The following is a 107,250-nucleotide window of genomic DNA, read 5'->3' on the forward strand; positions in this document are numbered from 1 at the left end:
TCCTGGTGCCGGGGTGGAAGTTCGATCCGAAGAGGCCGTGTTTGGTGCGGTGACGTGATTTCTCTCCCTCCCCCCGTGGGGGAGGGTTGGGGTGGGGGCGCTCGCGAGTAGCGCCCAGCTCGCGCCGAGCGCCCCCATCCCAGCCTTCCCCCAATGGGGGAAGGAGAAAGACCGAAAGGCAAACATGTTCAAGAACCTCATCGCCGGCGAGTGGGTCGACGGACCCCGCGCCAGCCGCAACATCAATCCCTCCGACACGCGCGACGTGGTCGGCGAGTACGCGCAGGCGGATGCCGAACAGGCGCGCGCTGCCATCGGCGCCGCCGCGAAGGCGCAGCACGCGTGGGGCGTGTCGACGCCGCAGCAGCGCTTCGACATCCTCGACGCGGCCGGCGCCGAGATCCTGGCGCGCCGCAACGAGCTGGGCGACCTGCTCGCGCGCGAGGAAGGCAAGACCCTTCCGGAAGCGATCGGCGAGGTCGCGCGCGCCGGCAACATCTTCAAGTTCTTTGCCGGCGAGGCGCTGCGCGTCGGCGGCGAGGTGGTGCCCTCGGTGCGTCCCGGTGTCGGCGTCGAAGTCACGCGCGAGCCGATCGGCGTGGTGGGCCTGATCACGCCCTGGAACTTCCCGATCGCGATTCCCGCGTGGAAGATCGCGCCCGCGCTGGCCTTCGGCAACACGGTGGTGCTCAAGCCCGCGGACCTGGTGCCGGGCAGCGCCTGGGCCATCGCAGACATCCTGCACCGCGCGGGCCTGCCGGCCGGCGTGTTCAACCTGGTGATGGGCCGAGGCTCCGAAGTGGGCCAGGTGCTGCTCGACGACAAGCGCGTCAACGCCATCAGCTTCACCGGCTCCGTGGCCACCGGCCAGCGCATCGCCGCCGCCTGCGTCGCGCGCATGGCCAAGTTCCAGCTCGAGATGGGCGGCAAGAACCCGATGGTGGTGCTGGACGACGCCGACCTCGACGTGGCCGTCACTGCCGCCATCAACAGCGGCTTCTTCTCCACCGGCCAGCGCTGCACCGCGTCCTCGCGCCTGATCGTCACCGAAGGCATCCACGACCGCTTCGTCGACACGATGGCGAAGCGCATCGCCACGCTCAAGGTCGACGACGCACGCAAGGCCGGCACCGAAGTCGGCCCCGTGGTGGACGAAAAGCAGCTGGCGCAGGATCTGGAGTACATCGCCATCGGCAAGCAGGAAGGCGCCAGGCTGGTGGCCGGCGGCGAAGCCATCGCGAAGAACGGCGACGGCGCCCCCGGCCACTACCTGCGCCCGGCCCTGTTCACCGAGACGACCAAGGACATGCGCATCAACCGCGAGGAGATCTTCGGCCCGGTGGTGAGCGTGCTCCGCGCGAAGAACTACGACGAAGCGCTGGCCCTGGCCAACGACACCGAATTTGGCCTGGCCGCCGGCATCGCCACCACGTCGCTCAAGCACGCCACGCACTTCAAGCGCCATGCGCAGGCCGGCATGGTGATGGTCAACCTGCCGACGGCGGGCGTGGACTACCACGTGCCCTTCGGCGGCCGCAAGGGTTCCAGCTACGGGCCGCGCGAGCAGGGACGCTACGCCGCGGAGTTCTACACCACCGTGAAGACGGCCTATACCCAAGCATGAACCCGGCCGCGAGGCCCCCGTGCGGCCGGCTGCCGTTCGCTCTATGCTTTCCACGTCGCGAGCCACGGGGCCGTCCGAGCCCCATCCCCATCCAGGAGACCCCATGCGCATGAACCGTCGCCAAGTCCTGCTGTCCACCGCTGCCACGCTCGCCGCCCCCGGCGTGCTGGCGCAGGCCGACAAGTGGCCATCCAAGCCGATCCGCCTGGTCGTTCCCTACCCGCCCGGCGGCTCCTCGGACATCATCGCCCGCTCCATCGGCAACCTGCTGGCGGACTCGCTCAAGCAGTCGGTGCTGGTGGACAACAAGCCCGGCGCCAACGGCAACCTCGGCGCCGACCTGGTCGCCAAGTCCGCGCCCGACGGCTACACGCTGCTGCTGTGCGACGTCGGCGCACTGGCGATCTCGCCCTCGGTGTACGCGAAGCTGCCCCTCGATCCGTCGAAGGAATTGCGCGGCGTCACCATGCTGGCCTATTCGCCGCACCTGCTGGTGGTGCACCCCTCGGTGCCCGCCAACAACATGAAGGAGCTGATCGCGCTGTCCAAGCAGAAGGACCTGAACTTCGCCGTCAGCGGCACCGGCGGCGCGCCGCACCTCGCGGGCGTGGCGCTGGCGCAGGCCGTGGGCGCGCGCTGGCAGTACGTTCCCTACAAGGGTGGCAGCCAGGCCATCACGGACACCGTGGGCGGTCAGACGCAGGTGATGATGAACGGCATGCTCGCCACCTACCCGCACGTGCAGAGCGGCAAGCTCAAGCTGCTGGCCGTGTCCAAGCGCACGCGCATGCCCCTGATCGCCGACGTGCCCACCATCGCCGAGCAGGGCGTGCCCGGCTTCGAGTCGGGCAGCTGGCAGGGCGTGCTGGCGCCCAAGGGCACGCCGGAAGCCATCGTGCAGCGGCTCAATGCGGAACTGGTCCGCGCCATCCGCAGCCCCGACGTGCGCGCGCGCCTGGCCGGCCAGGGCGCGGAAGTGGTGACCATGACGCCGCAGGAGCAGGACCAGTTCTTCGCGTCCGAACGCAAGCGCTGGGCGCAGGTCGTCACCAGCGCCAACATCAAGGCGGAGTGAAATGACGTCGGCGCCCCTCCTGATCCGCATGCACGAGGCCGACAACGTGGCCATCGTGGCGAACGACGGCGGCCTGCCGGAAGGGACGCTGCTGCCTTCCGGCCTGCGGCTGCGCGAGAAGGTGCCGCAGGGACACAAGGTGGCGACCGCCGACATCCCGGCGCAGGGCGTGGTGCGGCGCTACGACGTGCCGATCGGCTATGCGCTCAAGGACATCCCGGCCGGCAGCTGGGTGCACGAGCGGCTGCTGAAGATGCCCGACGCGCGCGGCCTCGACGACCTGCCGATCGCCACGGTCCAACGAGAGCCGCAGCCGCCGCTGGAGGGCTACACGTTCGAGGGCTACCGCAACCCGGACGGCTCGGTCGGCACGCGCAACATCCTGGCCATCACGCAGACCGTGCAGTGCGTGGCCGGCGTCACCGACTTCGCGGTGCAGCGCATCAAGTCCGAGCTGCTGCCCAGGTTCCCCCACGTCGACGACGTGGTGGCGCTGGAGCACGGCTACGGCTGCGGCGTGGCGATCGACGCGCCCGATGCGGTGATCCCGATCCGAACGCTGCGCAACATCAGCCTGAACCCCAACTTCGGCGGCGAGGTGATGGTGGTCAGCCTGGGCTGCGAGAAGCTGCAGCCCGAGCGCCTGCTGCCGCCCGGCAGCATCCCGCTGGTGGACGAGCGCAACGTGGCCGACGTCGGCACCACCGCCGAGACCAGACTGGACGTGGTCTGCCTGCAAGACGAGGCCCACGTGGGCTTCATGTCGATGGTCGACTCGATCATGCGGCAGGCCGAGGAGCACCTGGAGCGCCTGGACGCGCGCCGGCGCGAGACCGTGCCGGCCAGCGAGCTGGTGGTCGGCGTGCAGTGCGGCGGCAGCGATGCCTTCTCCGGCGTCACGGCGAACCCGGCGGTGGGCTTCTGCACCGACCTGCTGGTGCGCGCCGGCGCCAGCGTGATGTTCTCCGAGACCACCGAGGTGCGCGACGGCATCGCCCAGCTCACCGCGCGCGCGACCACGCCGGAGGTGGCGCAGGCCATGATCCGCGAGATGGCCTGGTACGACGACTACCTGCAGCGCGGCAGCGTCGACCGCAGCGCCAACACGACGCCCGGCAACAAGAAGGGCGGCCTGTCCAACATCGTCGAGAAGGCGATGGGCTCCATCGTCAAGTCCGGCTCGGCGCCGATCTCGGGCGTGCTCGCGCCCGGCGAGAAGCTCAGGCAGAAAGGCCTGACCTACGCCGCGACGCCGGCCAGCGACTTCATCTGCGGCACGCTGCAGCTGGCCGCCGGCATGAACCTGCACGTGTTCACCACCGGCCGCGGCACGCCCTACGGCCTGGCGCAGGTGCCGGTGATCAAGGTGGCGACGCGCAGCGACCTCGCGCGGCGCTGGCACGACCTGATGGACGTCAACGCCGGCACCATCGCCGAGGGCAAGGCCAGCATCGAGGACGTGGGCTGGGAGCTGTTCCGCCTGATGCTGGACGTCGCGAGCGGGCGCAAGAAGACCTGGGCCGAGCAGTGGAAGCTGCACAACCAGCTGGTGCTGTTCAATCCGGCGCCGGTGACCTGAGGCTCATTCCTCCGGGGTGAATCCCAGGAAGGCATCGAGCAGGTGGAAGTGGTCGTCGTGGAACTGGTCCTCCAGCGAGGGCAGTTCAGCGATGTCCACCCAGCGCGCCTCGGCGGCATCGTCGCCGCCCGCGACCTCCGGCACCATGCGGTCGCCCAGGTCGAAGTAGAAGGCATGCGTGATCACGCGGCCGCGCTGGCTGCGGTCGGGGTGGTCGAAGACGCGCATGCCCCGGCACGCGTGCTCCATCTCCGAAGGCAGCAAATGCAAGCCGGTCTCCTCGCGCAATTCGCGCACCGCCGACTGGTAGGCGGTCTCACGCGGCTCGATGAAACCGCCGGGCACCGCCAGCAGCCCCTTGCCCGGTGCATGGCCGCGCCGGATCAGCAGCACCTGGTCGGCGATGCGCACCACGGCATCGACCGTCACCAGCACCGGGGGGTACGGCGCCGTCGCCCATTTCGCTTGTTCTTCCGCGAGCTGCGCCCACTCCTCGCGCAAGTGCGCCAGGAAGGGCAACTGCGCCCAGGCGCGCAGGAAGGCGATGGTGCTGGCCGGCACCTGGCTGGCGATGGCCGCCAGCGCGGCGTCCAGCGGTTCGGTGCCGAAGAGCGCGGCCCGCAGCGCCTTGCCGTGCACCTCGCCCAGCCGGCCGACGTCGTGCAGCGTCCAGTCGGGGAAGTCGTCGAGGTAATGGGTCGTGGGGTCCTTGCGGTGGCCCACCAGCACGATGCGCGTGCGCTCGGAGCCCGTGAGCCGCGCCAGCGCGGATCGCACCTGCCGCACCCAGCGCTTCTCGTCGTACACGTCGCGCACGGCGAGGAAGTCCACCCGCTCGCGCTCCTCCTCGGTGAGGGCGAGCTGGATCACCGCCACCCGCTCCTCGAACGTGAAGGGATTGCGCGGCGAGCGCGCCTGGTGCGCGGACCCGACCAGCACCGCGCAGCGCGGCGCCAGCCGCAATGCCTCGCGCAGCTGCGTCAGCTGCGCGTTGTGGAACAGCTGGAAGCGGCCGATGCACACGGCCCAGTCAAACTTCTGCGCCGTCGTCATGCGGGGCCGGGTGACGCTTGCGCGACCGTCAAGGGCGCGGGGCGGGCGTGCGCACCCCGACGCCCGGGGGCTGGATGATCAAGGTCGGCGGCGGCCCGACGGCTGCAGGCGCCGGCACCACCGCGGCGCCAGGCGGCTGCGCACCTGCGGCAGGGGCCGACATGGCGGCGGCAGGCGGTCGCACCGCGGCCGCGGAGGCCTGCATCAGCTCTACCGCCGTGCGCTGCCCGACGCGCCGGCCCGGCGGCATGCCGCGCAGCGCACGCTCCTTCTCGATCGCGTCGCGCGTGCGGCGGCCCATCACGCCGTCGGCCGTCACCTCCGAGTGGCCGCGCTCTACCAGCCACTGCTGCACGGCGCGCACCTGCGCGCGCGTGAGCCCCGGGTCGTCGGTCGGCCAGGGCGTCGCAAAATCACTGCCGCCCGCCAGCTTGTGCGCCAGCAGCGCCACCTCCATCACGTAGCGCACCGACCGGTTGTAGCGCAGCACCGTGTCGAAGTTGCGCGTGACCAGGAAGGCCGGGCCGGGCAGGCCCACGGGGAAGAAGGGAACCAGCTCCGGGTCACCGGCCAGATGCAGCGGCCCGAGTTGCCCGGCGGGTCCCACGGCACGCCAGCCCTGCGCGTTCCACTGCGACTGGCGCTGCGCCCGGTCGGCCAGGCGCCTGGATTCGCCGCCGGTGTTGAACTCCGCCTGCTGCGCCGGCGGCACCGCCACCTCGACGTACACCGGGACGCTCAGATCCCAGCCGCCGCGCGACTTCAGGTGGTTCGCGGTCGTGGCCCAGGCGTCGGCCTCGGAGCCGATGATGTCCGCGAAGCCGTCGCCGTCGAAATCCACCGCGAGCTGCTCGAAGCTGTCCGGCACGAACTGCGTGCGCCCGAAGGCCGCGGCCCAGGAGCCTTGCCAGTTCTCGGCGCGAACCCGGCGATCGCGCAGCACGCGCACGGCCGCGAAGGCGCGCTCGCGCGACGTGCAGCTGGCTGCGCCGGCCGCGCTCTCGGCGCAGGGACGCAGGCAGGCGAGGCTCAGCGCCGCATCGAGCACGGGGATCTTGCCCTGCGACGGTCCGTAGTTGGTCTCGATGCCGTAGATAGCCACCACGATCTCCCGCGGCACGCCGAACTGCGCTTCGATCCGCTGCAGCAGCGGCGCGTTGGCGGCGAGGATCGCCTGCCCGGCCCGCACGCGGTCCGCGTCCGTGGTGGCGGCCAGCTCGTCCCACCAGAAGGTCGGCTCGCCGGCCGTCACCAGCATGGACTGGCGCACGCGGTCGTCGTATTGCGCCGTGGCCGTGATGCGCTCGAAATCCGCACGGTTGAGCGGCCGGCCGGCGAGGCCGGTCTGCCCGGCGAGGGCCTGCACGCAGGACTGGAACTGCTGCGAGCTCAGCGGTTGCGCGAGCAGTTGCTGCGCCGGTGTCGGCGCGGGAAGCAGCAGCGGTTGCGGCTGGGACGACGGCGGCTGCGGCGCCACGGGCGCAGGCGCGACCGGCTGCTGCGCGATCGACAGCACGGGCAGCAGCGCCGCCACGACGGTGGCGAGCAACAGGCGGGTGCGGACGGGAGTGAACTGGACCATGGCAGCGCGGGAAAGCTGCGGGCCAGTATAGGGAGCGCCCTCGTGCGGTGGGGTCCACTGCAACCGTGTGGCACACGGTCGCGCTGTCGACCTACAAGCGGCCGTGCTCAGCCGGCGCCGTCTTCGGCCGGCGCCACGGATGCACCCTCGATGCCATGACGGGCCAGCGCCTGCGCGACGAAGCCCGAGGCCTTCATCTCTTCCACGAAGCCGGCCAGCGCGGCCGCGGCTTCCTCGCCCCGGCTCTTGGGGCATCCCATCGCCTGGCGGATCACCATGAAGCGGCCGGGCAGCAGCCGCATGCCGCCCAGGCGCGCGGCATCCTGTTCCAGCTGCTGCTTGACGCCGGCCGCCACTTCGGCGCCGCTGTCCACGAAGTGCCGCACCACCGCCGGCGAGGACGGCGCATGCACGATCTCCGCCTGCCGGATCTCGCGCGACAGGAACAGGTCGTAGGCGCTGCCGCGGCCCACCACCACGCGCGTGCCCGCGCGATCGACTTCCTCGTTGGACTGCAGCGGCGAATCGGCGCGCACCAGGTAGCAGCCCTCGATCAGCACGTAGGGCGCCGTGAAGCGGATGTGCTCGCCGCGCTTCGGATCGATGGCGAAGAAGCCGATGTCGGCCTGTTCCGCCGCCACGGCGTCCACCGACTTGCCGGCGGTGTCGAACACCACCAGCTCCAGCTCCACGCCCAGCCGCTGCGCGAACGTGCGCGCCAGGTCGATGGAGACGCCCTGGGGCGCGCCGCTCGCCGGGTCCTTGCCCGCGAGGATGGGATTGCCGAGGTTGATGGATGCGCGCAGCCGCCCGGTGGGCGTGAAGGCCTGGACGATGGAGGCGGGAAGTTTCATGCGCACACCTTAGCGCAAACACCTTGCGCTAGCATCGACACAGCCCTCGTCCCATGGAAGATCCCCGCCCCTCCCGCGCGACTGCGCTGCTGCGCGCCGGCGCCGCCGCGTGCGCGCTGGCGCTGGCCGGCCTGGTCGGCGCCGCGCTCGCGCAGCAGCAACAGCAGCCCGACCTGTTCGGTACCCTGCCCGAGCCGCCGACCGAGGTGAAGCCCAACCCGCCCCCGGTCGATGCGGCAAGCCCCGCGGCCGGCGCGCTGCAGCAGCCCGCCGAAGCCTTCAGCTCGCTGCCCCGCGACGGGCGCGGCAAGCCCGACTGGGTGCGCGCGCTGCGCGAGGGCGCGATCCAGCCGCGCGGCGCGGTCGCCGGCGCGGGTGCGCCGATGCAGGCGCTCGACCTCGACATCGTCATGAAGAACACGGCACAGATGCCCTGGGTGCGCTTCCCGCATGCCGCGCACACGCAGTGGCTGGCCTGCGCCAACTGCCACGACGCCCTGTTCGCACCCAAGGCAGGCGCCAATCCCACCACCATGACGCGCATCCTGCAGGGCGAATCCTGCGGCACCTGCCACGGCACGGTGGCCTTCACCGCCCTGTACACGTGCGAGCGCTGCCACAGCGTCGCACAACCGGGCCAGAAGCCCTGGTGGTGAGGCCGGGCACCGTGCCGGCGTAAGCTTTGAGGCAGGGGCCGGGGGCAGACTGCCGTACAGGCGTGTGCGCGGCCGGCCTGTGCCGCGCGCCCCGCCTCACAAATCCCCCATGTTCATCGGTCACTTCGGACTCGCCTTCGCCGCCCGCCGCGCCACGCCGCGGCTGTCGCTGGGCACGGCCTTCCTGGCCGCGCAGTTCCTGGACCTGCTGTGGCCCACGCTGCTGCTGGTGGGCGCCGAGTCCGTGCGCATCCAGCCCGGCGCCACCGCGGTGACCCCCCTGGCGTTCGAGCACTATCCCTGGTCGCACAGCCTGCTGATGGTGATCGCGTGGAGCATCGCTCTGGGCGGCGGGTACGGCGCGCTGCGCAGGAACGTGCGCGGCGCCGTCGTGGTCGGCCTGCTGGTGCTCAGCCACTGGTTGCTGGACGCGCTGGTGCACGAGCCGGACCTGCCGCTGGCGCCCGGCATCGGCACGCTGGTGGGCCTGGGCCTGTGGAATTCGCGCGCGGGCACGCTGCTGGCCGAGGTGCCGATCTTCCTGATCGGCGTGTGGCTCTACGCGCGCAGCACCCGGGCGCTGGACCGCGTGGGCGTCTTCGGCCTGGCGGGCCTGGTGCTGTTCCTGGCGCTGGTGTACGCCGGCAACCTGACCGGCCCGCCGCCGCCCGGCGTGACCGCGATCGCCTGGGTGGGCGAGGCCCAGTGGCTGCTGGTCGCCTGGGCCTACTGGGTCGACGCGCATCGCGCGCCGCTGCGGGCCTAGCAACCTGCGCGAAGACGTCCTGCCGCGCAGGCCCCCGGAGCCAGCGGCTCGGCAAGCCACCCGCTTGACGCCCGTCAAAGGTTGCGCGCGTTGCCGCGCCCACCATGGGAGCATGGACGTTTCCTCCCCTCCCGGCGCGACCCTGCAGCAGGTGCTGGCGCTCTATCCGCAGTTGCGCGGACTGGAAGCGTCGCTTGCTGACGTGGCCGCGAGGGCGCTGACGGCGCCGGCAGGCGCCGTGCTGTTTTCCGCGAACGATCCCTGCCAGGGCTTCCCGCTGCTGCTGGATGGCGAGGTCCGCGTCTCGCGCCCGTCGCAGGATGGCCGCGCGCTGGAGCTGTACCGGCTGGCGCCGGGCGAGATGTGCCTGGTCTCCAGCGCCTCGCTGTTCCGCACGCAGCCTCTGACGGCGCAGGCCGTCGCGACCCGGCCGACGCGCCTGCTGATGGTGCCGCCGCAGGTGTTCCGCTCCTGGCTGGCGCAGCCCGCCTTCCGCGACTACGTGCTGGGCCTGTTCGCCGAACGCATGGCCGACCTCACCGCGCTGATCGATGCCGTCGCGTTCCAGCGGTTGGACCGGCGACTCGCTGCCGCACTGCTGGGGCACGGACCCGAACTGGCGGTCACCCACCAGGACCTGGCCGACGTGCTCGGCACGGTGCGCGAGATGGTCACGCGGCTGCTGCGCCGCTTCGAGCGCGAGGGCTGGATCGAACTGGCGCGCGAGCGCATCCGCATCCGCGACAGCGCGGCGCTGCGCCGCGTGGCCGAGGCTGGGTAACCAAAGTCACAGACGTGCGGGCCGGCGGTTGCTGCAATCGTCCCATCATCAAGGAGAAAGTCATGAAAGCGAACGTCGGTGGTATCGATCGCGTGCTGCGCATCCTCGTCGGCCTGGCCCTGATGGCTCTGGCCGCCACCGGAACCGTGGGCTGGTGGGGCTGGCTGGGCATCGTCCCGCTGCTGACCGGGGTGGTGGGCTGGTGCCCGCCCTACGCCATGCTGGGCTTCAGCACCTGCAAGGTGAAGGCCTGAGATGGCCGGCCTGCCGCATCCCCTGCCGCACCGCTACGCGGCCCGCGCCTCCGGCACGACCTCCGGCAGCGTGGGCGTCGTGGCCGACGGCCTGCCCGCGATCGAGACGCAGCCGCCGCCGGAATTCGGCGGCCCCGAAGGCTACTGGTCGCCCGAGACGCTGCTGCTGGCCTCGGTGGCGGACTGCTTCATCCTGTCGTTCCGCGCCGTGGCGCGTGCCTCCCGGCTGGAGTGGCTGGACCTGGACGTCGACGTCCAGGCCGTGCTGGACCGCGTGGACGGCGTCACGCGATTCACCGCGTTCACGATCGCGCCGCGCCTGGGCATTCCGCCCACGACGCAGGAATCGATCGCTCTCGCCGTGCTGGACAAGGCCAAGCGGGCCTGCCTCGTCACCAACTCGCTGACGGCGAAGTGCGAGCTCACGCCACTCGTGTACAGCGTGACGGAGGCCAGCGAAGCCGATTGAGGCCGGGCAGGACGGCGCGCGGCCGCCCGCTGCGCCGCCTCAGCGCCTGGCCTGCAGCATCGCGGCCATGCGCTGGTGGATCAGGTTGATCGCCTTGAGCGGGCGGATCATCACCTTGAAGTCCACGATCCGGCCCTCGTCGTTCCACCGGATCATGTCGACGCCGTTGACGCCGACGCCGTCGATGTCGACCTGGAACTCCAGCACCGCATCGCGCGCGCCGACCACCTCGCGCGTGTAGCGGAACGACTCGTTGAAGAACACCTCGAACGCGGCCGCCAGGTACTGGCGCGTGACGGCCTTGCCGACCTGGGGCGTGTGCACCACGGGCGAGTGGAACACCGCGTCGTCGGCCAGCAGCGCATCGAGGCCGCCCGGATCGTGGGACCGGACGAGTTCGTGCCAGGCGGCGAGAGGGGATGGGTTCATGGGACCTTTCGTGCGGATGTCATTGCGAGGATGCGCGCTCACCGGCCCATGACGATGCCGTACGCACGAACAGGATCATCCCCGGGTACACGCCCAGCGCCATCGCAGCCACGCCGCTGGCCGCACCGGCGGCGACGATCTTCTGTTCCTTCTTCGGCGCTCGCGGGCCGCGGCCGGCGCGGCCGCAGCCGCTTCAGGGGAAGGCCGGGATGTCCGGCTCGGAGCCCTCGAGGTGCGCCTCCGGGTGCAGGGCGCGCAGGCGGGCCTCGACCTTCTCGACCCGCCAAAGCGGCACGTCGACCATCAGCAGGATCCGGCCCTTCTCGATGTCCGCGTTGAAGCGCTCCAGCCGCTTGCTTGGCGTGGAGACACCGATCATGGACGAGGTCCAGGTGCCGAACACCCCGCCCACGACGGCCAGCACGGCGGCCACGCCCCATTGCGGCTGGTCGCCGACCAGCGGGTAGTGCACCGCCACCAGCGCGCCGAACAGGGCGCCGACGCCGGCGCCGATGATCAGGCCCCGCTCCGCCGCCCGCACGACGTCGGAGGTCTGGAGCAGGTTGGCCGTGTTCAGGCCCGTCATGTCGCTGCCCTCGCGCGCGACGAAATGGATGTGGCGCGCCTCGATGCCCGTCAACAGGAGGTCGTCCATGGTGGTCTGGGCGCTTTCCAGGTCGGGCAACAGCCAATAGATACGTCTGCTCATGCTTGACTCCCTGGGGCTTTGCCCCGCAACAAGATGGTGTTCACTGCGGCGGCGCCGGCTGCTGGCTGGCCGGTGCGAAAAAGGTGCCTCGCGTCCCGAAGGTGTATTCGCCCTCCAGCGCCCCGATCGCCAGCAGCGTGATCAGCAGCAGGGGCGGCACCAGGATGGCGTACACCAGCGCGAGCCGCTCCCACATCATGTGCATGAAGACGGAGACGATCAGGCCCGCCTTCAGCAGCATGAACACGATGATCAGCGTCCAGCGCAGCAGGCCCTGGACGTGGAAGTAGTCGACCGCATAGGACGCCGCGCTCAGCACGAACAGCAGGCCCCAGATCTTGAAATAGATCCCGAGCGGATGCTGCTGGCCATGGGGCTGCGCGGCGGGCGGCTCCCCGCCGGGTGCGTGATGGTGTTCTGCGTGTTCCATGGACGGCCCTACCAGAGATAGAAGAACGCGAAGATGAAGACCCACACGAGGTCCACGAAGTGCCAGTACAGGCCCAGGATCTCGACGATCTCGTAGTTGCCCCGGCGGCCGGTCAGGAAGCCGGGCCGCTGGCGCTCGAGGTCGCCGCGCCGCACCTTGGTGGCCACGATCAGCAGGAAGATCACGCCGATCGTCACGTGCGTGCCGTGGAAGCCGGTGATCATGAAGAACGACGAGCCGAACTGGGCCGCGCCCCAGGGATTGGCCCAGGGCCGCACGCCCTCATGGATCAGCTTGGACCATTCGAAGGCCTGCATGCCGACGAAGGTGGCGCCCAGGGCCGCCGTCGCCACCAGCAGCCAGAAGGTGGTCCGGCGGTCGCGCCGGTAGCCGTAGTTCACCGCCAGCGCCATCGTTCCGCTGCTGCTGATCAGGATGAAGGTCATGATCGCGATCAGCAGCAGGGGCACGTTCCGGCCGAACAGCATCAGCGAGAACACCTCGCTCGGGTTGGGCCAGGGCACCGTGGTGGATACGCGCACCGTCATGTACGAGATCAGGAAGCTGCCGAAGATGAAGGTGTCGCTCAGCAGGAAGATCCACATCATCGGCTTGCCCCAGGGGACGTCCTTGAACGCCCGCTGGTCCGAGGACACGTCCGCGACGGCGCTGCGCCACCCCGCGGGCGTTTGCAGCGTCGCCGTCGCCGTCGCCGTCGTCGTACTTGCGTCACGCATGTTCATGGCCTGGGCTCCGATCACAAGGGCGTGGCCGAGCAGATCGCCAGCCCGATGCCGTTCGACACGATCAGCGCATACAGCGCCACCCACACGGCAAGCAGGTAGTGCCAGTAGGTCGCGCACAGGTCCACGCCCAGTCGCGCGCGCGCCGGGTCCCCCCCGCGCCACGCGCGGTCGGTCGCCCGGACCCAGGCCACGAGGCCGCCCAGCACGTGCAGGCCGTGGACCGCGGTGAACAGGTAGAAGAAGGCGGTGGCGGCGTTGGTGGAGACGAGATAGCCCGCGTCGTTCAGTTGCTTCCAGACGAACAGCTGCCCCGCGAGGAAGCCCAGCGTCAGCACGCCGCTGGCCGCCAGGCCGCGCCGCACCTGGCCCGTGTCGCCGCGGCGGGCTGCATGCACCGTCCACTCCATCGCCAGGCTCGCGCACACCAGCAGCGCGGTGTTGAACATCAGCAGCCGCGGCCGCGGCAGCGGGCTCCAGTCGGCCAGCCCCAGGCGCATGGCATAGGCGCTGACGAACAGCACGAACAGCGAGGTGACGACGGCCAGGAAGACCCACAGCGCGGTCTTGGCGGCCGGCCGAGGCGCCCCCGGCCCGCGCACCGCGTGCGCCACCGCGTGCGCGTGCCAGGGCTGCACGTTCAGGGTCTGCCGGAACAGCCACCACAGGATGGCGGCCATCAGCAGGGAGAGGAACACCAGGCCGATGGTCATGGCGTCACGCTCCCCGGCCCACCGGCAGCACGTCCCGGGTCCAGGCCTCGGCGGCCACTTCCGCGGGCGGGACGTTCTGCGGGATGTAGTCGGTCTTCACGCCGGGCACGCCGTAGTCGTAGGCCCAGCGGTACACCACCGGCAGCTCCTTGCCGAAGTTGCCGTGCTTCGGCGGCGTGTCCGGGGTCTGCCACTCCAGCGTGGTGGCCTCCCAGGGGTTCGGGCCGGAAGGCCGGCCGCGGAAGTAGCTGGCCGCCAGGTTGTACAGGAACACCATCTGCGCGGCGCCGACGATGAAGGCCGCGATGGAGATCGCCGCGTTGAGCGAGTGCGCCGAGTCCGGGATGAAGTTGGTCCCCGCAATCGCGAAGTAGCGGCGCGGCACGCCCATGAACCCCAGGTAGTGCATCGGGTAGAAGATGGCGTAGGTGCCGAGGAAGGTGACCCAGAAATGGAGCTTGCCCAGCGTGTCGTCCAGCATGCGCCCGGTGATCTTGGGGTACCAGTGGTAGATGGCACCGAACACCACCAGCACCGGCGCGATGCCCATCACCATGTGGAAGTGGGCGACGACGAACATGGTGTCCGACAGCGGCAGGTCCACCACCACGTTGCCCAGGAACAGCCCGGTGAGGCCGCCGTTGACGAAGGTGAAGATGAACGCGATGGCGAACAGCATCGGCACGTTCAGGCGGATGTTGCCGCGCCACAGGGTCAGCACCCAGTTGTAGACCTTGAGGGCAGTGGGCACCGCGATGATCAGCGTGGTGGTGGCGAAGAAGAAGCCGAAGTACGGATTCATTCCGCTGACGTACATGTGGTGCGCCCACACGATGAAGCTCAGGCCGCCGATGATCAGGATCGCCCAGACCATCATCCGGTAGCCGAAGATGTTCTTGCGCGCGTGCGTGCTGATCAGGTCGGAGACGATGCCGAAGGCGGGCAGCGCCACGATGTACACCTCGGGGTGGCCGAAGAACCAGAACAGGTGCTGGAACAGCAGCGGGTTGCCGCCCGAGTACGCCATCTGCCGGCCCTTGGAGATCAGCGCCGGCATGAAGAAGCTGGTGCCCAGCGTCTGGTCCAGCAGCATCATGATGGCGCTGACGAACAGGGCGGGGAAACCGAGCAGCGCCAGGATGGTGGCCATGAAGATGCCCCACACCGTCAGCGGCAGCCGCATCATGGTCATGCCGCGCGTGCGCGCCTGCAGCACCGTCACCACGTAGTTGAGGCCGCCCATGGTGAAGCCGATGACGAAGACCCCCAGCGACACCAGCATGAGGATGATCCCCCACTGCGCGCCCGGCGTGCCGTCCAGGATCGCCTGCGGCGGATAGAGCGTCCAGCCCGCGCCCGTGGGCCCGCCGGGCACGAAGAAGCTCACCACCAGCAGGATCACCGCCAGCAGGTAGAGCCAGTAGCTGAGCATGTTGACGTAGGGGAACACCATGTCGCGGGCGCCCACCATCAATGGGATCAGGTAGTTGCCGAAGCCGCCCAGGAACAGCGCCGTCAGCAGGTAGATCACCATGATCATCCCGTGCATGCTCACCAGCTGCAGGTAGCGGCTGGGGTCGATGAAGGCGAAGCTGTTGGGAAACCCGAGCTGCAGCCGCATCAGCCACGACAGCACCAGCGCCACCAGGCCGATGCCGATCGCCGTCACCGCGTACTGGATTGCGATCACCTTCGCGTCCTGGCTCCAGACGTACTTGCCGATGAAGGTCTTGGGGTGGTAGAGCTCGGGCTCCGCCACCTCGGCGGGCGGTGCGAAGTCGGATTCGTCGTGGGCAACGTAGGCAGACATGGCGGGTCCCCGGGTCAACGCGTGTTGATGTAGGCGATGACGTCGCGGACCGCCGCGTCGTCGGCCAGCATTCCGGCGATCAGCGCCATCTGGCCCCCGTAGATGTCCTGCGGATGCGCACCGCGGACACCGTCACGGAAATTTCCCAGTTGCCTGGCCATGTACCAGTCGCTCATGCCCTTGAGCCGGGGCGCGTTCGTCGCCGCGATGCCGCGTCCGTCCTCGCCGTGGCAGGCGGCGCAGGTCGCGAAGCGCCGGGCGCCCGTGTCGGCGTTGCCCTGGACGGTGGCCGCCGCCGGCGTGTCCGGCAGGCTCGCGATGTAGGAGACGACGTTGGCAATGGCGGTGTCGTCGGCCAAGGTGGCCGCCATCGGCGCCATCATCTTGCCGAACACGTCCCTGGCGTGCGTGCCGCGCGCGCCCTGCTTGAACTGCCGCAGCTGCCGCTCGAGGTACCAGGCGCCCTGCCCGCTCAGCTTGGGCGCGTTGGTGGCGACGTTGCCTTCGCCGTTGGCGCCATGGCAGGCCGCGCAGGTGGCATACGCCGCCTTGCCGGCCACCGCGTCGCCGGGCACCCGCGCGGCCGCCTGCGCCACCGTGGACTGCCGGTCCAGCCAGGCCTGGAAGGCAGCGGGCTCCTCGACCACGATCCGGCCGCGCATGGCGAAATGGCCGATGCCGCACAGTTCCTCGCACAGCAGGTCAAAGGAGCCGGTGCGCGTGGGCGTGAACCACGAATGCGTCACCATGCCCGGCACCAGGTCCATCTTGACCCGCAACTGCGCCACCGAGAAGTTGTGCAGCACGTCCTTGGAGCGCAGCAGCAACTCCACCGGCCGGCCCAGCGGGACATGCAGCTCGGGGCTGGCCAGCAGCACGTCGTCGTTGCCGTTGGGATCGGCCGGGTTCATGCCGAAGGGGTTGGCTTCGCTCGTGAAGCGGGGATGCACCGTCCCCAGCTTGCCGTCCTTGCCCGGCAGGCGGTAGCTCCAGTTCCACTGCTGCGCCACGACCTCCACCACCTGCGCATCCTTCGGCACGTGGATGACGTCCGCCCACACCAGCAGGCCCGGCGCCAGCATCGCGGCCACGCCGCCAGCCGTGATGAGCAGCAGCCACACCTCCAGCTTCTTGTTCTCGGGCTGGTAGGCGGCGCGCCCGCCTTCGCGGTGGCGAAAGCGGATCACGGCCCAGGCCATGAACAGGCTCAGGGCGACGAACACGATGCCCGTCACCCAGAAGGTGATGGAGATCGTGGTGTCGATGGCGTGCCAGTTGGATGCGATCGGCGTGAAGTACCAGGGGCTCAGGAAATGGAACAGCACGGAGCCGAGGGCCAGCCCGATCAGCGCGATCGCGATCGCCACGTTCAGGGCTCCGCGGTGGTTCTCTTGAGCCTCCAGTACAGCAGGCCCGCCACGACCCCGAAGACCACGTGCGCCGCCAGCGTGTCGACGCCGCGCAGGTCGGCCATCCAGGGGAAGAAGCCCACCAGGGCCTCGAAGTTCAGGAGGTACATGGCGATGCCCATCATCGCCCCGGCCACCAGCGCATAGGCGGGGGACTCGTCCAGGCGCAGCTGCGCCATGATGACGCCCAGCACGAGGCCGAACAGGATCCCCAGCAGGTAGTGGACCGCCAGCGCGATGGACACGACGGTGGCGCTGAAGGCATAGCCGGTCGTTCGCAGCTTCTCGGTGCCGATGAAGATCGGCGCGATCATGTGCGAGGTCCGCCAGGGGCCGTCGGGATTGAAGAGGGTGGACCACACCAGGTCCAGCACCATCAGCACCGCACCGGCGCCCAATCCCGCGACCGCCGCGGCGGCCCAGTCGGGCGCCCGCCAATGCCAGCTCCGCGTACCCACGAGAGTGTCCATGATGACCTCCCTATCGCGCGCGCAGCACGGAGCGGCGAATCCTCTCTGCGGTCACGCTGGCCATCCATCGGTGTGGATCAGCCCGGGACTGCCGAGGCGTCTGCGCATGCTGCCCCGGTCGTCCCGAGGCAGGTCCGCTTGCTATGTACACCCGATGTCCCGGCGACGCAAGAGCATGCGATCGGGCAGGCCCACAAGTGCCATGAGGCCGCTGCGTGTCTTCGCGCCATGGTCGAGCTGGCCGCGGATCCGCACGGCGACGATGCCTCAGTCCGCCTCGCGCTCCAGCCGCCATGCCTGGTACTTCACGCCGGCCACCGCGCCCGCGATCATGGCCGCCGCGGCCGCCGCGCTGGTCAGGCTCAAGGTGGACAGGCCGGTGACGCCCTGGCCGATGCTGCAGCCCATCGCCGTCACGCCGCCCACGCCCATCAGCACGCCGCCCGCGAGATGGTGGCCCAGGTCGGGCGTGCCGGCGAAGCCCTCCCAGCGGAAGCTGCGCCGCGCGAGCGCCATCGCCGCTGAGCCCAGGATGACGCCGGCCACCGACACGATGCCGACGGTCAGGCGCTTGCCCGCATCGCTGAAGAACATCAGCCAGTCCAGCGCGTACGCCACCGGCGACACGAAGCTCAGGCCCTCGGCGCGCGTCGAGTTGGTGGCCAGCCAGCTTTCCTCCAGCGTCTGCGGATGTTCCGCGAGATGGCCGAGATGGCCGGTGACCCACCACATCGCCAGCACCAGCGCACCGATGCCGGCGCCGGCCAGCAGGTTGCGCGGCCGGCGCGCCTCGCGCGACGCGAGAGCGAACAGCAGCAGCGCGCCACCGAGCAGGCCGCCGGCGACCAGCGAGGCCTGCGCCGCCGACAGGGTGGTCGCGCGCGCCAGCAGCGTCGCCGCATCCGCGTTCACGCCGAAGTCCAGCGCCACGCGGTCCACGGTGTTGACGCGCCAGACCGCCGTGAGTCCCTTCAGCGTCGCGAAGCCGGTGAGGCCCGCGACCAGCATCACCACCAGCGACTTGAGGCTGCCGCCGCCCACGCGCACCAGCGTCTTGCTGACACAGCCCGAGGACAACACCATGCCGAAACCGAACAGGCCGCCGCCCACCAGCGCGGACAACCACAGCCAGCGGGTCGATGCGTAGAGGGTCTGCGGCGCCGCCAGCACGCCGCTCGCGGCGAAGGCCGCGAAGCCGAAGGTGGCTACCGCGGCGGCCAGCGCCCACTGGCGCAGGCGCGTGAAGTCGCCGATCACGACCGCGTCGCTCACCGCGCCCATGGTGCAGAAACCGGTGCGCTGCACCAGCGCGCCGAAGCCCACCGCGATGCCCCAGGCCGACCACAGCACCTGCGTGTTCAGGGCGGACAGCTCGGCAGGGGTCATGCGGGGATTCTAGGATCCCCCTGGCTCACGCCTGCGCGTAGCCCGCATTCGGCAGGCCGCCGGAAATCTTCGGCACGTTGACCTGGCGCGGCGCGACCTTGCCGCCGCGCGCCTTCAGCCATTGCTCCACCAGCTCCCACACCGGCTTGTTGCCGGCCTTGGCGGCTTCCTCCGCCACCGGCGCCCAGCCCGCGACCTTGTAGTTGCGCGCCGCCTCGATCGGCTTGCCGGCCAGGCGCATGTCCTCGATGCGCCGGCCCATCGCCGCCGTGGGATTGATCGTGTACTGCAGCCCGCCCACGCGCACCATGTCGCCGCCCTGCTGGTAGTAGGGATCGGGATTGAACAGGTTGTCCGCCACGTCCTCCAGCACGGTCTTGAGCATTTCGCCGCTCATGGTGCTGACGGTGGCGTAGGAATACGTGGTGGCGGTCATGTCCATCAGCCATTCGCGCGTGATGTCCTGGCCCGCCAGCAGCGACGTGCCCCAGCGGAAGCCGGGCGAGAAGGCGATCTCGGCGCCCTGCACGTCCATCAGCGCGTCGATCAGCAGCTGGTCGCCCGAGCCGTTGAAGTTGCCGCGGCGGTACAGCGTGCCTTCGGTCACCGCCAGCTTCTCGGCCAGCTTCGCCTCGTAGGGCGCGCGGATGCGCGTGATCAGCGCGTCCATCTGCGCATCGGCGGGGAGCATGTTGGCGAACACCGGCAGCAGGCGGTAGCGGAAGTCGGCCGGCTTGCCGTTCTTCACGTCGAAGTCCAGCACGCCCAGGAACTTGCCGTTGGAGCCGGCGTTGGTGACGATGGTCTTGCCGCCCTTGTTGGCCACCAACGACGCGACCGGCATGCCATCGTGCGTGTGGCCGCCCAGGATGGCGTCGATGCCGCTGACGCGGCTGGCCATCTTGAAGTCCACGTCCATGCCGTTGTGGCTCAACACGACGACGACCTGCGCGCCCTTGGCCCGCACCTCGTCGACCATCTTCTGCATGTTCTGGTCCTGGATGCCGAACTCCCAGTCGGCCACCAGGTAGCGCGGATTGGCGATGGGCGTGTAGGGGAAGGCCTGGCCGATCAGGGCCACCGGCACGCCATTGATCACGCGGATCACGTAGGGCTTGAACACCGGGTCGCCGAAGTCGGTGGTCTTGATGTTCTGCGCGACGAAGTCGACCTTGCCCGCGAAGTCCTTTTCCACGATCTCCTTCACGCGCTCCATGCCCAGCGTGAATTCCCAGTGGCCGGTCATCACGTCCACCCCCAGCAGCTTGGCCGCGTCGACCATGTCCTGGCCCTTGGTCCACAGCGAGGTCGCCGAGCCCTGCCAGGTGTCGCCGCCATCGAGCAGCAGCGCGCCCGGGCGGCTCGCCTTCATGCGCTTCACCAATGTGGAGAGATGCGCGAAGCCGCCGACCTTGCCGTAGCGGCGCGCGGCCTGCTCGAAATCGAGATAGGTGAGCGCGTGCGCCTCGGCGCTGCCCGCGGGCACCTTGGCGGCCTTTAGCAACTGCTCGCCCACCAGGTGCGGCAGCCGGCCCTGCATGTCACCCACGCCCAGGTTGACGCTGGGCTCGCGGAAGTGGATCGGCTTGAGCTGCGCGTGGCAGTCCGTCATGTGCAGCAGCGAGACGTTGCCGAAGCGCGGCAGGTCGTACAGCGCGTTGGCGGCGGTCTGCGCATCGGCGTCCGCCCAGCGGCCCAGGCCCATGCCGGCAACAGAAGCGGCGCCCATCACCTGCAGGAACTCGCGCTTGGAGAGGTTCATGTTTGAAGGAGTGACTGATCTATCCCGGGGGAAAAAAAGCCCGGGACGAACCCGGGCCACCGGAGACCGCGCTGGCTTGCGCGGCGTGCTTACTTGTTGACCGGCGAGGCCGGGTCCAGCAGCAGCGCCATGATGTGCCGGATCTGCTGCTCCGTGAGGTTGCCCATGTGGCCGGAGCGCGGCATGTTGGAGCAGGCGTTGTACGCCTTGGCGTTCCAGATCTTGCCCCAGGTGTATTCCACGACCGGCCTGGCGGCGGCGCCGTTCGGGTCGGCGACGCCGCGCAGCTTGCCGTAGTGGTAGAGGCTGGGACCGATCGTGCCGAAGGAGATCTCCTCCTTGCTGATCTGGTGGCAGTTGTAGCAGTTGCCGCCATTGGGCTGGCCGGCGGCATCGGTCCAGGTCTGGCCTCGGCCGCTCTGCGCGATCTGCTCGCCCTGCTTCCAGTCGCCGAGGAACTTGCCGTCGGACGGCCACTTGACGGTCTTGAGGTTGTCGGCCTCGATGCGCTTGGCCACCGCGGGTTCCAGCGGCTTGCCCGCCGCATCGGCGGCGCTGCAAAGCTTCAACGTCTCGTCGGTGGCGGTGACGCGCTCGACCTTGGCGATGCCCTCGCTGCGGAAGGCGCCGCGCACCATGTCCTGCGTCAGCTTGTCGACGTCCGCGCCGGCGCCCAGGGTGCCGCAACCGACCACGGCCGCGGCGATGGCCAGGCCCAGGAGGGTGATGGAAATCTTCTTCATGGTGCTTCCCGTCAGCGCTTGATGGTCGGGGCCGCCGACTTCGCGCCCTTCGAATTGACGCCCAGGTAGGTCGAGATCGCCGTCAACGCGTCGCTGCCGAATTCCGGATAGGGGAAGCGCTGCTGGCGCAGGCAATCGTTCAGGCGCAGCTGCATGCCCCACATCTGGCCGTTGGACACGCGGTAGGCCGGCCACGCGGCGAAGCCGACGCCGTCGCCGGGATTCTTCGTGAGGTTGGGCAGGTCCTGCAGGCGGATGCGCTTGCCGTCCTCGCCGTGGCAGGACGCGCAGGCGAAGTCGTGGGTGCCGCCGCGCATGAAAAACAGGCGCTTGCCGGATTCGTAGAAGGCGCGCTCCATCGGATGCGCCTGCGGCAGGTTGAAGGCGAGGCCCTTCGATTCGGCGGCGACGTAGGTGGCCAGCGCCGTCACGTTGGCCATCTCGCCCTTGCCGAACTCCGTCTTCGCGATGGCCTTGCCGTCGAAGCCCTGCAGCGTCTCCATGCAGCTGACCAGCCGGCTTTCCAGGTCCTGCACCTTGCCGGTGTCGGCGAACCAGCGCGGCAACTCGACGAACGCGCCCTTCACCACGCCGGGGCCCTTGCCCAGGTCGCAGCGTTCCAGCGATGCGTTCTTCGGGCCGCGCTTCTGCTTCCACAGGCCCTCGCCCTTGGCCTCGAACAGGTCGGCCGGATTGCCGTCGGCCAGCATGGCGCGGTACTCGTCGATCGCCTGCGCGGGAGTCTTCTGCGCCGCGGCACTGCCGGCCGCACAGGCCAGCGCCACGGCGACGGGCCACAGGGTGCTCCGCATCGGTGTCTCCTTCGTTTTCTTGTGCACTGCCTGCGGGGTGTTCAGCTGACCGTCGCTTCGTCGGTGCGCGTGTCGCCCCGGTTGTCCTTCCAGGTGACCGCGACCTTGTCGCCGGCCTTCGCGCCCTTGAGCGTGAACTGCAGGAACGGGTTCTTGGCGACCGCGGGTCCCCACTCGGCGCTCAGCACGGGCTTGCCGTTGTGCGTGGCGCTCACTTCGTTGATGTGCCAGGCGGGAATGACCTTGCCCGCGCTGTCCTTGCGCTGGCCGGTTTCCATCTCGTGGCTCATGAGGACGCGGACGACCGCCTTGTCGCCCTGCATCTGTGCGCGGATGCGCATCGGGTCTGCCATGGTGTGCTCCTGATTCTGTGGGGGGTCGGATCGCGCGCGGTTCAGCCGCCGCAGCCGCCCAGCGTGACCTTGACTTCCTTCTTGGTGAAGAAGGCCTTGTTGTCCTTGGTGATCGCCACCGCGTAGACGTCGGACGTCTGTCCCATCTTGGCGCGGGTGGAGAAGCTGGGCTCCACCGCATCCGAAATGTCGAACTTGGCGACCAGGCTGCTCGGGTTCTTTTCCACCAGCACCAGCAGGTGCTTGAGGTTGGGCAGCGTGGAAGCCACCGCCATCGGCACGACGGCGCCGTTCTCGGCGATGTCGGGCGCGGTGAGGGAGACGTCCTTGCTTTCCACCGGGGCGCCGGCGCCGTACGCCTTCACCGCATCGTTCACGTTCTTGGCGTCGAAGGCCACGTTGTTGAAGGCGAAGGCCTCGCGCGGGAAGAGTCCCGTGGCGCCCAGCAGGCCGGCCACGGCCAGCGACTGCTTGAGGGTTTCGCGTCGATTCTGCATTTGCTGCTCTCCTGGAATACTTAAGTCGATCCTAATGTCTTCGGGGTGCGCCCCGCCTTGGGGCAATCCCTGCGTCAGCGGGCGCCGCCCGCCAGCCAGTCGGCGATCTGGCTCGCCTCGTGGGCGCTGATCGCCTGCGGCGGCATCGGGATGCTGCCCCAGGTGCCGGAGCCGCCGGATCGGATCTTGCCCGCCAGGTACTCGCCCTTGCCCGCGTGTTTCTTCGCAACGTCCGCCCAGCTCGGACCCACCAGCTTGCGGTCCGGCGCATGGCAGGCGGTGCAGCTGTTCTTCTGCAGCAGCTCGGTGGGCATGGCGGTGGCCGGGGATGCGACCGCGCCCTGCGCCACGGCCACCTTCTCCGGCGGCCGCGTGTCGATGCCGCGCTGCGCGCCCACCAGCCGGTTCTGCTCGGCGAGATTGCCATGCGCATTGCGGGCGAAGTCCGGCAGCGTCGAGGCGATCCTGCCTTCGACCGGGCAATTCGCCATGCACGCCGTCCCCTGCACGTCCGGCCTGGCCGCGCCGGCGATCTCCTTGCCGGGCCACATCGCATGCCCCGTGGTCACGCCGTTGCGATTGGGCAGTCGCTGCTGGACGTCGGCGATGTTGCGGTCGCTCAGGACGAAATCGTCCGGGACGATGCGCCCCAGGTTCAGCAGGTAGGCAGTCACCGCGTACACCTCCTCCACCGACAGCGACTTGGGCTGGTTCCAAGGCATCGCGCGGTTGATGTAGTCCCAGAGCGTGGACACGGTGGAGACCTTCATCAGCGTGGTGCGGCCCGGAAAGTCGGTGCGGCGCAGGCTGGCCACGCGGCCGGTCCGGATGTCTTCGTCGCTGGTGCCGCCCACCAGCGGGTTGAACACCTCGTTGGATTCGCCGAACACGCCGTGGCAGCTGGCGCATTTGGATTCCCACACGTCCTGGCCCTTGGCCACCGAGCCGGAGCCGGCAGGCAGGCCCTTGAAATCGGGGCGCACGTCGATGTCCCAGGCCTGCACTTCGGCGGGCGTGGCCGCGCGGCCGATGCCGGGAAAGCGCTCCTGCGCCGGCGCCGCGCACGCCGCGCCCGCGAGCGCCACGGCCAGCAGGAGCTCAGGCCACCTGGACATTCTTCACCTCGCCGCTTTCCTGCACCAGCCAGGACTGGATGGCGTTGTTGTGGTAGATCGAGCGCGTGCCGCGCACCGCCTTCAGCTGTCCCTTGGTGGGCTGCACGTAGCCTGTCTCGTCGGTGGCGCGGCTCTGAAGGATCGCCGGCTTTCCGTCCCACACCCAGTCCATGTTGAAGCGCGTGAGGCACTTGCTCATCACCGGTTCCTGCAGCTTCGCCGTGCGCCAGTTGCGCCCGCCATCGACGGACACATCGACGCGCTTGACCTTGCCGCGGCCCGACCACGCAAGGCCCGTGATGCTGTAGAAACCCTTGTCGAGAAGCACCTGTCCGCCCGAGGGCGTGGTCACCACGCTCTTGCATTCCTGGATGCTGGTGTACTGGCGGTGCTGGCCGTCGGGCATCAGGTCCACGTAGTGCACCGTCTCGTCCTTGGTCGCCCAGGGCTGGTCGCCGACCTCGACCCGGCGCAGGTACTTGACCCAGCTCACGCCCTGCACGCCCGGCACCACCAGCCGCAGCGGGTAGCCGTTCTCGGGGCGCAGCATCTCGCCGTTCTGTCCGTAGGCGACCAGCACCTCGCCCGACTCGATCAGGCCCATGGGAATGGTGCGCGTCATCGAGGAACCGTCGGCGCCCTCGGCCAGCAGGAAGCGCCCCTTCTTCAGGTCCGCGCCCGCCATCTGCAGCAAGGTGATCAGCGGCACGCCGGTGAACTCGCTGCAGGACAGCATGCCGTGCGTGTACTGCGCGGTCGGCACCGCCACGTTGCCCCACTCCATGCCGGTGTTGGCGCCGCACTCGATGAAGTGGAAGCGCGACACCGAAGGCAGGCGCATCAGTTCGTCCATGGTGAAGACCCTGGGCGCCTTCACCAGGCCGTTGACCATGAAGCGGTGCTTCGTCGGATCGATGTCCCACCAGCCCTGGTGGTGGCGCTCGAAGTGCAGGCCGCTGGGCGTGACGATGCCGAACAGCGACTGCAACGGCGCGAACGACACCGAGGCCTGCGGCGTCTGCGTGAGGCCGGGGCTTTGGCGGCGCTGCACGTTGCGCTCGTACTTCGAGGGCTTGCCGTAGCCATCGGTCACTACCGGCTGGCCCAGGCCGCGCGAGTGCTCGGGCAGCTCCAGGATGGCCGGGTCGCCGCCGGCCTGCGCCACGGCGGCGCCCGCCGTCATCCCGGCCGCGGCGGCCGCAAAGGCGCTGCGCAGGAAGTCGCGCCGGCCCTCCCTGGCCTCGGCGAAGACCTGCCGCACCCCGGCGGGGGCGATGAAGTTCTCCGGGGCCTTGAGCAGCCGACCGGACGGAGGAAGGGAAGTCACGCGCGCGTCCTCATGTATTGCAACTGTCGAATATAAGCATTCGCAGAATTACGGAGAACTTTAAGTCTTCGCCGGCCGGCTGCTCCTCGGGACAAACCCGGGGATGCCGCGCCCGGCTTCAGCGCAGCTGGCGCTCCATCAGCAGGTAGGTGTTGTAGGCGTTCATGCGGTTGGCCGCACGGAACAGCGGGAGGTGCTCGAAGCGCGACCAGTCGGTGCGCGCGTAGGCCTCCTCGAAGGGCTCCATCTCGCGCGCCGCCACGCCCATGGACTCGCGCAGGAACGCGAGGTAATCGCGGGTGAGCTGCAGGTCGTCGCGCGCCGAGGTCGAGAGCGCGCCGTGACCGGGCACCACCACCTCCGGGTTCATCTTCAGCAGCAGGTCCAGCGCGGCGATCCACTGGCGGCTGTCCGCCTGCCCCACGAAGGGAACGCGGCCGCGGAACACCATGTCGCCGGCGAACAGCACCCGCTCGCCCGGCAGGAACACCACCAGGTCCTCCGGCGTGTGCGCCGGGCCCACGGGCTGGACCTGGATGCGCACGCCGCCCAGCACCAGCTCGGTCGGTCCGTCCAGCCACTGGTCGGGCGTCACCAGTTGCGTGTCCGCGTCGATCCAGGGCGCGAGCTCCGCGCGCGACGCCTGCAGGCGGCCGGCCGCGGTGTCCGAATTCAGGTACTCCAGGGCGGCCCGGTGGGCGAGGACGCGTACCCCGCGCTTGCGGAATTCCTGCAGGCCGTAGATGTGGTCCGCGTGGTAGTGGGTGACGATCACGTGCGTCACCGGCTGCGGGGTCACGCGTGCGATCTCGGCCAGCAGTTCCCTGGCGAGTTGCGGCGAACCCAGCGCGTCGATCACCACCACGCCGGCGGGCGTGACGATGAAGCCCGCGTTGGAGATGAAGTTGCGGTTGGCGCGGCTGCCCAGCGCCGCATCGCCCTGCACGAACCAGGCGGACGGCGACACCTGCTGCGCCGCCACCTGGCGCGGGGCGGGCTGCTGCGCCCACGTCGCCGCGGCAAGGAGCAGCGCCGCGAGCGCGACGGACAAGCGGGAAGACAAGCGCATGGCCGGGACGCTCCGCGGAGGCCTCAGCCCTTCGCGTCGGACTCGATCGCGATCTGCGTGCAGACGGCCCGGCACAGCGTGACCACGCGGTCGTTGATGATGCGGTAGAAGATCTGCACGCCATCGCGCCGCCGGCCGATCACCCCCGCCTGGTACAGCGTGTTCAGGTGCTGCGACATGTTGGGCTGGGTGGTGACGATCTCCTCGAGCAGCTGGCTGACGTTCTTCTCGCCGTTGCACAGGCAGCTGATGATCTTCAGGCGCATGGGGGCCGACATGACGCGGAACACCTCCGCCGCCATCTCGAAGACCTCGTCCGTTTCCACGCCGGCGGACTGTTCCGCCGCTGCCGTCGATCGTCTTGCCATCGAAGTCCTGCCCTTCCTTGTCCGTCCTGCCGTGCGCGTCAGGGCTTGATGTAGGCGTAGCCCTCGCGCGACTGCAGCTGGCCGATGCGCACCACGCCGGAGGGGGTGAAATCCGCGTCCATGGTGAACTGGTCCTTGCGCACGTTGCGGCTCTTCAGGGTGATCTCGCAGACCTCGAAGCGCACGCCCCGGGCCTTGAGCGCGCTCACCAGCGACGCGTAGTCGATGTTGGGGTTCTTCCTGTCCTTCGCCCCTTCCATCAGGAAGTCGATCCCCAGCGCGTGCGTGACCACCACGATCTTCGTGTCCGGCGCGACGTCGAGGTGGTTGCGGATGTTGCGCAGCCCCTTGGTGGCCTGGGCTTCGGCGTCGTCGATGTGGTAGACCACCTTGTCCTGCGCCAGCGCCGCGAAGGCGAGCATCCAGCAGGCGGCGAAGACGGCGAACAGCCGGGCGAAACGTGTCATGGCGAGGCTCCGAATGGGGCGCGAACCGGCGCTCCAACGGGGTGACGATAACCGGGCCGCGGCCATCCGGGCTTCAGGGTATATCACTAGTTGCTTCTTTTTGGATGGATCAAGGATCGCGCTTGATGCCCGTCAATGCCGGGGTGCCGTGCAACCGTGAGCATCGAACCGCACGGACCAAGCAAATGGACCTTCCAACCCTCCTCGAACGCGCAGGCGACCCGGCGGTGCTGGCCACCGGCGGCGCGGCCATCGGCCTGCTGTTCGGCTTCTTCGCGCAGCGCTCCGGCTTTTGCCTGCGCGCGGCGGTGATCGAGTTCGCGCGCGGGCAGCCGGGCGAGAAGCTGGCGGTGTGGCTGCTCGCCTTTGCGGCGGCGGTGGTGGGCGTGCAGGCGCTGTGGCTCGCGGGCTGGATCGACGTCGGCAACACCCGCCAGCTGGCCGCGCGCGGCAGCCTGTCGGGCGCCATCGTCGGCGGCCTGCTGTTCGGCGCCGGGATGATCATGACGCGCGGCTGCGCCAGCCGGCTGCTGGTGCTCTCCGCCACCGGCAACCTGCGCGCGCTGCTGTCGGGGCTGGTGTTCGCGGTGACCGCGCAGGCCGCGCTGGCCGGCGTGCTGGCCCCAATGCGCAACGAGATCGGCAGCTGGTGGACGGTGGAAGGCGGCAGTCCACGCGACCTGCTTTCGGTGGCGCATCTCGATCGCCGTGCCGGCCTGGTGTTCGGCGCGCTGTGGCTGCTGGCGGCGCTGTGGTTTGCCCTGCGCAGCCGGCGCGACCCGTGGAAATGGATCGGCGGCATCGGCGCCGGCCTGGCGGTTGCGCTGGCGTGGGCGTTCACCGCCCGGGTGGCGGCCGCGTCGTTCCAGGTCGTTCCCATCCAGGGCCTCACCTTCAGCGGGCCGTCCGCGGAATGGCTGATGCGCGTGGTGGCGAGCCCCGGCCTGGCGATCGGCTTCGACTTCGGCTTCCTGCCCGCCGTGTTCGCGGGCTCCTTCCTCGGCGCGCTGCTGGGTCGCAACCTGCAGCTGGAAGGTTTCAAGGACGGCTACAGCATGCGGCGCTACATCGCCGGCGCGATCGCGATGGGGTTCGGCGCGATGCTGGCCGGCGGCTGCGCGGTGGGCGCAGGCCTCAGCGGCGGCTCGATCTTCTCGCTGACCGCCTGGGTGGCGCTGGTGTCCATGTGGATCGGTGCCGCCTTCACCGACCGCGTGCTCGATCGCGGGCCGCGGCGCCACGGCCCCTGAGGGAAGCCCGGGGGCGGCGAAGCGCTGCCGGACGGTAAACTGCGCCGCTTCGCCACGCCCGTGCGCGCCGTCCCGCCGTCCCCCCCCAACCATGCGCCCTGCCCTCGATCCGAACACCCTTGCCCAGCTCGTCGTCGCCGGCGGCCTGGTCCTCGGCCTGCTGCTCGGCGCGGTGGGGCAGGCCACGCGCTTTTGCGTGCGCGGTGCGATCGCGGACTGGGTGACGCTGCGCAGCCCCGGCCGTCTCGTGTCGTGGCTGCTCGCCATCGCCGTCGGTGCGATCGCGGTGCAGGCGCTGCTCGCGGCCGGCCTGTTCGACGGCAGCCGCACGATCGCCTGGGGCGAGCGCTTTCCCTGGGTCTCGTACCTCGTGGGCGGACTGCTGTTCGGCTACGGAATGATCCTCGCCGGCGGCTGCCCGCAGCGCTGCCTGGTGAAGGCGGGCCAGGGCAACCTGAAGGCCTTGCTCACGCTGGTGCTGATCGCCATCGTGTCGACGATGACGCTGCGCGGCGCCTTCGCGCCGTTGCGGGCCAGCGGCCTGGACGCAGTCGCGGTGGGCCTGGGCGGCACGCAGGACCTGGGCGGCATCGCCGGCCGCGCCTGGTCCGTCGCGCCGGGCGTCCTGCGCGGACTGGTCACGCTCGCGATCACGGCGGCCGTGCTCGCCTTCGCCTGGCGCATGCGCGCGCAGCTGAGGCCGGCGCACTGGTTCGGCGGCGTCGCGGTCGGCCTGCTGGTGGCGGCCGCCTTCTTCCTCACCGGCCACCTCGGTTTCCTGCCGGAACATCCGGAGACGCTGGAGCCCGCCTGGCTGGGCACGCAGTCGAAACGGCCCGAAGGGCTGTCCTTCTCCGCGCCGCTGGCGCATGCGCTGGACCTGCTGACGCTGTGGTCGGACAAGGCGACGGTCGCCACCTTCGGCGTGACGCTCGCGCTGGGCGTGCTCCTGGGCAGCTTTGCCACGGCGAAGTGGCGCGGCGACTTCCACCTGGAATCGTTCCGGACGCCGGGCGAACTGGGCGAGCACAGCGCCGGCGCGCTGCTCATGGGCTTCGGCGGCATCACCGCGCTGGGCTGCTCGCTGGGCAACGGCGTGACCGGCCTGGCGATGCTGTCTGGCGGCGCCTTGCTGGCCACCGCGGGAATCAGCGCGGGCGCCTGGCTGGCGCTCAAGCGCCGGCAGGCGAAGTCGGCGCACGGCGCACCGCTGGGCGCGTCGCACGCGGCCGGCTGACGCTTTCGAGCTGCCGATGCTCCTTCTCTCGCTCGCCGAAACCGTCCAGGCCACGGCTGCGCCCATCGTGACGGCGCCGTCGGGATGAAGCGCGTCTTCGCTGCGGTGGGCTGGCTCCTGCTCGCGCTCGTCATGCTGGGAGCGGGTGCCTGGGGTGCGCTAGCGTTGCTCTACTCCGGCCCGCACAGTGACGGCGTGCGCACCGCGCTGGCATCGCTGTTCGCGCTCATCGCCGTTGCCGCAGTCCTGGCGCTTCCGGTCAAGCGCTGGCGATGGCGCATGGCCGGTGTCGAGCTGGTCGCGTTCGCAGCGGCGCTCGGGTGGTTCTTCAGTCTCGAACCGAGCAACGACCGCGATTGGCAGACCGACGTGGCGGTGCTGCCGTATGCAACGGTCGAGGGCGACATCGTCACCATGCACAACATCCGCAACTTCGACTATCGCAGCGAACTGGATTACAGGCCCGCCTACTATGACAAGCGCTTCGACGTCTCGAAACTGGAAGGCGTCGATGCCGTCGCCGTCTACTGGATGGGCCCGGCGATCGCGCATGTCTTCGTGAGTTTTGTCTTCGCCGGCGGTGACCACCTGGCGGTTTCCATCGAGACGCGCAAGGAAAAGGGCGAAGCGTATTCGACGGTCAAGGGGTTCTTCCGCCAGTACGAGCTGTATTACGTGGTGGCCGACGAGCGCGACGTGATCCGGCTGCGCACCAACTACCGCAAGGACCCGCCCGAGGACGTCTACGTGTACCGCACGCGAGCGCCGGTCGAGAACGTCCGGCGGGTGTTCCTCGATTACGTCAGGGAGATCAACTCGCTGCAGAAGCACGCCGAGTTCTACAACACGCTGACCACCAATTGCACGACCAACATCTGGGCGCATACGCTGGTCAATCCCGGACACGCACCCTTCAACTGGAAGATCCTGGCGAGCGGCTACGTCCCCGAGTACCTGTACGAATCAGGAAGGCTCGACACGAGTGTGCCCTTCGCCGAATTGCAGAAGCGCGCGCTGGTCAACCAGCGTGCGCAGGCCGCCGACCAGGCTGCGGACTTCTCGCTGCGGATCCGGCAGTGAGTGATGCCGTGGGGGTCGATGCGGTCGGCGGGTTCGCTGCCGACACTCGCCGGCATCTGCGTCGGCGCCCGGCCGGCGCTCAGGCGCGGCGCGCCGAAGCGCGGCGGGGCGGACGCGTCGCCGGCGGCTGCGCGAGCTGCCGGATGAAGAAGTCGCGCAGCGGCGCCAGGGCCGGATTGCGTGCGTCGCCCCGCCAGGCCAGGTAGATCTCGGCGAACACGTCGCTGCGCCACAGCGGCCGCAACACCACTTCGAAGCGCAGCTGGCCCGCCGATGCCGGCACGATCGCCAGGCCGATGCCCGCGCGAACCAGGGCCATGATGGTGTGCGTCTGGCCGATGTGGTGGACGTAGTGCGGTGCACCGGCGCCGGCGCGGAACAGCGCCACGATCTTCTCGTGGAAGTAGCGGCCCTCCTTTTCCGAATACATGATGAGCGGCTGCCCCGCCAGGTCCTGCAGTCGCACGCGCGTCCTGGCGGCCAGCGGATGGCGCGCCGGCAAGGCCAGCAGCATGGGCTCGCGCGCGACCCGGTGGTACTGCAGCGCCCCGGTGGCCTGCAGCGGCCGCACGAAGCCGATGTCGATGCGGTCCTCTTCCAGCGCGCGCAGCTGCTCGGAGGACACCATCTCCTCCAGCACGATCTCGATGCCGGGCAGGGCCTGGCCGGCCGCCGCCAGCAGCTGCGGGATCAGCGAATACCCCGACACGGCGGTGTAGCCCACCACCACCCGGCCTGCCTCGCCGCGGCCGGTGCGCGCGGCGGCGTCGGCCGCCTGGCTGGCCAGCCGCAGCAGCGCCTGGGCGTCGCGGTACAGGACCGCGCCGGCGGCGGTGAGCCGCACGCTGCGGCTGGTGCGCTCCAGCAGCTGCACACCTACCGCGTGCTCCAGCAGCTGGATCTGCCGCGACAGGGGCGGCTGGGTCATGTGCAGGCGCTGCGCGGCGCGGCCGAAGTGAAGTTCCTCGGCGACGGCGGCGAAGCAGCGCAGCTGGAAGAGGTCGAGCATCGATCCACATTTTGCATCGAGCCATCCACATTCTGGCTTGGACTCGAATCGATCGGCTGCCTACACTGTGCCGTACAAGGAGACCTCCCCCATGAAGAGACTGCTGAGCGCGACCCTGCTCTCGCTGGCCGCCGCATCCGCCTTCGCGCAGGGCGCCTGGCCCACGCGTCCCGTCACGCTGGTCGTGCCCTTCCCGCCCGGCGGCGGCACCGACACCGGCGCCCGCATCATCGCGGAGCAGCTCTCCAGGAAGTGGGGCCAGCCGGTGCTGGTCGACAACAAGGGCGGCGCGGCCGGCCAGATCGGCGCCGACGTCGTGGCCAAGGCGCGACCCGACGGCTACACGATCCTGATGGGCAACATCGGCACGCAGGCGATCAATCCCTCGCTGTACCCGAAGATGCCCTACGACCCGGACAAGGCCTTCGCGCCGATCGCGCTGGTGGCGGAGCTGCCGCTGGCGATGATGGTCAACCCGAACGTGCCGGCGAAGACGGTCATGGAATTCGTGGCGCTGGCGAAGTCGCAGCCCGGCAAGCTGAGCTACAGCAGCTCCGGCGCCGGCGGCGGCCCGCACCTCGCCGCGGAGATGTTCAAGGACGCGACCGGCAGCTACATCCTGCACGTGCCCTACCGCGGCGGCGGCCCGGCCATCGGCGACCTGCTGGCCGGCCATGTGCAGCTGTCCTTCATGACCGTGCTGGAAGCCAGCGGGCACATCAAGGCCGGCAAGCTGCGCGCCCTGGCCGTCACCAGCGACAAGCGCGTGAGCGCCTTTCCGGACGTGCCCACCCTCGCGGAGGCGGCGGTGCCGGGCTTCAACAGCATTTCCTGGATCGGCTTGCTGGCGCCGGCCGGAACGCCCCGGGAGGTCGTCGAGAAGATCTCCGCCGACGTGCGCGAGATCGTTGCGCGCGACGACGTGAAGGACAAGCTGGTGCAGCTCGGCGCGGTGCCGGCGGCGAACACGCCGGCGCAGTTCTCCGCCCTGATCGACAATGACCGCAAGCGCTACGCGCAGATCATCAAGGACCGCAAGATCACCGTGAACTGACCATGAGCCAACGCCCCGTCCTCCTGCAAGCCCTGTCCCTGCTGCCTTCCCTGGAGAAGCAGCTGGCCGAAACCTATACCGTGCACCGCCTGCCGCCGGCCGGCCCCGAGCGCGACGCCTTCCTCGCAACGCGCGGCGCCGAATTCGATGGCCTGGTGACCTCCGCCGCCGGCGGCGCCACCGCGGCCCTGATCGACGCGCTGCCGAAGATCCGGGTCATCTCCAGCTTCGGCGTGGGCCTCGACCAGATCGACGTGCCGGCGGCATCGCGGCGCGGCATCCCGGTGGGCTACACGCCCGACGTGCTGAACGACTGCGTGGCCGACCTCGCTTTCGGCCTGGTGCTGGCGACCGGGCGGCGCATCCCCGAGGGCGACCGCTTCGTCCGCGCCGGCCGCTGGGAACAGAAGCCCGCGACGCCCTTCCCGCTGGGCCGCAAGGTCAGCGGCGCGAAGCTGGGAATCGTCGGCCTCGGCCGCATCGGCCGCACCATCGCCAAGCGCGCCAGCGGCTTCGAGATGGACGTGCGCTACCACGGCCGCAAGCCCGTGGAAGGCGTGACCTGGACCTACGAGCCGCAGCTGCTGGAGCTGGCGCGCTGGGCCGACTTCCTGGTGGTGATCACCGCCGGCGGAGCGGAGACGCGCCACCTGATCGACGCCAAGGTGCTCGACGCCCTGGGTCCCAAGGGCTTCCTGGTCAACGTGTCGCGCGGCACCGTCGTCGACGAGCAGGCGCTGGTGAAGGCTCTGCAGGAGAAACGCATCGGCGGCGCCGGCCTCGACGTGTTCGAGCGCGAGCCGCAGGTGCCGCACGAACTGTTCGCGCTCGACAACGTGGTGATGGTCCCGCACATCGCGAGCGCCACCGTGCAGACGCGCGAGGCGATGGCGCAGCGCGTGATGGACAACCTGGCCGCGTTCTTCGCCGGCCGGCCGCTGCCCAGCGCGGCAGCCTGAGCTCAGTGTTCGACGACGTCGTCGTCGAACTGGATCTCCAGCACGCAGGGCTGCAGCGCGAACAGGTGCATGGCATCCTCGCGCGCGGCCCGGTACTGCTCCCCGGCGCCGACGATCACGTCCTTTGGATCCCCGTCGTGGGTGATCCACAGGTTGCCGCTGGCGCAGACCACCAGCACGCTGTCGTCCACCCGCTCGAAAGTGCGGTGCTCGCCCTTGGCGATCTCCACGGCAAAGCGCCGGCGCACGCGGGGGGCGTCGGGCCGCCGCGCGTCCCGCCCCCAGGGAAAGGGGTTGTGGCGCAGCCTTTCCTGCACGAACTGCAGTGCGTCCTCTGAGTTCATCGTCGTTCCTTGCCTGCAGGATGGCGCAAGGAAAGGGAGCGAGTGGCCGGTACGGTCCGGCAGGAGGCGTCGGACAGGTGCGGAGCCTCCAGTAGGGCGTGCCGCCTGAGCGGGAGCTTCGTAGGCTGGCGGTGCGAGCGAAGCGGCACCCCAGCGCTGGGGTTCGGCTTCGCGCTCACCCCAGCCTACGGAGCCCCGCCTTCGGAAAGCTCAGCCTGAGGAAAGCCCCCGCCTGCGAAACCGCCTCTGCGACAGCCTCTACGACTTGGGCACGCTCTCCCACCAGCGCGGGCCGAAGCGGCCCTGCAGGAAGGCGATGAAGGCCTGCACCTTCTGCGGCACCAGCTTGGGCGAGGGGTACACGGCGTGGATCTCCTGCTCGGGCAGGCTGTGGCCCTTCAGCACCTCGACGATGGCGCCGGCCTGCAGCGAGTCCTGCGCCACGTACCACGGCAGTGCCGCGATGCCCATGTGCGAGCGCGCCGCCGCCAGCACGGCCGACAGGTTGTTGGACCGCAGGCGCGCGGTGACCGGCACCGTCACGGCCTCGCCGCGGGGACCCAGCACGCGCCACACGTCGTTGCCCTGGACGCTGCTGTAGATCAGGGTGTCGTGCGCGCTGAGGTCGGCGGGGCGGCGGGGCGCGCCCGCCTTCTTCAGGTAGCGGGGCGAGGCGACCATCAGCCAGGGATTGGTGCCCAGGAAGCGCGCGCCCAGCGCCGAATCGGCCAGCTTGCCCATGCGGATGGCGATGTCGACGCCCTGCGCCACCAGGTCGGTGTAGCGGTCCTCGAAACTCAGGTCCACCTGCAGCTGCGGATGCTCGCGCATGAAGTCCAGCGCCAGCGGCACGATCACGCGCCGGCCGAAGGCGACCGAGCTGCCCACGCGCAGCAGGCCCTGCGCCTGGGTCTGCTTCACGCGCACGACGTTGTCGGCCTCCTCCGCCTGGCGCACGATGTCCTTGCACTTTTCGTAGTACAGCGCACCTGCCTCGGTCAGGCTGACGCCGCGCGTGTTGCGGTTGAGCAGCCGCACCTTCAGCCGGTCCTCGGTGGCCGCGACCTGCTTGGTCACCGTGGGCTGGGTGGTCGCGAACTCGACGGCCGCCTTCGAAAAGCTGCCCGTTTCCACCACCCGCACGAACATTTCCATTGCCTGCAACCGGTCCATCGCGCCCACCTATTCCTGAATGGAATAAATCTTATGGACTCCAGCCCTCTTCTTCAATGGCCCCGCGGTTCCTAGAGTCGTGACCAGTTCACAAGGAGTTCAAGCATGGCGAAGATGACTGCAGCCCAGGCCGCGGCCTGGGTGCTGGAGAAAGAAGGAATCACCCAGGCCTTCGGCGTCCCCGGGGCCGCGATCAACCCGTTCTACGCGGCGCTGCGCAAGCAGGGCACGATCGGGCACATCCTGGCACGGCACGTCGAGGGCGCGTCGCACATGGCCGAGGGCTACACGCGGGCGGCGCCCGGCAACATCGGCGTGTGCATCGGCACGTCCGGGCCGGCGGGCACGGACATGATCACCGGCCTCTATTCCGCCCAGGCCGATTCCATCCCGATCCTGTGCATCACCGGCCAGGCGCCGCGGGCACGGCTGTACAAGGAGGACTTCCAGGCGGTGGACATCGAGTCCATCGCCAAGCCGGTCACCAAGTGGGCGGTGACGGTGCGCGAGCCGGCCCAGGTGCCGGGCACCTTCCAGCAGGCCTTCCACCTGATGCGCTCGGGCCGCCCGGGCCCGGTGCTGATCGACCTGCCGGTCGACGTGCAGATGGCCGAGATCGAGTTCGACCCCGAGACCTATGCGCCGCTGCCGGCGTACAAGCCCGCGGCCACCCGTGCCCAGGCCGAGAAGGCGATCGCCATGCTGCAGCACGCGGAACGGCCACTGATCGTCGCCGGCGGCGGCGTGCTCAACGCCGATGCGGCCGACCTGCTGGTGGAGTTCGCCGAGCTCACCGGCGTGCCGGTGATCCCGACGCTGATGGCATGGGGCGCGATCCCCGACGACCACCCGCTGATGGCCGGCATGTGCGGCCTGCAGACCAGCCACCGCTACGGCAATGCCAACATGCTGGCCAGCGACTTCGTGCTGGGCGTCGGCAACCGCTGGGCCAACCGCCACACCGGCTCGGTCGAGGTGTACACCAAGGGCCGCAAGTTCGTGCACGTGGACATCGAGCCCACGCAGATCGGCCGCGTGTTCGCGCCCGACTTCGGCATCGTCTCCGATGCGAAGGCCGCATTGCAGCTGTTCGTGGACGTGGCGCGCGAACTGAAGGCTGCGGGCCGGCTGAAGGACCGCACCGCCTGGGCCGCCGACTGCCTGGAGCGCAAGCAGACGATGCAGCGCCGCACCGACTACGACAACGTGCCGATGAAGCCGCAGCGCGTGTACCAGGGCATGAACCACGCCTTCGGCCGCGACACCACCTACGTCACCACCATCGGCCTGTCGCAGATCGCCGGCGCGCAGCACCTGCACGTGTACAAGGACCGCAACTGGATCAACTGCGGCCAGGCCGGCCCGCTCGGCTGGACGGTGCCGGCGGCGCTGGGCGTGCGCGCCGCGGACCCGTCGCGCCGCATCGTCGCGCTCTCGGGCGACTACGACTTCCAGTTCATGATCGAGGAGCTGGCGGTGGGCGCGCAGTTCAAGCTGCCTTACATCCACATGGTGGTGAACAACTCCTACCTGGGGCTGATCCGCCAGGCGCAGCGCAACTTCGACATGGACTACTGCGTCCAGCTCGCCTTCGACAACATCAACATCGCCGACGAGGCCGCCCCCGAGCGCGGCTACGGCGTGGACCACGTCAAGGTGGTCGAGGGGCTGGGCTGCAAGGCGATCCGCGTGCACAAGCCGGACGAACTCGCGCCCGCCATCGCGCAGGCCGAGGCCTGGATGAAGGAGTTCCAGGTGCCCGTGGTGGTGGAAGTGATCCTGGAGCGCGTGACCAACATCCCGATGGGCGCCGAGATCGACAAGATCGCCGAATTCGAAGAGGAGACCGTCTGATGCCGCGCTTCGCCGCCAACCTGAGCATGCTCTTCACCGAGCTGCCCTTCCTGGACCGCTTCGCGGCCGCGAAAGCCGCCGGCTTCGGCGCCGTGGAGTACCTGTTTCCCTATGAGTTCCCGAAGGAGGAACTGGCCGCGCGCCTGCGCGCCAACGGCCTCAAGCAGGTGCTGCACAACCTGCCCGCGGGCGACTGGGCCGCCGGCGAGCGCGGCATCGCCTGCCACCCGGGCCGCGTCGACGAGTTCCGCGCCGGCGTCGACCGCGCCATCCTGTTCGCCAACGCGCTCGACTGCGGCCAGCTCAATTGCCTGGCCGGCAAGCTGCCCGGCGGCGTGACGCGCGAGCAGGCGCAGGCCACCTTCGTCGCCAACCTGCGCTATGCGGCCGACACGCTGCGCGGCGCGGGCATCCGCCTGCTGATCGAGCCGATCAACACCTGGGACATCCCCGGCTTCTTCCTGAACCGCACCGACCAGGCGATCGCGATCCTCGAGGAGGTCGCCTCCGACAACCTGTTCGTGCAGTACGACATCTACCACGCGCAGCGCATGGAGGGCGAACTCGCCGCCACGCTGCAGCGCTACCTGCCGCAGATCGGCCACATCCAGCTGGCCGACAACCCCGGACGCAACGAGCCCGGCACCGGCGAGATCAACTACGCCTTCCTGTTTCGGCACCTCGACGCGCTGGGCTGGAAGGGCTACATCGGCTGTGAATACAAACCCCGCACCACCACCACCGAGGGACTGGGCTGGATCAAGGAATTGGCGCAATGACGAAATCGGGACTGAAGATCGGCTTCATCGGGCTGGGCGTGATGGGCGCACCCATGGCCGGCCACCTGCTCGCCGCGGGACACCAGCTGTTCTTGCACACGCGCGGCAAGCTGCCGTCAGCGCTGGCCGACAGCGGCGCCACCGTCTGCACCAACGCCCGCGGCGTGGCCGAACGGGCGGACATCGTGTTCCTCATGGTGCCGGACACGCCGGACGTGGAGCAGGTGCTGTTCGCCGAATACGGCGTGGCCTCGGGCCTGGCCAAGGGCAAGACCGTGGTGGACTGCAGCTCGATCGATCCCATCGCGACGCGCGAATTCGCCAAGCGCATCGCCGATCTCGGCTGCGACTACCTCGATGCGCCCGTGTCCGGCGGCGAGGTCGGCGCCAAGGCGGCCAGCCTGAGCATCATGGTGGGCGGCAGCGAGGCGGGCTTTGCGCGCGTGCAGCCGCTGCTGGCGCTGATGGGCAAGAACATCACGCACGTCGGCGCCGTGGGCGACGGCCAGGTCTGCAAGGTGGCCAACCAGATCATCGTGGCGCTGAACATCGGCGCCGTGGCCGAGGCGCTGGTGTTCGCCGCCAAGGCCGGCGCCGATCCCGCCCGCGTGCGGCAGGCGCTGATGGGCGGCTTCGCCTCCTCGCGCGTGCTGGAGGTGCACGGCGAACGCATGATCAAGCGCACCTTCGCACCTGGCTTCCGCATCGCGCTGCACCAGAAGGACCTGAACCTCGCACTGCAGGGCGCGCGCAGCCTGGGCCTGGCCTTGCCGCAGACGGCCATGGCCGCGCAGCTGATGCAGACATGCGCCGCCCTGGGGCTGGCGCAGTCCGACCACTCGGCGCTGGTGCAGGCGCTGGAGACGCTGGCGCAGCACGCGGTGGCCACCAACGGTTGAGCTGACGCGAAGCGAGGTTGTGGGGGGGCACCTGCGGCAGTAGCATGGCTGCCCCATCCACGAGCACGGAGGCTCGCCATGAAGCTGTACTACCACCCCGCTTCCACCAGCTGCCGTCCCGCGATGCTCTACGCCGCCGAAGCGGGCATCCCTCTGGACTACGAACTGGTGGACATCTTCACCGGTGAGCAGTACGGCAAGCCGTTCGAATCGGTCAACCCGAACCACCTGATTCCGGTCCTGGAAGACGGCAGCTTCCGGCTGACCGAGGTCTCCGCCATCCTCAAGTACCTGGCCGACAAGACCGGCTCGCCCGGCTATCCCAAGGACCTGCAGCAGCGCGCCCGCGTCAACGAGCGCATGGACTGGTTCAACACCCAGTTCAACCGGGAGTTCAACTACGGCTTCGTCTACCCGCAGATCTTCGGCTTCATGAAGCGGCCCACGGCCGATTTCCAGCAGGGCCAGATCGCATGGGGCAAGGAGCGCGCGGCCAACTGGCTGAAGGTGCTGGACGAGTCGATCCTGGGCTCGGGCAACAAGTACCTGTGCGGCGACCAGATCACGATCGCCGACTACATGGGCGCCGCGATGGTGGGGGCCGGCGAGGTGGCGCGCTGCTCGTTCACAGACTACCCCAATGTGTGCGCCTGGCTGGCCCGGATGAAAGCGCTGCCGAGCTGGAACAAGGTACACGAGGCGATCAGCGGCTATGCCACGACGCTGAAGGACCAGCCGATGGTGACGCTGTGATCCGCAAGCTGCACCACGCCGCCTACCGCTGCCGCGACTCGGAACAGACGCGCCACTTCTACGAGGACTTCCTGGGCCTGCCGCTGGCCGGCGTGCTGGAGATCCGCGAGACCAAGAGCGGCCGCGCCACCGAGACCCTGCACAGCTTCTACCGGCTGGACGACGGCTCGTTCATCGCCTTCTTCGAGGCCGCCGACATGCCGTTCGAATTCAAGCCGCAGCACGACTTCGACCTGCACATCGCCCTGGAGGTCGAGCCGGAGGAGCTGCGCCGCATGCACGAGCGCGGCCGCGCCGAAGGCATCGAGACCCGCGGCGTGTCCGACCATGGGTTCATCGACTCGATCTACTTCCGCGACCCCAACGGCTACGTGGTGGAGCTGTGCGCCAAGCGGTCCCACCACGACGACATGATGGACCCGGCGCACAACCGGGCCCGCGAGAAGCTGCAGGCCTGGACCGCAACCCGTCGAGCGGCCGTGGACTGAGCTGGATCAAGCCCCGGCCCAAAAATGAAGTTGCACGCACACCCCGGGCCCGAAAACCCGGTAGCGTCTGCTTGGTAGCCGCTTTCGGAGACATTTCATGAACATCGAAAAATCCCAGGCCGAAGAGGCCTTGCGCGACGCCGCCCGCGAATACCACCGCTTGCCCACCAAGGGCAAGATCTCCATCACGCCGACCAAGCCGCTGTCCAACCAGCGTGACCTGTCGCTGGCCTATTCGCCTGGCGTCGCCTATCCCTGCCTGGACATCCAGGCCGATCCCTCGCTGTCCTACGAGTACACCTCGCGCGGCAACCTGGTGGGCGTGATCACCAACGGCACCGCCGTGCTGGGCCTGGGCGACATCGGGCCGCTGGCCGGCAAGCCGGTGATGGAGGGCAAGGGCTGCCTGTTCAAGAAGTTCGCCGGCATCGACGTGTTCGACATCGAGCTGGCCGAACGCGACCCGGACAAACTCGTGGACATCGTCGCCGCGCTGGAGCCGACGCTGGGCGGCATCAACCTGGAAGACATCAAGGCGCCTGAATGCTTCTACATCGAGAAGAAGCTGCGCGAGCGCCTGAACATCCCGGTGTTCCACGACGACCAGCACGGCACCGCGATCATCTCCGGCGCCGCCGTTCTCAACGGGCTGGAACTCGTGGGCAAGAAGCTCGGCGAGGTCAAGCTGGTGTCCTCCGGCGCCGGCGCCGCCGCCATCGCCTGCCTGGACCTGCTGGTCGGCCTCGGGGTCTCGCCGCGCAACATCCTGGTGGTCGACTCCAAGGGCGTGATCTACCAGGGACGCCCCGGCGGCTATGACGAGTCCAAGGCCAAGTATGCGCAGGACACCTCGCGGCGCACGCTGGCCGATGCGGTGAAGGACGCCGACGTGTTCCTGGGCTGCTCCACCGGCGGGGTGCTCACCGGCGAGATGGTGAAGACCATGGGCAGCAAGCCGATCATCCTGGCGCTCGCCAATCCCGAGCCGGAGATCCGGCCCGAGATCGCGCTGCACGCACGGCCCGACTGCATCATCGCCACTGGGCGTTCGGACTACCCGAACCAGGTGAACAACGTGCTGTGCTTCCCCTACATCTTCCGTGGCGCGCTGGACTGCGGCGCCACCAAGATCACGGAAGCGATGAAGCTCGCCTGCGTGCGCGAGATCGCGCAGCTGGCCAAGGCCGACATCAGCGAGGAAGTGGCGAACGCCTACGCCGGCAAGGAACTGTCCTTCGGCGCCGACTACATCATTCCCACGCCCTTCGACTCGCGCCTGATCCTGCGCATCGCGCCGGCGGTGGCGCGCGCGGCGGCGGAATCGGGCGTGGCCACGCGGCCGATCCAGGACTTCGACGCCTACACGCAGAGCCTCACGCGCTTCGTCTACCAGACCGGAATGATCATGCGGCCGGTGTTTTCGGCGGCCAAGAAGTCGACGGCGCAGCGCGTCGCCTACGCCGAGGGCGAGGACGAGCGCGTGCTGCGCGCCGCGCAGCTGGCCGTCGACGACAAGCTGGCGCAGCCGATCCTGATCGGCCGCCCCGCCGTGATCGAAGCGCGCATCGCCAAGGCCGGCCTGCGCCTGAAGCTGGGCCAGGACGTGCAGGTGGTCAACCCCGAAAGCGACGCGCGCTTCCGCCAGTACTGGGAGACCTACCACCGCATCATGGGACGCGACGGCATCACGCCGGAAGCGGCCAAGGCGGCGGTGCGGCGTTCCAACACCCTGATCGGCGCGCTGGCCGTGCACCTGGGTGACGCCGACGGCATGCTGTGCGGCATGGTGGGCCGCTTCGAGCACCACCTGCAGCACGTGCGCGACGTGATCGGCCACCGGCCCAGCGAGGGCTTCGCCACGCTCAACGCGCTGATGCTGCCCGAGCGCACGCTGTTCATCGCCGACACCTACGTCAACGAGGACCCCGACGCGGAGATGCTGGCCGCGATCGCCCAGATGGCGGCGGCGGAGGTGCGCCGCTTCGGCCTGCCGCCCAAGGTGGCCTTCCTGTCGCACAGCAACTTCGGCTCTTCCCAGCGCGGCTCGGCGGCCAAGATGCGCGAGGCGCGCGACCTGTTCGTGCAGCTGGCGCCGGACGTCGAGTGTGACGGCGAGCTGCAGGGCGATGCGGCGCTGTCCGAGAAGGTGCGGCAGGACAGCCTGATGGAGAGTTCGCTCACGGGCGAGGCCAACCTGCTGATCTGCCCCACGCTGGACTCCGCCAACATCCTGTTCAACGTGCTGAAGATGACCGGCGGCCACGGCGTCACGGTGGGCCCGATGCTGCTGGGCGCCAAGGCGCCGGTGCACGTGCTCACGCCCTCGGCCACCGTGCGCCGCATCGTCAACATGACGGCGCTGGTGTCGGCGAGCGCGGTGCGTTCCTAGCGGTTTTCTCCTTCCCCCTCTGGGGGAAGGCCGGGATGGGGGCGCTCGGAACCTGGCAGCGCCCCCACCCCAGCCCTCCCCCAGAGGGGGAGGGAGCTTCTAAGACCTCGCGACCAGCGCCGCGATGCGATCGCGCACCTGCGCGAGCCTCTCGTCCCAGGCGCCGGGCGCGGCTTGCCGCAGCAGCTCCAGCGTCGGGTACCAGGGCGTGCGCGCCGGCGTGGTGAGCCAGCGGAGGTCCGAACTGAATCCCAGCAGCACGACGGCCGGACAACCGAGCGCGCCTGCCAGGTTGGCGATCGAGGTGTCGGTGGTGACGATGAGGTCCATGCCGAGCATCTGCGCGGCGGTGTCGCTGAACGGCCGGTCCTCGAAGCGGCGGATGCGGTCGGTCTGCTGCAGCAGCGCGGACTCGCGCTCCGGCAGGTCCTTGGGCAGGCACCAGTAGTCCGCGCCCTCCGGCAGGAAGGGCAGCAGCTGCGCGAGCGACAGGGAACGCCGGTAGTCGGTGGCGAAGCGCGGGTTGCCGGTCCAGGCGAGGCCGATGTTCGGGCGCGTCGAGCGCAGCGCCTCGCGCCAGCGCTGCACGCGCTGCGGCGCGGGCCGCAGGTACGGCACGTCCTGCGGCACGGTCGCCAGCGTCGTGCCGCAGGCGAAGGGCAGGCTCATGAGCGGGCAGTGCAGGTCGAACGGCGGCACTGCGTCGTCCGGGCCCAGCACGGCGGCCGCGCCTTGCAGTCCCTCGCGCAGCAGCTCCACCAGCGGCTGCTGCACCTTCAGGATCACCCGCGCGCCGCGCGCGGCCAGCAGCGGCACGTAGCGGCACATCCAGAGCGTGTCGCCCAGACCCTGCTCGTCCCACAGCAGCAGCGTCCTGCCGGCGAGGTCGGCCTGGCCCAGCCATTTGGGCACGCCGAAATCGGGCTCGACCTGGCGCAGGTGCCGCGCTTGCCAGCGCGACTCGTACAGCGCCCAGCCGCGCCCGTAGTCGCCGTCCGCGAGCAGCGAGAGCGAATAGTTGAAGCGGATGTCCGGGTTGTCCGGTGCGAGCGCGAGCGCCTGCTCGTACCGGGGCCACGCCAGCGCATGCTGGTTGGCCTGCCGCCAGGCGTTGGCGATATTCATGGCCACCTCCGCGTCGTCGGGCCGCGCGCTGCGGGCCCGCTCGTACACGGCCAGGGCTTGATCGTGCCGGCCCAGTTCGAGCAGTGCGTTGCCGCGATCGACCAGCAGGTCGGGCTCGTCCGGAGCCAGCCCCTGCGCGCGGTCCAGGGCGGCGAGCGCCTCCTCGTTGCGGCCCTGCCCGGACAGCGCCACGCCCAGGTTCATCAGCGTCTGCCAGGAAGCGGGCTGCAGCGCGAGCGATCGCTCCAGCGCCTCCACCGCCTCCCCGTGGCGCGCCAGCTTGTGCAGCGTGGCGCCCAGGTTGCTGAGCACCTGCGCGTCGTCCGGCCGCAGCCGCAAGGCGTGCTGGTAGCAGGCCAGCGCTTCCTCGTAGCGACCGGCCAGGTGCAGCGTCCAGCCGAGGTTGTTGTGGATTTCGGCCTGTTCCGGCTGGGCCGCGACGGCGGCGCGAAACGCTTCCACCGCCGCATCCATGCGCCCCAGCTGGCGCAGCGCCACGCCGCGGTTGTTGTGCGCCTCGGCGAAGCGCGGCATGCGCGCCAGCGCCTGCTCGTACGCCGCCAGCGCATCCGGCAGGCGGCCCAGGTCGCGCAGGGCGAGGCCGCGGGCGTTGAGGATGGCGGGATGGCCCGGCGCGATCGCCAGCGCGCGGTCGAACGCGGACAGTGCCGCCGCCGGCTCGCCGGACTGGCGCAGCCCGAGCCCGAGGCGGAAGGCGATTTCCGGATGGGCCGGGTCCGCGGCATGCGCACGTCGCAGCAGGTCGAGCGCGGCCGCCGCGTCGCCGGCCGCCACGGCTTTCATGGCCAGCGCAAGCAGGGCCTGCGCCTGCCGCGGATCACCGCGCTGCTGCGCCATTGCGGTTGCTCACTTGCTGCTCCATCGCCGTTCGCCTTCCAGACAGGACGCCGATGGTAGCGCCCGTGCGGAGGCGCAAAAAAAAGCGCCGGGGCGCTCGCCAAAAAAGAAAAGGAGCGCCTGGGCGCTCCTTGCACGCGGACGGCAAGCCCGCAGGATTCGTTTGTTCTGGAACTGTCGCTTAGCGGACGCGGCCGCGGCGGAACAGGTTCACGATCGCCAGCAGGATGACGGCGCCGATCAGGGACACAACGACAGAGCCGATGCTGATGCCCTGGTTGATGGTGCCAACGCCCACCAGCGGGGAGATCAGCCAGCCGCCGAGGAAAGCACCCACGATACCCACCACGACGTTCAGCAGGATGCCCTGCTGGCCGTCAGTGCGCATCACGAGGCTGGCCAGCCAGCCGACGATACCGCCAATGATCAACCAAATCAAAAAACCCATAGTCGCACTCCTTTTGCCGCGAACGGCGTCTTGTTGATGGTCGGCCCACGGTCCTGGGGGACCGCGTCCACCTGCCCAGGGGAGGGCCGGTGCAGCTCACTATGGTTGTGCCCCGGACTCCCGGGCGTAGTCACCCGTAAAGCGAAGGGGTGCGGGTCGGGCGCGTGGCAGCGTCGGACAAAGTCGCACCGTCAGCCCGTTCTTTTTCACGGGTTAGCCCCGTCGGGCTGCCATCCCGGCAGGCGCGACAATGGCGGGCGCGGGATCCGAGCTCGACGGCACCGATCTTGCTAACTCCCCCTGGGTCATCTTTTCCCGCATTCCCGGAGCTACTCATGCACAAGAGGGTTTTTCTGCAGACCATGGGCGCGGTCGCGCTCGCCGCCAGCGCGAACGTCCACGCCCAGGCCAACACCCCGATCAAGTTCCAGCTCGACTGGCGGTTCGAAGGTCCGGCCGCGCTGTTCCTGGTGCCCGCCGCCAAGGGCTACTTCAAGGACGCCAGGCTGGACGTCACCGTGGATGCGGGCACCGGCTCCGGCGCCGCAGTGCAGCGGGTGGCCAGCGGCACCTACGACATGGGCTTCGCCGACCTGGCGGCCCTGATGGAGTTCCACGCCAACAACCCCGACGCGCCCAACAAGCCGGTGGCCGTCATGATGGTCTACAACAACACGCCGGCTGCGGTGATGGCGCTGAAGAAGTCCGGCATCAAGAGCCCCAAGGACCTCACCGGCAAGAAGCTGGGCGCGCCCGTGTTCGACGCCGGCCGCCGCGGTTTCCCGATCTTCCAGAAGGCCAACCAGATCTCCGGCGTGACCTGGGTCTCGATGGACCCGCCGCTGCGAGAGACCATGCTGGCCCGCGGCGACGTCGACGCGATCACCGGCTTCACCTTCACCTCGCTGCTGAACCTGGAGGCGCGCGGCGTCAAGCTGGAGGACGTGGTGACGCTGCCCTACCCGCAATACGGCGTGAAGCTCTATGGCAACGTGATCATCGCCAGCCCAAAATTGATCAAGGAGAACCCGGCGGCGATCAAGGCCTTCCTGTCCGCCTTCGCCAAGGGCGCGAAGGAGGCGATGGCCAACCCGGACGCCGCCGCCGAAACCATCAAGGCACGCGACGGCATCGCCAACATCGAGCTGGAAAAGCGCCGCTTCAAGATGGCCATCAACGACGTGATCGCCAGCCCGGATGCGCGCGCCGAAGGCTTCGGCCAGGTCGACCCGGCGCGTCTCTCGCTGATGGCCTCGCAGGTGTCGGATGCCTTCGCCACCAAGACGCGCGTGAAGCCCGAGGAAGTGTGGAACGGCAGCTTCCTGCCCACCAAGGCCGAACTCAACGTGCTGCCGCCCGCGAGGAAATGAGCCTCAGTGCAGGTCGTAGCTGAGCTGGACCATGAGCGCGGCGGTGCCCAGGAAGTGCACGGTCACCGCCCGGTTCCGGTCGAACTGCCAGCCCAGGCTGGCCATGGCGCCGGGCGAGAAGCCGTGGTGGTTGTACGGGACCTCGTTCTTGTACTCGCCGCGGTAACCATAAAGGATGCCACCCGAGAGCTGCCCGAAAGCCTGCTCCTTGCCGAACAGCCCCGGGTAGCGCTTGCCGACATAGGCGAAGCCGCTCGGCTGGCCGAAGGAGTTGCGGAAGTAGGCCAGGCCCGCCAGCCAGTCGTCGTCGCCCTGGCGCTCCACGCCCAGGCCCCAGACGTAACGGTGGGTGGGCTCGTAGTGGTAGTGGACCGCCAGCGGCGAAAAGGTCAGGCGCCAAAAGGCGGCTGTCTCCTTCGCGTCCCCAGCCGCTTCGGCGGCCAGCGCGGACGGCCCCATCAGAGCCCACAACAAAACGGCCCCGAAGGGCCGGCCGGAAAGCGACATCATTGTCCGCATTGTCGCCGAAGCTTGCCCGCCCCACTGCGTACCGCCTCCCATGACAGCCTTCATTAACTTTCGCGACGTCTGGCTCGCCTACAACGACGACCTGCTGCGCGAGGGCCAGTTCGCGGTCGAAGCCATCGACCTGCAGGTGCGGCAGGGCGAGTTCATCGCCATCGTCGGCCCCTCGGGCTGCGGCAAGTCCACCTTCATGAAGCTCGCGACCGGGCTGCGCCCGCCCTCGCGCGGAAAGATCCTGATCGACGGGCAGCCGGTGACCGGGCCGCTGAAGATCTCCGGCATGGCGTTCCAGGCGCCGTCGCTGCTGCCCTGGCGCACGACGGTGGACAACGTGCTGCTGCCGCTGGAGATCGTCGAGCCCTACCGCGGCCAGTTCAAGCAGAAGCGTCGCGAGTACGAGGAGCGCGCCCGCGCGCTGCTGCGCAAGGTGGGCCTCGCGGGCTACGAGGACAAGTTCCCCTGGCAGCTTTCCGGCGGCATGCAGCAGCGCGCCAGCATCTGCCGCGCGCTGATCCACGAGCCCAAGATGCTCCTGCTCGACGAGCCCTTCGGCGCGCTGGACGCGTTCACCCGCGAGGAGCTGTGGTGCATCCTGCGCGACCTGTGGATGGAGCAGCGCTTCAACGTGGTCCTGGTGACGCACGACCTGCGCGAGTCGGTGTTCCTCGCCGACACGGTGTACGTGATGAGCCGCAGCCCCGGCCGCTTCATCGTGCAGCGGCAGATCGAGTTGCCCCGGCCGCGCGACCTGGAGATCACCTACACGCGCGAGTTCACGGACATCGTGCACGAACTGCGCGGGCACATCGGCGCGATGCGCAAGACGGGCGCGGAGGTGGCGCAATGAACCAGCGCCATGCCGAACGCTGGGCGCCGGTGCTGCTGGCCGTCGCCGTCGTCATTCTGTGGCAGGTGATCGTGCAGGCGCTGGCCGTACCCGAGTACCTGTTCCCCAGCCCCTGGGAAATCCTCCGGCAGATGGCGGAGTTCAAGGGCCCGCTGCTGGCCGCCGCCTGGAGCACCTTCTGGGTGACGCTGGTGGGCTTCGGCCTGGCGATCTTGGTGGGCGTGCTGCTCGGCTTCCTGATCGGCTCCTCGCGGATGGCCTATGCGGCGCTGTACCCGCTGATGGTCGGCTTCAACGCCGTGCCGAAAGCGGCGATCGTCCCGATCCTCGTGGTGTGGTTCGGCATCGGCATCGGGCCGGGCATCCTCACCGCCTTCCTGATCTCGTTCTTCCCGATCATGGTGAACATCGCCACCGGCCTCGCGACGCTGGAGCCCGAGCTGGAGGACGTGCTGCGGGTGCTGGGCGCGCGCCGCTGGGACGTGCTGGTGAAGGTAGGCCTGCCGCGCTCCCTGCCCTACTTCTACGGCTCGCTGAAGATCGCGATCACGCTGGCCTTCGTCGGCACGGTGCTGGCCGAGATGACCGCGGGCGACAGCGGCATCGGCAACCTGATCCAGTCCGCCGGTAGCCAGCAGCGCATGCCGCTGGCGTTCGCCGGCCTCGTGACCATCAGCGCGATGGCCATGGCGATGTACGAGCTGTTCAGCGCGATCGAAAAGCACACCACCGCCTGGGCGCACCGCGGCTCGCAGGCCGGTTGAGGATCGCAGCATGGCCTGGCACGCGCAGCTGCGCCTGGACTACGCGCGCGAAGGCGGACGCAGTGTCGCCCGCTTCGCCCACGACGGTCCGTTGCGTATCCTGCAAAGCATGTGGCCCGAAGGCGATGGCGTCTGCCACAACGTGCTGGTGCATCCGCCCGGCGGCCTGGTCGGCGGCGACACCCTGCAGGTCGAGGTGGAGGTGGGCGAGGGCAGCCACGGCCTGGTCACCACGCCGGGCGCCTCGCGCTTCTACCGCAGCGACGGCGAACTGGCCCTGCAGGACGTGCGCATCCGCATGCAGCCCGGCGCGCGCCTGGAGTGGCTGCCGCTGGAGGCGCTCTACTACAGCGGCTGCCGCGCCGCCAACCGGCTGCACCTGCAGCTCGCCCCAGGCGCGGCGCTGCTGGCCTGGGACATCGCCGCGCTGGGCCTGCCGCAGGCGCAGCAGCCCTTCGTGCGCGGCAGCGTGGTGCAGCACCTGGAGCTGGAGGGCGCCTGGCTGGAGCGCGGACGCATCGCCGCCGACGACGCCCGGCTCCTGGACGGGCCGCTGGGCCTGGCGGGCCACCGCTGCCTGGCCAGCCTCTTCCTGGCCTTCGGCGAAGACCTCCAGCGGCCAAAGCGCGAACAGCTGCTGGATGCGGCGCGGGCCGTGATCGAGCCGCATGCGCTCGCGGCCAGCGCCGGGGCAACGGCGCCTGGGCCGCGGGTGGTGGTCGTGCGCGTGCTGGCACCGCTGGTCGAGCCGGCCCTGCAGCTGCTGAAGGCCGTGCGCCGGGCCTGGCGACCGCTGCTGTGGCAGCTGCCGCCCACCGAGCCCCGGGGCTGGACCTTCTGACCTGCGCGGCGGGAAGGCTCCGTCCTACCCGACCATGGGCCCGGCGGCGTCGCCGGTGGGCGGGGCTGTCCGGCAGCCGCCGAACCGCCCGCCGACCACACTGCATGCATTGATCGAACATTGATCGAATGCAAGGAGATCCCCCATGAAAAAGACGGACCGATCCATCAAGAGCATGCTGTCCTTCGGTGCTGCCGCCCTGCTTGCGGTCGGTGCCGCCACCGCCCAGGTCGCCACGACTTCGGCCGACGCCACCTTCCCCGGCACCGCCGCGATCGACAACTCCGGCAGCTACCGCTCCGAGGTGAATGCCTGCCTGAGCGGCCAGACCCAACAGGACCGCGAGACCTGCCTGAAGGAAGCGCGCAACGCCGCGGCCGAGAAGAATCGCGGCCGCCTGGAGAACTACCAGGACATGGCCCTGGCGCGCTGCGACGTCCACGCCGCCGGTGAAGACCGCGCCGCCTGCCGCGCCCGCATGATGGGCCGGGGCGAGGTCGACGGTACCGTGGCCGGCGGTGGCCTGATCCGTGAAGTCGAGACCGTGGTGATGCCGCAAGGCCAGGCCTCGGTGACCATCGAACCCCGGACCTCCGACCCCGTGCTGCTGGTTCCCAACACCCGCACGCTGGGCAACAACTAAGCGATCGGGCAAGCCGGGCAGCGCGTGCGCTGCCCTCCTGCAACGCGACCCGCCGCAAGCATGAGCTTCGGCGGGTCGGTCATTCTGGAGACGCGAACCATGAACCAAGACGACCCGAAGGGGATGCGCAAGGACGAGAGCGCGCCGCGCGCGCAACACGGCTACCGCAACGAGGTGAGCTGGGACGGCGGGAAGGGCCGCCAGCCGTACACGAACCAGGAGGAAGAACTGCCGCCGGCGGCCGCGCAGGATTTCGAGGGCGGCGACGCCGGCGACGTGGCAGGCCGCAACAGCGAGCAGATGGAGGAGGTGAAGGGCACGCCCGGAGAGCAAAAAGAAAGGCCGCCGCGCGGTTGACGCGCTGCGGCCTCGTCGGGGTTTTCGGGGCTCAGATGATGTGCAGGAACATCAGCAGCAGCACCACGAGGACCGGGACGCCGAGCAGCCAGAGAATGACGGGCATGTGAATCTCCTTGGGTTGGACTGGTTCCCAGCTTAAGGAGAGACCCGGCTGCGATATGCCGGGGAGCAGCGCCAGCCGCGGTAGGACCGCTCCGGCTGGCGCGCCAGCTTCAGATGGCGACCAGCTGGCGCACGCCCTGGGCTTCCATGTCCTTGCCGCGCCCGCGCGCGATCACCTCGCCGCGTTCCATCACCAGGTAGTGGTCCGCCAGTTCCTGCGCGAAGTCGTAGTACTGCTCCACGAGCAGGATGGCCATGTCGCCGCGATCGGCCAGCATGCGGATCACCCGGCCGATGTCCTTGATGATGCTGGGCTGGATGCCCTCGGTGGGCTCGTCCAGCACCAGCAGCTTGGGCCGCGCCGCCAGCGCCCGCGCGATCGCGAGCTGCTGCTGCTGGCCGCCGGAGAGGTCGCCGCCGCGCCGGTGCAGCATCTGCCGCAGCACCGGGAAGAGTTCGAACAGCTCCTGCGGGACCGGCGTGCCGCCGGGCTTGGTCGCCAGGCCCATGCGCAGGTTCTCCTCCACCGACAGGCGCGCGAAGATCTCGCGGCCCTGCGGCACGAAGCCGATGCCGGCGCGCGCGCGCTGGTAGGGCGTGGCGCCCTGGATCGCGCGGCCGTCGAACTCGATGCTGCCGGTCTTGATCGGCACCAGGCCCATCAGCGACTTGAGCAGCGTCGTCTTGCCCACGCCGTTGCGGCCCAGGATGACGGTGACCTCGCCGGTCCGCGCTTCCAGGCTCACGTCGCGCAGGATGTGCGAGCCGCCGTAGTACTGGTTGACGTTCTTGATGGAAAGCATGTCAGCGGCCCAGGTACACCTCGATCACGCGCTCGTCCCCCTGCACCTGTTCCAGCGTGCCCTCGGCGAGCACCGCGCCCTCGTGCAGCACGGTGACCTTCTCCGAGATCGTCTTGATGAAGTTCATGTCGTGCTCCACCACCATCAGCGAGTGCTGGCCCTTGAGCGACAGGAACAGTTCGGCGGTGCGCGCGGTTTCCTCGTCGGTCATGCCGGCCACCGGCTCGTCCAGCAGCAGCAGCCGCGGGTCCTGCATCAGCAGCATGCCGATCTCCAGCCACTGCTTCTGGCCGTGGCTCAGGGTGCCGGCGAGCCGGTTCACGCTGCCGTCGAGGTGGATGGTGTGCAGCACGTCGGCCAGCCGGTCGCTGTCCGCGGAGTCCGGCTGGAAGAACACGGAGGCCCGCACGCCCTTGTCGGTCTTGAGCGCCAGCTCCAGGTTCTCGTAGACCGTGAGCTGCTCGAACACCGTGGGCTTCTGGAACTTGCGGCCGATGCCCATCTGGGCGATCTCGGCCTCCTTGTAGCGCAGCAGGTCGATGGTGCTGCCGAAGAAGACCGTGCCCGCGTCGGGCCGCGTCTTGCCGGTGATGATGTCCATCATCGTCGTCTTGCCCGCGCCGTTCGGGCCGATGATGCAGCGCAGCTCGCCCGGAGCGATGTCCAGCGACAGCTTGTTGATCGCGCGAAAGCCGTCGAAGCTCACGCTGACGTCTTCCAGGTACAGGATGCGGCCGTGCGTGGTGTCGACCTCGCCCGGCACGATCGGCCGCGCGAAGCCGGCGGCGCGCCCGCCCGATGCCGTGCGGTGGCGCGCGGCCGCCTGCGCATAGGCCGTGACCCGGCGCGCGCCCTCCTCCATCAGGTCGGGCGTCATGCGGCCTTCCTCCACTTCTTCACCAGGCCCACCACCCCTTCGGGCAGGAACAGCGTGACGGCGATGAACAGCGCGCCCAGGAAATACAGCCAGAACTCCGGCGCGGCGACGGTCAGCCAACTCTTGGCGCCGTTGACCAGGAAGGCGCCCACGATGGGCCCCACCAGCGAGGCGCGCCCGCCCACCGCGGCCCAGATCGCGATCTCGATGGAGTTGGCGGGACTCATCTCGCCGGGATTGATGATGCCCACCTGCGGCACATAGAGCGCGCCGGCGATGCCGCACATGACGGCGCTGAGCGTCCAGATGGCCAGCTTGTAGCCGATGGGGTTGTAGCCGCAGAACATGACGCGCGACTCGGCATCGCGGATCGCCTGCAGCACGCGGCCGAACTTGCTGGCCACCAGGAAGCGCGCGAACAGGAAGAAGGCGAGCAGCGTCACGCCGGTCAGCACGAACAGCCTCATGCGAAGCTGCGGCGTCGCGATCGCGATCCCGGCGATGCGCTTGAAGTCGGTGAAGCCGTTGTTGCCGCCGAAGCCCGTCTCGTTGCGGAAGAACAGCAGCATCGCCGCGAAGGTCAACGCCTGCGTGATGATGGAGAAGTACACGCCCTTGATGCGCGAGCGGAAGGCGAAGTAGCCGAACACGAAGGCGACGATGCCGGGGACCGCGACGATCAGCACCAGCGTGGCGAGGAAGCTGTCCGAAAAGGTCCAGTGCCAGGGCAGCGTCTTCCAGTCCAGGAACACCATGAAGTCCGGCAGGTCGCTGTGGTAGTGGCCGTCGCGGCCGATCTGCCGCATCAGGTACATGCCCATCGCATAGCCGCCCAAGGCGAAGAACAGCCCGTGTCCCAGCGACAGGATGCCGGTGTAGCCCCAGATCAGGTCCATCGCCAGCGCCGCGATCGCGTAGCACATGATCTTGCCGATGAGTGCGACGGCGTAGTCGCTCAGGTGGAAGACGCTGCTCTCGGGCACGACCAGGTTGAGAAGCGGCGCGACCGTGCAGACGAGGATCAGCGCGAACAGGAAGGCGGACCAGCCGGTTTTCGTCAACAGCGGCTTGCGCTGCGGCAGGAATTCCTCCCTCCCCCGCTGGGGGAGGGTTGGGGTGGGGGCGCTCCCCGCATGATGCGGCTGCGGGGCGAGCGCAGCGCCCCCMCCCTGCCCTCCCCCGGGGGGGGAGGGTTCCAGAACGGCATTGGGAGGCAGCACCGCGCTCATGCTTCCGCGCTCCTTCCCTTCACCGCGAACAGACCCTGCGGCCGCTTCTGGATGAACACCACGATCAGTACCAGCACCGCGATCTTGGCCAGCACCGCGCCGGCCCAGCCCTCGATGAACTTGTTGAGGATGCCCAGGCCCAGCGCGGCGTACACGGTGCCCGCGAGCTGGCCGACGCCGCCCAGCACCACGACCATGAAGGCGTCGACGATGTAGGCTTGGCCAAGGTCGGGCCCGACGTTGCCGACCTGGCTCAGGGCGCAGCCGGCCAGGCCCGCGATGCCGGAGCCGAGCGCGAAGGCATAGGTGTCCACGCGCGCCGTGTTGACGCCCATGCAGGAAGCGATCGGCCGGTTCTGCGTGACGCCGCGCACGAACAGGCCCAGCCGGGTCCGCGCGATCAGGAAGGCCATGCCCAGCAGCACCGCGAAGGCGAAGGCGATGATCACGAGCCGGTTGTAGGGCAGCTGCAGGTTGGGCAGCAGCACGACGCCGCCGCTCATCCAGCTGGGGTTCTCCACGCCGACGTTCTGCGCGCCGAAGACCGAGCGCACCAGCTGCATCAGCATCAGGCTGATGCCCCAGGTGGCCAGCAGCGTCTCCAGCGGCCGGCCGTACAGGAAGCGGATGACGCCGCGCTCCAGGATCGCCCCCATCGCCGCCGAGGCGGCGAAGGACACGGGGACGGCGGCGAGCAGGTACCAGTCGAAGGCGCCGGGCAGGTACTTCTGGAACAGGCCCTGCACCACGTAAGTCGCATAGGCGCCGATCATCATCAGCTCGCCGTGCGCCATGTTGATCACGCCCATCAGGCCGTAGGTGATCGCCAGGCCCAGCGCCACCAGCAGCAGGATGGAGCCGAGGCTGATGCCGGAGAAGACCGCGGCGGCGCGCTCGCCCCACACCAGCGAGCTTTCCATGCTGCGCACCGAGGCCTGCAGCGCCGCCTTGACGTCGGGGTCCGCTTCGTCCTTGAGCTTCTGCAGCAGCAGGCTGCGCGTGGACGGACTGCGGCTGCCGGCGAGCAATTGCGCCGCCTCCAGCCGCCTGGCCTTGTCGCTGCTGGAGAGCAGCGCCGCCGCGCGCACCAGGCCCAGCTGCTCCTTGATCGCGCCATCGGCTTCGGCCGCATAGGCCTTCTCGATCAGGGCCAGCTTGGATTCGTCCGGTTCCTTCTGCAGTTCCTTGACCGCGGCGCGGCGCACGGCTGGGTCCTTGGAAAACAGCTTGAGCGCCGCCAGCGCGCTGTCCAGTTCGCCGCGCATGCGGTTGTTGTTGATCACGTCCTCGGCATCGGCCGGCAGGGGCAGCGCCGCGCCGGTGACCGGATCGCTCGCCTTGTCGTCGCGCACGATGAAGACCCGGCCGCCCGCGGTCTTTACGGCGTCGTCGGCCATCGCCTGCAGGAAGGCTGCGGTGCGTTCGTCCGCCGTGGCGGCGGCCTTGTTGAGCGCTTCGATGCGGCTGTCGGATTCACCGAGTGCGAGGGCTTTCGCCTCGTCGGCGGTCAGGGCGTGCGCGGCGCCGGCGGCAAGCATGGCCACCAGGAGAAGGAGTCGTTGGATCATGAGGAGCCTGGAGGGTGGGCAGCGCGCTGCCCACACTTGAGTGTCCTGACTTTCCCCCWCCCGCCTGGGGAGAGGGCTGGGGGTGAGGGCACGCCGGGGCGCCCCCACCCCTGCCCTCCCCCAGAGGGGGAGGGAGGAACTGCCGGTCAGACCTTGCTCTTGCCGTCCGGCTCGTCCTTCTTCTTGTCGTTGCCTTCGATGAAGGGCGACCAGGGCTTGGCCTTCACCGGGCCGGGCGTCTTCCACACCACGTTGAACTGGCCATCGGCCTTCACTTCGCCGATGAACACCGGCTTGTGCAGGTGGTGGTTCTTCGCGTCCATGGTCGCCGTGAAACCTGACGGCGCCTTGAAGGTCTGGCCGGCCATCGCGGCGATCACCTTGTCGGTGTCGGTGGACTTGGCCTTCTCCACCGCCTGCGCCCACATGTGGACGCCGATGTAGGTGGCTTCCATCGGGTCGTTGGTCAGCGGCTTGTCCTTGTGGCCGGGAATGTTCTTGGCCTTGGCGTAGGCGGCCCACTTCTTGGTGAACTCGGTGTTCGTCGGGTTCTTGACGGACATGAAGTAGTTCCAGGCGGCCAGGTGGCCCACCAGCGGCTTGGTGTCGACGCCGCGCAGTTCCTCCTCGCCCACCGAGAAGGCAACCACCGGGACATCCTTAGCCTTCAGGCCGGCGTTGCCCAGTTCCTTGTAGAAGGGCACGTTGGAGTCGCCGTTGATGGTGGAGATCACCGCGGTCTTCTTGCCTTCGCCGGAGAACTTCTTGATCTTGCCGATGATGGTCTGGTAGTCGCTGTGGCCGAAGGGGGTGTACTCCTCCATGATGTCGGCGTCGGCGATCCCCTTGGACTTCAGGAACGCGCGCAGGATCTTGTTGGTCGTGCGCGGATAGACGTAGTCGGTGCCCAGCAGGACGAAGCGCCTGGCGCTGCCGCCTTCCTTGCTCATCAGGTATTCGACTGCCGGGATGGCCTGCTGGTTGGGCGCGGCGCCGGTGTAGAACACGTTCTTGGACAGCTCTTCGCCTTCGTACTGCACCGGGTAGAACAGCAGGCCGTTGAGCTCTTCGACGACCGGCAGCACGGACTTGCGGCTCACCGAGGTCCAGCAGCCGAAGACCACGGCGACCTTGTCCTGGGTCAGCAGCTGCTTGGTCTTCTCGGCGAACAGGGGCCAGTTGGACGCGGGGTCGACCACCACGGGCTCCAGCTTCTTGCCCAGCACGCCACCCTTGGCATTGATCTCGTCGATCGCCATCAGCGCGGTGTCCTTCAGGACCGTCTCGGAGATGGCCATGGTGCCGGACAGGCTGTGCAGGATGCCGACCTTGATGGTGTCGGCGGCGAAGGCGGGAAGGCCGGCCCCGGCCAGCGCGACCGCGGCGGTCAGGGCCTTGAGGGTGAATCGACGTTGCATGTGTGACTCCAGGTGCGTTGGGAAAAGACGAGCTGATGCTAGGCAGCACCCCCTGGCCCGGCCATACGACACATGGCGTACGGGCGCGCCGACAGGGCAACGGCCGCGCGGGGGGGCGAACACACCGTCACCATCCGACACGCGGATCCGGGCGATCCGCGCTCCAATGCGCGCAATAGCCGCCAAGCGAGGACCTGCCCCATGCCTTCCCTGATGTCCCAGCTGTCTCCGAGCATCACCAACATGATCCGGCTGGACCACACGCACGTCCTCACGGCCTTCCACCAGTACGAGATCGGCTCCTCGCCCCGCCTGAAGAAGGGCCTGGTGGACAACGTCTGCCTGGCCATCGAGATCCACGCCCAGCTGGAGGAGGAGATCTTCTATCCGGCGCTGCGCGTGGTGGCGGACAGCGAAGTGCTGCGCAAGAGCACGCCGGAGCACGACGAGATGCGCGGCCTGATCTCGCGCCTGCGCAACATGCCGGTGGCCGATCCCGCCTTCGACGAGACCTTCTTCACCCTGATGCGCCACGTGATGCACCACGTGGCCGACGAGGAAACCCAGCTGCTGCCCACGGCCGAACGCCTGCTGGGCCCCCAGCTGTCCGAGCTGGGCGCGCAGATGACCCGCAGGCGCCTGGAGCTCACCGGCCCGCGCACGCCGGAGCTGGCGAGCAGCCTGGCGCGCTCCTTCAGCGGCGGGACCCTGGCGGGCATCGGCAGCACCGTGCTGGCCGGCGCCTACCTCCTGACCCGCCACCAGCACGGGGACCGGCTCACCGCCGCGCGCAAGCGGTTCACCCGGCCGGTCTGATCCGGATCAAGCTTTGGCCGGGCATACGTAGTACCCGCGTTTGCGCGGGCCGCGAGCGAGGCGGAAAATCTAGGGTTTCCCCCAAGGTGCTCCCGCCATGCTCGCTCCCCCGACTCCCGGCACGCTGACGAAGGCCCGCCGGCCCTTCTATCGCTCGCTGTACGTCCAGGTGCTCACCGCGGTGGTGGCGGGCGTGCTGCTGGGTCATTTCTATCCGGCGCTGGGCGCGGAAATGAAACCGCTGGGCGACGGCTTCATCAAGCTGATCAAGATGATGATCGCTCCGATCATCTTCTGCACGGTGGTGGTGGGCATCGCCGGCATGGAGGACATGAAGAAGGTCGGCAAGACCGGCGGCCTGGCGCTCCTGTACTTCGAGGTCGTGAGCACCGTGGCGCTGATCATCGGCCTGGTGCTGGTCAACGTGATGCAGCCCGGCGCCGGCCTCAACGCCAACCCGGCGACGCTGGACACCAAGGGCATCGCCGCGTACACGGGCCCCGGGAAGATGGCCTCGACGACCGAGTTCTTCATGAACATCATCCCGTCGACCATCTTCGACGCGTTCGCCAAGGGCGAGATCCTGCAGGTGCTGCTGATCGCCGTGCTGTTCGGCTTCGCGCTACACCGCTTCGGCGGGCGCGGCACCATGGTGTTCGACTGGATCGAGAAGAGCTCGCACGTGCTGTTCACGATGGTCGGCTACATCATGAAGGTGGCCCCGATCGGCGCCTTCGGCGCCATGGCCTTCACCATCGGCAAGTACGGCCTGGGGACGCTGCTGTCGCTGGGCAAGCTGATGGGGGCTTTCTACGCCACCTGCCTGATCTTCATCTTCGTGGTGCTGGGACTGATCGCGCGCTTCCACGGCTTCTCGATCTGGAAGTTCATCAAGTACATCAAGGAGGAACTGCTGGTGGTGCTGGGCACCTCGTCCTCCGAGTCCGTGCTGCCGCGGATGATGGAGAAGATGGAGAACCTGGGCGCGAAGAAGAGCACCGTGGGCCTGGTGATCCCCACCGGCTACTCGTTCAACCTCGATGGCACCTCGATCTACCTGACGATGGCCGCCGTGTTCATCGCCCAGGCGACCAACACCCCGCTGTCGCTGACGCAGGAACTGACGCTGCTGGGCGTGCTGCTGCTGACGTCCAAGGGCGCCGCCGGCATCACCGGCAGCGGCTTCATCGTGCTGGCCGCCACGCTGTCCGCCGTGGGCACGGTGCCGGTCGCGGGGCTCGCGCTGATCCTGGGCATCGACCGCTTCATGTCGGAGGCGCGTGCACTCACCAACCTGATCGGCAACGGCGTCGCCACGCTGGTGGTCGCCAAGTGGACCGGCGACCTGGACGTGGAGCGCATGAAGGCGCACCTGGACAACCCGAGCCTCGAAGAAACCGACGAGCCCGAGGTGCTGCACGAAGCGGTCGACGCGCACATGCACGTCACCGGCTCGCGCGCTCCCTGAGGCGCGGGGCCGGTGTGGGTCAGCCCGCCTGGGCGAATGTCCCCCCGGCGCGGGCTGAAGCCCGCGCCTCCTCCTTTATTTCGCCCAGACGGGCTGCCCCACACCGGTTCGGACAAGTAGAGCGCGCGGCGTGCGTGCGCAACTCGCCTAGCCGATCGCGCGCAGCACCTGCGCGAAGCTGGCCGCCGCCGGCGACAGCTCGCGGTGCCGGCGCGTGATCAGGTGCAGCGAGGGCACCTGCAGCGGCAGCTCCAGCGGAACCACCTGCAGCACCCCCAGCCGCGCGTAGTGCGCGGCCAGCGACGCCGGCATGATCGCCGCCATGTCGCTCGCCTCGAGCAGCACGGTGGTCGCCACCGTCGAGGCGGTCTCGGTGATGTCCAGGCGGGTGTGCAACCCGGCTTCCCGCAGCGCCGACTCGAAGCGGCTGCGCTGCGGCGATCCCGGCGGCTGCAGGATCCAGGGCCAGCGCACCAGGTCCTCCAGCCCCAGGGTCTTATTGTCGAGCAGCGGATGGCCCGCGCGGACCACCGCCACCTGCGGTTCCGACAGCAACGGCACGATCGCCAGTTCGTCGTCGAAGTGGCCTTCGGTGGGTCGGCCCAGCACCAGGTCCACGTCGCCGCGCTCCAGCAGGCCCAGCATCACGTCGCTGGTCTCCACCAGCACGGACACCGCCACGCGCGGATGCTTGCGCTTGTAGTCGGCCAGCGCGGGCGCCAGCAGCTGCGGCAGCGCGCCCGGGACGGTGCCCACGCGCAGGCGGCCGCGCAGGCCGGAGCGCAGCGCCGCCATCTGCTCGCGCGCGAAGCCGAAGTCCACCAGCGATTGCCGCGCATAGCGGATCAGCACCTCGCCGGTGGAGGTCGGCTCCATGCCGCGCGCCTGCCGGGTGAACAGGCGCACGCCCAGCGCCTCCTCCGCCTGCTGCAGCAGCTTGGTGGCCGCCGGCTGGCTCACGCCCAGGGCGGCGGCCGCCCGTCCGAGGTTCAGCTCGCGCCCGAGCGCCTCCAGCAGCAGCAGCTGGCGGGTGCGCAGCCGCATCAGCAGCGCGGCGTCGGTGAGTCCCTTGGCCATGGGAGCAATATACAAAAAGGCATGGCTCCTTCCGGGAAATTCATTGGCCGGCAATGGCTGCAGCCCGTACCCTGCACCGGCGCGGGCGACCGACCCGCCGATCCAGGAGACAAGCCATGCGATTTCCCACCCGCCGCGGCGCGGCACTCTGGCTGGCCGCGGTGACGCTGGCCGCCGGCCTTCCGGCGTTGGCCCAGAGCTGGCCCGACAAGCCGCTGCGCATCATGGTCGGCGCCTCCCCGGGCGGCGGCACCGACATCCTCGCGCGCATGCTGGCGGAGAAGTTCGCCGCCGATTTCCGGCAGTCGGTGGTGGTGGAGAACCGTCCCGGCGCCTCCAACACGATCGCGGCCGACATCACGGCGCATGCGGCACCGGACGGCGCGACCCTGCTGCTGGCCACCAACACGGGCCAGGCGATCGCGCCGCACCTGCTCAAGCTGAAGTTCGATCCGCTCAAGGACCTGCAACCGGTCGGGCTGGTGGCCGTCATGCCCAACGTGCTGATCGTGTCCGCCGCCTCGCCCTACAAGTCGGTGAAGGAGCTGACCTCGGCGATGCTGGAGAAACCCGGCCAGCTGAAGTACGCATCCTCGGGCATCGGCAGCACCCAGCACATCGCCGGCGAGGCGTTCTCGCTCGCCACCGGCACCAAGGCGATCCACGTGCCCTACAAGGGCAGCTCGCAGGCGCACATCGACATCATCGGCGGCGAGGTCACCATGATGTTCGACTCGACCTCCTCGGCGATGGGGCAGATCCGCGCCGGCAAGTTCCGCCCGCTCGCGGTGATGTCGGAGCGGCGCGCCGCCGAACTGCCCGACGTGCCGACCCTGGCGGAAGCGGGCGTCAAGGGCGCCGACGTGCAGACCTGGTACGGCCTGTACGTCACCGCCGGCACGCCGAAACCTGCGGTCGACGCGCTGGTGGCGGAACTGGCGAAGGTCCTCAAGCTGCCCGACGTGCAGGCGCGCATCAAGGGCCTGGGCGGCGAGGTCGGCGCGCTGGGCGTGGACCAGTTCGCGGACATGAACCGACAGGAGTACGAGCGCTTCCGGAAGCTCGTGCGCGACGCCAACATCAAGGGAGAAGGCCTGTGAGCGAATCGGCCAGGCCGCGCATCGCGGTGCTGCTGGGCGACCCGGCCGGAGTCGGGCCCGAGATGGGCGTGAAGCTGCTTGCGCGCGCCGCCAACGCGCAGGCCGCCGACGTGCTGCTCGTGGCGCCCGCGTCGGTGCTGGCGGGCGGCGAGGCGATCGCAAAGGCGCGGCTGGACCCGCTGCGCCTGGGGCCCGACGAGCCGCTGCGCTTCGAGCCGGGCCGCATCACGCACCGGGTGATGGCCGAGCCGTCAGCCGGCGTGGCGCCACTGGCCGCATGCAGCGAGGCGGCCGGGCAGGCCGCGCTGCAGTCGCTGGCCGCCGCGACACAGCTGGCGCACGAGGGGGCGGTGCAGGGCATCGTCTTCGCCCCGCTGAACAAGCATTCGCTGCGGCTCGCCGGCATGCAGGAGGAAGACGAGCTGCGCTTCATGCAAGGCATGTTCGGCGTGCGCAGCTTCACCTGCGAGTTCAACATCACCGACGCCCTGTGGACCTCGCGCGTGACCTCGCACGTGCCGCTGCGCGAGGTGGCCGCGTTGATCACGCCGGAAGCGGTGCGCGACGCCGTGCACATCATCGACGTCGCGCTCAAGCGCTCGGGCATCGCGCGGCCGCGCATCGCCGTGTCGGGCCTGAACCCGCACGCGGGCGACGGCGGCTCCATCGGCCGCGAGGAGATCGACATCATCGCGCCCGCGGTCGAACGCCTGCGCCGCGACGGTCTGGAGGCCAGCGGCCCGTGGTCACCCGACACCGTGTTCATCGCGGCGCGGCGCGGCGACTTCGATGCCGTGGTCTCGATGTACCACGACCAGGGCCAGATCGCGATGAAGCTGATGGGATTCGAGCGCGGCGTCACGCTGCATGGCGGCCTGCCGGTGCCCGTGGCCACCTCCGCGAGCGGCAGCGCCTTCGACATCGCCGGCCGGGGCCTCGCGCGCATCGACGGCCTGCAGCACGCCTTCGACCTGTGCGTGCGCATGGCGGCGCAGGCCAAGGTGTAACGGCGGCCGCGCGCCGCCGCGGCCTTCGTGTGTCTTCTGTCACCCGCGCGCGACATCCGCGCGCTGTTACCTGCCATCCGTGCCGAAGTTCGCAAGCAACAGGTAACCGCGTCCTTACACTTTGCGCATGAACGCAGAGCTCCTGGAGCACCCTGACGAACTGCAGCGCCTCTTCGCGGTGGCCACCCCCGCAGCGCGCTTGCGAACGATCAAGCAACGCCTGGCCGGCGCGCACGCGGAGCTGGGATCGACCCGGCTGGTGACCCTGGTCTCGGCGGTGGAGGGCATGGCCCGTTCCCTCGTCGTCCATTCCGCGGGCCGGCCATCCAGCACCGCGGAGATGCGCCACCGCCAGTTCCGCAACACGGGACCGGTGGAACTGGTGCAGGAAGTGCTGCGCCTGCGCGGCGCCCGCCCCGGCGCGGAGCACTTCGATCGCGACGACTGGGAACTGTTCGAAGTCGCCACGCTGTACCGCGACCTGATCGTGCACGAGTGCACGACCATCGGCCCCGAGCGCCATCGCCACCTGATCGCGGCCACCGAGGCGGTGCTGCGCGGGATGATCGAACTGGCGGGACTGGAGTCGGGCCCGCGCGTCGTCAGCTGAGCCCGCGGGCGGCGGGTCGACCGCCGTCGTTCACGCCGAGCGCGACCGCGCTCGCGCTCAGCCCTCGAAATGCGGATGCAGTTGCCGGATGCGGTTCATCGCCATCCCGGCCGCGGACGTGCGGGTTTCCACCCCGAGCTTGGCGAAGACGCGCTCCAGGTGCTTCTTCACCGTCGCCGGGCTGGCGCCCAGGATGTCGGCGATGTCGCGGTTGATCTTTCCCTTGACCACCCAGTACAGCACCTCCGCCTCGCGCGCGGTGAGCTTGAAGGCCAAACTCATGGACTCGATGATCGCGGCGTCCGACACCTCGCGCATCACGATCAGCCAGTCGTCGTCGCCGGTCTGCTGGTGCAGGCGGATCGACAGGCGCCGCGCGCCCAGCTCGGCGCTCAGGCGCGGCGGCTCGATTTGGCGCACCGCTTCGTCCAGGTGGCGGCGCAGCCATTGCAGGATCACGGGCGGCGTCTCCGGGGCGCTGGTTCCGAAGTAGGCGAAGAGCAGTTCGCGCGCCAGCGGGGTCTGCCACATCAGGCGGCCGTCGCTGGCCCGCACCGCGATGCTGGCGTAGCCGAAGGCATCGAGCGCATTGCGCGTCTGCCGCGCCAGCCGCGCGCCCTGCAGGTGCACGCCCATGCGCGCCAGCACTTCCTTCGGCTTGATCGGCTTGGTCACGTAGTCGACGCCGCCGGCTTCCAGCGCCGCCACCAGGTGCTCGGTCTCGGTGAGCCCCGTCATGAAGATGATCGGGATGTGGGCGGTGAGCGCCGCCGCCTTCAGCCGCTTGGCGACCTCGAAGCCGTCCATGCCCGGCATCATCGCGTCGAGCAGCACGATGTCGGGCACGGCCTGCGCGGCGCGCTGCAGCGCCGCCTCGCCGCTGGTGGCGACCAGCACGGTGTAGCCCGATTCGTCCAGCGCGTCGTGCAGCACCGAGAGGTTGTCGGGCACGTCGTCCACCACCAGCACCACGTCGCTGTCCCGGCGGTCCAGCATGGTCATCGCATCGCTCCTTCCGGCTGCGCGCCCGCCGAGAGGGCGCGCGCCATGGCCTCGAACTGGAAGTGCCGCGCCTGCTCGCGCATGGCCGCCGCGAAGCCGTGGCACTCCGGCTGCGCCGCCTCGATCGCATCCAGCTGGTTCAGGATGCCGCGGTAGTACCCCAGCTGCACCGCGTTCTGCAGCGGCGCCAGCAGGTGCGCCGCCGGCCAGGTCCACGGCAGCGCAGCCTGCGCCGGCGCCGGCGTGGCGGCCGGCTGCGCGTCCTGCAGCCAGCGCAGGCCCAGTTGCCGCTCCAGCCAGTCCAGCAGTTCGGTGTGGCGCACCGGCTTGAGGATGAAGTCCTCGGGCCGGATGCCGGCATCGTTGTCCAGGCCCTTGTCGAAGGCATTGGCCGACACCACCGCGATCTTCGCGTGAAGGGCCTCCATGCGCCGCAGCCGGCGGATGGTCTCCCAGCCGTCGATGCCGGGCATGGCCAGGTCCATCAGGATCGCGTCCGGCCGCAGGCCCGCGGCCAGCAGGTCCAGCGCGTCGTGGCCGCTGGCGGCGGTGCGCAGCTCGAAGCCCAGCGGCTCCAGCAGTGCCACCAGCAGTTCGCGATCGGCCTCCTCGTTGTCCACCACCAGGATGCGGCGGCGCGGGCCTTCGTAGCCGCCGCGCTGCTGCCGCTGCGCCGGCGCCGGTGCGACGGCCGCGTGCACTTCGGGCAGGAACAGCCGGACGCGGAACATGGAGCCGGCACCGGGTGTGCTGCTCGCCGCCAGCTCGCCGCCCATGAGGTCGGTGAGCATCTTGGCGATGGTCAAACCCAGGCCGGCGCCCGGCGCCGAATGGGCGGCGCTGTTGCCGCGCGCGAAAGGCTCGAAGATCTGCGCGAGTTCGTCGGCGGCAAGGCCGGGCCCGGTGTCCTCGACTTCCACCACCGCCATCTCGCGGGCATGGCGCACGCGGAACACCACTTGCCCGGCGGCGGTGAACTTGATCGCGTTGCCCAGCAGGTTGATCAGGATCTGGCGCACGCGCTTCTCGTCGCCGCGCACCACCTCCGGCAGCACGCCTTCGGTCTCGAAGCGGAAGGACAGTCCCTTGGCCGCGGCCTGCAGCTCGAACAGGCTGGCGAGTTCGTGCACGAAGTCGGCGAAGCGCATCGGCTTGACGTTGAGCGTGAGCTTCCCGGACTCGATGCGGGCGATGTCCAGCGTGCCCTCGATCAGCGACAGCAGGTGCTCGCCGCCGCGCTTGATGACGTGCACGGCGTGCTTGCGGTGGCTGGGGATGGCGGCGTCCTCGCCCATCAGCTGCGCGTAGCCCAGGATGCTGTTCAGCGGCGTGCGCAGTTCATGGCTGATGGCGCTGATGTAGCGGCTCTTGGCGTGGTTGGCCTGTTCGGCCGCGTGGCGCGCCTGTTCGGCGGCCAGCTTGGCCTGCTGCAGCGCCTCGTCGGTCTGGCGGTGCGATTCGATCTCGCGCACCAGCAGGTGCGTCTGCCGGTTCGATTCCTCCTGCGCCACCTGCCGGCTCTTGTGCGCCAGCACCAGCCACCAGGCGACGATGCCCGCCACCAGCAGCAGGGAGAGATAGGCTTTCAGGAAGGTCGCGCGCAGCACCTCCACCGCCATGTGCTCGGGTGCGCGCAGCTCCTGGTGGTACAGCAGGCCGAACAGCGCTCCCAGCAGGGGCGCGATCACCAGCATCAGCAGCAGGAAGTGGCCGAGGCCCGTTTCCAGGTAAGGCCACACGCGCCGCGGCAGCAGCGCGCGCAGCGCCCCGCTCCATTGCGCCGACAGGCTCGCGTGCGGCTTGCACAGGTCGCCGCAGCGCGCGTCCAGCGTGCAGCACAGCGAGCAGATCGGTCCCTGGTAGGCCGGGCAGTGCGCCATGTCGGGGCCCTCGTAGGCCCGGTCGCAGATCACGCAACGGCGCGCCGCCGACGGCTGCTCGTTGCCGTCGGCCTGGCGCGCGATGTAGTAGCGTCCCCGGGTGCCCCAGGCGATCAGCGGCGCCGCGACGAAGGCCACGCCCATCGCGATCAGCGCGGAGAAGGCCTGCGCCGTCGGCCCGAACACGCCCAGGTAGGCGGTGATGGACAACGTGGAGGCCAGCGCCATCGCACCGACGCCCACCGGGTTGATGTCGTACAGGTAGGCGCGCTTGAACTCGATGCCGCGCGGCGAAAGGCCCAGCGGCTTGTTGACCACCAGGTCCGCCACCACCGCCATCATCCAGGCGATGGCGATGTTGGAGTACAGGCCCAGGATGTCGCCCAGGGCCTCGAACACGTTCATCTCCATCAGCATGAAGGCGATGAGCGTGTTGAACACCACCCACACCACGCGCCCCGGGTGGCTGTGGGTCAGGCGCGAGAAGAAGTTGGACCAGGCGAGCGAGCCGGCATAGGCATTGGTGACGTTGATCTTCAGCTGCGAGATCACCACGAACAGCGCGGTCGCCGCCACCGCCCACCCGTAGTGCGGGAACACGTATTCGTAGGCCGCCAGGTACATCTGGTTGGGGTCCACCGCGCGATCGAGCGGCACCATGTGGCTGATGGCGAGATAGGCCAGCAGCGCCCCGCCCAGCATCTTGGCCACGCCCAGCAGCACCCAGCCGGGGCCGCCGGCCAGCACGCCCAGCCACCACGCGCGCCCGTTGCCGGCGCTGCGCGCGGGCATGAAGCGCAGGTAGTCGGCCTGCTCGCCCATCTGCGTGATGAGGGCGATGCCCACCGTGAGAGCGGCACCAAACAAGTGCAGGTCGAAGCCGGCGGCCTGCGCCTTCTCCCCAGCGTAGTGCGTAATCCCGGCGAAGGCACCAGGATCGCGCACGAGGACGTAAACGAAAGGAACCACCAGCATCACCAGCCAGACCGGCTGCGTCCACACCTGCAGCCGGCTGATCACGGACACGCCGTGGGTGACCAGCGGAATCACCACCAGCGCGCACACCAGGTAGCCCCAGCTCGGGGGGATGCCCAGCGCCAAGTCCAGCGCATAGGCCATCACCGCCGCTTCCAGCGCGAAGAAGATGAAGGTGAAGGAGGCATAGATCAGCGAGGTGAGCGTCGAGCCGATGTAGCCGAAGCCGGCGCCGCGCGTGAGCAGGTCCATGTCCACGCCGTAGCGCGCCGCATAGATGCTGATCGGCAGGCCCGCCAGGAAGATGATCAGCCCGGTGGCCAGGATCGCCCAGAAGGCGTTCAGGAAGCCGTACTGCACCAGCAGGGTGGCGCCGACCGCCTCCAGGATCAGGAAGGAGGCCGCGCCGAAGGCGGTGTTGGCCACCCGCCAGGTCGACCACTTGCGAAAGCGCTGCGGCGTGAAGCGCAGGGCATAGTCCTCCATCGTCTCGCTCGCGACCCAGGTGTTGTAGTCGCGGCGCACCTTCACCACGCGCTGCGGGGCGTCGTGGTGGTGCAGGGGAACGATAGGGATGGTGGGGCCCACGGACACCAACTGCACGTTCCATGCCGGTGCGGCCCCCCCTTCGGGGAAGCGGCAGCGAACCCGGCACAGACGTTGCAATAAGATGCGCCGACCATGGAACTGACGCCCCGCGAAAAGGACAAGTTGCTGCTGTTCACCGCCGCCCTGCTGGCGGAACGGCGCAAGGGCCGCGGCCTCAAGCTCAATTACCCGGAAGCCATGGCGCTGATCTCGGCCGCCGTGATGGAGGGCGCGCGCGATGGCAAGTCGGTCGCCCAGCTGATGAGCGAAGGCCGCAGCGTGCTCACCCGCGCCGACGTGATGGAAGGCGTGGCCGAGATGATTCCCGAAATCCAGGTCGAAGCGACCTTCCCCGACGGCACCAAGCTGGTGACCGTCCACCAGCCCATCGTCTGAGGAACCGCCATGCGCCTGCTGCCCTCCACCCTTGCCGCCTCCCTGTTCGCGCTGGCCACCAGCGTGCACGCGCATCCCGGCCACGGTGCGGCCACCGAGTGGCACTGGCACGCCAGCGACACCTCCGGCTTCCTGATGGTCGCCGTGCTGGCCGGCCTGGCGATCTGGCTGTCGCGCGGCGAATGAGCGCCGCCCGATGAGCACGATGACGCCGGGCGAACTGATCACCGACGCGGGCGACCACGCCCTCAACGCAGGGCGCCGCACGCTGACCCTGGTGGTGCAGAACACGGCCGACCGGCCGATCCAGGTCGGCTCCCACTACCACTTCGCCGAGACCAACGGCGCACTGCAGTTCGACCGCGCCGCGGCGCGCGGCATGCGCCTGAACATCGCCTCCGGCACCGCGGTGCGCTTCGAACCCGGGCAGCAGCGGACCGTGGAACTGGTGGATTTCGCCGGCGAGCGCAAGGTCTACGGATTCCGCGGCCTGGTGCAGGGCGCCCTCTGAGAACGACCCCCATGGCAACCATCCCCCGCCGCGCCTACGCGGAAATGTTCGGCCCCACGACGGGCGACCGCGTGCGCCTGGCCGACACCGACCTGGTGATCGAGGTCGAGGACGACTACACGCTGCGCGCCGGCGGCTACGGCGAGGAAGTGAAGTTCGGCGGCGGCAAGACCATCCGCGACGGCATGGCGCAATCGCAGCGCACGCGCGCCGAGGGGGCGATGGACACGGTGCTGACCAACGCGCTGATCCTCGACCACTGGGGCATCGTCAAGGCCGACATCGGCCTGAAGGACGGCCGCATCGCCGCGATCGGCAAGGCGGGCAACCCCGACACGCAGCCGGGCATCGACATCGTCATCGGCCCGGGCACCGAGATCATCAGCTGCGAAGGCGCGATCGTCACCGCCGGCGGCATCGACACGCACATCCACTTCATCTGCCCGCAGCAGATCGAGGAGGCCCTGTCCTCCGGCGTCACCACCATGTTCGGCGGCGGCACCGGGCCCGCGACGGGCACCTTCGCCACCACCTGCACGCCGGGTCCCTGGAACATCGAGCGCATGCTCCAGGCGGCCGACGCGTTCCCGATGAACCTGGGCTTCATGGGCAAGGGCAATGCGAGCCTGCCGCAGGCGCTGCGCGAACAGGTGCAGGCCGGCGCGATCGGCCTGAAGCTGCACGAGGACTGGGGCACGACGCCGGCGGCGATCAGCAACTGCCTGGACGTCGCGGACGAACTGGACATCCAGGTGGCGATCCACTCGGACACGCTCAACGAGTCCGGCTTCGTCGAGAACACCATTGCCGCCACCAAGGGCCGCGGCATCTGCGCCTTCCACACCGAGGGCGCGGGCGGCGGCCATGCACCGGACATCCTGCGGGTGGTGGGCGAGGCCAACTTCCTGCCCTCGTCGACCAACCCGACGATGCCCTACACCGTCAACACGCTCGACGAGCACGTCGACATGCTGATGGTGTGCCACCACCTGGATCCGGCGATCCCCGAGGACCTCGCGTTTGCCGAAAGCCGCATCCGCAAGGAGACGATCGCCGCCGAGGACATCCTGCACGACCTGGGCGCCATCAGCATGTTCTCGTCCGACTCGCAGGCGATGGGCCGCGTGGGCGAGGTGATCCTGCGCTGCTGGCAGACCGCGCACAAGATGAAGCTGCAGAGGGGCAAGCTGCCCGGCGATTCCGAGCGGCACGACAACTTCCGCGCCAGGCGCTACATCGCCAAGCTCACGATCAACCCGGCGATCGCCCATGGCATCAGCCACGAAGTGGGCAGCGTCGCCGCCGGCAAGTGGGCCGACCTGGTCGTCTGGAAGCCCGCCTTCTTCGGCGTGAAGCCGGCGCTGATCCTCAAGGGCGGCTTCATCGCGATGGCCGCCATGGGCGATGCCAACGCCTCCATCCCGACGCCGCAGCCGGTGCACTACCGTCCCATGTTCGGCAGCTTCGGCGGTGCGCTGCACCGCGGCTCCCTCACCTTCCTGTCGCAGGCCGGCATGAAGGCGGGCGTGAAAGAGAAGTTCGGGCTGCAGAAGAACGTGAGCGCAGTGAAGGACATCCGCCGCATCCGCAAGCAGCACCTGGTGCACAACGACTACGTGCCGAAGATGGAGATCGATGCGCAGACCTATGCGGTGCGCGCCGACGGCCAGCTGCTCACCTGCGAGCCGGCGACGGTGCTGCCGATGGCGCAGAGGTATTTCCTGTTCTGATGTTCTCTGCCGTCGGAGGGGCGCCGGTGGGCCTTGTGCCGGACGAGGACGGGGCTGCCCCATCCTCATCCTGCGCTGTCGTGGGTCCACCGAGGTGCTCTCCGGCCATGGCGCAGGGCCAGGGTGGGGTAGCCCGCTTGGGCGAAATAAAGGAGGAGGCCCGCGCTTGCGCGGGCCGGGGGACATTCGCCCAAGCGGGCTGCCCCGCCCTGGCCCGGAATCACGAAGAGCCCGATCAGGCAATGCCATACTGACCCATGCTCCAGGTCTCCAAGCTCCTTCCCCAAGGCCAGGGCCTCGCGCCCGTCCTGCTCAAGCGCGCGTCCACCGTCGAACTCGACTGGGACGTGCGGCAGAAGAGCCGCTTCGAGTGCACCGATTCGCAGGGCCGCCAGCTGGGCGTGTTCCTGACCCGCGGCACCGTGGTGCGCGGTGGCGACGTGCTGGTGGCGGAGGACGGCTCCATGGTGCGCGTGATCGCCGCGCCGCAGCCGGTGCTGGTGATCCAGCACGTGGCCGGCCGCGGCACCGTGTTCGACCTCATTCGTGCGGCCTACCACCTGGGCAACCGGCACGTGCCCATCGAGCTGAAGCCGGACCACCTGAAGATCGAGCCGGACCACGTGCTGGCGGACATGCTGCGGGCCATGCACCTGGTGGTGCTGGAGACCCAGGCAGCGTTCGAGCCTGAAGGCGGCGCCTACGCCGGCGGCGGGCATGCGCACCAGGGCCACGACCATGGCGACGACGATCACGACCACGGGTCCCATGGACACGACCATGGCGAGCACGGACATCACCACGACCACGACCACTGACGCCGCGTTGCTGCAGCTGATCTGGCTGGCCTCGCCGGCTTTGCCGGTCGGCGGCTTCTCCTATTCAGAGGGGCTGGAGTCGGCGGTGGAGGCGCACTGCGTGCACGACGAGGCGAGCGCGGGCGACTGGCTGCTGCAGCAACTGCATGCGAGCCTTGCGCGCGCGGACCTCGCGGTCGTCGGGGCGGCGGTGGACGCGGCGCGTGCCGGCGACAGTGCGCGCATCGCCGCGCTCGACCAGTGGGTGCGCCAGACCCGCGAGACCAGCGAGCTGCGCCAGCAGACCGAGCAGATGGGCCGCTCGCTCGGCGAGTGGAGCAGGTCGGTGGGCTGGGGCGACCGGGGGACCCCTGGTGAGGTGCCCCCGCGCTGGGGTTCGCCTGCGGGCTCACCGCCAGCCTGCGAGAGCACGACTGCCCCCCCGGAACCGGCTCGCTCCGCGAACACCTACCCCGTCGCCTTCGCGATCGCCGCCGCACGCACCGCTGCGGCGCCCCGCCAGGCCGCTCTGGCCTTCGCCTTCGGCTGGGCCGAGAACATGATGCAGGCGGCGATCAAGTCGGTGCCGCTCGGCCAGTCGGCCGGCCAGCGCATCCTGGCGCGCCTGGCGCAGGAAATTCCGGCGGCCGTCGACCACGCGCTGGCGCTGGCCGACGACCAGCGCCAGTCCTTCACGCCCATGCTGGCCATCCTGTCGGCACAGCACGAAACCCAGTACTCCCGACTGTTCCGTTCATGACCCTCGCCCTGCACAGCCGCCCGAATGGGCGACCAGCGCAGGGTGTCGCCCGGAGGCTTTCCCCGTGACCCTGCACCACATCGCCCATCGCACCAAGAAGCTGCCGCCCCTGCGCGTGGGCATCGGCGGCCCCGTCGGTTCCGGCAAGACAACGCTGCTGGAGATGCTGTGCAAGGCGATGCGCGAGCGCTACGACCTGGTGGCCATCACCAATGACATCTACACCAAGGAAGACCAGCGCATCCTGACCGTCAGCGGCGCGCTGCCGGCCGAACGCATCATGGGCGTGGAAACGGGCGGCTGCCCGCACACGGCGATCCGCGAGGACGCCTCGATCAACCTGGAAGCCATCGACCGCATGCTGGTCGACTTCCCCGACGCCGACGTCGTGTTCGTGGAGTCGGGCGGCGACAACCTCGCCGCCACCTTCAGCCCGGAGCTGTCGGACCTGACCATCTACGTGATCGACGTCGCCGCCGGCGAGAAGATCCCGCGCAAGGGCGGCCCCGGGATCACCAAGAGCGACCTGTTCGTCATCAACAAGACCGACCTCGCGCCCTACGTGGGCGCCGACCTGGGCGTGATGGAAGCCGACACCCGGCGCATGCGGCGCGACAAGCCCTTCGTGATGACCAACCTGAAGACGCGGGAGGGCGTGCAGGAGGTCGTGCGCTTCATCGAACGCAAGGGCATGCTGTCCGCCTGAGCTGCGACCGCGCGGGTAAATGTAACGATCGCGTCATCGTCCTACAGTCAGCGGCGGCGGGAAGTCTTACTTTCTCCGCCCATGGAACTGTTGCAGGAAGCGCCGCCCGATTTCGACGGCGTGGTCAAGGCCTTCGCGATGGCGCGCCAGCTGCCCACCACCCATTTTCACCAGGTGAAGATCGGGCTGGCGCAGGAGGGCGCCCTGCTGGCCGTCGGCGTGCTCGACGGTTCCCGCCAGGTCGCCTTGTTCTCGGAACACCTGCGCGAGCATGGATGGCGCGAGCACCTGCTGGGCGGTGACGACGACATGCTCGGCTGCGACATGCTCTTCTCCCACCCGGCCGGCGCCGCGGACAGCGACCCCTCCTTCATCCGCAAGCCGGCCGTGCAGCGGTGGCCGCTGGAGGTGGAGCATGCCGAGCCCTGAGTTCCAGGACGCGAACGCCGACGCCGAGTTGCCGCCGCCCGGCAGCCGCTGGGGCTCGGGCGCGCACAGCGTGCTGCCGTATCTTGCCCGCTCGCTACAGGCCAGGCCGCTCACGGCCGTCGAACCTCGCGTCCCCCAGCCACGGCCGCCCGGGCCGCGTGGCGGCGAGCGCCCCGGCGCGCAGAGCTAGCGAACGTCGAAAAAGCAAGCGGCCCGAAGGCCGCTTTTCTCCTGCGCCGCGCGCCGGCTATTGGCCGTGGCGATGCCGGCCGCCCGAATGGGCCGCGCGGTGCTGCTCCCACTCGCGCATCTGCTTCATGGCGCTGTCGGACCCCTGGCCGCCATGGCCTTCCTGGGCCTGCTGCTGTTGCTGTTGAACGCTGCCGTCCTTCGACGGCTGCCCGTCGTCGGACTCGAACTGTTCTTGCTGTTGGGACATCGCAAAACCTTCCTGCTTGCCGAGATGATCAGCGACGTCCTGCTCGTCCGCTGTAGGACGGCTTCAGCATTGGTTATGGGACGGTGCGCGCGGCCATGTCAGCCGCGGGAAAACTCCACGCATCCGGCCGCCTTTGTTTCCGTTGATGGCTGAGGACCCGTCCGATGCGCATTTGATGATAATCGCGCGGTGACGGAAGAAGCCATCCAGGTCGGCGACGTCGTGGCACTGCGTACCGGCGGACCCACGATGCTCGTCCGGGCCCGCTCGCAGGACCTCGCGTATTGCGCGTGGCGCAGCGAGAGCGGCAGCCATTCCGGCACCTTCGATGTCGGCAGCCTGCAGCTGGCCACGGAGCCCGCCCGGTCGCACGGCGGCGACGGCGCCGAAGCCGGCTTGGCCGGCAGCAGCTAGCGCTCGAGAGAGCGGCCCTTCAGGCCACCGCCGGCTGCTGCGTGCGGCCCGGGAACGCCTGCAGGTACGCGCGGAGTTCGCCGAACTCCGCCTTGGAGATGACCCCATCCGCGCCGAGGCGCAGGCAGCGCTGCCGCACGGCCTCCGTGACGAAATCGCTGAACACCAGGACCGCACCGCCCGGCTCCTTGTTGCAGCGCGAAACCAGGGTGAAGCCGGTGCCTTCGCCCAACAGCAGGTCGACGATCGCGAGATCCCAGCCGCCCCGGTGCCGCAGCAGCCAGTCGGTGGCCGACGTCTCGTTCTCCGCGCTGCCGACGAGCTCGAAGCCACCGACGGAATCGAGCAGGCTGCCGACCAGCTCCTGCATGGCCTTGTGGTCATCGACCAGGAATACGCGTACTGCCATCAACTTCTCCAGACTGCGGGACCCGTCATGGCGGGCGGCGGCCCGCATGCAGGACTGAAGCGCGGATTTTGTGTGAGCGGCGCAATGCGATGTGTAGGAGGACCCTGACTTTGCCAGCCAGCGACGCGGCCACTTGCTCGAGCGATGCGATCTGAGGTAATTCGTTTGACAGCGTGTGACCGGGATGGAACTTCGCATGCAAACGGTCACCGGACGGCAGCTTTCGGTCACCGAACGGCCACCTGCCGGACAAGGAGCGTCGCTAGACTTTTCCTCAGCCATGCAACGCCCTCACCCGTTTGCATGGTCAGGGCCCGGCCTGATGCTTTTGCTCATCGGCCGGGCCCGCCTGTTTGTGGGCGGCCGATGGGGTCTGGCGGAGTCGGTGAGGCCCGACTTTTGTAACCGACTGAGGTGGGCCACCACGTTCCGGCGTGCAGATCAGCGCCTGAACGCCACCCGTTCCATCGCGGCGACGAAGGCTTGCGGCTCCTCGAACGGCGGGTTGTGGGCGCTGTGCTCGAACCACACCAGATCCTTCGCAGGAGCCTGCAACAGGGCGAACCAGCGCGCTGCGAGTTCCGATGCGACGTGGCGGTCATATCGGCCGAGCATGATCGTTACGGGAACGTCCAGGCGCCGCGCGCTCGCGAAGAAGTCCACCGACATGTACTCCGGCCAGAGGCGTTCGAGCGAGAAACGGTTGCCGAGTCCGAACAGCGCCAGATCGAGCGGACTGGTTTCGTCGGTGCGCATCGCCGCAAGGAGCAGGTCGTGCGTGCGCATCGGGCCGTGAAAGACGCCGCCGTACCGCTCGCAGAGGGCGCCTTGTCGCAACAGGCTTGGCACCCGCAACGGAGGCGGCTCCAACACGTTCAGTTCGTTCACCCCGCTTCGGTCTCCACGCGCAGTGGCTTGCGCCAGCACGAACTCCCGCTCCAGGCGCTGGGCGGCGACCGGCTCGACGACCTGAGCGACGCCGACATACGCGCGGATGCGTTCGGGCCGCCAGCGGGCATACATCACACCCAGCACCGTTCCCCAGGAATGCGCCAGGAGGACGACCTGGTGCTGCGCGAAGCGTCGAGTGAGCCCGTCCACCAGGGCATCCAGGTCACGCAGCAGCTGCAAGGTGCTCAGTGCTTCCGGGTGGGCGGCGGGCAGCCAGGAGCGACCGGTGCCGCGCTGCTCCCAGTACACGACGACGAAGTGTTGCTCCAGTTGCGGAACGTAGGCCCGGAACAGGGCGGACTCGCTCGTGCCGGGGCCTCCATGCAGCAGGACCAGCAAAGGAAGGCGACGGTCCGCGCCGCGAATCCAGACCGACTGCTCTGACCCGTTCAGCGCCATGCGCTCCATGACCGCGATGCTTCCCGTGAGCGGCTGCCCTTGCGCGTCCACGAAGGCCGGCGTGTGCCTGCGCAGCTCGCTGACTCCGAGCCAGAGCGCGGCAGCCGCGAGCACGGCAGACAAGACCACGGCGAAGCCTCGCGCCCAGCGGTGCCGGCAGACGAAAGCGGCTCGGGATGCACGCGCCATGTTCGATCTTGACTAGAGAAACTCTCTGGAGCAATACTCTACTCCATGACGGCCATTCCCACGCGCGAACGCCTGCTCGACACGGCATCCGAGGCGATACTGCGCGAGGGCGTCGACGCCCTTTCCATGGATTTGGTGCGCAGCCGCGCCGGGGTCAGCAACGGGAGCCTCTATCACCATTTCGCCAGCAAGGCGCACCTGGTGGACGCCCTGTACGCACAGGCATTGCGGGAGTTCCATGCCACGCTCGCGATCCCGATTGCAGGGCGCGCTTCTGCGCGCACCGGTGTCCGGGGCATGGTGCGCGCGTACCTGGAGTGGGTGTTGGAGCACCCCGACCGCGCGCGAATGCTGCACACCCTGCGGCGGACCGAAGAACTGGCGCAGGCGCCCGGCGAGTGGAAGCAAGTCCGCAATGAAGGATTCGGCCTGCTGCGGCGCTGGGTCGCGTCCAAGGTCGCGGAAGGCGAAATGCGCGACCTGCCGTTCGACGTCTGGGTCGCGCTCGCGTTTGCGCCTGTGATTTCGCTCACGCCAGGCTGGTTGCGCGCGCATCAACCCGTCATACCGGCGAAGCACAGGATCCTGCTGGCGGATGCGGCCTGGCAGGCGGTGCGGCCGGAAGGGAGCGCCGATGGCACGTGAAGAATGCTTCGCTCGCAAGGTTTTCCTGGCTGCGTGCGCCTGGGGAGCCCTCACTCTGCTGCCGTTGCCATTCCTGCGGGGAGCGATCGAGCAGACCGGCTCGCTTTCACATCCGGAGTATTTCTACGGATTCATCGGCGTGTGCGTCGTCTTCCAGATCATCTTCTACATGATCGCGCAGCGCCCCGTGTACTACCGGGCGCTCATTCCCTGCTGTGCGCTCGAGAAGGTGGCCTTCGCCGGCCCCGCCGCCGTCCTGGTCGCCGCCGGACATGCAGCGCCCAGCCTGCTGTTCTTCGCGGCCGGTGACACTTTCTTCCTGGTTCTTTTCCTGTGCGCCTACCGGTGGCTCCCAGCACATCGACCATTGGAAGCGACGTGATGGGAGCGCTGGAGATTTCCCGTCTCACCGAAAGCGCGGTGGTCCTGCCGCTCACGTCAGACGAAGAGATTGCCGGAGCCTGGGCCGTGATGCGCCAGTTGCGGCCGGAGCTGACGCACGATGCCTACTGTACGCGCGCCAAGCAGCTGATGGCCGGTGACGGCTACCGCCTCCTCGCCGTCACCACCCTGGGTTCGGTGCGCGCGGTGGCTGGTTACCGAATCAAGAACAACCTGGACGGCGGCCGCATGCTGGTGGTGGAGGACTTCGTCTGCGACTTGCCGCATCGCTGCAAGGGCCGTGGATCTCTCCTGATCCGTGCCTTGAAGGTCATCGCCGCCGAACGACTTTGCACCGGGATGCAGCTCGCGGTGGCCGACCTCCTCAACGAGCAGGTGCTTCGCTTTTTTCTCGGCAATGGCTTTGGGATCACCGCCGTGGAGATGCACTTGGCGGTTGCGCATCCAGACGGCGACCGAACCGGGAGCGATGCGCCATGAATGCGGGCTCTACGCTGCTGATCCTGGTGGTGCCGCGATACGGACAGCGCAATGCGGAATGGTTCTGCGGACATGAGGAGGCGCGGTGAATCTCTGGTTTCGCTTGATCGCCGTGCTTGTTCGCGCCTTCACGCGGCCGGGCTGCGGCCTGCTGGAGGAGACCGTCCTGCGCGTGCGAATCTGGCCGAATGACCTCGACATCAACGGCCACGTGAACAATGGGCGCTACCTCACGCTGGCCGACCTGGCCCGGGTGGATTACGTCGTGCGATCCGGCCTCGCGCGCCTGGCAGTGCGCCAGCGTGCCATTCCCGTGATGGGCGACGTCACCGCGAAGTACCGACGAGAGGTCCGCCTGATGGAGGCCATTGAGATCCGCACGCGCCTGCTGGGATGGGACAGGAAGTGGAGCTATATCGAACACCGTTTCGTTCGCCGGAACAAGACGGTCGCCGTGGTCACCACGCGTGGATTGTTCCGATCGGCCTCCGGGACGATCGCGCCCGCAGGACTCGTGGAAGCGATGTGCGGGCATCGCGAGTCGCCCGAGCTGCCCGCGGCAGTTCGCATGTGGAGCGCGAGCTGCGATGCGGCGGTTGCTTGGCGAGACGAGTAGGTTCAGTGGGGAAGCATTCGGCTCTCGGTCCGCCTGCACTCCATTCCTGGTATCCATGAGGTACGTGTGATCATCATCTCGGGATCTATCTGCATCCGGGTCGGCGAGACCGCGGCCAGGAAGACGAACCGGGCAGCTCAGGCGAGCTGGCGCGGTGCAGCTGTCGCGGGGTCGCCGGTGTTTGGCGTGCCGGTGGGCTCGATCAGCAGCAGGCAGCACTCTTCGGTGGCCACGGGCCGATGGCGTACGCCCCTGGGCACCACATACAGATCGCCGGTTCCGAGCTCCACATTGCCATGCTCGGTTTCCAGGCGCAGGTGGCCCTCGAGCACGAGGAAGAAGTCGTCCGTGTCGGGATGCTCGTGCCAGTCGAGGGCGCCATGCGCCCTCACGACCATGAGGTCATGTCCGTTGAAGGTCGCGATGGTGCGCGGAGCATAGTGATCGTTGAACAGGGCGAGCTTGGCCTGCAGGTTGACGGCTTGGGGCATGCGGATCCTTTCGATGCGTACGCGCCAGTGTGAGAGGGGCGGGCAAGGATGTCTTGGATGGTTGAAACATGAAGGCGGGCGAGGGGCAGGCCACGTGGCTGAGGCGCGCGCGGGACTTCATCGAGGCGCACCACGACGGTGATCTCACGATCGGCGAGGTGGCGGCGGTCGCCGGAGTGTCGCGGGTGCACCTGTCCCGCGCCTTCAAGGCCGCCTTCGACATGCCGCCGCGCGTCCATCTCCATGGCGTGCGCTTGCAACATGGGATGGACCTTCTGCGCCAGGGCGCGCCGATCGCCGAGGTCGCGGTGCGTGTCGGGTTTGTCGACCAGAGCCATTTCACGCGGCGCTTCAAGATCGCGTTCGGCATCACGCCGGGCGCCTGGTTGCGGGCGCATCAGGCATTCAAGGGAGAAACAGATGCATAGCCAGGTCATTGATGAGGAAGTCGATATTGCCGCCTTTCCCGTTGCCGTGTGGCGCGCACTCACCGATCCGGACATCACCCAGACTTACTGGGGTGGCACGCGCATCGAGTCCGACTGGTTGCCGGGCTCGATGGTGATCTATCGCCGTGACGGGAAGATCACGGACGAACATCTCCTGAAGGAACTGGTGCCGCAGCGCCTGATCGAGCACACGTTCCGGCCTACGTTCGGGCCGTTCGCCACGGAGCCGCCTTCGCTGCTCACACTCTTGCTGTCGCCGACAGACCGCGGGACGCGCCTGCACGTGCTGCATCGCGGCTTTCCGCCGGCGAGCAAGGTCTACGCTGCATGCAAGGAGGGCTGGCCCGGGATCCTCGCTGGGTTGAAACAGCGGCTTGAGGTCTGAGGTGAGAGGTGAAGGGCAGGGCCATTTCTGCCCCTCGATGTTGAATGCGTCCAAGACCGAGGCGCCCGTGCTGGCCAGACTGCTGCTTTTCCAACGCAGGCTTCATTGATGCCCACCCGAGAAACGATCGAACGATTCATCAGCCGCGTGGAAAGCGGCGAGCATGCCCTGGCGTGCGCCGAGTTCTATACCGAGCAATCGACCATGCAGGAGAACCGCGCGCAGCCACGCGTCGGTCGCGACGCCCACGTTGCCAACGAGCACCGCATCAGCGCCCGTGCCGCCCGCATCGAATCGCGCTGCCTCCGGCCGTGGTTCTGCAACGGCGATCACGTGATGATCCGGTGGTTCTTCCGTTTCGAATGGCGCGACGGCACGGTGAGCGAACTGGAGGAAATCGCCTGGCAGCGCTGGGAGGGTGAACGCATTGCCGAGGAGACCTTCTTCTACGACCCGGCGCAGCTGGTGCCACGGCCGGGCGCGCCGCCTACGCCCAGAGGCCAATGAAATGCGGACATGTGGCGGAAGCGGTGAGATTCGAACTCACGGAAGGGTTGCCCCTTCGCGGGTTTTCAAGACCCGTGCCTTCAACCGCTCGGCCACGCTTCCAACCCGCTCATTGTAGGGGCGGTCCCTGCGCGGCCCGTTGCGCCGGCTCGACTCCAGGGTGCGTATCTGAGGTTAGGTCGAACTCTCAGCGCCCCACCGGCGTCTTGCGATCGTGTCGATCGCCCGCGGTCAGGGACGGCTACTGCGCCAGGGCATGCCGGCGCAGGAAGGCCAGCACCTGGGCTTCGTCGTAATCCCGGGCGGCTTCCAGCTCGGCCGAAGCCTGCGAGGCCACCACGCGGCCCCCGGCGTCGAGCACGTAGAAGTGCGGATAGCCCTGGGCCCTGGGCCACTGCGACAGCAGCGCCTGGTTGCGGTTCTGCGGCGAGTAGTTCACCTTCAGCAGGATGTAGCCTTCCTGCATCGCCTTGCGCACCTCGGGACTGCGCTCGACGAAGCGGTCGAAGACGTGGCACCAGGTGCACCATTCGCCGCCGACGTCGACCAGCACCATCTTGCGCTGCGCCTGCGCCAGGGCGACCGCCTGCTGCACGTCCGCCGCCGCATCGCGCGCCGGCTCGAATTTCTCCGGCAGCGCATGGAAGCTCCACGCGGGCACCAGGGCGAAGGCCGCGAGGCAGGCGAGGAGCAGTCTCTTGCGCATGCGACGATTCTAGGAAGCTGCGGCCATCCATGGCCGTCCAGGGGTCACCCGCCACTGATGTGCATCAACCCCGCCGGGATCCCCGATCCATCATTGCGTTCCCGAGCCGGCGCGACGGGGCAGCCAGGGCAAGTCCGCTGGAGCTGGGCGGCATAATCGTCCGATGCAGACCTTGCGTCGCCCACGCAGCCTCGCGCGCTTCATCGCGCTGTGGTTCCTGCTGTGGACCGGCGCCATGCTGGCCTCCCCCGCGCTGACGGCGCCCGGGCTCGAGGGGGTCTGTTCCGTCGGCGCTTCCAGCCTGGTTCCCAAGGATCCGGACCAGGGGTCGCGGTTCGGCGGGCACCACGCGCAGTGCCCGGCCTGCGCGCACGCGGCCGCACCGCCGCCGCCGGCCTTCGCGCCTGCCATCCTCGCGGCCCCGGCCGCGAGCATCCGCCTGGCCGACCGTGCCCCCGACGTCCGGGAAGTCGCGTCTGCGCTTCCGCCGGCCCGCGGCCCGCCGGCTGCTGCCTAGGCCAGCCTTCCTGTTGCCTCGCTGCATGCGCGGGTCCGGGCATGCGCGCCCGGATGACGCTCCCTTGACGGGCGTCAAACGAGAAGGTGCCAGCCAAATCCACCTTCACCTGTTGCGCTCTACAGTTCGCTGACTTCCCTGCGGCGGGGCAAGGAAACCCACCCGCCAGAAACCTGTCCTCCCATGCACTTCACTCCAAGACACCTGGTCGCTGCCCTGGCAGCGCTGACCTCCTTGTTCTCCTTCGGGGCCTGGGCGAGCTGCGGCTCCGCCTTCTGCTCCATCAACACGGACTGGGGCGCGGGCACCACCGGGCTGACGGAAGGCAGCACCCTGGACGTGCGCTACGAATACATCCCCCAGGACCAGCCGCGCACCGGCTCGCGCCGCATCGCCGTCGGCGAGATCCCGCACCACCATGACGAGGTCCGCACGACCAACCGCAACCTGGTCACCACCTACAGCCACACCTGGGCCTCCGGGTGGGGCATCACGGCCACGGTGCCCGTCGTGGACCGCGAGCACCTGCACGTCCACAACCACCACGGCGTCCCGATTCCCGAGCAGTGGGACTTCCGCGAACTCGGCGACGTGCGCCTCGTCGGCCGCTACCAGCGCTCGCTGGAGGGCAGCGACGCGGCGCCGCGCACGGCGGGCTTCTTCTTCGGCCTGAAGCTGCCCACCGGCAAGACCGACGTGGCGAACGCGGACGGCGACATCGCCGAGCGCAGCCTGCAGCCGGGCAGCGGCACCACCGACCTGATCGCCGGCGCGATCTTCCACCAGGAGATCGCGCGCAGCGGGGCCGCGTGGTTCGCGCAGGTGCAGCTGCAGCAGCCGCTGACTTCGCACGAGGACTTCCGCCCCGGCGCGCAGTTCACCGCCGACCTGGGCTACGCCCACCCCTTCACCGACCGGTTCTCGGGACTGCTGCAGCTCAATGTGATCGCCAAGGGACGCGACAGCGGCCTGCAGGCCGAGCCCGACGACAGCGGCGGCCATTCCATCTTCCTGAGCCCGGGCGTGAGCTACAAGCTGGGCGAGATGTTCCGCCTCTACGCGTACTACCAGCAGCCGCTGTACCAGTACGTCAACGGCGTGCAGCTCACGGCGCAGAAGGCGATCGTGGTGGGCGTGTCGACGCGCTTCTAGCGCGCCGCCCGCGCCGGTGCCTCGCCACCGCGAGCCGGCGCAGCAAGTCCCCGCCATGCGGCGCGCGCGCCACGCGGGCCCGCTCCTGCGTGCTTCCTCGCTGTCGCTTTGCCGCCGGCTGAAGTACAAAGCGGAGGTGGCCGGCGCCCCAGCGCCGCAAGGGGACTGCGATGAGCAAGACCGATCGCGAACGGCGCCACCACGCCAACCTGGAACACATCGAGCGCGTGCAACTGATCGTCGGCCAGGGCGACCGCATGCGGGTGGACCACGAAGGCACGCTGCTGGAGCGGTGCCGCCTGATGGGCGAGGAAATCCGCTCGCACGAGGCCACCGAACGCGGGCTGGCCGCGTTCGACCGGCTGCTGCGGATGGCGGAAGAGCGCGAGGCCCGGCACCAGCGCGACATCGTCGGCTTCCTGACGGCGGTGTGGAACAACCGGTCCCTGCCCCTGCGCACCCTGCGCGGACTCGACGAAGAGGTCGCCGACGACATGGTCGCGGTGCTGGACGCCTTCCGCTACGCGCGGCTCAACCTGGCCGAGCACGTGGCGGGTGGGCCGGCGCGCGTCGAACGGGTGCTCGCCAAGGCCAGCCTGGCCAAAGCCTGAGGCTGCCGCGCCCCACGCGCAGCGGCGTGCAGGCGTACGATCTTCCTTCGCCCTGAAGGAGTGCGCGCATGAGTGACCAGTCCATCCTCGCCCGGATTTCCGCCCTCGTCGAAGAGGAACACAAGCTGCGCGATGCGCCGCCCGCCACCGGGGCGAGCGACCAGCGCCTGAAGCAGCTGGAAGAGCAGCTCGACCAGTGCTGGGACCTGCTGCGCCAGCGCCGCGCCAAGCGCGAGTTCGGTGAAGACCCGAACACCGCGGAAGTGCGTGACGTGGGCACGGTGGAGCGCTACCAGGGCTGACCGCGCGCGGCTGCGGGCGGCTGGCTCAGCGCGCCCCTGTCACGCCGGGCAGCACGCCTGTTCGGCGCCCGCATCCAGCATCTCCTCGGCCAGGTCGGCGCCGAAGCGCGCGGTGCCCGGTGCGGCGACGATGGCATAGCGCAGCCCCGGCACCCGGTCCAGCGCGTCGGTCGCATGGCGCAGCGCGCCGGGACAGCGACAGACGAGCTGCACTTCGGGTGGGCGCCGCAGCGTGTGCAGGAGCTGCGCGATTTCGGCCAGCAGGGCGCGGCCGCGGCGTCCGTCGGCGCCGAGCATCACCAGCAGGCGATCGATCTGCGAAACGCCCAGCAGCAGCGGCGCCCCGCCCTCCAGGGCCCGCCGCGGCAGCGCCTGCACGCGGGTGACACGGTTGCCCTCGCGCGGCACGTCGGCATAGGCGGCGCCGACATCGCGGCGCTCCAGGTTGTCGTCGGCATACCGCTGGTAAGCGACCGGCACGCCATGGTCCTGCGCCAGCAGGCGCACCAGGTCCACCGCCTCGTTGTCCTCGCCGGCCACCGCCAGCAGCTCGCGCGGGCCGACCCGGCCCAGGACGCCCACCCGGCCCAGGCGGCAGGGCGCGCCCAGCGCCTGCCAGATGTGCGCCGGGTCGGCCACCCAGCCCTGCTCCTGTTCATGGGCCAGGGCATGGAGCCGGCGCGCGACGTCGGCCGGCGTCTCCAGTCCATGCAGCGAGGTGAGTTGCACGGGGGCCTGCAGCACGGCCGGGCCGGCGCTGGAATGCAGCAGGCGGGCATTGCGCAGCAGCGGATCGTCGCGCACACGCTGCCACTCCGCCGCCACGGCGCCCTCCGATCCTTCGTGCCACTGCACCAGCCAGCCGGACGCGTACAGCAGCGCCGTGCGCACGCCGCTTTGCCCCGCGCGCTGGAGCCACTCGCGCCGTCGCGCCAGCAGCGCTCCCACGGCCGATTGGCCCGGCGCCCACTGGCTCGCGACCAGCAGGCGCATGCAGCGCGAGCCGGCGCTTTCCCCATCGTCTGTCAATTGAACCTCGAATTGTTTATATTTAAACTATTGGACGCGACAACGCCCCTCGTGGGGCGATGCCGGCTCAGGACGCCGGTTGCGGCAGGCGCCGGGTGCGGGCGCGGCGTCGGCACAACATGGAAGGCCCGCGCCGCGGCGTTGCGGGCGGGCGTGAAATGAATCCGGGGTCCGCGGCCGGAGGTCCCGCCGCAGGTCGAAGCTTAGGCAGCCGGGTGCCTCCGGCGCCTCCTCGCGTCGGGGGGGCGGGACCTCAGACGATGCGGCCGAGCAGGTGGTGGTAGTCCAGCCCGCTCAACTCGCCCTCGGGCATCGCGCCCGGCTCGGAAAAGGCGGCGTTGAGCGCCTCCCAGTCCTCTGGCTGCAGGTGCTTCTGCGCGGCCGGCAGGATCACCGTTTCCTCGCGGCCCATGTGCTCCCAGTGCAGTTCGGCATAGCGGCCCATGGCCTCTGCCAGTTTGTCGGTGAGCGCGATGCGGCCCGCGGCGTCGGCGGCGGCGGCCAGGGCTTGCGTCAGCCGGCCCAGCTCCTCCAGCAGCGCCGCATCGCGCAGGTGCTGGCGCTCCAGCTCGTCCAGCTCGGCGTCCACCGCGTGGGTACGCGCGCGCACGCTGGGGAACAGGTGGCGTTCCTCCTTGGGATGGTGCTGCGTGAGCGGGAAGCCGCGCAGGTAGGCCACGACAGCCTGCATGGACGGCTCGTCGACCGCGCCGCCGGCTTCGCGCGCGCTCGCCAGCATGCGCGTGCCGGCGTGGATCACGGCCGCGATCGCGCGGTGTTCGTCGCGGATCACCGCAATCGCACGTTCCGGCGGCGCCGGCTCGCCGGCCGCCGCGACCAGCACCGGCAGCCCGGCGCCCATCACCACCGACAGGGTGTCGGAGGTGAGCGCCATGCCCAGCTTGCCGCCCTGCCCGTGCGACGCCATGTAGATCAGGTCGCAACCGAGGCTGCGCGCCGCCTCCACGATGGCCGGAGCGGGACGGCGCCCGCGCGCCCAGCGGGCTTCGCAGGGCACGCCGAAGGCGCGCGCGCCGGCTTCCGCCTTGGCCAGCAGCTCGCGGGTGCGGCCGCTGCGGGCGTAGTCGTGCACTTCCGGGGAGGTCACGCGCAGCAGCTCGAGGTCGCCGGCGAGCGAGTCGTCGGACTGCTCCACGACGTGGAAGAAGGTGATGCGCGCCCCGAGCGGCCGCGCCAGGGCGACGGCGCCGCCCACCACCTGGATCGACAGGTCGGTGGCATCGAGGGGAACGAGGATGTGGTGGTACATGGAAACTCCTGCGCGGGATCCATCCCGTAGGGCTGGCCCAGCTTAGGACCGGCCCGGGGCGGCGACCCTCCCCCCGCCGGGGGGGCTGGTGCCCATCCTTGCGAGGGTTACCATGGGCACGCAACCTGCACCCGCCGTGTCCACCAGCGTCGTCCCCGCCACCAGCGACCTGCTGCTGAAGGTCACGCCGCCCCGCCTGCCGCGCAACGTGATCGCGCGTGCCGGCCTGGGCGGCGATGCCGCGCTGCGCGAACCACCGGTGGTGGTGGTGCAGGCGCCGGCCGGCTTCGGCAAGACCTCGCTGCTGGCACAGCTGCGGCGCGACCACCTGGCGCACGGCGCCGCGGTCGCCTGGCTGATGGCGCAGCCGCAGGACGATCCCGCCCGTTTCGTGCAAAGCCTCGCGCTGGCCGTGCGCGTGGGCGCGGGCCGGCCCACCTTCGGCCACGCCCTGCTGCAGGTCGGCAGCCCCTCGGGCCTGGAAGGCGTGACCGCCTGGCTGGCGGAGGTGGCACAAACCGCGCTGAACCTGGTGCTGATCGTCGACGAGGCCGACCGCCTGCCGCGCGCCACGCGGGAGGCCCTCGCCTACCTGCTGCGCAATGCCCCGCCCAACCTGCACTGCATCGTCGCCGCCCGCACCGACTGCGAGCTGGAACTGGACGACCTGGTGGCCTACGGCGACTGCCTGGCCGTGGGCACCGCGCAGCTGCGCTTCACGCTGGACGAGACCATCCAGCTGGTGCGCAACCGCTTCGGCGATGCGATCGACCGCGACGAGGTCGCGCGCCTGCACGAACTGACCGAAGGCTGGCCCCTGGGCCTGCAGCTGGCCCTGTCCGTCACTGTCACCTCCGCCACCGGCAGCCGCACGCACCTGCCGCGGATGGCGACGCACGGCGGCGGACTGCGCTCGCAGATGCTCGGCTACCTGCTGGGCAGCCTGGACCCCGACGACCTGGACTTCCTCACCCGCGTCTCGGTGGCCGATCCCCTGCACCCCGACCTGTGCCGCGCCCTCGTGCCGGAAGGCGACGTCGGCGCCCGGCTGGCCCGCCTGGTGCGCGACACGCCGGTGTTCGTCACGGCCGAGCAGACCGACTGGCTGCGCATGCACTCGCTGGCGCGCGAGTCCCTGCGCGAGCGGCTGCAGCAGCTGCCGGCCGATGCGCAGCAGGCCCTGCACGCGAGCGCGGCCGGCTGGCTGGCCGCGCACGGCCTGCTGGAGGACGCCGCCCGGCATGCGCTCGCTGCCGGGCAGCAGCAGCAGGCCTACGAGCTGGCCGAGCGCAGCCTGTACGAATCGCTCATGAAGCAGGGGCGCCAGGGCACCGTGCTGGCCTGGCTCGCCCACCTGCCCCCCGAGGAACTGGACCGGCGCCCGCGCCTGCTGCTGGCCGCCGCCTGGTCGCTGGCGGTGAGCGAACGCAACGAGCAGGCCCAGCAGCTGGTCAACCGCATCCTGGCGCAGCCGGGCGTGGACGATTCCCTGCGCTGCGAATGCGCGCTGATCCTGGGCGGCGCCGCCGTGTTCGCGGATGACCCGGACCGCTTCGCCGAGCTGCACGAACCCTGGGCCGAGGCGCCGCCGATCAGCACGGCGCTGCTGCTGCAGATCCACGCCAACCGCACGGCCTTCCGCACCCTGCTGGAGGGCGAGCCGGCGCTGGCACGCCTGCGCCAGCAGCAGGCCCCGCGCGGCCCCGGCATGGAGGCGCCACCCTACCTCGCGCGCTGGGGCGACCTGGTGATCGCCCTGACCTACCTGTGGGAAGGCCAGGTGATGCTGGCCGAACAGCTCCTGCGCCCGGCGTTGGCCAGCGCCGAGGCCGACCTCGGGCGGCGCAGCACCTTCGCCTCCATGCTGGCCTCGCTGCTGGCCGCGGCCCTGTGGGAGCGCGACCGGCCCGAGGAAGCGGCGGCGCTCCTGGCCAATCGCCTGGACGTGCTGGAACGCGGCGCCCTGCCCGAATGCGTGATGCTGGGGTTCCGCACCATGGCACGCATCGCCATAGCGGGCGAGAACGAGAACCGCGCGCTCGAACTGCTGGGCGCCCTCGACGCCGTGGGCATCGCGCGGCGGCTGCCGCGCCTGCGCATCGCCAGCCTGGCCGACCAGGCGCGGCTGCACGCCCGGCGCTTCCGCAGCGAGACCTGCCGCGACCTGTGCCGCCAGGTCGACGCGCTGCTGGACGATCCGCAGGCGCCCCAGGGGCCGCTGTGGCGGCGCAGCGTGGCCGGCCTGCGGCAGATGGCCCAGGGCTACGCCGCCATCGCCGGGCAGGACTGGCGCGGCGCGGTGCCGGCCTTCGCCGAGGTGGAGGCGGTGGCGCTGCAGACGCGCCAGGGCCGCGTTCGCATCGAGGCGATGGCGCTGCGGGCCTATGCGCTGGACCGTTGCGGCGAGCGCTCGCAGGCGCTGCTGGGCGAGGCGATCGGCCTGGCCGAGACCTGCGGCCTCAAGCGCGTGTTCGCCGACGCCCACCCGGCGCTGGCCGACTGGGTCCGCAACGCCACGCCCGCCGCCGTGCCGTCGCCCGCGGTGGCCGCCCCGATGCAGGCGCCACCGGCCCGCGCCGCCGTGGCCCGCGCCACGCCCAGCATGGCGCTCACGCCCAAGGAGCGCGAGGTGCTGGAGCTGCTGGCCCGCAACCTGTCGAACAAGGAAATCGGGCTGGCCATGCAGGTGGGCGAGGAAACCATCAAGTGGCACATGAAGAACCTGTTCGCCAAGCTGGACGCCGGCACGCGCAAGCAGGTCGTCTCCCGCGCCCGCATCCTCGGCCTGCTGGCCGACACCGCCACCTCCTGAGCCGGCCATCCTGCTGCCCCCCTCTATGACGGGGGGGAGCGAGGGGCGCGCGATGCCTAACCTTCGCGCATCCCAAGGAGAAGCCATGACGCTCGCGACCCCGGAGACCAGCCGCCCCACCGCACCCGCCGTGGTGCAGGCGTCTTCCCTGCAACGCTCCATCCACGTGGAGCCCCTCACCTGCGCCATCGGCGCCGAACTCGGCAACGTGAACCTGGGCGTCGCCTCGCGCGACGCCGACCTGGTCGCCGAGATCCGCGCGCTGCTGCTCAAGCACAAGGTGGTGTTCTTCCGCGACCAGGACATCACCCGCGCCGAGCACGTGGCCTTCGCCCGCCACTTCGGCGAGCTGGAGGACCACCCGGTGGCCGGCAGCGACCCCGAGAATCCCGGCCTGGTCCGGATCTACAAGTCGCCGGACAGCCCCAACGACCGCTACGAGAACGCCTGGCACACCGACGCCACCTGGCGCGAGAAGCCGCCCTTCGGCTGCGTGCTGCGCTGCGTGGAATGCCCGCCCGTCGGCGGCGACACGATGTGGGCCAACATGGCGCTGGCCTACGAGCGCCTGCCGCAGCAGGTGAAGGACCAGATCGCCGGCCTGCGCGCCCGCCACAGCATCGAGGCCAGCTTCGGCGCCGCCATGCCGATCGAAAAGCGCCTGGCGCTGCACGCGCAGTTCCCCGATGCCGAGCACCCGGTGGTGCGCACGCACCCGGAGACCGGCGAGCAGATCCTGTTCGTCAACGCCTTCACCACGCACTTCACCAATTTCCACACCGCGGCCAACGTGCGCTACGGGCAGGACTACTCGCACGGTGGGTCCGACCTGCTGCGCTACCTGGTCAGCCAGGCGTTCATCCCCGAGTACCAGGTGCGCTTCCGCTGGAAGCCGAACTCCATGGCCATGTGGGACAACCGCTCCACCCAGCACTACGCCGTGATGGACTACCCGCCCTGCCATCGAAAGATGGAACGCGCCGGAATCATCGGCGACCTGCCCTTCTGACCCACCTCCCCGTAAACAAAGGCACCCCCATGAACTTCCTCGACGGCTCCCTCTTCCCCGAAAACCAGGACAAGCTGGTCATCACCGCCGCGCCCTACGGCCCCGAGTGGATTCCCTCCGACTTCCCGCAGGACATCCCGGTGACGATGGAAGAGCAGGTCCAGAAGGCGGTGGACTGCTACAACGCCGGTGCCACGGTGCTGCACCTGCACGTGCGCGAGCTGGACGGCAAGGGCTCCAAGAAGCTGTCCAAGTTCAACGAGCTGATCGCCGGCGTGCGCAAGGCGGCGCCCGACATGATCATCCAGGTGGGCGGCTCGATCTCCTTCGCGCCCGAAAGCGACGGCGCCAAGGCCAAGTGGCTGAGCGACGACACGCGCCACATGCTGGCCGAACTCGATCCCAAGCCGGACCAGGTGACGGTGACCGTCAACACCACGCAGATGAATGTCGTGGAGCAGATGGATGCCGAGGACATCGCCGGCACCTCGCTGGCCACGCCCGAGGGTTACCAGGCCTACCGCGAAATGATCGTGCCCTCCAGCCCGGCCTGGGTGGAGGAGCACGTGCGCCGCCTGAGCGCCGCCGGCATCCAGAGCGCATTCCAGTTCTACAACATCAACAGCTTCGAGACGGTCGAGCGCCTGATGCGCCGCGGCGTCTACAAGGGCCCGCTGGTGTGCAACTGGGTCGCCATCGGCGGCGGCATGGACCAGCCGACCATCTACAGCCTGGCGCACTTCCTGCGCGCCATCCCCGACGGCGCCATGCTGACGGTGGAGAGCAGCATGCGCAACGTGCTGCCGATCAACATGATGGGCATGGCCATGGGCCTGCACGTGCGCTGCGGCATCGAGGACAACCTCTGGAACCAGTCGCGCACGGCGAAGATGACCACCGTGCAGCAGATCGAGCAGCTGGTGCGCATGTCCCGCGAGTTCGGCCGCGAGGTCGCCACCGGCAAGGAAGCGCGCGCGATCCTGAAGATCGGCGTGTTCTACGAGACCGTGGAAGAGACGCTGGCCGCCAACGGCTTCGCGCCCAACGCGGCGGGCCGGCAGCAGGGCTTCCTGCGCAAGGTCGCCTGACGGTGATGCCGGCAGCACCCACCATCCTCATCGTCCCGGGGCTGCGCGACCACGTCGCGCAGCACTGGCAGACGCTGCTGGCCGCGGAACTTCCGCGCGTCGTGGCGGTGCCGCCGATGGGGCGCGACAACCTCGACTGCGACACTCGCGTGCTCGCGATCGAGCACGCCGCGCAGAAGATCGAGGGGCCGCTGCTGATCGTCGCCCACAGCGGCGGCGTGGTCATGGTGGCGCATTGGGCGCAGCAGACGCGCCGGCCCGTGCTGGGCGCGCTGCTGGCCGCGCCGCCGGACTTCGAGCAGCCCATGCCCCCGGGCTATCCGACGCTGGCCGACCTGGACGTGGGCGGCTGGCTGCCGGTTCCGCGCCACCGCCTGCCTTTCCGCAGCATCGTCGCTGCCAGCCGCAACGACCCGCTCGCGCGCTTCGAGCGCGTGGAGAAGCTGGCCCGTGACTGGGGCAGCACCCTGGTCGACCTGGGCGAGGTCGGCCACCTGAATCCCGCCTCGGGCTACGGCCCCTGGCCCCGCGCCCACGCATTGATCGCGCAGCTGCAGGCCCGGCCCCTCGCCGCCTGAGCCGCCCCTTTTCTTTCTGGAGAGTTTCCATGGCCCATGCCATCCGCCTGTACCAAACCGGTGACCCCGACGTCCTGCGCTACGAGCAGGTCGAGGCCGGTGAACCCGGCCCCGGCCAGGCGCGCGTGCGCCATGCCTACGTGGCGGTCAACTTCATCGACGTCTACTTCCGCACCGGCCGCTATCCCATGCCCCTGCCGAACGGCCTGGGCTCGGACGCCGTCGGCGTGGTGGAGGCGGTGGGCCCCGGCGTCACCGACCTGAAGGCGGGCGACCGCGTCGGCTACCTGCTGGGTCCGCAGGGCGCCTATTCGGACGTGCGCGTGATGCCGGCCGACGTGCTGATCCCGCTGCCGGACGGCGTGAGCGACGCCACCGCGGCGACGCTGATGATGAAGGGCATGACGGCGCAGTACCTGTTCCGCCAGGTGTTCCCCCTGCAGGGCGGCGAGACCATCCTGTACCACGCGGCCGCCGGCGGCGTCGGCCTGATCGCCTGCCAGTGGGCCCGCGCCCTGGGCGTGCGCATGATCGGCACCGTCAGCACCGACGAGAAGGCCGAGGTCGCGAAGGCGAACGGCTGCGCCGAGGTGATCGTCACCTCGCGCGAGGACATCGCCAGGCGCGTGCGCGAGCTCACCGACGGCAAGGGCGTGCCGGTGGTCTACGACTCCGTGGGCAAGGACACGCTGATGGCCTCGCTGGACAGCCTGCAGCCGCGCGGCACGCTGGTGAGCAACGGCACCAGCTCCGGCAACGTCGTGATCGACACCACCCTGCTGGCGGTGAAGGGATCGATCTGGCTCACCCGTCCCGCGATGATCCACTACGCCACGCCCCGCGCCCACATGCTGGACATGGCGCGCGAGCTGTTCGGACTGGTCGAGGCCGGGAAGATCAGGAGCGAGCCCAGCCGCATGCTGCCGCTGCGCGACGCCGCCGAGGCGCACCGCGCCCTCGAGTCGCGCAAGACCACCGGCGCGACCGTCCTGGTGCCCTGACCATGGACCTCGCCCTCGACGCCGAGCGGCCGGTGGCCGCCGACAGCTACCTGTTCAGCCGCGGCTCCGCCTGGTTCGCCTTCGCGATGACCCTGGCCCTGATGGTCATGGACTACGTGGACCGCCAGGTCATCGTGTCGCTGTTCCCGCACATGAAGGCCGAATGGGGCCTGAGCGACACGCAGCTGGGTTCGCTGGTGTCGATCGTCTCGGTGACGGTCGCCCTCGGCGCGCTGCCGATCGCGCTGTTCGCCGACCGCGCCAGCCGCGTCAAGAGCATCGTGGTGATGGCCACGGTCTGGAGCCTGGCCACGATCTCCTGCATGTTCACGCGCGGCTACGGCCAGCTGCTGGCGGCGCGCGCCGCGGTCGGCCTGGGCGAGGCGGGCTACGGCTCCGTCGGCGCCGCCCTGATCGCCAGCCACTTCCCCGCCCGCATGCGCGGTGCGCTGATGGCCGGCTTCTTCGCCTCCGCCTCCGTGGGCTCGGTGCTCGGCGTGATGCTGGGCGGCGTGATCGCGGCCCGCTGGGGCTGGCAGGCCGCCTTCGGGCTGGTCGGCATCCCGGGCCTGGTGCTGTCGCTCCTGTACCTGAAGGTGCGCGACTACCGCACCGTGGAGCTCACGCCCCGGCTGCACGATGCCACCCGCACCGCGGGCGACGTGCTGCGCCACGTGGCGCGCGGCCTCACCCGCTCGCCCACCATGCTGTTCGTCTGCATCGGCGGCGCCGCGCAACTGATCGTGGTGTCGGCCCTGTGGTCCTGGCTGCCCAGCTTCCTGAACCGCGTCGACGGCATGGCGCCGCAGCAGGCCTCGGTGCGCGCCGCGCTGATCGTGCTGTGCGGCGCCGTCGGCAGCGTCGCCTGGGGTGCGCTGGTGGACCGCGCCGGCAGCCGGCGCCTGCGCAACAAGCTGTATGCGATGGCGGCCCTGTGCCTGCTGTCGCTTTGCATCCTGTCGACCGCCTTCGCGCTGCCCGCCTTCGGCGTCGCGCTGGACCCGTCGCTGCAGTTCGGCCTGATCGCCGCCGGCGGCTTCGTCATGACCTGCACCGTGGGCCCCGTGTCCGCGGTGGTGATCGACGTGATCCACCCCGGCCTGCGCGCCAGCGGCTCGTCCGTGCTCGCGCTGTTCCAGAACCTGTTCGGCCTGGCCGCGGGCCCGGTCATCGCCGGCCTGCTGTCGGACGCGCACGGCCTTCCCTTCGCGATGGCGGTGACACCGCTGTTCGCCATCGTCGCCGCGGCCGCGTTCCTGCGCGCCGCACGCACCTATGAAGCGGACGCGGCCCGTGCCGCCGACCCGCACTGACCCGAGGACTCTCCCATGTTCGGCTCCATGATGCAGCAGCCGCTGCTGATCTCTTCCCTGCTGACCCACGCCGAGCGCCACCATGGCGACCAGGAAGTGGTGTCGCGCCGCGTCGAGGGCGACCTCCACCGCCTCACCTACACCGAGCTCGCCGCCCGCGCGCGCCGCATGGCCAACGCGCTGGCCGAGCGCGGCATCCGCATGGGCGACCGCGTCGCCACGCTGGCCTGGAACGGCTACCGCCACATGGAGCTGTACTACGCGGTGTCGGGCTCCGGCGCCGTGCTGCACACGCTCAATCCGCGCCTGCATCCCGACCAGGTGGTGTGGATCGCCGACCATGCGGAAGACCAGGTCCTGTTCTTCGACCTGAGCTTCCTGCCGCTGATCGAGGCGATCGCCGGCCGGGTGAAGACCATCAAGGCCTTCGTGGCGATGACCGACCGCGCGCACATGCCGACGGCCGCCGGCGTGCCCAACCTGCTGTGCTACGAGGAACTGCTGGAGTCGCAGTCCGACCGCTTCGAGTGGCCGGCGTTCGACGAGAACACCGCCAGCTCGCTGTGCTACACCTCCGGCACCACGGGCAATCCCAAGGGCGTGCTGTACAGCCACCGCTCCACCGTGCTGCACACCTACGGCAGCGCGCTGCCCGATGCGCTGAACATCTCCGCGCGCGACGTGATCCTGCCGGTGGTGCCCATGTTCCACGTCAACGCCTGGGGCCTGCCCTACGCGGCGTGCATGGCGGGCGCCAAGCTGGTGTTTCCCGGACCCTTCCTGGACGGCAAGAGCCTGCACGAGCTGTTCGAAGGCGAAGGCGTGACCGTGTCGGCCGGCGTGCCGACGGTGTGGCAGGGCCTGCTGGCGCACGTGGAGGCCAACAACCTGAAATTCCGCTCGATGCGCCGCACCATCATCGGTGGCTCGGCCTGCCCGCCCGCCATGATGCGCGCCTTCCAGGAACGCTACGACGTGCAGGTGCTGCACGCCTGGGGCATGACGGAGCTCAGCCCGCTCGGCACCGCCTGCGTGCTCAAGCCCCACCAGCAGGCGCTGCCGCCGGAACAGCGCCTGGCGCTGCAGGCCAAGCAGGGCCGCGTGGTGTTCGGCGTCGACATGAAGATCGTCGACGACGAAGGCCGCGAGCTGCCGCGCGACGGCAAGGCCTCCGGCGAGCTGCTGGTGCGCGGCCCCTGGGTGATCGGCCGCTACTTCAAGGACGAGGGCGGCGATCCGCTGGTGGACGGCTGGTTCCCCACCGGCGACGTGGCCAACATCGACGCCGACGGCTTCATGCAGATCACCGACCGCAGCAAGGACGTCATCAAGTCCGGCGGCGAGTGGATCGGCTCCATCGACCTGGAGAACGTCGCGATGGCCCACCCGGCCGTGGCGATGGCGGCCTGCATCGCCGCGCCGCACCCCAAGTGGGACGAGCGGCCGCTGCTGGTGGTGGTGAAGAAGCCGGGCGCCGCAGTGACGCGCTACGAGCTGCTGCAGTTCTACGAGGGCAAGATCGCCAAGTGGTGGACGCCGGACGACGTGGTGTTCGTCGACGCGATCCCGCTGGGCGCCACCGGCAAGATGCAGAAGAACAAGCTGCGCGACCAGTTCCGCGAGCACCGCCTGCCCACGGTGTGACCGCCATGCAAGTCGCTGCCCGCTTCTCCCTTGCATCCGACCGCGTGCGCGACCTCGCGCCCGGGGTGCTCGCCTGCGGCGTCGTGGGCGCGGCGTCGGCCTTCCTGTCCGAGCACTACGGCGCGCCGGTGATGCTGTTCGCGCTGCTGCTGGGCATGGCGATGAACTTCCTGTCCGCGGACGGCGCCTGCCGGCCCGGCATCGAGTTCAGCGCGCGCCAGCTGCTGCGCATCGGCATCGCGCTGCTCGGCCTGCGCATCACGGCCTCGCAGGTCGTCGCGCTGGGCTGGGGTCCGGTCGGCATGGTGGTGTTCTCCGTGGTGGTCACCATCCTCGCGTCCATGGCCGCCGCCCGACTGGTCGGCTTCAAGACCTCGTTCGGCCTGCTCACCGGCGGCGCGACCGCCATCTGCGGCGCGTCGGCGGCGCTGGCCCTGTCGGCCGCGTTGCCCGCGCACCCGATGAAGGACCGCGCCACGCTGTTCACCGTGATCGGCGTGTCGGCCCTGTCGACGCTGGCCATGGTGCTGTACCCGATGGTCACCAACGCGCTGGGCATGCCGGCGCAGCAGGCGGGCATGTTCCTGGGCGCCACCATCCACGACGTCGCGCAGGTGGTGGGCGCTGGCTACAGCCTGTCCACCCAGGCCGGCGACACCGCCACCCTGGTCAAGCTGATGCGGGTGGCCATGCTGCTGCCCGTGATCCTGGTCGCCACCCTGCTGACGCGCCGCGCCGGCGCGGCCGAAGGCGGCGAGCGCCCGCCGCTGCTGCCCTGGTTCGCCGTGGCCTTCGCGCTGCTGGTGGCCGTCAACAGCACCGGCTGGATCCCGAAGCCGCTGAACACCGCCGGCAGCGACCTATCGCGCTGGTGCCTGGTCGCCGCCATTGCCGGCATCGGCATGAAGACGCACCTGAAGGAACTCGTGACCGTGGGCCTGAAGCCCGTGGCGCTCATGGTGGCCGAAACCGCCTTTCTCGCCCTGCTGACGCTGGTGCTTCTGCGCCTGCTGCCCGGCGCGGCATGACAATGAGGACATCGAAATGACATCGAACATCTCCCGCCGGACCCTGCTCGGCTCCGCCGCAATTTCCCTGCTGCCCGCGTTCGCGCGCGCGCAGGCCTGGCCGGTGCGTCCGGTCCGCCTGGTGGTGGCCGGGCCCGCCGGCGGCAGCGCCGACCTGGTCGCCCGCCTGGTGGCCGAACCGCTGCAGCGCGAATTCGGCCAGCCGGTGATCGTCGACAACAAGCCCGGCGCCGCCGGCGCGATCGCCGTGGGCGAGCTGCTGCAGGCCCCGCGCGACGGCCACACCCTGCTGGTCGGCGTGAACTCGCTGGTCAGCGAGATCCCGCACATCGTCAAGCTGCGCTGGGACATGGCCAAGGAACTGCGCCCGCTGGCCGAACTGGCGCGTGCCGGCCTCGTGCTGGTCGGCCATCCGTCCGTCCCGGCCAGGGACCTGAAGGAACTGGTCGCCTACGCCAAGGTCAACCCGGGAAAGCTCAATTACGCCTCGTACAGCCCGGGCACGCTGTCGCACGTGCTGGGTCTTCTGCTGAACCAGGCGGCGGGCGTCCAGCTCACGCACGTCGGCTACAAGGGCTCCTCGCCGGCGCTGGCCGACGTGATGGGCAACCACGTGCCGCTGATGTTCGACGGCCTGGCCACTTCGCTGCCGCTGATCAAGTCCGGCAAGATCAAGGCATTCGCCGTGAGCACGCCCAAGCGGACGCCGCAGCTGCCCGACGTGCCCACCTTCCGCGAGGCCGGCTACCCGCAGCTGGAAGCGCTGGCCTGGATGGGCCTGTGGTCGACGCCGGACGCGCCTGCCGCGGTGCAGGCCCGCGTGCGCGAGGCGGTGCTCAAGGTGCTGGCCGATCCCGGCCTGCGCACGCGCATGCTGGACACCGGGTTCGAGGCGGGCACGCCGCGCACCACGGACGAGATGGTGCGCAGCCTCAAGACCGACTACGACCGCGTCGGCGCCGTGCTGCAGTCGATCAACTTCAAGCCCGAATAAGGCCGCGCGCCGCCATGACGCGCGCGCTGCGCATCGACGTCTTCGTCGAGCTGGTCTGTCCCTGGTGCCTGATCGGCAAGCGCCAGCTCGCGCGCGCGCTGGAGCGCTTCGCACAGACCGACCCGGATCTGCAGGTGCAGGTGCACTGGCGTGCCGTGCAACTCATCCCGCAGGTGCCGGCGGAAGGCTGGCCCTTCGCCGATTTCTATCTGCGGCGACTGGGCAGCCCGCAAGCCGTGCGCCAGCGGCAGGCGCAGGTCCAGGCCGCGGCGGCGCAAGCGGGCGTGGACATCGACCTCGCGCGCATCGAGCGCTTCCCGAACACGGCCCGCGCGCACCGCTTGCTGGAGTTCGCGGCGATCCAGCGGCCGGAAAGCGTCGATGCCCTGCTGGAACGGCTGTTCGACGCCTACTTCCGGCGCGGCGAAGACCTCGGCGACAGCGAGACCCTGCTGGCGATCGCGCAGGAGACCGGCATGGACGCCACGTCGGCACTGCCCTGGCTGGATGCCCGGCCCACCGCACAACCGGCGCCCGTGACCGGCGTGCCGCTGTTCGTCTTCAACGGACGGTTCGCCCTGTCGGGAGCGCAGCCACCGGAAGCGCTGTGGTCGGCGATGCGGCGCAGCAGCGAAGAAGCGACCGTGGCCTGAGCGCAGGCGCGCAGGTGTCCGGCGAAGAGCCGGGAGCCCCGGCGTCCGCGCTGCTCACGCCAGCAGCGTGGCCAGTTCCGGCACCAGCGCGGCCGGTCCCGACTTCGCCAGCGCCGTCTCCAACGTCGCCAGCACCGCGGCCGCGATGTCCTTGCGCGCACCGGCGTCCCCGGCCATCGCGTTGTAGTAGCCGAGGTCCTTGGCCGCGTTCGCGATGGAAAAGCGCAGCCCCGAGGGATCGCGCGCCAGCAGGTAGGACTTGATCCGTTCCAGCGCCACGCCGCCGCCGCCGCCCTTGGCCAGCACTTCGACGAAGGACGCCATCGCCACCCCGCCGTGCTCCGCGCAGGCGGCGGCTTCCGCCAGCAGCGACACCATGCCCAGCGATACGTAGTTGTGCAGCAGCTTCATGCTGTGCCCCGCGCCGGTCGCGCCCACGTGCGTGATGTTCTCGGCGAAGCAGGCCAGCAGCGGGCGGCACTCCTCCAGCAGGGCGGCGTCGCCGCCGACCAGCAGGTTCAGTCGCCCTTCGGCGGCTTCCTTGGGCGTGCGCGTCATCGGCGCATCGAGGAAGCGGCCGCCCGCGGCCTGCACCGCCTGCGCCATCTTCACCGTGGAGCCGGGCAGCGCCGTGGAGCAGTCGATCACGACGCTGCCGGCACGCAGGCCCTGCAGCACGCCGCCGGCGCCGGTGAGCACCGCTTCCACCTGCGGCGAGCCGGTCAGCACCAGGATCACGACGTCCGAACGCGCCGCCAGTTCGGAGGTGCTGGTCACCGTCGCGGCGCCGGCCGCCTTGAGCGCGTCCAGCGGCTGGTTGCCGGGATGTTCGAACAGCACCAGCGGGTGGCCGTGCTTCGCGAGGTTGCTGGCGATGCCGTGGCCCATCATGCCGATGCCCACCATTCCAACGGTCTTCTTCATGGGTTCTCCTTCAGGTCTGCGCTGTCCGCACCGGCCGGGACGGCCAGCGCATTGTGCCCGCATCACCTGGCTCAGGCCGCCAGCGCGATCTCCACCACCGTGCGGCCGGGAGCGCTTTCGAACCGCAGCTGCGCGCCGATGGCGGCGGCGCGGTCGCGCATGGCCTGCAGGCCCTTGCGCGCGCGGGCCTGCACGTCGAAGCCGCAGCCGTCGTCCACGATCCGCACCCGCGCCGCTTCGCCCTCGCGCCGCGCCTCGATCCGCAGCACCCGCGCGCGGGCATGCTGCAGCACGTTGGACAGGGCTTCGAACACCATGAACTGCAGCTGGCGCATGGCCGCGGGGTCCAGCCGGGGGATGGGATCGAGTTCGTCCACCTCCCACTCCAGCTTCAGGTCGGAGGCGGCGAAGCGCGGCTCCAGCCGGTAGCGCAGCCCCGCCAGCAAGGCGTTGATGTCGCCCGGCGGCAGGTTCATCGCGTCGATGGACAGCTTCAGCTGCTCCAGCGCATCGCGCAGCGTGGCGAGCACCTCGCCGTGCTCGCCACGGCCCGACTGCAGCTGGCGGATGGCGGCGCTCAGGTGCGCGCCCACGCCGTCGTGCATGTCGCGCAGGATGCGGGTGCGCTCGGCGGTGCGCTCCTGCTGCCGGGCGAGCTGCTCCAGCTGCGCGTAGCTGCGGCCCAGTGCCTCCTCCTTGGCCCGCACCTGCGCGGCGAGGCTCCCCAGCAGCGCGCGCAGCGCGGCGTTGGTGGCTCGGAACCGCAGGATCACGACGTAGCCCAGGGCCAGGCCGAACAGGGCCGAGGAATAGCGCAGCCAGATGGTCGTCTGGCCATAGGCGCCGTCGAATCGATAGAGCAGCATGTCGCGCACGCCCACCAGCACGTTGACCAGGATCGCCAGCGCCATCAGCCGCAGCTCCAGCGAGGCGCCGGGGCGCAGGGCCGCGCGGCACAGGAACACCGCGAAGCCGCCCAGCACCAGGGCGCTGGCCGCGTAGAACCCGGTCACGGGCGCCGTGCTCGCGAGCCGCCAGCTCGCTTCCGCCGCCAGCGGCGCGAGCACGGGCAGCAGCCAGGCGCCTGCGACCGCCACGCGGCCGGAGCGCTGCCGGGTCCAGCCGGCGAGCTCGCAGCAGAAGGACATCATGCCCGCGGCCCAGGCGGCGTAGGCCACCAGCATCAGCGCCGACCAGGGGCGCCAGGACAGCGGCGGCTGCTCGATCAGCAGGTTGGCCAGGCGCAGGGCCCAGCTCAGCTCGGCGACGCACACGAACAGGTAGAGGCGGTCGCGCCCGCCGTCGCTGCGCGGATCCTTCTGCGTGAGCCACAGCGCCAGCGCCGTCGTGGCCACCAGCAGGCTCAGCACCATGATCGCGAGCGCGACGCCGTTCTGCGCCACCAGGTCCTCGCGGTACAGGGGCTCCAGTTCCTCGGCGGGCCCCAGCACCACGGGGCCCAGGCCGCCGCGCCGCCCGGTGTCGGCGCGGATGCGCACGCGCAGCAGGTTGTCCTGCGCCAGCAGGCCGCCGGGGATGTCGATCATGCGGGGGGCCTTGGCGTAGTCCGCCCCGCCCGGATCGTCCAGTTCGCCTTTCTCCTGCAGCAGCGCCCCGTTGAGCTCCAGCGCGTAGACGTTGCCGATGCGCGAGATATAGATCGCGGTGGAGCCCAGCGGCACGTGCGCGAACGGGAAGCGGATCTCGAAAGTGGCGGAGCCGGGCAGGCCGCCGTGCTTGCGGTCCCAGTGATAGGGCAGCGCCACCGTCTCGCGCACGGTGCCCGCGCGCGTGACGCTCTCGACCCGGGCCTCGGTCAGCCGCACCACGTCCGCCGCCGCGGGCCGCGCGGCCGCTGCGGCCAGCAGCGCGGCCGCCACCAGCAGCCGGCCGGCCAGCCGGGCCAGCCGCTTCAGATGCGCCCCGGGGGGCGCAGCAGCCCCAGTTGGGTCGCCTCGTACACCGCCTCGCTGCGCGAGGACACCGCCAGCTTGGAGTACAGATGCTTGATGTGCGTCTGCACGGTGTGGATGCTCAGCCCCCGCAGCCGCGCGATGTCGGCATACGAGAAGCCGCGGGCGATCAGCTCCAGCACCTCCTGCTCGCGCGGCGACAGCACCGGCGCGTCCGCGTTGGGCGTCGAGGGCACGGGCTCGCTCTGCGGTCCGCGGACGCGGAAGCGCGCGAGCATCCGGCGCGCGATCATCGGCGAGATGGGCGAGCCGCCCTCCTTCATCTCCCGGATCACCCCGGCGATGTCGTCGGGCGAGGAGTCCTTGTGGATGTAGCCCATGGCGCCGGCCTCGATGCTGGCCAGCACGTTCTCCTCATCGCCGAACATGGAGATCACCAGGGCTTCGCAGCCGGGCTCGGTGCGCAGCACGCGCCGGATCACTTCCAGGCCGCTGCCATCGGGCAGTCCGAGGTCCACCAGCAACACGTCCAGCGGCTCGTGCGGCGCATCCAGCCAGGCCACGGCTTGCGCCACCGTTCCGGCGTAGCCCGCCAGCAACAGTCCCGCATCGCGCCGCACCGCGTCCGCGAAGAAGTCGCGGGTCGCCACGTCGTCTTCCACCACCAGTACCCGCCAGGGTCGCATCGTCCTTGCCCGTCCTCCACGAAAGTCCGCACAGGATAGCCCAGCCGCCTCTGCCGAACGGGTGAACGCGTGGTCCCGAGTTCATGGGATGGCTCCGTGGGACCCCGCTTCGTGTAATCGCGACGCGGCGTGCCACGCGTGCCGCGTCCCTGTTTGCGTCGAAGAAGGAGATCCCCATGAGGAGTGCATCGAAATCCCTGCTGGCGCTGGCCGCCGGCATGGCGTTGCTGGCCAGCGGCTGCGGCGGAGGCGGAGGTTCGGACACGGCGGGCAGCACCACGCCCGCCACGACGACGACGACCAGCAACACCACGACCACGACCACCACGCCCACGGTGGTCGCGAGCCAGCTCACCGGCACCGCCGCCACGGGCGCGGCGCTCGCGAACGCGCCGGTCACCATCACCAACGCCGCCGGCAATTCGCCCTGCGTCGAGACGGCCATCACCACCACGGCGCTGGGCGCCTACACCTGCACGCTCAAGTCGGGCCAGGTGGCGCCGTTCTTCATCGTCGTCACCGATCCCACCGGCGACAAGCCGCCGATGGTGAGCGTGTCCACCACCACGCCGCCGGCCGGCTCCGCGCTCACCATGAACGTGACGCCGCTCACCACCGCCATCGTGGCGCAGCTGGTGTCGCCGGCCAATGCGCTGGCCGTGGTCAGCAGCGGCACGGTGGACGCCACGCAGCTCGCCGCGATCACCACCAACGTCGTGGCGCAGCTGGCGCCGGTGCTGACCGCCATCGGCGTGCCGGCCGGCTACGACCCCTTCACCACCGCCATCACCGCCGCGACGGCCGACAACACCGGCAACACCGCCGACCTGGTGCTGGACGTGGTGAAGGTCACGACCGATCCGGCCACCGGCGCGCCGGCCCTGATCACCGTCGACAACCAGACGCCGATCCTGCTGGCCTCGGCGACCGGCAAGGCCACCGTGCTGACGGCGCCGGACACTTCCGTCTCGACGCTGTCCGCCGCCACGCAGATCGCGGCGCAGACCTTCAACACCTGCTTCGCGGTGCCGACGGCCAGCCGCGTGACGGGCACGGACACCACGATCGCCGGCGTCAACGGCGGCCCCTCGATCACGGGCGCGGCCCCCGCCTGCCAGGACATCGTCGCCGACACCGGCAACGCCGCCGGCATGGATTTCCTGCACAACGGCTATGAAGGCGGACAGTTCTTCTACGGCCTGATGACCAGCGACTCGATGACCGGGGCGAAGTTCAGCGTGCCCGAGGTCATCGCCTACTACCCGGCCTCGGCGAGCGGCACGGGCCTGGCCATCAAGGACCGCGCGATCCTGAACTTCCGCTTCGTCGATGCCAACGGCGACCCGGGCAACTTCATCACGGTCGCCGCACGCATTCCCAATTCGTCATCGGCCACCCGTGCCACGGAGTGGTGGCTCACCGGCAACCAGCAGGGCGTGGACACTTCGGTGAAGCTGGTGATCCGGCGCACGGAGCAGTTCAAGGCGGGCGCCACCAGCAACCTCAGCACCTTCCAGAGCGGCGTGCAGTTCCTGATCAATCCGAACGGTCCCGGCAGCGTGCGCGGCGGCCAGCGCGTGAAGTACGCGCGCGTGACCGGCCCCGGCCTGCCCGTCGGCGGCGTGACCTACATCGCCCCCGTTTCCACCACCCAGCAATGGATGGACCTGTACAACAAGGACGGCAGCGCGCTCACCACCGGCAGCCAGTGCGGCAACGCGGGCAGCACGACCAACTGCCCCAACATCTGGTTCGAGCAGACCGCCGGCCTGACCGGATCGAGCGCCACCACGCTGGCGCCCAACCCGAGCACCGGCCTGGTCAACAAGATGCTCTGGGTGCAGACGACCGACGTCGGCTTCGATCCCTCGCGCTTCGTGCGCCCGGCGCAATACCAGTTCGAGCTGTTCTACGGCGCCAACACCGGAACGCCCGACGTGGTGGTGACCAAGACGCTGCTGTCCGACCTGGTGCGCGCCACCCAGGGCGTGAAACTGCCCTGGAACACGCCCGGTGCCCAGCTGCTGGCCGCGCTGGACCCTGCCGGTTCGCTTGCGGGCGCCCAGAGCAGCCTGCTGGTGGACTGGACGCAGAACATCGCGGCGCAGCAGATCGGCAGCGCCCTGCCGGTGATCGCCGGCGGCAGCTTCGGCTCGCAGACGCGCGTGCCGCGCGGCGCCACTTCCGTAGTGCTGTCCACGGACCCGATCCCCGCCTTCAACACCACCAGCGGCAGCCGCGGTGCGCTGCTCGGCTACCGCATGCTGGACGGCACCAGCAAGTCCGCCGTGTACCGCTACAACTGACGCTCAACCCGTGAGACCAGCCGCCGGCCCCGCGCCGGCGGCTTTTTTTTGCCGACCTGCGGAGTGAGCGCGCAGCATGACCCTGCCGCTTCAAGGCATCACTTCGACATACTCGTAGACCTCGCAGTCGGTGAGCTGGCGGCGCTGCGCGACCGGCAGCCGGGCGAACCAGGCCTGCGGATCGTGGCGGGCGATCTCTTCGCCCAGCCAGCGCACCAGCTCGCAGATCGGCTCGACCACCGCGCTGCGGTAGCGCGCATCGCCCTGCACGTAGGCGCGGTGCAGGTTCTTCATGCAGTTGCCGCGGCACCAGGCATAGGCCTCGCACTCGCCGCAGGGCATGCCGGGCGCCTGCTGCAGCGGGCTGGGCTTGAGCCAGTTGCCCTGCACGCTGCCCATCTGCATGCCGCCTTCGTACAGCATGTCGGGACAGGGGAAGATGCGGCCATCGGGCATCACGTTGAGCAGGTGGGAGGACGCCCGGCACTGGGTGCGGCCGCCGTACAGCTCCCGGGCGCGACCCGGCAGCAGCTGGTTGCGCACGATGCCCATCAGCGGGATGACCGGATAGAGCGCATCGGTGCGCGCGAAGAAACGCTCGACCAGTTGGCGCAGCACCGCCTTGCGCTGCGCGATGCTGTCGTCGCCGTACATCTCGTCGGCGACGAACTGCCAATAGAGGTAGTCGAAGGGCGAGTCCTCGGCCAGCAGCGCATCGAGCTCCTCGAAGGTGGTGGCGGGATTGCTCCAGGTGACGCGCGCCGTGATGCTGCCGCCCACCTGCCCGTGCACCAGCCGCAGGTTCTTCAGCACTTGCCGGTAGATGCCGCGGCCGCGGTAGCCATCGGTGATCGCCTCACCGCCGTCGATGGAGACCAGCACGTTGGACAGGCGCTGCAGCATCCACTCCGGAACGTCGTCGATCAGCGTGCCGTTGGTCTGCAGCTGGAAGCGCCAGTGCGGAAAGCGCTCCATCACCTGCGCCATCATCGGCCGGTTCAGCGTGGGCTCGCCGCCGTAGAAGGTGACCACCACCTCCTTGCCCGCCAGCTGGGTGGACGCGAACCGGGCGAGCTGGTCGATGCCGTAGTCCACCTGGGTCTGCGAGCCCAGCACGTCGCCCACCCCCAGGGAGCAGTAGCTGCATTTCAGGTTGCACTTGAGCGTGGTGAGCAGTTGCAGCTCGACGCGGTGGCCGGCGATCGCCGGCTCGCAGGCGCGCGCCGCCTCCGGCGCCAAGAACACGGGGGAAGAAGAGGAAACGGAGGAAACGGATTGCATGGCAAGGGAAGTCACGAGGGACCCGGCTTATAGAGCGTGGGGCCTCGGCGCGTCTTGATCTGGTGCAAGCTTGGCGTTGCCGCCGGGCCGTCATTCCGTCCTTGAATGTGCCGATCCGCGAACCATACTGGCCGGATCCTTCGAAGGAGCCCCCGATGTGCTACCTCGTCCATGAACGGCAAGCCGCGCCGGAACCCGGCCGCGCGGCGTTGCCACCGCTGTCCGAGCGCCTGCGTCCGCGCTGGGCCGGCGCGGCCGCCTTGCTGCTGATCGGCGGCCTGGCCGTGGCGGCGCTGGTCACGCCGTCCTCGCAGACCGAACTGGCCCGGGCGACCGAAGCGGCGCTGCTGACCACGGTCGTTGCGCGCTCGACCACCGGACCGGCCCTTCCCGCGACGCCCGTGGTCGAGCAGGGCGCCGGCCTCGACGACGGCGTGCCCGGCTCGGAATTCAGCAAGGCCTCGGCCGGTAACTGCCACCACGGCCTGTAAGGCAGGAACCGGTTCCTGCGGCCGTCCACGCGCGCGCCCTCATGGGCGCGTCATGCGCCTGCGGGCGCCTCCCAGCGCAGCGGCAAACCGCCCCGCACCAGCACCGCCTGCCGCACCTCGATGCGGAGCAGGCGTTCGGTCGCGGGCGCGTCGGCCGGCCGCTCCGGCTCCCACAGCACCTCGGCATGGCCGGCGATCTGCAGGCGGTCGCCGCTGGCGACATCCACGAACAGCAGGCCGCAGCGCGGCTCGAGCTGCAGGTTGCCCAGGGTGTTGAAGAAGGAGTTGCCCACGTAGTCGCGCACCCGCAGCGTGCCGTCAGCGGCCACCTGCACGAATCCGGCGGGACCGCCGCGGTGCGACACGTCCACGCCCTCCGCGCTGGCCTGCGCCTGGCTTGCCCGCGGATGCGCGGTGGCGATGAAGAAGGTGTCGGCGATTTCGACGATGCGCCGCGTCTCGGCGGACAGGACGCCGGAGACGCTGCGGCGCGACGGCGTCGTCACCGGCGCGTGGAACGCCTGCCGCGGCCGGATGTACTTGGGGCAGTTGCCGAAGCTCTGCGCCACGGCGATGTCCACGCCCTGCGCGCCGATCGCCGCGATCCGGCCGTTGGCACGGTTGCGCCGGCCGGTGTGGGCCTGCAGGCCCAGCAAGCCGACGGCGGCGCCGACCTGCAGGTGCCCGCGCACGTCCTCGTCCCAGGTGGCGCCGGAACCCAGCCGCAGCAGTTGCGGCGTGGGTGATTGCGCGAAGCCCACCGGGCCCGCCACCAGCGTGGCCCAGGGCTGCCCCTCGTCGTCGAGGGTGCCCGCCACCACGAAGGGCAGCTCGGCGAAGAACGCGCGGTGCTGTTCCGGCATGAAGTCGCGCAGCAGCCGGGGCCCGATCTCCGCCATGCGCGCGCCCACGCCGGCGCGCTCCTGCAGCAGGCGCTCGCCCGCATGCCAGGCGCCGATGCCCGGGTCGTTCATGCGGCCAGCCCCACCGGCGACTTGGCGAAGGGCACGAAGCCGGGCAGCGCCTCGATGCGCTGCAGCCAGGCCCGCAGCGCCGGATACTCCTGCAGCGACACGTTGCCTTCCGGCGCCCGCGCGACGTAGGCGTAGTTGGCGAGGTCGGCCAGCGTCGGCTGCGCGCCCGCGAGCCAGGGCCGTTCGGTGAGCTCCGCCTCCATGACGCCGAAGAGCTGCTGCGCCCGCGCGATCGCGGGTTGCGGATCGTCCGCGCGGCCGAACAGCGTGATGATCCGGGCCAGCGCAGGTCCGAACGCCAGCGGCCCGGCCGCTACCGACAGCCAGCGCTGCACCCGCGCGGCGCCCACCGGGTCGCGCGGCATGAAGCGTCCCGGTGCGTAGCGCGCTTCCAGGTAGACCATGATGGCGTTGGAGTCGGCCAGCATGAGGTCGCCGTCCTCGATCACCGGCACCTGGCCGAAGCGGTTGCGCGCCAGGAAGGCGGGCCGCTTGTGTTCGCCGGCCTTCAGGTCCACTTCGACGTTCTCGTAGGGCAGCCCGAGCAGGGACAGCAGCAGCTCGACGCGGTGGCAGTGGCCGGACAGCGCCATGCGGTGGTGGCGGATGGGGGTGGCGGGAACGGATGCGGCCATGGCGGGCTCCTCGTGGATGGGGATGCGGTCATTGTGTTTGCTGCGCATCCGGCAATAAATGGGGCGGCTTGCAGGACACTCCTGCCGCCAGCGGATTAATATCCCGGCCCATGGACCGGCTCCGTGCCATGGAAGCCTTCGTGCGCATCGCCGACGCCGGCAGCCTCACCGCCGCCGCGCGCGACCTGGGCAGCTCGCTGCCCGCAATGGTGCGCACCCTCGCGGCCTACGAGGCGCACCTGGGCGTGCGCCTGTTCCACCGCACGACGCGGCGCATCGCGCTGACCGACGAGGGACGCCAGCACCTGGAGCGCTCGCGCGAACTGCTGGCCGCGATGCAGGAAGCGGAGTCCGCGCTGAGCGCCGGCGTCGCCCGGCCGGTCGGCCACCTGCACATCACTGCACCGGTGCTGTTCGGCCAGATGTACGTCGCGCCCCTGGTCACGCGCTTCGTGCAGGCGCACCCCGGGCTGCACTGCTCGCTGCTGCTGCTGGACCGGGTGGTCAACCTGCTGGAGGAAGGGCAGGACCTGGGCATCCGCATCGGCCGGCTGGAGGACTCCTCCCTGGTGGCGCGGCAGGTCGGCCAAACCCGGCGCGTGGTGGTCGCCACGCCGGAACTGCTGCGCCGCCACGGCGTGCCGCGCCATCCGCGCGACCTGCTGCAGGCCAACTGCCTGCGCGTGCTGGGCAACCGCACCCAGTGGGGCGACTTCAGCGACAAGGGGCGCTCGTTCCAGGTGCCGGTCACCGGCAACCTCGCCTTCAACCATGTCTGGCCCGCGGTGCAGGCGTGCAGCGAAGGCGCCGGCTTCGGCATGTTCTTCTCCTACCAGGTGGCCCCGCTGGTGGCGCAGAAGAAGCTGCGCATCGTGCTGGAGGAATTCGAGCTGCCGCCGCGGCCGATCACCGTCGTCTATCCGCATGCGCGGCTGCTCCCGGCCCGCACGCGCGCCTTCGTGGACTTCGTGCGCGAGCAGCTGCCGGCGATGCAGCCGGGATAGCGCCGCCCCCCTCGCCAGCGCGCGAAGCGCATGGCACTATGGCGCGCAGGAGGGCCGCCCATGCAGACACTCGGCAAGAACCGCCTGGAGGCCTTCAGCGACGGCGTGATCGCCATCATCATCACGATCATGGTGCTGGAGCTGAAGGTGCCGCACGACCCGACGGTCGAAGGGCTGCTGCGGCTCACCCCGGTGTTCCTCAGCTACGCGCTGTCCTTCCTGGTGGTGGCTATCCTGTGGGTGAACCACCACCACTTGGTCCACACGGCCCGGCAGGTCAGCGGCCGCATCCTCTGGTGGAACAACCACCTGCTGTTCTGGCTGTCGCTGGTGCCCTTCACCACCGGCTA

At 69.7% G+C, this 107,250-nt stretch carries 115 protein-coding genes and 1 tRNA gene (2 of these 116 cut by a window edge); 66 read left to right on the plus strand and 50 right to left on the minus strand.

What is annotated here, in order from left to right; genetic code table 11:
• The 4 genes from gudD to garD all read left to right on the plus strand — a co-directional run.
• Window positions 1-53 carry the 3' end of a glucarate dehydratase gene (gene gudD, locus AC1DSA_RS09085; RefSeq protein ID WP_477888250.1) on the plus strand. Its footprint begins 1,273 nt before the window's first position, so the window shows 53 of its 1,326 coding nt (coding positions 1,274-1,326); the start codon falls outside the window, past its left edge; it ends in the stop codon at window positions 51-53.
• 131 nt (window positions 54-184) lie between these two features.
• The gene (locus AC1DSA_RS09090; RefSeq protein ID WP_477888252.1) at window positions 185-1,624 is read left to right on the plus strand and encodes an aldehyde dehydrogenase family protein; all 1,440 of its coding nucleotides are present in this window, start codon (window positions 185-187) and stop codon (window positions 1,622-1,624) included.
• 109 nt (window positions 1,625-1,733) lie between these two features.
• Window positions 1,734-2,699 carry a Bug family tripartite tricarboxylate transporter substrate binding protein gene (locus AC1DSA_RS09095; protein WP_477888254.1) on the plus strand — a complete coding sequence of 322 codons (966 nt, stop codon included), beginning with the start codon at window positions 1,734-1,736 and terminating at the stop codon, window positions 2,697-2,699.
• 1 nt (window position 2,700) lies between these two features.
• Window positions 2,701-4,278, plus strand: coding sequence for a galactarate dehydratase (garD, locus tag AC1DSA_RS09100; RefSeq protein WP_477888256.1), 1,578 nt, complete (start codon window positions 2,701-2,703; stop codon window positions 4,276-4,278).
• Between the two features lie 3 nt (window positions 4,279-4,281).
• Here the strand turns inward: garD and AC1DSA_RS09105 are convergent, their stop codons facing one another.
• From AC1DSA_RS09105 to AC1DSA_RS09115, 3 genes are all read right to left on the minus strand, one after another.
• Window positions 4,282-5,331, minus strand: coding sequence for a bifunctional nicotinamide-nucleotide adenylyltransferase/Nudix hydroxylase (locus tag AC1DSA_RS09105; protein ID WP_477888258.1), 1,050 nt, complete (start codon window positions 5,329-5,331; stop codon window positions 4,282-4,284).
• 28 nt (window positions 5,332-5,359) lie between these two features.
• A complete protein-coding gene (locus AC1DSA_RS09110; protein ID WP_477888260.1) occupies window positions 5,360-6,913 on the minus strand; it encodes a lytic murein transglycosylase in 1,554 nt (517 codons plus the stop codon).
• Window positions 6,914-7,020: 107 nt separating this feature from the next.
• Window positions 7,021-7,767 (minus strand): ABC transporter substrate-binding protein, encoded by a 747-nt coding sequence (locus tag AC1DSA_RS09115; RefSeq protein WP_477888262.1) that lies wholly within the window; start codon window positions 7,765-7,767, stop codon window positions 7,021-7,023.
• 53 nt (window positions 7,768-7,820) lie between these two features.
• Between AC1DSA_RS09115 and AC1DSA_RS09120 the strand changes: the two genes are divergently transcribed.
• From AC1DSA_RS09120 to AC1DSA_RS09140, 5 genes are all read left to right on the plus strand, one after another.
• The gene (locus AC1DSA_RS09120) at window positions 7,821-8,423 is read left to right on the plus strand and encodes a c(7)-type cytochrome triheme domain-containing protein (RefSeq protein WP_477888264.1); all 603 of its coding nucleotides are present in this window, start codon (window positions 7,821-7,823) and stop codon (window positions 8,421-8,423) included.
• 109 nt (window positions 8,424-8,532) lie between these two features.
• Window positions 8,533-9,189, plus strand: coding sequence for a hypothetical protein (locus AC1DSA_RS09125; RefSeq protein WP_477888266.1), 657 nt, complete (start codon window positions 8,533-8,535; stop codon window positions 9,187-9,189).
• Between the two features lie 112 nt (window positions 9,190-9,301).
• Complete coding sequence (locus tag AC1DSA_RS09130) at window positions 9,302-9,970, plus strand: Crp/Fnr family transcriptional regulator (protein WP_477888268.1); 669 nt, start codon at window positions 9,302-9,304, stop codon at window positions 9,968-9,970.
• A gap of 62 nt (window positions 9,971-10,032) precedes the next feature.
• A complete protein-coding gene (locus AC1DSA_RS09135; protein WP_477888270.1) occupies window positions 10,033-10,224 on the plus strand; it encodes a YgaP family membrane protein in 192 nt (63 codons plus the stop codon).
• A 1-nt stretch (window position 10,225) separates the two neighbouring features.
• On the plus strand, window positions 10,226-10,693 hold the full coding sequence (locus AC1DSA_RS09140) for an OsmC family protein (RefSeq protein ID WP_477888272.1): 468 nt from the start codon (window positions 10,226-10,228) through the stop codon (window positions 10,691-10,693).
• Window positions 10,694-10,732: 39 nt separating this feature from the next.
• On the opposite strand, the gene AC1DSA_RS09145 is transcribed toward AC1DSA_RS09140, so the two are convergent.
• The 19 genes from AC1DSA_RS09145 to AC1DSA_RS09235 all read right to left on the minus strand — a co-directional run bounded on the left by AC1DSA_RS09145 (window position 10,733) and on the right by AC1DSA_RS09235 (window position 27,305).
• The gene (locus AC1DSA_RS09145; protein ID WP_477888274.1) at window positions 10,733-11,122 is read right to left on the minus strand and encodes a nuclear transport factor 2 family protein; all 390 of its coding nucleotides are present in this window, start codon (window positions 11,120-11,122) and stop codon (window positions 10,733-10,735) included.
• 193 nt (window positions 11,123-11,315) lie between these two features.
• Window positions 11,316-11,831, minus strand: a complete 516-nt coding sequence (locus tag AC1DSA_RS09150; protein WP_477888276.1) for a DUF1269 domain-containing protein — start codon at window positions 11,829-11,831, stop codon at window positions 11,316-11,318.
• Window positions 11,832-11,871: 40 nt separating this feature from the next.
• The gene (locus AC1DSA_RS09155) at window positions 11,872-12,261 is read right to left on the minus strand and encodes a cytochrome C oxidase subunit IV family protein (protein WP_477888278.1); all 390 of its coding nucleotides are present in this window, start codon (window positions 12,259-12,261) and stop codon (window positions 11,872-11,874) included.
• 8 nt (window positions 12,262-12,269) lie between these two features.
• On the minus strand, window positions 12,270-12,998 hold the full coding sequence (locus AC1DSA_RS09160; RefSeq protein ID WP_477888707.1) for a heme-copper oxidase subunit III family protein: 729 nt from the start codon (window positions 12,996-12,998) through the stop codon (window positions 12,270-12,272).
• A gap of 20 nt (window positions 12,999-13,018) precedes the next feature.
• Window positions 13,019-13,717, minus strand: a complete 699-nt coding sequence (locus AC1DSA_RS09165; RefSeq protein WP_477888280.1) for a cytochrome c oxidase subunit 3 — start codon at window positions 13,715-13,717, stop codon at window positions 13,019-13,021.
• Window positions 13,718-13,721: 4 nt separating this feature from the next.
• Window positions 13,722-15,527: a cytochrome c oxidase subunit I gene (locus tag AC1DSA_RS09170; protein ID WP_477888282.1), complete on the minus strand. Its 1,806-nt coding sequence runs from the start codon at window positions 15,525-15,527 to the stop codon at window positions 13,722-13,724.
• Window positions 15,528-15,541: 14 nt separating this feature from the next.
• A complete protein-coding gene (locus AC1DSA_RS09175; RefSeq protein ID WP_477888284.1) occupies window positions 15,542-16,894 on the minus strand; it encodes a c-type cytochrome in 1,353 nt (450 codons plus the stop codon).
• Window positions 16,895-16,896: 2 nt separating this feature from the next.
• On the minus strand, window positions 16,897-17,406 hold the full coding sequence (locus AC1DSA_RS09180; protein ID WP_477888286.1) for a hypothetical protein: 510 nt from the start codon (window positions 17,404-17,406) through the stop codon (window positions 16,897-16,899).
• Between the two features lie 267 nt (window positions 17,407-17,673).
• Window positions 17,674-18,792, minus strand: coding sequence for a YeeE/YedE thiosulfate transporter family protein (locus tag AC1DSA_RS09185; RefSeq protein ID WP_477888288.1), 1,119 nt, complete (start codon window positions 18,790-18,792; stop codon window positions 17,674-17,676).
• A gap of 25 nt (window positions 18,793-18,817) precedes the next feature.
• Window positions 18,818-20,554: a thiosulfohydrolase SoxB gene (gene soxB, locus AC1DSA_RS09190; protein ID WP_477888290.1), complete on the minus strand. Its 1,737-nt coding sequence runs from the start codon at window positions 20,552-20,554 to the stop codon at window positions 18,818-18,820.
• 89 nt (window positions 20,555-20,643) lie between these two features.
• Window positions 20,644-21,297, minus strand: coding sequence for a sulfur oxidation c-type cytochrome SoxX (gene soxX / locus AC1DSA_RS09195; protein WP_477888292.1), 654 nt, complete (start codon window positions 21,295-21,297; stop codon window positions 20,644-20,646).
• 11 nt (window positions 21,298-21,308) lie between these two features.
• Window positions 21,309-22,109 (minus strand): sulfur oxidation c-type cytochrome SoxA, encoded by an 801-nt coding sequence (gene soxA / locus AC1DSA_RS09200; RefSeq protein WP_477888293.1) that lies wholly within the window; start codon window positions 22,107-22,109, stop codon window positions 21,309-21,311.
• 41 nt (window positions 22,110-22,150) lie between these two features.
• A complete protein-coding gene (gene soxZ, locus AC1DSA_RS09205; RefSeq protein ID WP_477888295.1) occupies window positions 22,151-22,462 on the minus strand; it encodes a thiosulfate oxidation carrier complex protein SoxZ in 312 nt (103 codons plus the stop codon).
• A gap of 41 nt (window positions 22,463-22,503) precedes the next feature.
• On the minus strand, window positions 22,504-22,959 hold the full coding sequence (gene soxY, locus AC1DSA_RS09210; RefSeq protein WP_477888297.1) for a thiosulfate oxidation carrier protein SoxY: 456 nt from the start codon (window positions 22,957-22,959) through the stop codon (window positions 22,504-22,506).
• 74 nt (window positions 22,960-23,033) lie between these two features.
• Window positions 23,034-24,074: a c-type cytochrome gene (locus AC1DSA_RS09215; protein ID WP_477888299.1), complete on the minus strand. Its 1,041-nt coding sequence runs from the start codon at window positions 24,072-24,074 to the stop codon at window positions 23,034-23,036.
• Window positions 24,058-25,401: a sulfite dehydrogenase gene (soxC, locus tag AC1DSA_RS09220; protein WP_477888301.1), complete on the minus strand. Its 1,344-nt coding sequence runs from the start codon at window positions 25,399-25,401 to the stop codon at window positions 24,058-24,060. The genes AC1DSA_RS09215 and soxC overlap by 17 nt, the downstream gene beginning before the upstream one ends.
• A gap of 118 nt (window positions 25,402-25,519) precedes the next feature.
• Window positions 25,520-26,470, minus strand: coding sequence for an MBL fold metallo-hydrolase (locus tag AC1DSA_RS09225; RefSeq protein ID WP_477888303.1), 951 nt, complete (start codon window positions 26,468-26,470; stop codon window positions 25,520-25,522).
• 23 nt (window positions 26,471-26,493) lie between these two features.
• A complete protein-coding gene (locus AC1DSA_RS09230; RefSeq protein WP_477888305.1) occupies window positions 26,494-26,838 on the minus strand; it encodes an ArsR/SmtB family transcription factor in 345 nt (114 codons plus the stop codon).
• A gap of 38 nt (window positions 26,839-26,876) precedes the next feature.
• The gene (locus AC1DSA_RS09235) at window positions 26,877-27,305 is read right to left on the minus strand and encodes a DsrE family protein (RefSeq protein ID WP_477888307.1); all 429 of its coding nucleotides are present in this window, start codon (window positions 27,303-27,305) and stop codon (window positions 26,877-26,879) included.
• 185 nt (window positions 27,306-27,490) lie between these two features.
• Here AC1DSA_RS09235 and AC1DSA_RS09240 point away from each other — a divergent pair, with 185 nt between their 5' ends.
• From AC1DSA_RS09240 to AC1DSA_RS09250, 3 genes are all read left to right on the plus strand, one after another.
• A complete protein-coding gene (locus tag AC1DSA_RS09240; protein WP_477888309.1) occupies window positions 27,491-28,555 on the plus strand; it encodes a YeeE/YedE family protein in 1,065 nt (354 codons plus the stop codon).
• Window positions 28,556-28,646: 91 nt separating this feature from the next.
• Window positions 28,647-29,792 carry a YeeE/YedE family protein gene (locus AC1DSA_RS09245; RefSeq protein ID WP_477888310.1) on the plus strand — a complete coding sequence of 382 codons (1,146 nt, stop codon included), beginning with the start codon at window positions 28,647-28,649 and terminating at the stop codon, window positions 29,790-29,792.
• Between the two features lie 84 nt (window positions 29,793-29,876).
• Window positions 29,877-30,872 (plus strand): Lnb N-terminal periplasmic domain-containing protein, encoded by a 996-nt coding sequence (locus AC1DSA_RS09250; protein WP_477888312.1) that lies wholly within the window; start codon window positions 29,877-29,879, stop codon window positions 30,870-30,872.
• Between the two features lie 79 nt (window positions 30,873-30,951).
• On the opposite strand, the gene AC1DSA_RS09255 is transcribed toward AC1DSA_RS09250, so the two are convergent.
• The gene (locus AC1DSA_RS09255; RefSeq protein ID WP_477888314.1) at window positions 30,952-31,881 is read right to left on the minus strand and encodes a LysR family transcriptional regulator; all 930 of its coding nucleotides are present in this window, start codon (window positions 31,879-31,881) and stop codon (window positions 30,952-30,954) included.
• Window positions 31,882-31,972: 91 nt separating this feature from the next.
• Between AC1DSA_RS09255 and AC1DSA_RS09260 the strand changes: the two genes are divergently transcribed.
• The gene (locus AC1DSA_RS09260; RefSeq protein WP_477888316.1) at window positions 31,973-32,935 is read left to right on the plus strand and encodes a Bug family tripartite tricarboxylate transporter substrate binding protein; all 963 of its coding nucleotides are present in this window, start codon (window positions 31,973-31,975) and stop codon (window positions 32,933-32,935) included.
• A 2-nt stretch (window positions 32,936-32,937) separates the two neighbouring features.
• Complete coding sequence (locus AC1DSA_RS09265) at window positions 32,938-33,894, plus strand: 2-hydroxyacid dehydrogenase (protein WP_477888318.1); 957 nt, start codon at window positions 32,938-32,940, stop codon at window positions 33,892-33,894.
• Between the two features lie 2 nt (window positions 33,895-33,896).
• Here the strand turns inward: AC1DSA_RS09265 and AC1DSA_RS09270 are convergent, their stop codons facing one another.
• Window positions 33,897-34,238 carry a DUF2917 domain-containing protein gene (locus tag AC1DSA_RS09270; protein WP_477888320.1) on the minus strand — a complete coding sequence of 114 codons (342 nt, stop codon included), beginning with the start codon at window positions 34,236-34,238 and terminating at the stop codon, window positions 33,897-33,899.
• Between the two features lie 258 nt (window positions 34,239-34,496).
• Window positions 34,497-35,411 (minus strand): LysR family transcriptional regulator, encoded by a 915-nt coding sequence (locus AC1DSA_RS09275; protein ID WP_477888321.1) that lies wholly within the window; start codon window positions 35,409-35,411, stop codon window positions 34,497-34,499.
• Window positions 35,412-35,516: 105 nt separating this feature from the next.
• Between AC1DSA_RS09275 and gcl the strand changes: the two genes are divergently transcribed.
• The 6 genes from gcl (at window position 35,517) to AC1DSA_RS09305 (ending at window position 42,573) form a co-directional block, all read left to right on the plus strand.
• A complete protein-coding gene (gene gcl, locus AC1DSA_RS09280) occupies window positions 35,517-37,265 on the plus strand; it encodes a glyoxylate carboligase (protein WP_477888323.1) in 1,749 nt (582 codons plus the stop codon).
• Window positions 37,265-38,044 carry a hydroxypyruvate isomerase gene (gene hyi / locus AC1DSA_RS09285; RefSeq protein ID WP_477888325.1) on the plus strand — a complete coding sequence of 260 codons (780 nt, stop codon included), beginning with the start codon at window positions 37,265-37,267 and terminating at the stop codon, window positions 38,042-38,044. The genes gcl and hyi overlap by 1 nt, the downstream gene beginning before the upstream one ends.
• Complete coding sequence (locus tag AC1DSA_RS09290) at window positions 38,041-38,943, plus strand: 2-hydroxy-3-oxopropionate reductase (protein ID WP_477888327.1); 903 nt, start codon at window positions 38,041-38,043, stop codon at window positions 38,941-38,943. Before hyi ends, AC1DSA_RS09290 begins: the two co-directional genes overlap by 4 nt.
• Before the next feature lie 78 nt (window positions 38,944-39,021).
• Window positions 39,022-39,696, plus strand: coding sequence for a glutathione S-transferase family protein (locus AC1DSA_RS09295; protein ID WP_477888329.1), 675 nt, complete (start codon window positions 39,022-39,024; stop codon window positions 39,694-39,696).
• Window positions 39,693-40,184 carry a VOC family protein gene (locus AC1DSA_RS09300; RefSeq protein WP_477888331.1) on the plus strand — a complete coding sequence of 164 codons (492 nt, stop codon included), beginning with the start codon at window positions 39,693-39,695 and terminating at the stop codon, window positions 40,182-40,184. The genes AC1DSA_RS09295 and AC1DSA_RS09300 overlap by 4 nt, the downstream gene beginning before the upstream one ends.
• A gap of 97 nt (window positions 40,185-40,281) precedes the next feature.
• Window positions 40,282-42,573, plus strand: coding sequence for an NADP-dependent malic enzyme (locus tag AC1DSA_RS09305; RefSeq protein WP_477888333.1), 2,292 nt, complete (start codon window positions 40,282-40,284; stop codon window positions 42,571-42,573).
• Window positions 42,574-42,672: 99 nt separating this feature from the next.
• Here AC1DSA_RS09305 and AC1DSA_RS09310 read toward each other — a convergent pair whose 3' ends face one another.
• Together AC1DSA_RS09310 and AC1DSA_RS09315 are read right to left on the minus strand one after the other, a co-directional pair.
• Window positions 42,673-44,556 (minus strand): tetratricopeptide repeat protein, encoded by a 1,884-nt coding sequence (locus AC1DSA_RS09310; RefSeq protein ID WP_477888335.1) that lies wholly within the window; start codon window positions 44,554-44,556, stop codon window positions 42,673-42,675.
• Window positions 44,557-44,737: 181 nt separating this feature from the next.
• Window positions 44,738-45,004, minus strand: coding sequence for a GlsB/YeaQ/YmgE family stress response membrane protein (locus AC1DSA_RS09315; protein WP_171563779.1), 267 nt, complete (start codon window positions 45,002-45,004; stop codon window positions 44,738-44,740).
• 335 nt (window positions 45,005-45,339) lie between these two features.
• Between AC1DSA_RS09315 and AC1DSA_RS09320 the strand changes: the two genes are divergently transcribed.
• The gene (locus tag AC1DSA_RS09320; protein WP_477888337.1) at window positions 45,340-46,374 is read left to right on the plus strand and encodes an ABC transporter substrate-binding protein; all 1,035 of its coding nucleotides are present in this window, start codon (window positions 45,340-45,342) and stop codon (window positions 46,372-46,374) included.
• 3 nt (window positions 46,375-46,377) lie between these two features.
• Here the strand turns inward: AC1DSA_RS09320 and AC1DSA_RS09325 are convergent, their stop codons facing one another.
• Window positions 46,378-46,884: an ABC transporter ATP-binding protein gene (locus AC1DSA_RS09325; RefSeq protein ID WP_477888338.1), complete on the minus strand. Its 507-nt coding sequence runs from the start codon at window positions 46,882-46,884 to the stop codon at window positions 46,378-46,380.
• Between the two features lie 49 nt (window positions 46,885-46,933).
• On the opposite strand from AC1DSA_RS09325, the gene AC1DSA_RS09330 reads away from it, so the two are divergent.
• The 5 genes from AC1DSA_RS09330 to AC1DSA_RS09350 all read left to right on the plus strand — a co-directional run bounded on the left by AC1DSA_RS09330 (window position 46,934) and on the right by AC1DSA_RS09350 (window position 50,351).
• A complete protein-coding gene (locus AC1DSA_RS09330) occupies window positions 46,934-47,746 on the plus strand; it encodes an ABC transporter ATP-binding protein (RefSeq protein ID WP_477888340.1) in 813 nt (270 codons plus the stop codon).
• Window positions 47,743-48,510 (plus strand): ABC transporter permease, encoded by a 768-nt coding sequence (locus AC1DSA_RS09335; RefSeq protein ID WP_477888342.1) that lies wholly within the window; start codon window positions 47,743-47,745, stop codon window positions 48,508-48,510. The genes AC1DSA_RS09330 and AC1DSA_RS09335 overlap by 4 nt, the downstream gene beginning before the upstream one ends.
• 10 nt (window positions 48,511-48,520) lie before the next feature.
• Entirely contained in the window at window positions 48,521-49,351 is an 831-nt protein-coding gene (locus AC1DSA_RS09340; protein WP_477888344.1) for an urease accessory protein UreD, read from the plus strand.
• Between the two features lie 145 nt (window positions 49,352-49,496).
• The gene (locus tag AC1DSA_RS09345; RefSeq protein WP_477888346.1) at window positions 49,497-49,994 is read left to right on the plus strand and encodes a hypothetical protein; all 498 of its coding nucleotides are present in this window, start codon (window positions 49,497-49,499) and stop codon (window positions 49,992-49,994) included.
• Window positions 49,995-50,093: 99 nt separating this feature from the next.
• The gene (locus AC1DSA_RS09350) at window positions 50,094-50,351 is read left to right on the plus strand and encodes a hypothetical protein (protein WP_477888348.1); all 258 of its coding nucleotides are present in this window, start codon (window positions 50,094-50,096) and stop codon (window positions 50,349-50,351) included.
• Between the two features lie 215 nt (window positions 50,352-50,566).
• Here the strand turns inward: AC1DSA_RS09350 and urtE are convergent, their stop codons facing one another.
• The 5 genes from urtE to urtA form a co-directional block, all read right to left on the minus strand.
• Window positions 50,567-51,259 (minus strand): urea ABC transporter ATP-binding subunit UrtE, encoded by a 693-nt coding sequence (gene urtE / locus AC1DSA_RS09355; RefSeq protein WP_477888350.1) that lies wholly within the window; start codon window positions 51,257-51,259, stop codon window positions 50,567-50,569.
• Window position 51,260: 1 nt separating this feature from the next.
• Window positions 51,261-52,136: an urea ABC transporter ATP-binding protein UrtD gene (gene urtD / locus AC1DSA_RS09360; RefSeq protein WP_477888351.1), complete on the minus strand. Its 876-nt coding sequence runs from the start codon at window positions 52,134-52,136 to the stop codon at window positions 51,261-51,263.
• The gene (urtC, locus tag AC1DSA_RS09365) at window positions 52,133-53,197 is read right to left on the minus strand and encodes an urea ABC transporter permease subunit UrtC (protein ID WP_477888352.1); all 1,065 of its coding nucleotides are present in this window, start codon (window positions 53,195-53,197) and stop codon (window positions 52,133-52,135) included. Before urtC ends, urtD begins: the two co-directional genes overlap by 4 nt.
• A gap of 164 nt (window positions 53,198-53,361) precedes the next feature.
• Complete coding sequence (gene urtB, locus AC1DSA_RS09370) at window positions 53,362-54,933, minus strand: urea ABC transporter permease subunit UrtB (RefSeq protein WP_477888353.1); 1,572 nt, start codon at window positions 54,931-54,933, stop codon at window positions 53,362-53,364.
• A 146-nt stretch (window positions 54,934-55,079) separates the two neighbouring features.
• Window positions 55,080-56,351, minus strand: a complete 1,272-nt coding sequence (gene urtA, locus AC1DSA_RS09375; protein WP_477888354.1) for an urea ABC transporter substrate-binding protein — start codon at window positions 56,349-56,351, stop codon at window positions 55,080-55,082.
• Between the two features lie 201 nt (window positions 56,352-56,552).
• Here urtA and AC1DSA_RS09380 point away from each other — a divergent pair, with 201 nt between their 5' ends.
• Complete coding sequence (locus AC1DSA_RS09380) at window positions 56,553-57,167, plus strand: hemerythrin domain-containing protein (RefSeq protein WP_477888356.1); 615 nt, start codon at window positions 56,553-56,555, stop codon at window positions 57,165-57,167.
• A gap of 97 nt (window positions 57,168-57,264) precedes the next feature.
• Window positions 57,265-58,635: a dicarboxylate/amino acid:cation symporter gene (locus AC1DSA_RS09385; RefSeq protein WP_477888358.1), complete on the plus strand. Its 1,371-nt coding sequence runs from the start codon at window positions 57,265-57,267 to the stop codon at window positions 58,633-58,635.
• 147 nt (window positions 58,636-58,782) lie between these two features.
• Here the strand turns inward: AC1DSA_RS09385 and AC1DSA_RS09390 are convergent, their stop codons facing one another.
• Complete coding sequence (locus tag AC1DSA_RS09390; protein WP_477888360.1) at window positions 58,783-59,712, minus strand: LysR family transcriptional regulator; 930 nt, start codon at window positions 59,710-59,712, stop codon at window positions 58,783-58,785.
• 116 nt (window positions 59,713-59,828) lie between these two features.
• Between AC1DSA_RS09390 and AC1DSA_RS09395 the strand changes: the two genes are divergently transcribed.
• The 3 genes from AC1DSA_RS09395 (at window position 59,829) to AC1DSA_RS09405 (ending at window position 62,429) form a co-directional block, all read left to right on the plus strand.
• Window positions 59,829-60,812, plus strand: coding sequence for a Bug family tripartite tricarboxylate transporter substrate binding protein (locus tag AC1DSA_RS09395; RefSeq protein WP_477888362.1), 984 nt, complete (start codon window positions 59,829-59,831; stop codon window positions 60,810-60,812).
• A complete protein-coding gene (locus AC1DSA_RS09400; protein ID WP_477888364.1) occupies window positions 60,809-61,819 on the plus strand; it encodes a 4-hydroxythreonine-4-phosphate dehydrogenase PdxA in 1,011 nt (336 codons plus the stop codon). Before AC1DSA_RS09395 ends, AC1DSA_RS09400 begins: the two co-directional genes overlap by 4 nt.
• A gap of 127 nt (window positions 61,820-61,946) precedes the next feature.
• Entirely contained in the window at window positions 61,947-62,429 is a 483-nt protein-coding gene (locus AC1DSA_RS09405; RefSeq protein WP_477888366.1) for a hypothetical protein, read from the plus strand.
• Window positions 62,430-62,486: 57 nt separating this feature from the next.
• Here AC1DSA_RS09405 and AC1DSA_RS09410 read toward each other — a convergent pair whose 3' ends face one another.
• Together AC1DSA_RS09410 and AC1DSA_RS09415 are read right to left on the minus strand one after the other, a co-directional pair.
• Complete coding sequence (locus AC1DSA_RS09410) at window positions 62,487-63,431, minus strand: response regulator (RefSeq protein WP_477888368.1); 945 nt, start codon at window positions 63,429-63,431, stop codon at window positions 62,487-62,489.
• The gene (locus tag AC1DSA_RS09415; RefSeq protein WP_477888709.1) at window positions 63,428-66,772 is read right to left on the minus strand and encodes an ATP-binding protein; all 3,345 of its coding nucleotides are present in this window, start codon (window positions 66,770-66,772) and stop codon (window positions 63,428-63,430) included. Before AC1DSA_RS09415 ends, AC1DSA_RS09410 begins: the two co-directional genes overlap by 4 nt.
• A 195-nt stretch (window positions 66,773-66,967) precedes the next feature.
• Between AC1DSA_RS09415 and AC1DSA_RS09420 the strand changes: the two genes are divergently transcribed.
• From AC1DSA_RS09420 to AC1DSA_RS09460, 9 genes are all read left to right on the plus strand, one after another.
• A complete protein-coding gene (locus tag AC1DSA_RS09420; protein WP_477888370.1) occupies window positions 66,968-67,270 on the plus strand; it encodes an urease subunit gamma in 303 nt (100 codons plus the stop codon).
• 9 nt (window positions 67,271-67,279) lie between these two features.
• Window positions 67,280-67,456 carry a hypothetical protein gene (locus AC1DSA_RS09425; protein WP_477888372.1) on the plus strand — a complete coding sequence of 59 codons (177 nt, stop codon included), beginning with the start codon at window positions 67,280-67,282 and terminating at the stop codon, window positions 67,454-67,456.
• 19 nt (window positions 67,457-67,475) lie between these two features.
• Window positions 67,476-67,781, plus strand: coding sequence for an urease subunit beta (locus AC1DSA_RS09430; RefSeq protein ID WP_477888711.1), 306 nt, complete (start codon window positions 67,476-67,478; stop codon window positions 67,779-67,781).
• A gap of 11 nt (window positions 67,782-67,792) precedes the next feature.
• Complete coding sequence (gene ureC, locus AC1DSA_RS09435) at window positions 67,793-69,511, plus strand: urease subunit alpha (protein ID WP_477888374.1); 1,719 nt, start codon at window positions 67,793-67,795, stop codon at window positions 69,509-69,511.
• A gap of 257 nt (window positions 69,512-69,768) precedes the next feature.
• Entirely contained in the window at window positions 69,769-70,329 is a 561-nt protein-coding gene (gene ureE / locus AC1DSA_RS09440) for an urease accessory protein UreE (protein ID WP_477888376.1), read from the plus strand.
• Window positions 70,250-71,068 carry an urease accessory protein UreF gene (locus tag AC1DSA_RS09445; RefSeq protein ID WP_477888378.1) on the plus strand — a complete coding sequence of 273 codons (819 nt, stop codon included), beginning with the start codon at window positions 70,250-70,252 and terminating at the stop codon, window positions 71,066-71,068. The genes ureE and AC1DSA_RS09445 overlap by 80 nt, the downstream gene beginning before the upstream one ends.
• A gap of 64 nt (window positions 71,069-71,132) precedes the next feature.
• On the plus strand, window positions 71,133-71,774 hold the full coding sequence (ureG, locus tag AC1DSA_RS09450) for an urease accessory protein UreG (protein ID WP_477888379.1): 642 nt from the start codon (window positions 71,133-71,135) through the stop codon (window positions 71,772-71,774).
• A gap of 81 nt (window positions 71,775-71,855) precedes the next feature.
• Window positions 71,856-72,203 carry a hypothetical protein gene (locus AC1DSA_RS09455; RefSeq protein ID WP_477888381.1) on the plus strand — a complete coding sequence of 116 codons (348 nt, stop codon included), beginning with the start codon at window positions 71,856-71,858 and terminating at the stop codon, window positions 72,201-72,203.
• Complete coding sequence (locus AC1DSA_RS09460) at window positions 72,190-72,393, plus strand: hypothetical protein (RefSeq protein ID WP_477888382.1); 204 nt, start codon at window positions 72,190-72,192, stop codon at window positions 72,391-72,393. The genes AC1DSA_RS09455 and AC1DSA_RS09460 overlap by 14 nt, the downstream gene beginning before the upstream one ends.
• Before the next feature lie 57 nt (window positions 72,394-72,450).
• Here AC1DSA_RS09460 and AC1DSA_RS09465 read toward each other — a convergent pair whose 3' ends face one another.
• Window positions 72,451-72,642: a hypothetical protein gene (locus AC1DSA_RS09465; protein WP_477888384.1), complete on the minus strand. Its 192-nt coding sequence runs from the start codon at window positions 72,640-72,642 to the stop codon at window positions 72,451-72,453.
• 189 nt (window positions 72,643-72,831) lie between these two features.
• Here AC1DSA_RS09465 and AC1DSA_RS09470 point away from each other — a divergent pair, with 189 nt between their 5' ends.
• Window positions 72,832-73,056, plus strand: coding sequence for a DUF2158 domain-containing protein (locus AC1DSA_RS09470; protein ID WP_477888385.1), 225 nt, complete (start codon window positions 72,832-72,834; stop codon window positions 73,054-73,056).
• A 19-nt stretch (window positions 73,057-73,075) separates the two neighbouring features.
• On the opposite strand, the gene AC1DSA_RS09475 is transcribed toward AC1DSA_RS09470, so the two are convergent.
• Together AC1DSA_RS09475 and AC1DSA_RS09480 are read right to left on the minus strand one after the other, a co-directional pair.
• Window positions 73,076-73,465 carry a response regulator gene (locus AC1DSA_RS09475; protein WP_477888387.1) on the minus strand — a complete coding sequence of 130 codons (390 nt, stop codon included), beginning with the start codon at window positions 73,463-73,465 and terminating at the stop codon, window positions 73,076-73,078.
• Window positions 73,466-73,906: 441 nt separating this feature from the next.
• Window positions 73,907-75,004: an alpha/beta fold hydrolase gene (locus AC1DSA_RS09480; protein ID WP_477888389.1), complete on the minus strand. Its 1,098-nt coding sequence runs from the start codon at window positions 75,002-75,004 to the stop codon at window positions 73,907-73,909.
• 45 nt (window positions 75,005-75,049) lie between these two features.
• Between AC1DSA_RS09480 and AC1DSA_RS09485 the strand changes: the two genes are divergently transcribed.
• From AC1DSA_RS09485 to AC1DSA_RS09500, 4 genes are all read left to right on the plus strand, one after another.
• Complete coding sequence (locus AC1DSA_RS09485) at window positions 75,050-75,649, plus strand: TetR/AcrR family transcriptional regulator (RefSeq protein ID WP_477888391.1); 600 nt, start codon at window positions 75,050-75,052, stop codon at window positions 75,647-75,649.
• Window positions 75,639-76,031, plus strand: a complete 393-nt coding sequence (locus AC1DSA_RS09490) for a hypothetical protein (RefSeq protein WP_477888393.1) — start codon at window positions 75,639-75,641, stop codon at window positions 76,029-76,031. The genes AC1DSA_RS09485 and AC1DSA_RS09490 overlap by 11 nt, the downstream gene beginning before the upstream one ends.
• A complete protein-coding gene (locus AC1DSA_RS09495) occupies window positions 76,031-76,531 on the plus strand; it encodes a GNAT family N-acetyltransferase (RefSeq protein WP_477888394.1) in 501 nt (166 codons plus the stop codon). Before AC1DSA_RS09490 ends, AC1DSA_RS09495 begins: the two co-directional genes overlap by 1 nt.
• A gap of 85 nt (window positions 76,532-76,616) precedes the next feature.
• Window positions 76,617-77,147: a thioesterase family protein gene (locus AC1DSA_RS09500; RefSeq protein WP_477888396.1), complete on the plus strand. Its 531-nt coding sequence runs from the start codon at window positions 76,617-76,619 to the stop codon at window positions 77,145-77,147.
• A gap of 137 nt (window positions 77,148-77,284) precedes the next feature.
• Here AC1DSA_RS09500 and AC1DSA_RS09505 read toward each other — a convergent pair whose 3' ends face one another.
• Complete coding sequence (locus AC1DSA_RS09505) at window positions 77,285-77,638, minus strand: cupin domain-containing protein (RefSeq protein WP_477888398.1); 354 nt, start codon at window positions 77,636-77,638, stop codon at window positions 77,285-77,287.
• Between the two features lie 68 nt (window positions 77,639-77,706).
• Here AC1DSA_RS09505 and AC1DSA_RS09510 point away from each other — a divergent pair, with 68 nt between their 5' ends.
• The 3 genes from AC1DSA_RS09510 (at window position 77,707) to AC1DSA_RS09520 (ending at window position 78,979) form a co-directional block, all read left to right on the plus strand.
• Window positions 77,707-78,066 (plus strand): helix-turn-helix domain-containing protein, encoded by a 360-nt coding sequence (locus tag AC1DSA_RS09510; protein ID WP_477888400.1) that lies wholly within the window; start codon window positions 77,707-77,709, stop codon window positions 78,064-78,066.
• Window positions 78,059-78,472 carry an SRPBCC domain-containing protein gene (locus AC1DSA_RS09515; RefSeq protein WP_477888402.1) on the plus strand — a complete coding sequence of 138 codons (414 nt, stop codon included), beginning with the start codon at window positions 78,059-78,061 and terminating at the stop codon, window positions 78,470-78,472. Before AC1DSA_RS09510 ends, AC1DSA_RS09515 begins: the two co-directional genes overlap by 8 nt.
• A gap of 108 nt (window positions 78,473-78,580) precedes the next feature.
• A complete protein-coding gene (locus tag AC1DSA_RS09520; RefSeq protein WP_477888404.1) occupies window positions 78,581-78,979 on the plus strand; it encodes a nuclear transport factor 2 family protein in 399 nt (132 codons plus the stop codon).
• Window positions 78,980-78,991: 12 nt separating this feature from the next.
• Here AC1DSA_RS09520 and AC1DSA_RS09525 read toward each other — a convergent pair.
• Both AC1DSA_RS09525 and AC1DSA_RS09530 read right to left on the minus strand, forming a co-directional pair.
• Window positions 78,992-79,081: transfer RNA gene (locus tag AC1DSA_RS09525), tRNA-Ser, on the minus strand.
• 139 nt (window positions 79,082-79,220) lie between these two features.
• On the minus strand, window positions 79,221-79,685 hold the full coding sequence (locus tag AC1DSA_RS09530) for a thioredoxin family protein (protein ID WP_477888406.1): 465 nt from the start codon (window positions 79,683-79,685) through the stop codon (window positions 79,221-79,223).
• Window positions 79,686-79,848: 163 nt separating this feature from the next.
• On the opposite strand from AC1DSA_RS09530, the gene AC1DSA_RS09535 reads away from it, so the two are divergent.
• From AC1DSA_RS09535 to AC1DSA_RS09550, 4 genes are all read left to right on the plus strand, one after another.
• Window positions 79,849-80,202 (plus strand): DUF2946 domain-containing protein, encoded by a 354-nt coding sequence (locus AC1DSA_RS09535; RefSeq protein WP_477888408.1) that lies wholly within the window; start codon window positions 79,849-79,851, stop codon window positions 80,200-80,202.
• A 183-nt stretch (window positions 80,203-80,385) separates the two neighbouring features.
• Window positions 80,386-81,354: a transporter gene (locus AC1DSA_RS09540; protein ID WP_477888410.1), complete on the plus strand. Its 969-nt coding sequence runs from the start codon at window positions 80,386-80,388 to the stop codon at window positions 81,352-81,354.
• A gap of 170 nt (window positions 81,355-81,524) precedes the next feature.
• Window positions 81,525-81,965, plus strand: coding sequence for a DUF7673 family protein (locus AC1DSA_RS09545; protein ID WP_477888412.1), 441 nt, complete (start codon window positions 81,525-81,527; stop codon window positions 81,963-81,965).
• Window positions 81,966-82,033: 68 nt separating this feature from the next.
• The gene (locus AC1DSA_RS09550) at window positions 82,034-82,267 is read left to right on the plus strand and encodes a DUF2630 family protein (protein ID WP_477888414.1); all 234 of its coding nucleotides are present in this window, start codon (window positions 82,034-82,036) and stop codon (window positions 82,265-82,267) included.
• Between the two features lie 39 nt (window positions 82,268-82,306).
• Here the strand turns inward: AC1DSA_RS09550 and AC1DSA_RS09555 are convergent, their stop codons facing one another.
• Both AC1DSA_RS09555 and AC1DSA_RS09560 read right to left on the minus strand, forming a co-directional pair.
• Window positions 82,307-83,296: a hypothetical protein gene (locus AC1DSA_RS09555; protein WP_477888416.1), complete on the minus strand. Its 990-nt coding sequence runs from the start codon at window positions 83,294-83,296 to the stop codon at window positions 82,307-82,309.
• 253 nt (window positions 83,297-83,549) lie between these two features.
• Entirely contained in the window at window positions 83,550-84,566 is a 1,017-nt protein-coding gene (locus tag AC1DSA_RS09560) for a universal stress protein (RefSeq protein ID WP_477888418.1), read from the minus strand.
• 112 nt (window positions 84,567-84,678) lie between these two features.
• On the opposite strand from AC1DSA_RS09560, the gene AC1DSA_RS09565 reads away from it, so the two are divergent.
• The 10 genes from AC1DSA_RS09565 to AC1DSA_RS09610 all read left to right on the plus strand — a co-directional run bounded on the left by AC1DSA_RS09565 (window position 84,679) and on the right by AC1DSA_RS09610 (window position 96,686).
• Complete coding sequence (locus AC1DSA_RS09565; protein ID WP_477888420.1) at window positions 84,679-87,378, plus strand: winged helix-turn-helix domain-containing protein; 2,700 nt, start codon at window positions 84,679-84,681, stop codon at window positions 87,376-87,378.
• A 160-nt stretch (window positions 87,379-87,538) separates the two neighbouring features.
• Window positions 87,539-88,387 carry a TauD/TfdA dioxygenase family protein gene (locus AC1DSA_RS09570; RefSeq protein ID WP_477888713.1) on the plus strand — a complete coding sequence of 283 codons (849 nt, stop codon included), beginning with the start codon at window positions 87,539-87,541 and terminating at the stop codon, window positions 88,385-88,387.
• 29 nt (window positions 88,388-88,416) lie between these two features.
• Entirely contained in the window at window positions 88,417-89,475 is a 1,059-nt protein-coding gene (locus AC1DSA_RS09575; protein ID WP_477888422.1) for a beta-keto acid cleavage family enzyme, read from the plus strand.
• Window positions 89,476-89,480: 5 nt separating this feature from the next.
• Window positions 89,481-90,053 carry an RBBP9/YdeN family alpha/beta hydrolase gene (locus AC1DSA_RS09580; protein ID WP_477888424.1) on the plus strand — a complete coding sequence of 191 codons (573 nt, stop codon included), beginning with the start codon at window positions 89,481-89,483 and terminating at the stop codon, window positions 90,051-90,053.
• Window positions 90,054-90,082: 29 nt separating this feature from the next.
• A complete protein-coding gene (locus AC1DSA_RS09585; RefSeq protein WP_477888426.1) occupies window positions 90,083-91,054 on the plus strand; it encodes a quinone oxidoreductase family protein in 972 nt (323 codons plus the stop codon).
• A 2-nt stretch (window positions 91,055-91,056) separates the two neighbouring features.
• A complete protein-coding gene (locus tag AC1DSA_RS09590) occupies window positions 91,057-92,367 on the plus strand; it encodes an MFS transporter (RefSeq protein ID WP_477888428.1) in 1,311 nt (436 codons plus the stop codon).
• Between the two features lie 15 nt (window positions 92,368-92,382).
• Window positions 92,383-94,011, plus strand: a complete 1,629-nt coding sequence (locus AC1DSA_RS09595; RefSeq protein WP_477888430.1) for a 3-(methylthio)propionyl-CoA ligase — start codon at window positions 92,383-92,385, stop codon at window positions 94,009-94,011.
• A 5-nt stretch (window positions 94,012-94,016) separates the two neighbouring features.
• Window positions 94,017-95,039, plus strand: a complete 1,023-nt coding sequence (locus AC1DSA_RS09600) for a YeiH family protein (RefSeq protein ID WP_477888432.1) — start codon at window positions 94,017-94,019, stop codon at window positions 95,037-95,039.
• A 16-nt stretch (window positions 95,040-95,055) separates the two neighbouring features.
• Window positions 95,056-96,033, plus strand: a complete 978-nt coding sequence (locus tag AC1DSA_RS09605) for a Bug family tripartite tricarboxylate transporter substrate binding protein (RefSeq protein WP_477888434.1) — start codon at window positions 95,056-95,058, stop codon at window positions 96,031-96,033.
• A 14-nt stretch (window positions 96,034-96,047) separates the two neighbouring features.
• On the plus strand, window positions 96,048-96,686 hold the full coding sequence (locus AC1DSA_RS09610; protein ID WP_477888436.1) for a DsbA family oxidoreductase: 639 nt from the start codon (window positions 96,048-96,050) through the stop codon (window positions 96,684-96,686).
• Between the two features lie 54 nt (window positions 96,687-96,740).
• On the opposite strand, the gene AC1DSA_RS09615 is transcribed toward AC1DSA_RS09610, so the two are convergent.
• The 3 genes from AC1DSA_RS09615 to AC1DSA_RS09625 are packed head-to-tail and all read right to left on the minus strand — an operon-like array spanning window position 96,741 to window position 100,209.
• The gene (locus AC1DSA_RS09615) at window positions 96,741-97,673 is read right to left on the minus strand and encodes an NAD(P)-dependent oxidoreductase (RefSeq protein WP_477888438.1); all 933 of its coding nucleotides are present in this window, start codon (window positions 97,671-97,673) and stop codon (window positions 96,741-96,743) included.
• Between the two features lie 8 nt (window positions 97,674-97,681).
• A complete protein-coding gene (locus AC1DSA_RS09620) occupies window positions 97,682-99,490 on the minus strand; it encodes a sensor histidine kinase (RefSeq protein ID WP_477888440.1) in 1,809 nt (602 codons plus the stop codon).
• A 32-nt stretch (window positions 99,491-99,522) separates the two neighbouring features.
• Window positions 99,523-100,209: a response regulator gene (locus AC1DSA_RS09625; RefSeq protein WP_477888442.1), complete on the minus strand. Its 687-nt coding sequence runs from the start codon at window positions 100,207-100,209 to the stop codon at window positions 99,523-99,525.
• Window positions 100,210-100,385: 176 nt separating this feature from the next.
• On the opposite strand from AC1DSA_RS09625, the gene AC1DSA_RS09630 reads away from it, so the two are divergent.
• Entirely contained in the window at window positions 100,386-102,515 is a 2,130-nt protein-coding gene (locus AC1DSA_RS09630; RefSeq protein WP_477888444.1) for a hypothetical protein, read from the plus strand.
• Between the two features lie 90 nt (window positions 102,516-102,605).
• Here the strand turns inward: AC1DSA_RS09630 and AC1DSA_RS09635 are convergent, their stop codons facing one another.
• Window positions 102,606-103,796: a radical SAM protein gene (locus AC1DSA_RS09635; RefSeq protein WP_477888446.1), complete on the minus strand. Its 1,191-nt coding sequence runs from the start codon at window positions 103,794-103,796 to the stop codon at window positions 102,606-102,608.
• Window positions 103,797-103,951: 155 nt separating this feature from the next.
• Here AC1DSA_RS09635 and AC1DSA_RS09640 point away from each other — a divergent pair, with 155 nt between their 5' ends.
• Window positions 103,952-104,287 carry a hypothetical protein gene (locus AC1DSA_RS09640; protein WP_477888448.1) on the plus strand — a complete coding sequence of 112 codons (336 nt, stop codon included), beginning with the start codon at window positions 103,952-103,954 and terminating at the stop codon, window positions 104,285-104,287.
• 50 nt (window positions 104,288-104,337) lie between these two features.
• Here the strand turns inward: AC1DSA_RS09640 and AC1DSA_RS09645 are convergent, their stop codons facing one another.
• Entirely contained in the window at window positions 104,338-105,261 is a 924-nt protein-coding gene (locus tag AC1DSA_RS09645; RefSeq protein WP_477888450.1) for a pyridoxamine 5'-phosphate oxidase family protein, read from the minus strand.
• Complete coding sequence (locus AC1DSA_RS09650; protein WP_477888452.1) at window positions 105,258-105,896, minus strand: glutathione S-transferase family protein; 639 nt, start codon at window positions 105,894-105,896, stop codon at window positions 105,258-105,260. Before AC1DSA_RS09650 ends, AC1DSA_RS09645 begins: the two co-directional genes overlap by 4 nt.
• A 110-nt stretch (window positions 105,897-106,006) precedes the next feature.
• Here AC1DSA_RS09650 and AC1DSA_RS09655 point away from each other — a divergent pair, with 110 nt between their 5' ends.
• Window positions 106,007-106,900 carry a LysR family transcriptional regulator gene (locus tag AC1DSA_RS09655; RefSeq protein WP_477888454.1) on the plus strand — a complete coding sequence of 298 codons (894 nt, stop codon included), beginning with the start codon at window positions 106,007-106,009 and terminating at the stop codon, window positions 106,898-106,900.
• 60 nt (window positions 106,901-106,960) lie between these two features.
• On the plus strand, window positions 106,961-107,250 hold the beginning of the coding sequence (locus tag AC1DSA_RS09660) for a TMEM175 family protein (RefSeq protein ID WP_477888456.1). It continues 316 nt past the right edge of the window; the window shows 290 of its 606 coding nt (coding positions 1-290); its start codon is at window positions 106,961-106,963; its stop codon lies off the right edge, out of view.

Source organism: Ramlibacter sp. P4_H7 (genome assembly GCF_056400765.1).

Bases quoted from the DNA above. Each gene is read 5' to 3' on its own strand.
- AC1DSA_RS09090 (WP_477888252.1), top strand. From the start codon at position 185: ATGTTCAAGAACCTCATCGCCGGCGAGTGGGTCGACGGACCCCGCGCC.
- AC1DSA_RS09095 (WP_477888254.1), top strand. From the start codon at position 1,734: ATGAACCGTCGCCAAGTCCTGCTGTCCACCGCTGCCACGCTCGCCGCC.
- garD (WP_477888256.1), top strand. From the start codon at position 2,701: ATGACGTCGGCGCCCCTCCTGATCCGCATGCACGAGGCCGACAACGTG.
- AC1DSA_RS09105 (WP_477888258.1), bottom strand. From the start codon at position 5,331: ATGACGACGGCGCAGAAGTTTGACTGGGCCGTGTGCATCGGCCGCTTC.
- AC1DSA_RS09110 (WP_477888260.1), bottom strand. From the start codon at position 6,913: ATGGTCCAGTTCACTCCCGTCCGCACCCGCCTGTTGCTCGCCACCGTC.
- AC1DSA_RS09115 (WP_477888262.1), bottom strand. From the start codon at position 7,767: ATGAAACTTCCCGCCTCCATCGTCCAGGCCTTCACGCCCACCGGGCGG.
- AC1DSA_RS09120 (WP_477888264.1), top strand. From the start codon at position 7,821: ATGGAAGATCCCCGCCCCTCCCGCGCGACTGCGCTGCTGCGCGCCGGC.
- AC1DSA_RS09125 (WP_477888266.1), top strand. From the start codon at position 8,533: ATGTTCATCGGTCACTTCGGACTCGCCTTCGCCGCCCGCCGCGCCACG.
- AC1DSA_RS09130 (WP_477888268.1), top strand. From the start codon at position 9,302: ATGGACGTTTCCTCCCCTCCCGGCGCGACCCTGCAGCAGGTGCTGGCG.
- AC1DSA_RS09135 (WP_477888270.1), top strand. From the start codon at position 10,033: ATGAAAGCGAACGTCGGTGGTATCGATCGCGTGCTGCGCATCCTCGTC.
- AC1DSA_RS09140 (WP_477888272.1), top strand. From the start codon at position 10,226: ATGGCCGGCCTGCCGCATCCCCTGCCGCACCGCTACGCGGCCCGCGCC.
- AC1DSA_RS09145 (WP_477888274.1), bottom strand. From the start codon at position 11,122: ATGAACCCATCCCCTCTCGCCGCCTGGCACGAACTCGTCCGGTCCCAC.
- AC1DSA_RS09150 (WP_477888276.1), bottom strand. From the start codon at position 11,831: ATGAGCAGACGTATCTATTGGCTGTTGCCCGACCTGGAAAGCGCCCAG.
- AC1DSA_RS09155 (WP_477888278.1), bottom strand. From the start codon at position 12,261: ATGGAACACGCAGAACACCATCACGCACCCGGCGGGGAGCCGCCCGCC.
- AC1DSA_RS09160 (WP_477888707.1), bottom strand. From the start codon at position 12,998: ATGCGTGACGCAAGTACGACGACGGCGACGGCGACGGCGACGCTGCAA.
- AC1DSA_RS09165 (WP_477888280.1), bottom strand. From the start codon at position 13,717: ATGACCATCGGCCTGGTGTTCCTCTCCCTGCTGATGGCCGCCATCCTG.
- AC1DSA_RS09170 (WP_477888282.1), bottom strand. From the start codon at position 15,527: ATGTCTGCCTACGTTGCCCACGACGAATCCGACTTCGCACCGCCCGCC.
- AC1DSA_RS09180 (WP_477888286.1), bottom strand. From the start codon at position 17,406: ATGGACACTCTCGTGGGTACGCGGAGCTGGCATTGGCGGGCGCCCGAC.
- AC1DSA_RS09185 (WP_477888288.1), bottom strand. From the start codon at position 18,792: ATGACCCCTGCCGAGCTGTCCGCCCTGAACACGCAGGTGCTGTGGTCG.
- soxB (WP_477888290.1), bottom strand. From the start codon at position 20,554: ATGAACCTCTCCAAGCGCGAGTTCCTGCAGGTGATGGGCGCCGCTTCT.
- soxX (WP_477888292.1), bottom strand. From the start codon at position 21,297: ATGAAGAAGATTTCCATCACCCTCCTGGGCCTGGCCATCGCCGCGGCC.
- soxA (WP_477888293.1), bottom strand. From the start codon at position 22,109: ATGCGGAGCACCCTGTGGCCCGTCGCCGTGGCGCTGGCCTGTGCGGCC.
- soxZ (WP_477888295.1), bottom strand. From the start codon at position 22,462: ATGGCAGACCCGATGCGCATCCGCGCACAGATGCAGGGCGACAAGGCG.
- soxY (WP_477888297.1), bottom strand. From the start codon at position 22,959: ATGCAGAATCGACGCGAAACCCTCAAGCAGTCGCTGGCCGTGGCCGGC.
- AC1DSA_RS09215 (WP_477888299.1), bottom strand. From the start codon at position 24,074: ATGTCCAGGTGGCCTGAGCTCCTGCTGGCCGTGGCGCTCGCGGGCGCG.
- AC1DSA_RS09225 (WP_477888303.1), bottom strand. From the start codon at position 26,470: ATGCGCTTGTCTTCCCGCTTGTCCGTCGCGCTCGCGGCGCTGCTCCTT.
- AC1DSA_RS09230 (WP_477888305.1), bottom strand. From the start codon at position 26,838: ATGGCAAGACGATCGACGGCAGCGGCGGAACAGTCCGCCGGCGTGGAA.
- AC1DSA_RS09235 (WP_477888307.1), bottom strand. From the start codon at position 27,305: ATGACACGTTTCGCCCGGCTGTTCGCCGTCTTCGCCGCCTGCTGGATG.
- AC1DSA_RS09240 (WP_477888309.1), top strand. From the start codon at position 27,491: ATGGACCTTCCAACCCTCCTCGAACGCGCAGGCGACCCGGCGGTGCTG.
- AC1DSA_RS09245 (WP_477888310.1), top strand. From the start codon at position 28,647: ATGCGCCCTGCCCTCGATCCGAACACCCTTGCCCAGCTCGTCGTCGCC.
- AC1DSA_RS09250 (WP_477888312.1), top strand. From the start codon at position 29,877: ATGAAGCGCGTCTTCGCTGCGGTGGGCTGGCTCCTGCTCGCGCTCGTC.
- AC1DSA_RS09255 (WP_477888314.1), bottom strand. From the start codon at position 31,881: ATGCTCGACCTCTTCCAGCTGCGCTGCTTCGCCGCCGTCGCCGAGGAA.
- AC1DSA_RS09260 (WP_477888316.1), top strand. From the start codon at position 31,973: ATGAAGAGACTGCTGAGCGCGACCCTGCTCTCGCTGGCCGCCGCATCC.
- AC1DSA_RS09265 (WP_477888318.1), top strand. From the start codon at position 32,938: ATGAGCCAACGCCCCGTCCTCCTGCAAGCCCTGTCCCTGCTGCCTTCC.
- AC1DSA_RS09270 (WP_477888320.1), bottom strand. From the start codon at position 34,238: ATGAACTCAGAGGACGCACTGCAGTTCGTGCAGGAAAGGCTGCGCCAC.
- AC1DSA_RS09275 (WP_477888321.1), bottom strand. From the start codon at position 35,411: ATGGACCGGTTGCAGGCAATGGAAATGTTCGTGCGGGTGGTGGAAACG.
- gcl (WP_477888323.1), top strand. From the start codon at position 35,517: ATGGCGAAGATGACTGCAGCCCAGGCCGCGGCCTGGGTGCTGGAGAAA.
- hyi (WP_477888325.1), top strand. From the start codon at position 37,265: ATGCCGCGCTTCGCCGCCAACCTGAGCATGCTCTTCACCGAGCTGCCC.
- AC1DSA_RS09290 (WP_477888327.1), top strand. From the start codon at position 38,041: ATGACGAAATCGGGACTGAAGATCGGCTTCATCGGGCTGGGCGTGATG.
- AC1DSA_RS09295 (WP_477888329.1), top strand. From the start codon at position 39,022: ATGAAGCTGTACTACCACCCCGCTTCCACCAGCTGCCGTCCCGCGATG.
- AC1DSA_RS09305 (WP_477888333.1), top strand. From the start codon at position 40,282: ATGAACATCGAAAAATCCCAGGCCGAAGAGGCCTTGCGCGACGCCGCC.
- AC1DSA_RS09310 (WP_477888335.1), bottom strand. From the start codon at position 44,556: ATGGCGCAGCAGCGCGGTGATCCGCGGCAGGCGCAGGCCCTGCTTGCG.
- AC1DSA_RS09315 (WP_171563779.1), bottom strand. From the start codon at position 45,004: ATGGGTTTTTTGATTTGGTTGATCATTGGCGGTATCGTCGGCTGGCTG.
- AC1DSA_RS09320 (WP_477888337.1), top strand. From the start codon at position 45,340: ATGCACAAGAGGGTTTTTCTGCAGACCATGGGCGCGGTCGCGCTCGCC.
- AC1DSA_RS09325 (WP_477888338.1), bottom strand. From the start codon at position 46,884: ATGATGTCGCTTTCCGGCCGGCCCTTCGGGGCCGTTTTGTTGTGGGCT.
- AC1DSA_RS09330 (WP_477888340.1), top strand. From the start codon at position 46,934: ATGACAGCCTTCATTAACTTTCGCGACGTCTGGCTCGCCTACAACGAC.
- AC1DSA_RS09335 (WP_477888342.1), top strand. From the start codon at position 47,743: ATGAACCAGCGCCATGCCGAACGCTGGGCGCCGGTGCTGCTGGCCGTC.
- AC1DSA_RS09340 (WP_477888344.1), top strand. From the start codon at position 48,521: ATGGCCTGGCACGCGCAGCTGCGCCTGGACTACGCGCGCGAAGGCGGA.
- AC1DSA_RS09345 (WP_477888346.1), top strand. From the start codon at position 49,497: ATGAAAAAGACGGACCGATCCATCAAGAGCATGCTGTCCTTCGGTGCT.
- AC1DSA_RS09350 (WP_477888348.1), top strand. From the start codon at position 50,094: ATGAACCAAGACGACCCGAAGGGGATGCGCAAGGACGAGAGCGCGCCG.
- urtE (WP_477888350.1), bottom strand. From the start codon at position 51,259: ATGCTTTCCATCAAGAACGTCAACCAGTACTACGGCGGCTCGCACATC.
- urtD (WP_477888351.1), bottom strand. From the start codon at position 52,136: ATGACGCCCGACCTGATGGAGGAGGGCGCGCGCCGGGTCACGGCCTAT.
- urtB (WP_477888353.1), bottom strand. From the start codon at position 54,933: ATGATCCAACGACTCCTTCTCCTGGTGGCCATGCTTGCCGCCGGCGCC.
- urtA (WP_477888354.1), bottom strand. From the start codon at position 56,351: ATGCAACGTCGATTCACCCTCAAGGCCCTGACCGCCGCGGTCGCGCTG.
- AC1DSA_RS09380 (WP_477888356.1), top strand. From the start codon at position 56,553: ATGCCTTCCCTGATGTCCCAGCTGTCTCCGAGCATCACCAACATGATC.
- AC1DSA_RS09385 (WP_477888358.1), top strand. From the start codon at position 57,265: ATGCTCGCTCCCCCGACTCCCGGCACGCTGACGAAGGCCCGCCGGCCC.
- AC1DSA_RS09390 (WP_477888360.1), bottom strand. From the start codon at position 59,712: ATGGCCAAGGGACTCACCGACGCCGCGCTGCTGATGCGGCTGCGCACC.
- AC1DSA_RS09395 (WP_477888362.1), top strand. From the start codon at position 59,829: ATGCGATTTCCCACCCGCCGCGGCGCGGCACTCTGGCTGGCCGCGGTG.
- AC1DSA_RS09405 (WP_477888366.1), top strand. From the start codon at position 61,947: ATGAACGCAGAGCTCCTGGAGCACCCTGACGAACTGCAGCGCCTCTTC.
- AC1DSA_RS09410 (WP_477888368.1), bottom strand. From the start codon at position 63,431: ATGACCATGCTGGACCGCCGGGACAGCGACGTGGTGCTGGTGGTGGAC.
- AC1DSA_RS09415 (WP_477888709.1), bottom strand. From the start codon at position 66,772: ATGGAGGACTATGCCCTGCGCTTCACGCCGCAGCGCTTTCGCAAGTGG.
- AC1DSA_RS09420 (WP_477888370.1), top strand. From the start codon at position 66,968: ATGGAACTGACGCCCCGCGAAAAGGACAAGTTGCTGCTGTTCACCGCC.
- AC1DSA_RS09425 (WP_477888372.1), top strand. From the start codon at position 67,280: ATGCGCCTGCTGCCCTCCACCCTTGCCGCCTCCCTGTTCGCGCTGGCC.
- AC1DSA_RS09430 (WP_477888711.1), top strand. From the start codon at position 67,476: ATGACGCCGGGCGAACTGATCACCGACGCGGGCGACCACGCCCTCAAC.
- ureC (WP_477888374.1), top strand. From the start codon at position 67,793: ATGGCAACCATCCCCCGCCGCGCCTACGCGGAAATGTTCGGCCCCACG.
- ureE (WP_477888376.1), top strand. From the start codon at position 69,769: ATGCTCCAGGTCTCCAAGCTCCTTCCCCAAGGCCAGGGCCTCGCGCCC.
- AC1DSA_RS09445 (WP_477888378.1), top strand. From the start codon at position 70,250: ATGGCGACGACGATCACGACCACGGGTCCCATGGACACGACCATGGCG.
- AC1DSA_RS09455 (WP_477888381.1), top strand. From the start codon at position 71,856: ATGGAACTGTTGCAGGAAGCGCCGCCCGATTTCGACGGCGTGGTCAAG.
- AC1DSA_RS09460 (WP_477888382.1), top strand. From the start codon at position 72,190: ATGCCGAGCCCTGAGTTCCAGGACGCGAACGCCGACGCCGAGTTGCCG.
- AC1DSA_RS09465 (WP_477888384.1), bottom strand. From the start codon at position 72,642: ATGTCCCAACAGCAAGAACAGTTCGAGTCCGACGACGGGCAGCCGTCG.
- AC1DSA_RS09475 (WP_477888387.1), bottom strand. From the start codon at position 73,465: ATGGCAGTACGCGTATTCCTGGTCGATGACCACAAGGCCATGCAGGAG.
- AC1DSA_RS09480 (WP_477888389.1), bottom strand. From the start codon at position 75,004: ATGGCGCGTGCATCCCGAGCCGCTTTCGTCTGCCGGCACCGCTGGGCG.
- AC1DSA_RS09485 (WP_477888391.1), top strand. From the start codon at position 75,050: ATGACGGCCATTCCCACGCGCGAACGCCTGCTCGACACGGCATCCGAG.
- AC1DSA_RS09490 (WP_477888393.1), top strand. From the start codon at position 75,639: ATGGCACGTGAAGAATGCTTCGCTCGCAAGGTTTTCCTGGCTGCGTGC.
- AC1DSA_RS09495 (WP_477888394.1), top strand. From the start codon at position 76,031: ATGGGAGCGCTGGAGATTTCCCGTCTCACCGAAAGCGCGGTGGTCCTG.
- AC1DSA_RS09505 (WP_477888398.1), bottom strand. From the start codon at position 77,638: ATGCCCCAAGCCGTCAACCTGCAGGCCAAGCTCGCCCTGTTCAACGAT.
- AC1DSA_RS09510 (WP_477888400.1), top strand. From the start codon at position 77,707: ATGAAGGCGGGCGAGGGGCAGGCCACGTGGCTGAGGCGCGCGCGGGAC.
- AC1DSA_RS09515 (WP_477888402.1), top strand. From the start codon at position 78,059: ATGCATAGCCAGGTCATTGATGAGGAAGTCGATATTGCCGCCTTTCCC.
- AC1DSA_RS09520 (WP_477888404.1), top strand. From the start codon at position 78,581: ATGCCCACCCGAGAAACGATCGAACGATTCATCAGCCGCGTGGAAAGC.
- AC1DSA_RS09530 (WP_477888406.1), bottom strand. From the start codon at position 79,685: ATGCGCAAGAGACTGCTCCTCGCCTGCCTCGCGGCCTTCGCCCTGGTG.
- AC1DSA_RS09535 (WP_477888408.1), top strand. From the start codon at position 79,849: ATGCAGACCTTGCGTCGCCCACGCAGCCTCGCGCGCTTCATCGCGCTG.
- AC1DSA_RS09540 (WP_477888410.1), top strand. From the start codon at position 80,386: ATGCACTTCACTCCAAGACACCTGGTCGCTGCCCTGGCAGCGCTGACC.
- AC1DSA_RS09545 (WP_477888412.1), top strand. From the start codon at position 81,525: ATGAGCAAGACCGATCGCGAACGGCGCCACCACGCCAACCTGGAACAC.
- AC1DSA_RS09550 (WP_477888414.1), top strand. From the start codon at position 82,034: ATGAGTGACCAGTCCATCCTCGCCCGGATTTCCGCCCTCGTCGAAGAG.
- AC1DSA_RS09560 (WP_477888418.1), bottom strand. From the start codon at position 84,566: ATGTACCACCACATCCTCGTTCCCCTCGATGCCACCGACCTGTCGATC.
- AC1DSA_RS09565 (WP_477888420.1), top strand. From the start codon at position 84,679: ATGGGCACGCAACCTGCACCCGCCGTGTCCACCAGCGTCGTCCCCGCC.
- AC1DSA_RS09575 (WP_477888422.1), top strand. From the start codon at position 88,417: ATGAACTTCCTCGACGGCTCCCTCTTCCCCGAAAACCAGGACAAGCTG.
- AC1DSA_RS09580 (WP_477888424.1), top strand. From the start codon at position 89,481: ATGCCGGCAGCACCCACCATCCTCATCGTCCCGGGGCTGCGCGACCAC.
- AC1DSA_RS09585 (WP_477888426.1), top strand. From the start codon at position 90,083: ATGGCCCATGCCATCCGCCTGTACCAAACCGGTGACCCCGACGTCCTG.
- AC1DSA_RS09590 (WP_477888428.1), top strand. From the start codon at position 91,057: ATGGACCTCGCCCTCGACGCCGAGCGGCCGGTGGCCGCCGACAGCTAC.
- AC1DSA_RS09595 (WP_477888430.1), top strand. From the start codon at position 92,383: ATGTTCGGCTCCATGATGCAGCAGCCGCTGCTGATCTCTTCCCTGCTG.
- AC1DSA_RS09600 (WP_477888432.1), top strand. From the start codon at position 94,017: ATGCAAGTCGCTGCCCGCTTCTCCCTTGCATCCGACCGCGTGCGCGAC.
- AC1DSA_RS09605 (WP_477888434.1), top strand. From the start codon at position 95,056: ATGACATCGAACATCTCCCGCCGGACCCTGCTCGGCTCCGCCGCAATT.
- AC1DSA_RS09610 (WP_477888436.1), top strand. From the start codon at position 96,048: ATGACGCGCGCGCTGCGCATCGACGTCTTCGTCGAGCTGGTCTGTCCC.
- AC1DSA_RS09615 (WP_477888438.1), bottom strand. From the start codon at position 97,673: ATGCGGGCACAATGCGCTGGCCGTCCCGGCCGGTGCGGACAGCGCAGA.
- AC1DSA_RS09625 (WP_477888442.1), bottom strand. From the start codon at position 100,209: ATGCGACCCTGGCGGGTACTGGTGGTGGAAGACGACGTGGCGACCCGC.
- AC1DSA_RS09630 (WP_477888444.1), top strand. From the start codon at position 100,386: ATGAGGAGTGCATCGAAATCCCTGCTGGCGCTGGCCGCCGGCATGGCG.
- AC1DSA_RS09635 (WP_477888446.1), bottom strand. From the start codon at position 103,796: ATGCAATCCGTTTCCTCCGTTTCCTCTTCTTCCCCCGTGTTCTTGGCG.
- AC1DSA_RS09640 (WP_477888448.1), top strand. From the start codon at position 103,952: ATGTGCTACCTCGTCCATGAACGGCAAGCCGCGCCGGAACCCGGCCGC.
- AC1DSA_RS09645 (WP_477888450.1), bottom strand. From the start codon at position 105,261: ATGAACGACCCGGGCATCGGCGCCTGGCATGCGGGCGAGCGCCTGCTG.
- AC1DSA_RS09650 (WP_477888452.1), bottom strand. From the start codon at position 105,896: ATGGCCGCATCCGTTCCCGCCACCCCCATCCGCCACCACCGCATGGCG.
- AC1DSA_RS09655 (WP_477888454.1), top strand. From the start codon at position 106,007: ATGGACCGGCTCCGTGCCATGGAAGCCTTCGTGCGCATCGCCGACGCC.